Here is a 113,387-nt window from a genome sequence, read left to right on the forward strand (position 1 = left end):
GGCCTGCGGGCGCCGCACGGCGGGCCTGCGGGCACCGCACGGCGGGCCTGCGGGCGCGGCCCGGCGGGCGCTCACGAATAGCGCTTGACGACGCCGTCCGCGACGAGCTCGAGCGCCGCGCGCTGGTGCCCCGGGAGGTCCGCCGGCAGGGCGCCCTTCGCATCCGCGACGAGTGTCAGCGCCCGCTCACGGGCCGCCTCGAGCGCGCCCGTCGCGGCGATCGCGTCGCAGATCGCCCCGGCGCGCTCCGGCGTCTCGATCGCCCGGACGTCGACGGACGCGAGACTCGCATCGCGCTCGCGGGCGAGGATGAACGGGAGCGTCACCGTGCCGTCGAGGAGGTCCGTGCCGCGATGCTTGCCGGTGCGCTCCGCCGGGCCCGAGACGTCGAGGACGTCGTCGAGGATCTGGAAGGCGAGTCCGATGCGGCGACCGAACCCCTCGAGGACGTCACGCCGGGCGAGCTGCGCCCCGGGCGGCGCGGAGGCCAGCACGCCGAGCGCGCACGCCGCCTCGAAGAGGCGGGCCGTCTTCAGCTCGCAGCGGTGCAGGTAGCGATCGAGGGGGACGCCGGCGTTCCACGCGTCCTCCCGCTGCAGGAGCTCGCCCTGCGCGAGAGCGGAGCCGGCGCGCGACAGGACACGCACCTGCTCGGGATCGCCGCTCGCGACGAGCAGCGAGAACGCCCGCGCGAAGAGGAGGTCGCCGACGCTCGTCGCCATCGCGGCGCCGGCCGTCGCGACGACCGTCGGCCGGCCCCGGCGGAGGTCCGCCCCGTCGAGCACGTCGTCGTGGACGAGGGTGGCGCTGTGGACGAGCTCGACGGCCGCCGCGGCGCGCACCAGCGGCTGCGGGTCGGCGGGCTCGTCCCCCGCCGCGAGGAGGAGCAGCAGCGGTCGCAGCCGCTTGCCGCCCGCGGCGATCGTCTCCGCGGCGTGCCCGCTGAGGACGGGGCCGCCCGCTTCGGCGACCTCTCCGAGCAGCCGCTCCGCGCGGGCGAGGAGGCCCGGGACGTGGGGCCCCGCCGCCGCGACGATCGGGGCGACCTCAGGGCTGTGAGCCGCCCCGCCGCGACCCGGCCCGGCGGAGGCCGCCGGCGCGCTCATGCCGCCGCCGGCACCTCGCCGACGTGGAGGGCGATGATGCCGCCGGCCGTGAGGATGTACCGGACCCGCTCGAGGCCGACGCCCGCCATGCGCCCGGCGAGGGCGTGGGCGTCGGGGAAGCGCTTGACGCTGTTCGGGAGGTACGAGTAGGCGTCGGCGTCGCCCGCCAGGCGGCCGATGACCGGGACGACCCGGTCGAACCACAGCCCGAAGAACGTCGAGAGAGGCGGCTCGGCGGGGGTCGTGATCTCGAGGACGACGACCTTGCCCCCGGGCCGGACGACGCGCGCCATATCCGCGAGTCCGCGGTCGAGGTCCGAGAAGTTGCGGGCCCCGAACCCGACGGTGGCGGCGGCGAAGGAGTCCGTCTCGTACGGGAGCTCCATCGCGTTCGCCCACTCCCAGCGGATCGGCGCGCGATCCGGATGCGCCGCCTCCGCCGGGGCCTTGCGGCGGGCGATGGCGAGCATCTCCTCCGAGAAGTCGGACCCCACGACGGTGCCCCCGGCCCCGACGCGGCCGGCGAGCTCGATCGCGAGATCGCCCGTCCCGCTCGCGACGTCGAGGACGGCGTCCCCCGCGTGGACGGACGCGAGGTCCGCCGCGCGGGAGCGCCAGCGGTGGTGGAGCCCGGCCGTCATGACCGAGTTCATGCCGTCGTAGAACCGGGCGATGCGGTCGAACATCGCCCGGACCTGCGGCTCCTCGAGCCGCCCCGCCTGCGCTCCGACGGGGGCGGCGGTCGTGTCGTCGGTCATCGGCACGCGGCCAGACGCGGCGGAGCGGGGCGTTCCGGCCCTACTCCTCCTCTTCCTTGAGCTGGCCCAGGAACTCGACCATCGCGTTGAACTTCTCCGGCTCCTGCTCCTTGAGCGACTCGTAGGCCGGCATCGGAGCCGTCGGGTTCACGAGCGTCTGCGCGATCGCCTGCTTCGGCAGCCGCGCGCCGATCTCCGTGAGCTCCGGGCCCGGGCCGTCGTTGCCGTTCTCGCCGATCTTGTGGCACGCGAGGCAACCCGACTGCGCGACGACCTGCTTGCCCGCCTCGTACTGCTCGAGCATCTCCGGCCCCATCGCCGCGACCCGCGCCGGCGTCTCCTGCTCGATGATCGTCGGCGAGCCGGCCTCCGCACCGAGGTACGTGAGGTAGCCCATCGCCACGATCGTGAAGATGCCCGCCGTCGTCGCGATCGGACGCTTCTCCGGCCGCCGCTCGGGGTTGCGGTCGTAGAACGGCAGCAGGAAGAGCAGGATCATGCAGATCGTCGGCACGCCGATCGTCGCGAGCGGGACGAGCTCCGGCGGCTTGATGACCCTGAGCAGCTCGAAGAGGAAGAAGAAGTACCACTCCGGCCGGGGGGTGTAGGTCGTCGTCGTCGGGTCGGCCTTCGGGCCGAGCTCGGCGCCGAGGATGAGCGCCATGAGGATGATCGAGGCCATGACCACGACGGCCATGAGCCCGTCCTTCGCGACGGCGTAGGGCCAGAACGGCTTGCCCTGCGCCTTGAGGACCGAGTACTCGCGAAGGTACTTCTCCTTCTCCTGCTTGTTCACGCCTTCTCCTCGTCCTTCGCGGTGTAGTCATCGGCGCGGATCCAGGGCGGTGCGGTCGTCCCCAGCTTCGCGACGAGGTACAGGTGGGCGCCGATGAGGGCGGCCATCAGCCCTGGCACGAGCAGCATGTGGATCGAGTAGAACCGCGACAGCGTCGTCGCCCCGAACTCGGGGCCGCCTCTCAGGAAGTCCGACAGGTACGGACCGACGAGCGGGCCCGTCCCGTTGATGTTCACGCCGACGATCGTCGCCCAGTAGGAGCGCTGGTCGAACGGCAGCAGGTAGCCGGTGAACGACATCGTCATCGTGAGGATGAGGAGGACGACGCCGATGACCCAGTTCAGCTCGCGCGGGTACTTGTACGCGCCGAAGAAGAACGTCCTCGCCATGTGGAGGAAGATGAGGATCACCATCACCGACGAGCCCCACTTGTGCATGCCGTGCACGAACTCGCCGAGGAAGACCTCGTCGTTGATGTAGCGCATCGACTCGTACGCGCCAGAGGTCGCGTCAGGCCGGTAGTACATCGCGAGGAAGACGCCGGTCACCGCCTGGCTGAGGAAGGCGAACATCGTCGCCGAGCCGAGCGTGTAGAACCAGTTGGTCCCCTTCGGGACCTTGCGGAACATCATCCAGCGCGCGCCGCCGGAGAGGCTCGTGCGCTCGTCGACCCAGTCGACGGCGGAGATGCCCGCCTCCTTCGCCGTGTCGAGCGGGCCGGGGGCCGGCTGACCGGGCCGCTTGGGAAGCGGGACGTACTTCGGCGGGACGGGCGGGAGAGGGAGCTTCAGCTTGGGCATCGGTGCTTACTCCGAGAGCTTCCGGATCGAGGGGCGCGACGGGTAGAGGTACTGCCCGACGCCGTCGAGGGGCGCGCCCGGGTCGCGCGGCGAGAACCGCTCGAGCTCGTCGTTCACCGAGAAGCGCGGGCCGATCTCGACCCGGCCGTTGAGGACGCGCGTGTAGTAGCGGTCGAGAGGACGGACGGGCGGACCGCCGTCGACCCGGCCGACGAAGTCGTAGACGCCGCCGTGGCACGGGCAGATGAAGCGCTCGGCGGCCGAGACGAAGCGGACCGGGCAGCCGAGGTGCATGCAGCGGGTGGAGATCGCCACGACCTGGTTGTACTCGTCGGCCGGCTCGGTGTCGATCGCCTCGTTGCGGCGACGGAGGTAGATCGTCGACTTCCCGGCCTGGCCGATGTCGGAGACCAGCGTGTAGGTCTTCGGGATGTAGGTGTCGTCCGGGATCTCGTCGAGGCTCCCGACGTCCTGCCACGGCTGCTCGAACTCCTCGAAGATCGGGCCGACGGCGAAGCCGAGCGACGGGAGGAGGAACGCGGAGGCGGCGACCGCGCCGGCGACGTGGGCCGTGCCGGTCATCATGCGGCGGCGGGTGACCGTCTCTCCCTCGAAGGCGCCGGGGATCTCGCGGTCGATCGTGCTGTTGCTCTTGGCTTTCCTGCGGTCGGACACGTAGGCTCCTCGCGCCTGCGGCGCGTCAGGGGTCTCGGTGAGGCGGCCGAAACCTTATCGCGCGATCAACGATACGGGCCCGCTCGCGAGAGGGGCGCGGTCGTTCGCTTCAGCGCGCCACGTCCCCGGTGAGCTGGCGCGCGGCCGTGCGGAGGGCATCTGCAGCGGACGGAGCACTCGTTCGGGCCCGAGCCTTCGCGTCCGCGAGCGCCTCCGACGCGCCCCATCCGACGGCGGCGACGCCCGCGGCCCAGACCGCATCGGCGAGCTCCTCGGCGCCGTCGGCGTGCGCGGCGGCGCACAGCGCGATGACGTCGGCGAGCTCACCGACGGCCGCGAGATCGCCGAGCGCGGCGAGGCGCTCGAGCCCGAGCGCGTACATCCGGTCCCCGGCGAGGAGCGCCAGATCGCGGTCCTCCGTGCGGACGACGCGTGCCCGCGCCCGGTCGTAGTGGAGGAGGTAGCCCTCCCGGATCGCCTCGACGACGAAGGCGTAGGCCCCGGGGTCGGCGCCCGCCCGCGGCCCGCGCGCGACGAGCGCGCCGTGCGGCGCCTCGCCCGCCGCGAGCGCGGCGTCGTCGGGCACCGTCTCGGCGAGCAGACCGCCCTCCTCGCGGACCGCGTCGGCGACGACCCCGAGCGGGCTCGCGCTCACCCGAGCTCCGCGAAGGCGGCGGCCGCCGCGTCGATCGTGCGCTCCACGTGCTCGGAGGTGTGCGCGAGCGACGGGAACCACGCCTCGAACTGCGAGGGCGGCGGGTAGACGCCGCGCGCGAGGAGGCCCCGGCACCAGCGTGCGTACGCGTCGAGGTCGCACGCCTGCGCGCCCGCGTAGTCGGTGACGGGCTCGGCGGTGAAGAAGACCGTGAGCAGGCCGCAGGTCGAGCGCACCTGGACGGGACGGTCGCCCGCCGCCTCTCGCAGGCCGCTCGCGAGGGCCTCGGTCGTGCGCTCGAGCCGCCGGTAGGCGTCGTCGTCGAGCATCCGGAGCGTCTCCAGCCCGGCCGCGACCGCGAGCGGGTTGCCGCTGAGCGTGCCCGCCTGGTAGACGTCGCCGGCCGGAGCGATGCGCTCCATCAGGTCGCGCGAGCCGCCGTAGGCGGCCGCGGGGAGCCCGCCGCCGATGACCTTCCCCAGGACGGTGAGGTCGGGAAGGACGCCGGTCAGCTCCTGCGCGCCGCCCGCGGCGACGCGGAAGCCGCTGATGACCTCGTCGAACACGAGGAGCGCGCCGGTCTTCGTCGCGCGGTCGCGGAGCAGCTCGATGAAGCCCTCGACCGGCGGGACGAGTCCCATGTTCGCCGGGTAGGGCTCGCAGAGGATCGCGGCGAGCTCGTGCTCCTCGGTCGCCCTGACGACCGCCTCCCCGTCGTTCCAGGGGACGACGATCGTCGCCGCCGTCGCCTGGTCGGGCACCCCGGGGCTCGCAGGGATGCCCTGCGTGGCGAGGCCGCTGCCGGCCTCGGCGAGGAGCCCGTCGACGTGGCCGTGGTACGCGCCGGCGAACTTGAGGAGCTTCGTGCGGCCCGTCGCGGCGCGGGCGAGGCGGATCGCGCTCATCGCCGCCTCCGTGCCCGAGGACGTCATGCGGAGCATCCCCACCGACGGGACGCGCCGGGACACCTCGACCGCGAGGTCGACCTCGCCGACGGTCGGCGCCCCGAAGGTCGTCCCGCGCGAGGCCGCGTCCGTGATCGCCTCGAGGATCTGCGGGTGCGCGTGCCCGTGGATGAGCGGACCCCATGAGCACACGTAGTCGATGAAGCGGTTCCCGTCGACGTCGACGAGCTCGGCGCCCTCGGCCCGCTCGACGAAGAGCGGGTCGCGGCCGATCGAGCGCATCGCCCGGACAGGCGAGTTGACGCCACCGGGCAGGTACTTGAGCGCGCGCTCGTAGTGCTCGGCGCTGCGGGTGTCGCGAAGGGAGATCGTCATCGACGGGGCGGGCGGCGGCCGCCTAGCCGGCGTGCTCGCGTTCCCAGTTCTTGAAGTCGTCCGTGAAGTAGAGGAGACGGATCTTCTTGAACTCGGTCGAGGAGTAGAGCGTGGCCCGCTCCGTGATGCCGGTGTCCTGCGCGATGCGGTCGAGGACCGCGTCGCACTCCTCCTTCGAGCGGCCGTGGGCCATCGTGAAGACGGAGTACGGCCAGTCGGGGTAGGTCGGGCGCTGGTAGCAGTGCGAGATGCCGCGATAGGCGGCCATCTGCGGCCCGATCTCGAGGATCTTGTCGTCCGGGACCTTCCAGACGCCCATGCCGTTCGCGGAGAACCCGGCGCGGCGGTGGTAGAGGATCGCCGCGACGCGACGCAGGAGACCGCGCTCCTGCATGCCCGCCAGGTGGTCGAGGAGCTCGCGCTCGGTCATCCCGAGCTGCGCGGCGGCGGCCGCGTAGGGCTCGGACACGACCGGCAGGTCGCCCTGGGTGGCGCGGACGACGGCGACGTCGCGCTCGTCGTAGGGCTGCTTGTCGAGCTCGACGGGGTCCTCCGCGACGCCCTTGCTCGCGAGCGAGTCGGTGTCGCCCGACATCTCGAGGTCCATGCGGATCTTGAAGAGCTTGAGCGTCGGGAGCTGGCGGATCGACTCGGCCCCCGTGAGCTCCTGGAGGAGGTCGAGCGTCCCCTGGAGGCCGAGCGCCGAGTCCTCCTCGACCGCGAGCGTGAACCACATGTTGAACTCGTGGTTGCGGAGGTAGTTGTGGCTCACGCCGGGGTGCGAGTTGATGACCTTCGCCGCCCGCCACGGGTGCTCCGGGTCGACCTTCGCCGCGACGAGCATCGAGCCGTACCCGAAGGCGCGCGTGTCGAAGATCGGCGTCACCTGGCGGATGATGCGCTCCTTGAGGAGCCGCGTCACCGTGCCGAGGACCTCGTCCTCGGTCATCCCGGCCGCCTCCGCCACGCGCGCGTAGGGGCGCGGGTCGAGCGGGAAGCTGCCCTGCATGAGGTCGAGCAGCTTGCGGTCCTGGTCGCTGAGAGGGACCGCGGCGCCGTCCTTGCGGGAGCGGATCTTCGGCGTCGCGACGTCCTCCCGGATGCCGTCGTCGGTGTGGGTCACGTCAGCCATCTCGCTGCGTCCTTCGCGTGGTAGGTGATCACGATGTCGGCCCCCGCACGGCGGATCGAGGTGAGGCTCTCGAGGACGACCGCGCGCTCGTCGACGTGCCCCGCGGATGCCGCCGCCTTCACCATCGCATACTCCCCGCTGACGTTGTACGCGGCGACGGGGAGCCGCGACGCCTCCTTCACGCGCCACACGAGGTCGAGGTAGGGCAGCGCGGGCTTCACCATGAGGATGTCGGCGCCCTCGTCACGGTCCATGAGGGACTCGCGGACGCCCTCGTCCCCGTTCGCGGGGTCCATCTGGTAGCTGCGCCGGTCGCCGGTCCGGGGCGTCGAGTCGGCCGCCTCGCGGAACGGCCCGTAGAAGGCGCTCGCGAACTTCGTCGAGTAGGACATGATCGGCGTCCGCTCGTGCCCGTCGCCGTCGAGGCCCTCGCGGACCGCCCGGACCCGCCCGTCCATCATGTCGCTCGGCGCGACGACGTCGGCTCCCGCGCGCGCGTGTGAGACGGCGGTCCGCGCGAGGAGCTCGAGCGTCGGGTCGTTGTCGACCGTGACGCCGCCGTCGGGCGTGTCGCGGAGGAGGCCGCAGTGACCGTGGTCGGTGTACTCGCAGAGGCAGACGTCGGTCATGACGAGCAGCCGGGGCCTCGCCGACTTCATCGCGCGGACGGCGCGCTGGACGACGCCGTCGTCGGACCACGCGCCGCTGCCCTCGGGGTCCTTCGACGACGGGATGCCGAAGAGGAGCACGCCCCCGAGCCCCAGCTCCGCGGCCTCGGCCGCCTCGGCGACGGCGTCGTCGAGCGGCAGCCGGTCGACCCCGGGCATCGAGGCGATCGGCGTCCGCGTCTCCTCCTCGTGGACGAACATCGGGAGCACGAGGTCCCCGGCGTCGAGCGTCGTCTCGCGGACGAGCGCGCGCAGGCCGGGCGTGGCGCGGAGCCGACGCGGTCTCTCGGCAGGGAACGGCACTGCTCCCAGGGTATCGGCGCGCGGCGCTCGGACCCGCCGCCACCGGCTAGAGGCCGTGACGGCGCCGCAGGTCCGGCCACTCCTCCGCCGTGAGGGCGAAGATGTCGTGGTCCTCCCAGACCCCGTTGATCTGCAGGTAGCGGAGGGCGCGGCCCTCGAGTCGGAAGCCCGCCTTCGCGATGACCCGCAGCGAGCGGGCGTTGCGCGGCATGACCGCCGGCTGGACGCGGTGGAGACGCAGGTGGTCGAACGCGAAGAGGAGCGCGAGGAGCACCGACCGCGTCGCGTGCCCGCGGCCGCCGTCGGCCTCGGCGATCCAGTAGCCGAGCGTCGCGTTGCTCCACGATCCGCGGACGACGTTCGCGAGCGCGATGCGGCCGATGAGGCGGTCGCTGCCGCCGGCGAGGTCGAGGACGGCGAACCCGTATCCCGTTCCCGCCGACCACGCCTCGCGGTCGAAGCGCAGCTCGCGGCTCTGCCCGTCCGCGGTGTAGAAGCGCTCGTCGCGCGCCGCCTCGTAGGGCTCGAGGAACGCGCGGTTCACGCGGCGGAGCGCGAGGAGGTCGTCGAGGTCGCGCGCGGCGTACGGGCGGATCGCCGTCGTCTCGTGCTCGAGACGCACGCGCGGGCTCACGAGGCCGCTCATCCGGCGAACCTCCGCAGGCCGACGCGGGCGAGGACGCCGTAGGCGGCGACGAGCGCGGCGAGGTGCAGCATCGCGGTGCCCAGGCCGTCGGCGTCGTTCACCGCGGCGTCGATCGCGTCGAGCGACGCGCGGAAGGGGAAGATCGCGCTCACGACGCGGATGACGTCGTAGAGCCCGGCGCTCACGGCGCCGCTCGGGACGAGGGCGAGGAACGCGACCGGGAGGGCGAGGAGGAAGGCGAGGAGCGAGGCCGCGCGGACCTCGCGGGCGAGCGCGCCCAGCGCGACGCCCATCGCGCCGAACGCGAGCCCGCCGGCGAGGACGGCGAGGACCCAGAGGGGCGCACGGGTCTCGTCGAGCGCGACGAAGAGGGACAGTCCGACGAGCATGAGGAGCGCGACGGCGGACGCGCAGACGGCCGCGAGGACGATCTTCTCCGCCACGAGGGCCGTCCGCGAGACGAGCCCGCGCACGAGGCGGCCGAAGGCGTGCTCCTCGCGCTCGAGCGCGAGCATGCCGGCGGCGAGGAGGACGCAGACGAACATGAGCGACACGGTCACCGCGACGGCGATCGCGTAGCGGTCGAGCGGCGTCGCGGCCCCGTCGAGCGTCGTCTCCTGCAGGCGCAGCGGCTGGCCGATCGCCGCGAGGATCTCGTCGGAGAAGTCGAGGTTCTCGATCGCGAGCGTCGCGAAGTCGACGACCTGCCCGACCGCTCGTCGCTCGCGCGCGGCGTCGGCCGGCAGGTCGTCCTGCACCGCGCGCAGGATGTTCCGCGTCGCCGTGAGCCCGAGGACGTCGAAGCCCTGGCCGAGGATGCGGAAGCTCCCGCCCTCGAGGAGGATCTCGAGGTAGCTCGAGGCGACCCGGCTCAGCTCGCGCGACAGCTCCTGGTTCGCCTCGGCGAGGCGCGCCTCGATCGACGACTCGACGGCCTGGGCCTTGATCGGGTCCTCCTCGTTGTAGATCACCTCCAGCGTCGGCAGCTCGGGCGTCCCGGAGAAGCTCAGGGCCTGCCGGAGCTTCTCCGTGGCGTCCTCGGGGACGATGAGCGCGGCGAGGACCTCGCCGTCCTCGACGAGGTCGACGGCCTCCTCGCGTGTGTCGACCTGCACCGGGTCGATCGACTCGAAGAGCTGATCGGCGTAGTCGGTCGCGTCGACGGTCTCCCCGCCGAGGAAGAACGTCGAGTCGTCGCCGGCGACGAGGTTGACGAACGCGACCCGCGGCTTCTCCGGCGAGCGTGAGACCGCGAGGCCGATGAGCGTCGAGATGACGACGGGGTAGAGGACGAGGAGGACGAGGAGGAACGGTGAGCGCCGGAGGATCTGGAGGTCCTTCACGAGGAGGTGGCGCACTCAGTGCCCCCTCTCGCGCAGGAACGCCACGAACGCCGACTCGAAGTCGAGCGGGCCGCCGCCGACGATCTCGGCGAGCGACGAGGGCGAGCCGGTGAAGAGCAGATCCCCCTCGGCGAGGACGAGGACGGTGTCCGCGAACCGCTCCGCCTCGGCGACGTTGTGCGTCGAGAAGACGACGGTCGTCGGCCGCTCGGGGTCGCGGGCGAGGGCGGAGATGAAATCCCAGAGGCGCTCGCGCTGACGGGGGTCCAGCGACGAGGACGGCTCGTCGAGGAGGAGGACGCGCGGCTCGGCGAGCAGCCCGATCGCGATGTTGACGCGCTGCTGGTTGCCGCCGCTCAGACGGCCGAGCTCCTCGCCGGCGCGCTCGGCGAGACCGGTCTGGGCGAGCATGCGCTCGACGGTCGCCTCGGGATCGGCGCAGCGCTCGAGCCGGGCGAAGAGGCGGAGGTTCTCCGCGACCGAGAGCTTGCGGTAGACGGCCGGCTGCTGCGGGACCCAGCCGACGCCGGACGAACCGGTGTCCACCGTCCCGGCCGTCGGCTCGAGGAGCCCGCCGAGGATCGAGAGGAGCGTCGTCTTCCCGGCGCCGTTGGGTCCGATGACCGCGACGACCTCGCCCGGAGAGGCGGCGAACGTGACGCCGCGGAGCGCCGGCCGGTCGCCGAAGCGCTTCTCGACGTCCGTCGCGGCGATCGCGGACGGCGTCCCGTGGACGTCGGGCTGGACGGCGCTCACCGCCATCAGCGTAGAGGACCGCCCGCCCGCCGACCGCGCCCCGCCGACCGCGCCCCGCCCACCCGAGAGATCGGCGAGGATGCCGCCATGTCAGAGGCGCCCGTCACGATCCTCTTCGTCGGCGACGTCGTCGGGGGGCTGGGCCGACGCACCCTGCTCGGCCTCCTGCCCGCGCTCCGCGAGCGGTACTCGCCGACCTTCGTCGTCGTCAACGCGGAGAACATGGCGGGCGGGCTCGGCATCACCGCGAAGACCGCCGACCAGCTCCTCGGCGCGGGCGTCGACGTCATCACGCTCGGCAACCACACCTACCACCACCGCGACGTCTTCTCGTACCTCGACGCGAGCGACCGCGTCGTGCGCCCGGCGAACTTCCTCGACCGGCAGCCGGGCCACGGCTCGTGCGTCGTCGAGCGCGACGGCATCCGCCTCGGCGTCCTCAGCCTCCAGGGCAACGTCTTCCTCCAGACGCCGCGCCACCTCTTCACGCAGGCCGAGAACGACGTCGCCCGCCTCGAGCGGGACTGCGACCACGTGCTCGTCGACATCCACGCGGAGGCGACGAGCGAGAAGGTCGCGCTCGGCTGGTACCTCGACGGCCGCGTCACCGCCGTCGTCGGCACCCACACGCACGTGCCGACCGCCGACGCGCGCGTGCTGCCCGGTGGCACCGCCTACTGCACGGACGTCGGCATGACCGGCCCGCGCGGCGGCGTCATCGGCGTGAAGAAGGAGCAGGCGATCGAGTCGCTCGTGTCGCAGATGCGCGTGCGCTTCGAGACGAGCGAGGACGACCCGTGGCTCAACGGCGTCCTCGTCACGGCGTCGCAGCCGCGGCGCGCGGACGCGATCGAGCAGATCCTCCTCCCGTGGGATCCGCCGCCGGCGGCGTGAGGGCGAGCGCCCGCACCGCGAGCACGAGCGCGGCGACGAGGAGGGCGTTGCGCGCCGCGACGAGCGCGACGATCGTCGCGTCGCCGTCCACGAGATCGAAGTAGCGCCCGGGGAACCACGCGTGCGCGAGCGCGGCCGCCGCCGCGACGAGCGCGGCGACGGCGCGATCGCCGCGCACCCAGGCGAGGGCGGCGAGCGGCAGCAGCCAGATGAGGTACTGCGGTGAGAGGACCTTGCCGAGCGCGACGAACGCGAGGAGCGCGGCGAGGACGCCGCGGTCGAGGGCCGCCGGCGCGCCGCGAGCGCGGTGCACGAGCGCGGCGACGAGCGCGACCACGGCGAGGAGGGCCGCCGCGAAGAGCGCGCCGACGACGTCCGCCGGGCCGCCGTCGAGGCCGTTGCTCTTGAAGCGGTCGGGCCGCACGGGATGCCCGGTGACGAACGAGTCGTCGAGCGCCCACAGGACGGTCGCCGGCGTCGACTCGATCTGCACCGGGCGGTCGAGGTGGAAGCGGAACTGGTCGAGGAACCCGTCGCCCGCGAAGGGGAGGCAGACGACGGCGAGCACCGCCGCGAACGCCGCGGCGCCCCGCGCCGCCGCTCGGGGGCGCCCCGCGCCGGCGAGGTGGACGACGACGAGCGCCGCCGCGATCGCGGGGAAGAGCTTCGTCGCCGTCCCCACCGCCAGGACGGCCAGCCCGGCCGTCGACCGCCCGCGCGCGGCGAGCGCGAGGCCGGCGAGGAGGAGCGCGACCGGGACGAGGTCGAACCGCGTGCGCAGGAGCGCCCCAGCGAGCGGGAGGAGGAGCACGAGCGCCCATGCGGCCGCGCGGCCGCCGAGGGCGCGTGCCCCGGCCTGCACCGCGACCGCGGCGGCGAGCATGAGGACGCCGAAGGTGACGGCGTAGGTGTCGGTCGCGCCGAGCCCGAGCGGGATCCCGGCCCGGCCCGCGAGGATCGGGCCGAGCGCGAGCGGCGGGTACTCGAACCCGAGGTCTCCGTAGGGGGAGCGCCCGCCGTCGAGGACGCCCTCGGCGTAGGTCCGGTAGACGAAGAGATCGCTGATCGAGTCGTCGGAGAGCGGGCCGACCGTCGTCGTCACGCCGAGGACCGCGGCGAGCGCGACGAACGGCGCGATCTCACGGCTGCGGGACGGGCGGCCCATGCGCGGGAGGGACGACGACCGGCGCGTCGGCCGCGGCGCGAGGCGCGCGGGCGGCCTCGCCGAGCGCCTCGCGCCCGATCACCGCGAGGGCGACGAGCGGGAACGCCCACACGACGTAGAGGTAGAACCAGTGCGTGACGCCCATCTGCAGGGCGAGGAGGATCGCGCCGGCCGACGCCGCGAGGCCGACGAGGTCGCGGCGTCGCGGGACGACCGCGAGGGCGAGGGCGAGGGCGACCGCCAGGACCTGCCACGCGCGCTGCAGCCCCTCGATCTCCCAGAGGCCCCAGATCGAGAACGGCGAGCCGCGCTCGGACTGGTACACGAGCGTGCGGTCGACCATCGTCGAGACCGAGCTGCCCCCGCTGAGGAGGAGCAGCCCGGCGACCCCGACCCCGACGGCGGCGCCGACGGCGAAGCGGACGGGGCGCCGCCGCCCGTCGGGTCCGCGGTCGAGCGCCAGCAGCGGCACGAGGGCGAGCGACGCGAACTTCGTGAGCCCGCCGAGCGCGGCGAGGACGCCCCGGCGCGCGGGGGCGGTCGCGAGGATCGCGGCGAGCACGAACGCCGCGACGAGCGTGTCGTTCGTGTTCGTGTTCATCGCGTAGAGCGTGAACGGGAACGCGCACCAGGCGTAGGCGAGGACGACGCCGAGCCCCGGCCCGCGGACCCGACGGCCGAGGAGGAAGAGGAGGACGAGCGCCGCGAGGTCGAACGCGATCGCGGCCGCGTGGGCGGCCGGCAGCTCGTCCCAGCTCCCGCCCCACGGGAACGCGAGCTCGAACGGGACGTAGGCCGCGTAGGTGATCGGCCCGTAGGTGTCGCCGTGCTGGTTGTCCTCGGGGAACGCGCCGTAGATCTCCTCGCCGTCGACGAGCTTCTGCGCGCCGATGACGCCCGCGTAGCCGACGTCGATGACGTTCGAGCTCGTGACGTTGAGCCCGATGCGGAACCCGACGAGGAAGACCGCGGCGACCGCGAGCCACGTCACGGGGACGAGGAGCGGGAGGCCGCCGACCCGTCGCCGGCCGTCGGCGGGGGCGGTGCGGCTCGCGTCGTCGGCGGGCGCCGGCCGGCTGCGCAGGGCGACCCACAGGAGACGCGCGAGGAGGTAGGCGAGGAGCGGATAGGCGAGCGGCACGCTCACGTCGATCTGCGCGTCGTTGAAGTAGGCCACCGAGATCCCGAACGCGCAGAGGGCGACGAGATCGAGGTGGAGCATGCGCACCGGTCGCCGCAGGAACGGCAGGAGGAAGAGGCCGGTGAGCGGGATCCACACCCACGGCGAGTTCATCTTGCGCCCGAACGCGCCGGGGTACCCGCGTGCCATCGTCCACGCGACCTGGTGGCCGGTCCACGCCTCGGTGACGTTCCCCGAGCTGTCGTCGATCGTCACCTGCGCGATCTCCTCGGGCGGCGACCCGGGGAGGTAGTAGCCCACCTGCCACCGGGACGGGCCCTTCATGTAGACCCCGGGGTAGGCGTCGTCCTTCCCCGCGATCTCCTCGCGCACCTTCGGGACCGCCTTGGCGATCTCGATCGCCTCGTAGCCGTCGAGGCGGAAGCCCTCCGGCCGCTCGTCGAGGACGCCGGGCGGGACGAGCTCGTCGGGGTCCTGGGACGGCGTCGCGACGGTCGTCGCGATCGTCGTCGCCGCCTCGGGCGCCGTCGCCGCGGACGAGCCGGGGCCCGGGGCCGCGACGGCCGCCGCCGGGAGGAGCGCCGAGAGGAAGGCGAGGACGAGGGCCGCTCGTCCCGCCAGGCTCACCGGCGGAAGCTCCAGAGCTTGTTGCCGAGGAAGTTGAGCGGGGTCGCGGTGACGATCGCGATCGCCTGCGCGACGACCGCGGTGACGCCCGCGGAGACGACGAGGATCTCGAGCACCGCGAGGCTGAAGAGGAACGCGGCGACGCTCACCACGAGGAAGCGCGCGGCCTGGAAGCCCGCGTGACCGCCACGGGAGTCGCGGAACGTCCAGCGGCGGTTCCACAGGAAGTTGTTCGCGACCGCGACGAGGAACGCGGCGACCGCGGCGGCGCGGTGGTCGAGACCGGCGCCGTGCAGCGCGAGCGCGAAGACGGCGAGGTTGACGACGTAGCCGCTCGCCCCGACCGTGGCGAAGCGCACGAGCTGGAGCCAGTTCGCGGGATGGCGCAGTCCCGCCAGGACGCGCCCGGAGACGGGAGCCGATCGAGGCGGATCGGCGGCGACCGTGTCGGGTCCGGGCCCGGACATCGTCGTCCGAGGGTAGCGGGTCGGGGCGCTCGCCCCGCGCGCGGTGGAGGGCCGCCGGGCGCGTCCGTCAGGGATCGAGGCCGAAGTGCGCGAGCGCCATCGGCGTGACGTCGGCGATCGACCACCCCGACCAGCGCTCCTGCGCCGCCGGCCCGGCGGACGCCGGCGGGTGCCCCGGCGGCGGCGCCACGCCGCAGAAGACGAGCGCCCCGAGCGAGTCGTCGGCGTGCAGCGAGCCGTGGCTGCCCGCGTCCACGTGGTCCATGTCGCCCCAGTCGGGGAACTCCCGCCCCGCGCCCGCGGAGAGCAGCACGTCGCCGGATGTCGGGCAGGTGAGCGCGGCCCACACGCGGGCGAGCGCGTCGGGGTAGTCGTCGCTCGATACCCGCCCCTCGTCGAGGCGGAGACCGAGGACGTCGAGGTCGCCGCTCACCGTCCAGCCGGCGCCGCGCCGGTCCCGGACGTCGGTCCCCGGGGCGAAGCGGACCTCTCCGGCCGGCCCGTCGGCGGCGCCGCCGGCCCCGCGCGCGATGGCGGCCGTGCCGTCCGACGCGCGCCACATGACGAGATCGACCCCGTCCGCCGCGAGCGCGGCGTCGACGACCTCGCGCTGCAGCGTCGCGCGCGGCGCGTCGGCGTCGCCGTCCGCGTCGCCGTCCGCGTCGCGGAGCAGGTAGATCATCGCGCTGCGCTGCGCGGGGCAGATCGCGATGTCCGCGCGGTTCGGGCGCACGCTGCCGGGGAGGAGGACGACGTGGTCGGCGAACGCGCCGAGGAGGTCGACCCGCTCGCGCACGAGCGCGTGCGAGTGGTCGGCGACGACGATGACCGCGTGCTCCTCGAGGAACGCGTCGATGCCTCCGCCGGCGTGGACGATCCGCTCGAGCTGGCGGTCGGCCTCCGCGATCGAGACGACCTGGGCGTCGGGCCCGTGCTCGTGGGAGTGCGAGTCGTTGTCGGGCAGCGAGAAGAGGAGGAAGTCGAAGAGGTCGTGCTCGACGAGGTAGGCGCCGACGCAGCCGGTGTGCTGGTCGCGGAGGCCCGGCATCCCGAGGCGCGACCAGCAGCCGGTCTCGCGGCTCGCGAAGATGTCCGCGTAGAAGAGCTCGCGGGGGCCCATCACCGGGCGGCGGATCACCGTCGTGGCGATCCGCGACATCGGCGTGTGCCGCGACGGGTGGTGCTCGTGGCGGCCGCGGTAGAAGAGGTAGGTCGTCCCGGCCGTCCGCACCCCGGCGTCGTCGAGCCGCTCGAAGACCGTCGGCACCTCGGCCGGCAGGTGCTCGTGGTTCATGCGGTAGATGAGGTCCGCGAGCTGCTTCGTGATGCCGACGCGACGGGCGGCGCCGAAGCTCGACCCGTAGTCGATGTACCGGGCGTCGCCGCGGTGGTACCAGCTCATCGACGGGATCCGGTGGGCGTCCTGGCGCGCGCCGGTCGCGATCGTCGCGGCGCAGACGGGCGTGACCGACGGGAACGCCGCGCAGCAGTCGTCGACGTAGGTGCCGCGCTCCATGAGCGTCGCGAGCACCGGGGCCCGCCCGGTCGCGACCGCGCGCTCGAGCGCGGCGGGCTTGAGGCCGTCGATGACCGCGAGGACGAGCTTCGGCGGACGTCGATCCCGGCCCGGCGCGGTCACTTGAGGATGCGCAGGCCCGCGTACTTCTCGCCCTCGCGCCGCCGTCCCTGGGCGTAGAGGTAGGCGAGGAACATGAGTCCGATGATGCCGAGCGGCGGGAAGAGGATCGCGCCGCCGGCGAGGACGATCGCGGCGCCCTCGGCGTAGACGGGGAGGGCCCGGCGGGCGTCGGCGTCGAGCCGGCCGGCCGTGCGCCCGAGGATCTGGCGCGCCGCGGCGCCCGCGACGAGGGCGGCGAGGACGCCGCCGGCGATCCCGGGCCACCACGTGTCGAAGCGGTCGTCGAGCGAGCCGGCGAAGAGGAGGGCGCCGAGGCCGATCCCGATCCCCGCGAGGGCCGCCTGGGCGGCGTCGGTCGCGAGCGCGGCGCCCCGCCCGCTCACCTCGAGGGTGAGGGTGAGGAGGGAGAGCACCGCGAGGGCGATCAGCATCCCGGGCGCCTCGAGGAAGGCGAACTCGGTGCCGTCGAAGTCGAGGCCCGCGTCGGCGGAGGCGAGGATGCCGGCGAGAAGGGCGGGGAGGAACGGCCGGATGCCGGTGGCGCCCGCGAGGCCGGCGCCCTGGAAGGTGTCGAGGAGGGTGCGCACAGGGGGGTCCGCTACGGTGAGTGGCGGCATGACGATAGAGGAAGACGACCAGGGCGCTCCTCGCCGTCGGCGATCCTCGTCGTCGCGCGACCTCGAGCGCTACGCGGGCCTCTTCGCGCAGCGCACCAAGGTCATGACCTCCTCGGCGATGCGCGACCTCATGGCGATCACCGAGCGCCCGGAGGTCATCTCGCTCGCCGGCGGCCTGCCCGACACGTCGACGTTCCCGGTCGAGCGCTTCCGCGAGATCATGGAGGACATCGCGCAGGAGTCGCTCGCGCGGGCGCTGCAGTACGGGCCGACCGAGGGGCACGCCGCGGTCTACGAGTGCATCGCGACCGTCATGGCGCAGGAGGGGACGCGCGTCGACGCCGACGACCTCATCGTCACCACCGGCGGCCAGCAGGTCATCGACCTCGTCTGCAAGACGTTCATCGACCCAGGCGACGTCATCATCGCCGAGGCGCCGACCTACCCTGGCGCGATCTCGTCGTTCAACGCCTACCAGACCGACGTCGTGCAGATCGAGGTCGACGCCGACGGGATGCGCATCGACCTCTTCGAGGAGACGCTCGAGCGCCTGGACCGCGAGGGACGGCGGCCGAAGTTCGTCTACACGATCCCGACCTTCCAGAACCCGGCGGGCGTCACGATGTCGCTCCCGCGCCGCAAGCGCCTCGTCGAGGTCGCGCGCGAGCGCGAGCTCCTCCTCCTCGAGGACAACCCCTACGGCCTCCTGCGCTACGAGGGCGACCCGCTGCCGACGCTGCGCTCGCTCGAGGGCGGGGACTTCGTCATCTCGCTCGGCACGTTCTCGAAGATCCTCTCGCCCGGGATCCGGCTCGGGTGGGCCGCGGCGCCGCGCCCGGTGCTGCAGAAGCTCAACATGGGCAAGCAGGGCGCGGACCTCTGCTCCTCCTCGCTGTCGCAGGTGTTCGTCTCGGAGTACTTCCGCCGCGGATCGTGGACGGAGTACCTCGACGCGCTGAAGGACCTCTACCGCCGCCGGCGGGACACGATGCTCGACGCGCTCGCCGAGCACCTCCCGCCCGAGGCGAGCTGGACGCGCCCGGAGGGCGGGCTGTTCATCTGGGCGACGCTGCCGGAGGAGCTCGACACGACGGACCTCCTCGCCCGCGCCCTCTCGCACAACGTCGCCTTCGTGCCGGGCCGCGGCGCGTATCTCGACGGGCGCGGCGCGGCCTCGATGCGCCTCAACTTCTCCGGGTCCTCCGACGACGACATCCGCGAGGGCGTCCGCCGGATCGGGGAGGTCGTCCGCGAGCAGCTCGACCTCTACCGGACGCTCACCGGGCACCGCCCCGCCGGGAACCCCGCCGCGGAGCCCGCTCCGCCGGCCGAGGATCCGGACCTCGCCGACGTCCTGGAGCTGCCCCGCCGCGAGCGGCCCCCGCGACAGCGCGGGCAGGGATGAGCGAGCGACTGCGGGTCGCCGTCCTCAAGGGGGGACGCTCGCTCGAGCGGCAGGTGTCGCTCGCGTCCGGCGCGCGCGTCGAGGACGCGCTCGAGCGCCTCGGGCACGAGATCGTCGGCATCGACGTCGGGCACGACCTCGTCGACCGCCTCACGGCGGCGAAGCCCGACGTCGCGTTCGTCGCCCTCCACGGCCGCGACGGCGAGGACGGCACCGTCCAGGAGCTGCTCGAGGTCCTCGGCATCCCGTACACGGGCTCCGGCGTGAGCGCGTGCATCCGCTGCGCCGACAAGGTCCTCGCGAAGCACGCGATGCGCGACGACGGGATCGCGACGCCCGACTTCCTCTCGTTCAACGAGACGGCGTTCAAGGAGCTCGGCGCCGCCGACGCCCTCCCGGCCATCGAGGACCACCTCGGCTTCCCGCTCGTCGTGAAGCCCGCCGACCAGGGCTCCTCGCTCGGCATCAAGTTCGCCCCCGACGCCGCCGCGGTGCCGAGCGCTCTCGTCGCGGCGTTCTCGTACTCGTCGAAGGTGCTCCTCGAGCGCTACGTCGACGGCCGCGACCTCGCCGTCTCGATCCTCGGCGACGAGCCGCTCCCGGTCGTCGAGGCGGTCCTCCTCGACCGCGACGTCTACGACTTCGAGGCGCGCTACACGATCGGGCAGACCCGCTTCGAGTGCCCCGCGGACGTCTCCGAGGAGACGACGCGGACGGCGCAGGAGCTCGCGGTCGCCGTCCACCGCCTCCTCGGCTGCTCGGGCTTCTCGCGGGTCGACCTGCTCTGCGACCGCGCGACGGGCGAGCTCGTCGTCCTCGAGGCGAACGCGGTGCCGGGGCTCACCGAGACGAGCCTCCTTCCGCAGGCGGCCGACGCGGCGGGCATCGGCTTCGACGCGCTCGTCGAGCGCGTCGTGCGGCTCGCTCTCGAGTAGCACGCGGCCGTCGGGCTACTCGCCGCCGAGGAAGTCCTCGGGGCTGACCTCGTCGAGGAACTCCTTGAAGCGGTCGACGACCTCCTCGGTGTCCTCGACGTCGTGCTCGAACTCGATCGCCGACTCGAGGACGACCTCGTCGGCGGCGAAGATCGGCGCGCCCGAGCGGACGGCGAGGGCGAGCGCGTCGCTGGGACGCGAGTCGATGTCGATGTCCTTGTCCCCGACGGAGAGGGTGATCGTGGCGAAGAACGTGTTGTCCCGCAGCTCGGTCACCGCGACGCGCGTGCACTTCGCGTCGAGCTCGCCGAGGACGTCGACGAGGAGGTCATGGGTCATCGGCCGGGGCGTCGACGCGCCCTGGAGCTTCATGAGGATCGCGGCAGCTTCCGGGTGGCCGATCCAGATCGGCAGGAACTTGTTGCTGTCGACGGTCTTGAGCAGCACGATCGGCTGCTTGCCGACCATGTCGAAGCTCACGCCGTAGATGACCATTTCCTGCAAGACGTCTCCTGTCAGGTCCCTTCGGGTCGCCCCAGTATAGGCGCGCGTCCCGCGCGCCCCGGTCGCGGGTCCGCACGACGTTCTCTCGAGGTGCGACAGGGCCCGGGGGACCGCTTTCCGGGGAATGGCGATTGAGGCTTTCGGTCGTTCCTGCCGATGAAGCAGACGAGATGGTCGGTCGACTCACTGTCGTTCTCTGTGACGACGTCCCCGAGCTGAGGACGCTCATGCGCTTCGCCCTCGAAGAGGACGGGGACCTCGAGATCGTCGCGGAGGCCGGTGACGCCGAGACCGCCATCGAGCGGATCGAGGACCTGCTCCCCGACGCGGTCCTCCTCGACCTCTCGCTGCCGGGGATGGACGGTCTCGAGGCGATCCCGCAGGTGCGGGACCGCTCGCCGCACACGGCGATCGTCGTCTTCAGCGGGTTCGCCGCGGACCGGATGCGCCAGCCCGCGCTCGATCTCGGCGCCGACTCCTACATCGAGAAGGGCGCCGACTTCCACGTCGTGCGCGAGGCCGTGCGCGACGCGGTGCGGGCCCGGACCTGAGGTCCGGCGGCCGCGCTCGCCCGTCTACCGCACCGTGACGGCCGCGGGGGCGAACCCGTCGGCGCTCAGCTCGAGCGCGACGGTCCGCGTCCTGCCCGGCTCCAGCATCCGGAGCCCGCGCGCGGTCAGGGGGATCCGCGCGGTGCGATCGACGGTCCCCGTGCCGGCCGGGATCCGGACCCGCGCGGTGCCGAGCCAGCGCCGGTCGGCGTCGTCGGTGCGCAGGCGGACGAGCATCGTCGTCGTGCGCGAACGCCGTCGCAGGTCGTCGAAGCGCACGTGCACGACCCCGCCGCTGCGCCGGCGCAGGCGCGGGTCGAGGCGGCCGGCGGGCTCGGCGGCGGCCGCCGGCGTCGGGATGACGAGGCGCTCGCAGTCGCGACGCACCTCGTAGTCCGGGCGGCGGGGCGGGTCGGAGACGGGCTCGGGCTCGACGACGTCGCGGCCGCCACCGCAGTCGATGACGCCCGCGAACGCGCCGGCGGAGCCGACGACCCGGTCGGCGCCGTCGCCGCCGCTCACCCGGTCCTCGCCCTCGATCTGCAGGACGTCGTCACCGTCGCGGCCGTCGATGCGGTCGTCGCCGTCGCCCCCCTCGAGGGTCTCGTCGCCGTCGGCGCCGCGGATCTCGTCGTCGTGATCGGAGCCCCTCACGCCTTCGAACCCGGTCACCTCGTCGCGCTCGACCGGGCTCTCGGCGATGCCGTCCTCGAGGTCGACGTCGACGCCGCGTGGCGCGGAGTCGTAGAGGAGGACGTCCTCGCCGCCGCCGGGGCCGCCTTCGATGACGTCGTCGCCCCGCGCGACGCTGCCGCCGGCGTCCTCGAAGCCGTCGCCGCTGATCGTGTCGCTCCCGCGGCCGCCGTCGATGAGGTCGTCGCCCGCTCCGCCGTGGATCGCATCCGTGGACGCGCCCGTCGAGATGACGTCGTTCCCGGAGCCACCCCGGACGGACGTCCTGCGGCCGGCCGGGAGACGCATGTCGAGGACGTCGGCACCGTCGGAGAGGAACACCTCGAGGCCCGCCTCGCCGACGTCGTCGCGGCACGCGACGGTGAAGGGGTCGACGTTCGCGCACTCGGGCGAGCCGGCGACGACGGGGTTGCGCCCGTCGCGGAAGAGGATCGCGTCGCCGGCGTACGGGGCGATGGTGAGCGCGTTGACCTCGCCAGGGGCCGCGGAGAACGCGAGGGTGCTCTCGACCTCGCCGCCGGGGGCGCCCGGGTCCGGGCCGATGGGGACGACCCCGACGGTGGCGGCCGACGCGGAGGCCGGAAGCACGCAGGCCCCGAGCGCGACGGCGAGCACGGCGCTCCGAGGGCGGCGACCGGTGCGGAGGAGGGCGGCGAGGGCGCGTGCGGAAGTCGTCATGGACAGGGCGTACCCAGCCGCGCCCGCGACATGCGTCGCGGACGCGGCTGCGCCGTCGCTACCGCACGGTGACGATGACCGGAGCGAAGCCCTCCGAGCTCAGCTCGAGGACGACGTCGCGCGTGCGCCCGGGCTTCAGCAACCGCCGGCCGCGCGCGTTGAGCGACACCCTCGCGGTCCGCGAGACGGTGCCCGAGCCGCGCGGGATGCGGACGCGGGCGGTGCCGAGCGTGCGGCGGTCCGCGTCGTCGCTGCGGAGGCGGACGCGGATCGACCTCGCGTCGCGCTCGCGCTCGAGCCGGTGGAAGCGGACGAACACCCGCCCGCCGCCACGCCGCCTGAGGCGCGGATCGACGAGGCCGTCGGGATCGGTGCTCCCGAGCGGCCGGATCTCGATGCGCTCGCAGTCGCGGTCGACCTCGTACCGCGGCCGGGAGGGCTTCGGGACCGCGGGCGTCGGCGAGACGACGTCCCGACCCCCGCTGCCGCAGCGGAAGTCGCCCGCCGTGGGCTCACCGTCGTCCGCGCCGAGGATGACGTCTCCGCCGGCGCCGCCGCTCACAGTGTCGTCGCCCTCGACGATGACGGCGTCCTCACCCCGGCGGGCGACGACGCGGTCATCGCCCCGCCCGCCGCGGATCCGGTTGCCCCCGTCGTCCCCGCGGAGGTCGTCGTCGAAGTCCGACCCGTCGACGTTCTCGACGTCGGAGAGGACGTCGTCGCCGCCGCCGCCGCGCGCCCGGCCGTCGTCGAGGTCGACCCGGACCCGGCTCGGCGCCGACCGGTAGAGGACCGTGTCGTCGTCGGCCCCTCCGTCGATGGCGTCGTCGCCGACCGGAACGCTGCTCCCGTTCCCCGCCGGGTCGAAGCCGTCGCCGTTGATCGTGTCCTCGCCGAGCCCGGTCGAGATCCGGTCGCTCCCGGCGCCGCCGTCGACGACGTCGTCGGTCGCACCGGTCGTGACGAGGTCGGCCCCCGGCCCGCCGTCGACGAAGACGCTCGTCGGCCGGGGCGCGCTGACGACGGCCCCGTCGTCGCCGTCCCCGAGGATGACGCCGACGCCGCCCGCCGCGAGCGCCGTGTCGCAGACGACCGTGAGCGGGTCGACGTTGACGCAGCCCGGCGACGTCGCGGTCGTCACGTTGAGCGCGTCGCGGAAGACGAGCGATCCGCTCGCGGCGGGCACCACGGTGACGGAGTTCACCTCGAGCGGCGCGGCGGTGAAGCTGAGGATCCCCCCGTTGCCGACGACGCCGACGGTCCCGGCGTGCGCCGGCGCCGCGGCGAGCACGGCCGTCCCGGCGACCGCGGCCGTCGTGATGGCGACGCGACGTCGCCTCCCCCTGCATGTCATGCGGTCCTGCCTCCCCTTGGTCGGTGTGCGTGCGCCACCCGACCGGAGCGGCCACGCTATCGGAGAGGAGAGCGACGTCGCCCAGGACCGGCGCGCACGTCGCCTTCGAGCGAGTCTCTCCCGAGGCGGGCGGTTGCGGCCGCGTCTCCGGGTAGCGGCAGGCATGGTCCTCGCCGTCGCCGACACCCTCATCGTCATGCTCGTCGTCGCCGGGCTGCTCCTCGCGCTCGGCCTCATGCTCACGCGGCGCGGGAGCGGCATCTCCGCGCACCCCCATCCGGGCGGCCCCCAGAGTCCGGGTGCCGATGCACCCGACGATCCCGAGGGCGACCGCTCGCGACTCGGGGAGGTCATCGACGACCGCGGCGCGCGCTGAGCGCGGTCGGGCGCCGAGGGGCGCCGGCGACGCGCCGATAGCCTCAGGAGGATGACCCCGCGGGAGACCTTCCTCCTCGTCGACGGCGAGAACATCGACGCCACGCTCGGCGGCAGCCTGCTCGGCCGGCGGCCGGCGCCCGAGGAGCGCCCGCGCTGGGACCGCGTCCTCGACCACGCGCGTGACGCATGGGATCAGCCCGTCCGCGGGATCTTCTACCTCAACGGCACCGGGCAGGTCCCGATGCCCTTCGTGCAGGCGGTGACGACGATCGGCTACCGCCCGGTCCTCCTCTCCGGGCCGCCCGAGGTGAAGGTCGTCGACGTCGCGATCGAGCGGACGCTCGAGGCGCTCGCCGAGCGCGAGAGCGGCGACGTCGTCCTCGTGAGCCACGACGGCGACTTCGCCGAGGCGATGGCCGTCCTCGCGCGCGACGACACCCGTCGCGTCGCCGTCGCGGGCTTCCGCGAGCTCGTGAGCACCCAGCTGTCCGCCCTCACGACCCACGGGCTCGAGATCTTCGACCTCGAGGACGACATGCAGGCGTTCACCGTCGAGCTGCCGCGCGTGCGCGTCATCCCGATCGAGGCCTTCGACCCCTGGACCCTCCTCTCATGACCGTCTCCTCCGCCCCGCTCCCGCTCGCCGACAACACCTACGTCCGCGACCTCGAAGGTCTCTACGTCCCGTGGCAGGCCGACGCGCCTCCGGCGCCGGAGCTCCTCGTCCTCACCGAGGATCTCGCCCGCGAGCTCGGCTCGGACCCCGACGCGCTGAGGCGCCCGGAGGGCGTCGCCCTCCTCACGGGCACGTCGGTCCCCGAGGGCGTCCCGACCGTCGCGCAGGGCTACGCCGGCCACCAGTTCGGTGCGTACTCGCCGCGCCTCGGCGACGGGCGCGCGCTGCTCCTCGGCGAGGTCGTCGACGCGGAGGGACGCCGTCGCGACGTCCACCTCAAGGGCTCCGGCCGCACGCCGTTCGCCCGCGGCGGCGACGGGAAGGCCGCGGTCGGCCCGATGCTCCGCGAGCACGTCGTCGGCGAGGCGCTCCACGCGCTGGGCATCCCGACGACGCGCGCGCTCGCCGTCGTCGCGACCGGCGAGCAGGTGCGACGCGAGTCGTTCCTCCCCGGAGCCGTGCTCGTCCGCGTCGCTGCGAGCCACCTCCGCGTCGGGACGTTCCAGTTCGTCGCCGGGACCCTCGGGGACGGCGATCTCCTGCGGCGGCTCCTCGACCACGCGATCGCGCGCCACCACCCGTCCGCCGCCGAGGCCGACAACCCCGCTCTCGCCTTCTTCGACGCCGTGGTCGACGCCCAGGCGGCGCTCGTCGCGCGGTGGATGGCGGTCGGGTTCATCCACGGCGTGATGAACACCGACAACATGACGATCTCGGGCGAGTCGATCGACTACGGCCCGTGCGCGTTCATGGACGCCTACGACCCCGGGACGGTCTTCAGCTCGATCGACCACGGCGGCCGCTACGCCTACGGCCAGCAGCCGCACGTCGCCCAGTGGAACCTCGCGCGTCTCGCCGAGTCGCTCCTGCCGCTCATCGACGACGACACGAAGGCGGCCGCGAACGCCGCGACCGAGGTCCTCGCGACCTACCCGGAGCGCTTCACGCGGCGCTGGTCGAAGGCACTGCACGAGAAGCTCGGCCTGCCCGACGGCGTCGCCCACGACGAGGGGCTCGTCGACGACCTCCTCCGCCTCCTCCACGACCACGAGGTCGACTGGACGTCGTTCTTCCGCGCGCTCGCGCGCGCGGGCCGCGGTGACGAGGCCGCGCTCGGCTCCGTCGTCGGCGCGCCCGCCGCCTTCGACGCCTGGGTCGCCCGCTGGCGCGACCTCGGCCCCGACCCCGACCTCATGGACCGCGTCAACCCGGTCTACATCCCCCGCAACCACGTCGTCGAGGACGCGCTCACCCAGGCGACCGTCGGCGACATGGAGCCCTACCGTCGCCTCGTCGAGGTCGTCCGGCGCCCGTTCGAAGAGCGCGAGGGGCGCGAGGAGTACGCGCGGCCGGCCCCGCCCGATGCGGGCGAGCACGTGACGTACTGCGGGACGTGAGGGGGCGGGGCCGCGCGGAGCGTCCGTCGCCGCCCCCCCGCGGCGCTCGGCGCCGCGCGCCGAGCCGGCCGATCGCGTTCGGCAACACGGCCGCCCCGGGGCTCGTGCGGCTCAGCCGGCCTCGAGGCACAGGACGAACGCGAACACCGAGCGGGTGGTCGTCCCGTTGTTCTCTCCGGTGACGGCCCAGCCGGTCGAGTCGTTGGCGGGCGTGGGGAACGAGTCCTTCAGCGCCAGCTGCTGCGCAGTCGGCGAGTTGATGCTCCAGTTGCCGCCGCCCGAGAGGGCGATCTCGCCCGGCAGGCAGGAGACGGACGCGAAGCCGGAGTCGCCCGGGAGGATCGGCGTCCCCGCTCCCAAGCGCCTCGTCGTCCGGCCCAGCGCGGAGGAGCGCACCGCGTCGTCGGCGATGTGCGCCGTCGTGACGGCGTCGTCGGCGATGGCCGCGCTGTCCACCGCATCGTCGGCGATCGTCGGGTTCGGGTACGTGCCCGTGAGGTCACCGCCCGCAGGGCCGCTGGGCGGCCGCGGCCCTGCGGTGGCGGCGATCGCCGCTTCGATGTCGCTCAGCTGCGCGCCGTCGAGCCGGTCGGCGTTGAGGTTCGCGACGAGGCCCGTGCCGTTGGTGGCGAACGGCGCGTCGGCGGCGGAGGCGACCTCGAACAGGCCCGCGGCCCCCGACTTGGAGGCGAACTCGAACGCGAACCCGTTGGCGAGGTTGCTCGCGCGCAGGCACGGCGCCGACCCGGCCGCGGTGCCGCCCGCCGCGCCACGACACCCGTAGATCGCGCCACCTCCGGCCCGCGCCCCGGTCTGCGTGTTGGACTGGCGCGTCACGTAGCCGCCCTTCGCACCGCTCGTCGCGTTGAACCGGCCGATGATCTCCGTCTCGCTGCTCGTCGTGCCGTTGCGGACGCCCTCACGCAGCAGGTCGCCCGTGGCGGCGATGCCGAACGGCGCGACCAGCAGCCCGAGGATCACGCTGGCGAGGACCACCATGCGGGTCTGCCCGACAGGCCGCCACCGCCTGCGGCGGCGCCCATCGCCGCCGGCCCGTCGCATCGCCTCGAGTTCGGCCTCCGCCGCCTCGAGCCGGCGCCGCAGATCGTCGAGCTCATCGCCCATCGCCATCGCCTCCGTCGCCTCGCTGCGCAGGACCGTCGGCACGACACTCCCACAGGGCCGGCGGCAAGTCCAGGCGCCGTCCCGGACTCGGCGCGCGCCGTGCGTCGCTCCACCGACGCTCCGCGTCGCCGGATCTCCACACGTCGCCTCCCGCGGGCACCCGCCGCCCGGGCCGGGCTCAGGCCCTGCGCGTCAGCTCGATGAGCCGGTAGACCGCCTCGGCGCGGTTGGACGCGCCGACCTTGCGCAGCACGTTGGCGACGTGGGTCTTCACCGTCTCGGGAGAGAGGTACAGCTCGTCGGCGATCTGGCGGTTGGAGCGGCCGCGGGCGAGGAGGACGGCGACGCGCGTCTCGGCGGCGGTGAGGAGCTCGGCGAGCGTGTCGGCGGGCAGGGTGGCGGGCGCGTCGAACTGGAGGAACGGAGAGCCGGTCGAGACGCTCGGAAGCGCGGCCGAGCCGTCGAGCATCTCGCGGGCGAGCGCCTGCGAGGCGGCCTGGTGCTGGCGCAGCTCCTCGGCGAGGTCGGCCGCGCGGACGCGCTGCACGATCCGCTCGAGCTCCATCCCGAGCGCCATCGCGAACACGGCGGCGAGGGCTGCGTCGTCGTCGCCGACCGCGGGACCCACGCGGTCGAGGACGAGGAGCGCGACGACCCAGGCGTCGGGGGCGACGCCGACGACGATGTGCTCGCGCAGCGCGAGGCGGGAGGCGAGCGGGCCGGCGTCGGCGCCGCTGCCGCACAGCGGCCCGTCGCCGCGTGCGACCGCCGACTCGGGCGAGCCGGGCGCGATCGGCACGGGCTCGGCGAGCACGGTGCGGCGCATGAGGTCGCTCCCGCGGTCGGCGAGGACGCCGCTGTCCTCCGCGGTGAGACGGCCGTCGGCGACGCCCAGCACGACGGCGCGGTCGAAGCCGCAGACCTCGGTGGCGAGCGCGGAGCCGCGGGCGAGCAGCTCGGGCACGTCGGCGCAGCGCCGCAGCTGCCCGTGGACCTGCGCGAGCCGGGTGAGCCGCTCCCGGCGCGACACCTCGGTGAGAGGGTCACCCTCGCGCAAGGACGGTCACCTCCCCGCGGTCGGCGTCGACGCGGATGCGGTCGCCGGTGCGCAGCAGCGACGAGCCGTCGCGCGTCCCGATGACGCAGGGGATGCCGAGCTCCCGGGCGACGATCGCGCCGTGGCTGATCGCGCCGCCGATGTCGATGACGAGCGCGGAGGCGACCATCATGAGCGACGCCCAGCTCGGGTCGGTCGTGCGGCAGACGAGGATCTCGCCGTCCTCGAGCTCGTCGTCGCCCTCCGGGTCGACGATGACCTTCGCCACGCCCTCGACGACGCCCGGGCTCACCGGCGCGCCGGTGACGACGATCGACGCGATGTCCGCGTCCGCCTCGGCGGGGGTCGCGACCGGCCGCACCTCGGGCATGCCCTCCCACACGTCGGGCAGCTCGATCGTCCGGTACTCGGCGTGGATCGCGCGGCGGCCGGCGGCGGCGCCGGCGAGCCCGGCGGGCGGCTGCGCCGCGAGCAGCTCGTCCTTCGTGAGCATGACGACGTCGGCCGGCGTCTCGAGGAGGCCCTGCTCGGCGAGGTGCTCGCCGTAGGTCGTCGCCGCCGCGCGCATGACGTCGTTGCACTGCAGGAACGACGCCTTGCCGAGGCCGCGCAGCGGGATGAGGCGGGCGGCGACGGCGAGGAGAGCCCGGGTCGGCCCGCGCAGCGCGCGGGGCGTCGCGGCGAGCAGCTCGGCCTCGGCCGCGCGGCGCGCATCGCCCCGGGCCGCCTCGACGCGACGGGGATCGCGCTCGTCGCTCATCGAGCGGTAGCTGCGCACGAGCCGCTCGAGCGGCGCGCGGTCCAGCCGCCAGACCCGCGCCGCGATCTCCCCCTCGTTCGGCCCGTGGAAGCCGTGCCGGCGGACGAACTCGTCGAGGTCGAGCTCGTCGCGGGACACGGCCCAGAGATCGCTCACGACCGCGGTCTCCGCCATGTCGCCGTAGCCGGTGACGAGGCTCGTCTCGAGCCCGTCGCGGCCGGCGCGCTCCGCGGCCGCGCGGATCTGCTCGAAGAGCGCCTGGCAGAGCATCGCCGCGAGGGTGTGCGGGCGCATCACCTGCTCGAAGCGCGCGTAGGCCTCGGCGAAGCGCCGCTGCGCGGCGTCGGGGGTCTCGGCGGGGGATGCGACCGAGCTCTGCCACCAGGGATGCGTGTCGGCGGTCGCCGCCCGCAGCCGGGGTCCGACGCGCATCGCGGCGACCGGCATCTTCAGGGCGATGACCGGATAGCGGCCGCGGGACGGCCGGTCGACCTTCCCGGGTCGCACCGAGCCGAAGATCTGCTCCTCGACGGCGTTGCCGCCGGAGCCGGGCGTGCGATCGCCGAGCATTCGGAAGGTCTCGAGGTTGCCGGCGGCGCGGCCGTAGAAGAGGGCCCAGAGGCGCTCCTCGACCCGCTCGGGGATCTCGTTGTCCGGGAGCACCCCGAGGTCGACGAACGCGCCGCGCATCGTACCCTCGACCCCGTCGCCGAAGACGCTCCAGGTGAGCGGCGTCACGACGCCCGGGATCGCCTCGCCGGCGTTGATCGTCGACCACCCGATGCCGGGTGCGCAGGACCCCGAGTGGATCGGGTTGCGCGCCCGGGCGGCGTCGCCGAGGAGCGATGCGTCGGTCGGCGTCGGAGCGCTCATTGATCCATCCCGAGCGGTCCCTCGGCCTCCCCGGCGAGGAACTGCTGGACGAAGGGGGTCTCGGACGCGAAGACGTCCTCGGCGAGGCCGCTCTCGAGCACGCGCCCGCGCCAGAGGATCGAGACGTGATCGGCGACGCGCCGGGCGAGCATGACGTTGTGCGTGACGACGACCATCGCCCCGCCGAAGCGGGCGTGCTGCTCGACGAGGAGATCGGCGAGCAGCGCCGTGCGGACCGGGTCGAGCCCCGAATCGGGCTCGTCGCAGAGCATGATGGTCGGGTTGAGGACGAGGGCGCGGGCGAGTCCCGCGCGCTTGCGCATGCCGCCCGAGAGCTGGTTCGGCATGCGGCCCGCCGCGTCGGCGAGCCCGACGCTCGCGAGATGCCCCTCGACGACCTCGCGGACCTGCGCGTCGGTGAGGCTCGTGTGCTGGCGCAGCGGGAAGGCGACGTTGTCGAAGACGCTCATCGTGCTGAACAGCGCGCCGTCCTGGAACATGACACCGATGCGGCGGCGCAGGGCGAGCACCTCGCGCCGCGCCATCGTCGCCAGCGTCCGCCCGCGGATGAGGACGTCCCCCGCGTCGGGCTGCACGAGCCCGATGATGTGCTGGAGGAGGACGCTCTTGCCGGTGCCCGACGGGCCGAGGACGACCGAGATCGCGCCTTCGGGGATCCCCAGGTCGAGCCCTTGGAGCACGCGATGCGAGCCGAAGGCCTTGTGCAGTCCGCGCGTCTCGATCGCGAGCAGCTCGGGGTCGATCGTCGCCGCCTCGCCCCGGGGGGCGAGCGACTCGGCCGCTGCGGTGTCCGTGCCCGCGAGATCGGCGAGCGCACCCCGCAGGACGGGCTCGACGAGGAGGAAGCGGCGGACCGGGCCGCGGTAGGTCACCTCGCCGGAGGCGATCGCGCTCGGGAGAGGAAGCGCGCCGGTCGCGAAGCGCCCGGCCTGTGCCGAATCGAGCACGATCTCGATCTCGGCCGGCTCCGGACCGACGACCTCGCAGGGGCGGCGGTCGAGGAGGAGCGTCAGCGAGTCCTCGGGGCGGTCCGTGACCCTGAACGTCACGCTCGTCTCGGCGCGGAAGAGCCGCTCGACCGCGCCGCCGACGGCGAGCGCGTCCTCGAGGGCTCCTCGCAGGGTCGGCGGGGCCATGGTGGTCACTCGGGCATCAAGGTCGTGCACGTCTCTCCCTCCCGAACCGGCGGTCGGGACCTCCTCCCGGGTCGATCGTACACGACATTCGGACATGATGTCCACAGTTCGAACACCATGTCTGGACGAACGTCATCCGGCCGCGGCCGACGGCGAGCCCTGGGCGCGCGCCGTGAGGAGGTCGGGAAGCGGGACGTCGTCGCCGGCGTCGGCCTCCTCGCGCGCCCACTCGGCGAGGCGGGCGAGCGCGGGGTCCTCGGTCTCCGAGGCGGCGACGGTCCCGAGCTCGCCGCGGTAGACGAGGCCGTCGGTCGCGACGACGGTGACGGTCCGGCCGTCCATCGTCGTCACGGTCTCCTTGCCGGCGCCGACGACGCAGGGGACGCCGAGCTCGCGGCTCACGACCGCGGCGTGCGAGGTCGCGCCCCCGAGCTCGGTGACGATCGCGTCGACGACCGACATCGCCCGCAGGTCGTTCGGCGTCGTCACCGGGCGGGCGAGGACGACGCTCTCGCCGTCGGCGGCGCGCTCCTCGGCCTCGTCGACGTCGACGACGACGACGCCGCGCGCGAAGCCCGGGCAGGCCGGCCGCCCGGACGCGACGACCTCTGCGCTCGCGCGCGCCGCCGGGTCGACGTGCTCCTTCATCATCGCCTCGACCGTCTCGGGGTTCACGCGGTCCAGCGCCTCACCGGTGCTGATGAGCCCCTCCTCCGCGAGCGCCACCGCGAGCCGGACCGCGGCGTCGGGCGAGCGCTTCCCCGCGCGGGCCTGCAGCAGCCACAGCCTCCCCGCCTCCACGGTGAACTCGATGTCCTGCATGTCGCGGTGCTCGCGCTCGAGCGTCCGCGCGTGCGCGAGGAGGTCGTCATGGACGCCGGGCATCGTCGCGTCGAGGTCCGCGAGATGGAGCGGGTCGTGGCTGCCGGAGACGACGTCCTCGCCCTGGGCCTCGGGGAGCCACTCGCCGAACGGCTCGGGCGCGCCGCTGAGCGGGTCGCGCGTGAAGAGCACGCCGGTGCCCGAGCGGGCGTCGAGGTTGCCGAACACCATCGCCTGGACGGTCACCGCCGTCCCGAGGTCGTGGTCGATTCCGCGGTTCTCCCGGTAGTGCACCGCGCGGTCGGACCGCCACGAGTCGAAGACGGCCCTGATCGCGCCGAGCAGCTGCTCCTGGGGATCGGCCGGCGGGACGGCGCCGATCACCTCGGTGTACTGGGCGACGAACCGCTCGCGGGTGTTCGCCGCGAACGCCGCGTCGCCGGTGAGCCGCGCGAGGCCGTCCTGCACCGCGTCGTCCATGCCGAGGTTGAGGACCGTGTCCATCATCCCGGGCATCGAGATCGCCGCGCCCGAGCGGACCGAGACGAGGAGGGGCCGCTCCGCGTCGCCGAAGCGCCGGCCCGTCGCCTCCTCGAGCGTCCGCATCGCCGCCGGGAGCGCGTCGCGGATCTCCGCGCGCACCTCGCCGGCCCGCGCGCACTCGGCGCACTCGTCGGTCGTGATGCAGAACGCCGGCGGGACGGGGATGCCCAGCCGGAGCATCTCGACGATGCCCCAGGCCTTCCCGCCGAGAGCGTCGCGGCCGAGGTCGAGGCCGGCCGTGAGCGGCACGACGGCCATCTCAGGCGCCCCGCCCGGCGGCGGCCTCGTCGGCGCGGTTGCGCCCGGTCACCTGGATGAGCTCCTCGTGCAGCTCGAACCACACCGTGTGGTAGCTGTCGCGCAGCGGATGCAGGAACCACTGGTGGTCGCCCGCCTCGATCCCCTCCATCGCGCAGCGGAACCGCCCCGCGTACGAGGCCGAGCGCGGCATCACCTCCGCGAGCTCGACGAGGAGCGGCTGCAGGCGCGCATCGACGTCGTCGAGCCGCGCGAGCACGGCGGCGTCGTAGGCGGCGTCCTCGTGGTCGTTGGGCTCACCGTCCTTCTGCTGCCAGTCGCTCGCGATCTGCTTGAAGTCCGCGTTGACGGCGACGAACCGCTCGTGGATCGACTCGAGCCGCTCGGCGTCGAGCCGCTCGCGCTCCTGCGCGACGAGCCCGGCGACGTGCTCCTTGCCCCCCGGCGTGAGGCGGACGCGGTCTCCCTTCTCGACGGCGTGACCCGCCTCGACGAGCGAGGCCACGAGACCGCCGACCGTCTCCGCGTCCAGACCGGTCGCCGCCGCGACCTCCTCGAGCGTCGGCCGTCCCTTCAGGCGGATCGCCTGCCCGACCGCGAGCTCCTGACTCATCCCGTCCTCCTTCGTGTTCCGATTGCGCTGGGCCGGAGGATCTGCTCGAACCACCCGTCCCCTGTCTCGCCGTCCCAGGTGACGCGCGCGGGCCGCTCGAGGACGACCGGGTCGTCGTCGCCGCGCCGGACGCCTGCGGTGAGGCCGGCCGGCTCGTCGAGCGTCCACCACGTCCCGGGCACCGCCTCGACCTCCAAGCTCACCTCGTCCTGCGGGGTGCGGAGGACGACGCTCGCCTCGCGCGACTCGCCCGACAGGTCGGCGAGCGCCGGCGAGGAGACCTCGTGCGCCGTGACGAGCGTCTCGCCGTCCCAGACGTAGCCGAGACCCACCGGGGGACGATCGCCGCGCTGCCACACCTCGAGCGCCATGACGGCGCGCCCGTCGGGGAACGCCGCCCAGCACACCGAGTCGCCGAGGAGCGTCGAGTAGTCGCGTGGCCCGTAGGAGTGGTCGCGGAAACCCGGAGCGTCGACCGTCACCTCGCCCTCCGGCGTCACGACGCGCCCGGTCACGTGGTTCGCGTCCTGCAGGTGGGCCTGGGCCCAGCTCTGCTCCGCCATGCCGGCGTGGGCGTCCCAGGCGGGCATGACCGGGGTGAAGCGCAGCTCGACCGACAGCGGGACGTGCGGCCCATCGCGCAGCGGGCCCTCGCGGAGCGACGCCTCGTCGGTCGGGCGGGCCATGCCGTCGAAGCTCAGACTCCAGTGGTCGTGGGGCGCCGGGCACCCGAACGCGAGCGGGCCGCTGCACGCGACGTCGGGGTCGGGCGAGGGCGCGAAGGTGCGCGACACGAGGAGACGCCCGCCGGGGAGGCGCACGGCGAGCGCCCCCTCCCACACATGGGGTGCGGCGGGCATGCGCCCCCAGTGCGCCCAGACGAACGCGTCGGCCGCGCGGTCCCAGGCGAAGGCGACCGAGTTCTCGCTCCAGCCCTGCACGTCGGGAACCGGCTGGATGCGGTCGCGCGGGCCGATCTCGATGCCGCGTGCGGTCGTCATGCGTCCGCCTGCGCTCGTTCGAGGAGGGTCACCGTGCCCGCCTGGCCGTCGACGCGGACCACGTCCCCGGTCCGCAGGCGGCGCGTCCCGTCGCCGGTCCCCATGACGCACGGGATGCCGAGCTCGCGGGCGACGACGGCGGCGTGCGAGAGCTGGCCGCCGAGGTCGACGACGAGAGCCTCGGCCGTGAAGAGGACGGACGCCCAGCTCGGGTCGGTCGTCGGGGCGACGAGGACCTCCCCGGGCTCGACGTCGACGAAGCTCGGGTCGAGGACGACGTGGACGCGGCCCTCCACGACGCCGGGGCTCGCGCCGACCCCCGTGAGGGCGACGTCGCCGGACTCCTCGTCCTCCTCGGCGGCCACCGGCTCGGGTCGGCCCCGCCACTGGCTGGGCAGGGTGACCGCGAGGTGGCGGTCGCGCTCGGCGCGACGGGCGCAGACGAGCTCTCGGAGATCGGCCCCCCCGGGCGCGGCCCCGAGCAGCTCGCCGGGGAGCAGGAAGAAGACGTCGTCCACCTCGTCGAGGGCGCCGGCGGCGGCGAGGTGCTCCCCGATCCGCCGGCTCGCCGCCCGTGCGACGTCGAGCGTCTGCAGGAAGGACACCTTGCCGACGCCGCGGAGGGGCAGGTAGCGGTCGGCGAGCGCGAGGACGACGCGGGCCCGCAGCCGCTGAGGGGCCGGCAGCCGCCCGAGGAGCGCCCGCCGGGCGTCGTCACGCGCTCGCGCGTTGCGCTCCGCGACCGCCGCGGGGCTCGCGTCGTCGGGCGACGCGCGGTAGCGCTCCGCCGTCGCGAGGACCGGCGCCGGGTCCTCGCGCCAGACGCGGCTGGCGATCTCGCCCTCGAGGGGGCCGTGATAGCCGTGGCGCGCGAGGAACAGGCCGAGCGTCATCCGCTCCCGCGACAGCTCCCAGAGGTCCTCGACGAGCGCGAGCTCGGCGTGCGAGCCCTGCCCCGTCGTCACGCGGCTCGCGAGCTCCTCGTCGCCGGCGGCGCGAGCGAGCGCGAGGACCTGGTCGAAGGCCGGCTGCACGCCCGCGAAGAGGCAGGCGACGTGCAGCGCCATGACGTCCTCGAACCGCGCGGATGCGCGGCGCCACAGGGCGCGAGCCTCCTCGATGTCCATGTGGGCGCTGCGCGCCACCTCCGTCTCCCACCAGCGCGTCGTCTCCTCGTGCTGCGCCGCGAGACGGCGCGGGAGGGAGACGACGAGCGGCGGCAGCCGCCGCGCGACCGCGGGCCAGTGACGCACGGTCGACCGGGACCGGAAGTCCGCGGGCAGCTCCCCGAGGATCTGCTCGGCGACCGCGGTGCCCGACGTCCCGGGGAGCCGGTCCCCGAGCGCCCCGAGGAAGTCGACCTTCGCGGCGAAGCGGCCGTGGAAGATGCCGAACGCCCGCCGGCGCGGATCGTCGGGGACGACCGCCTCGGCCTCGGTCATGCCGCCGATCATCGCGAAGGCGCGACGGGCGGCCCGCTCGCCGGGCTCCCCCCAGAAGCCCCAGTTGAGCGGGGTGAGGACGCCGGGGATCGCCTCGCCGAAGTTCGTCGTCGACCACCAGGCGCCGGGATCCCAGTCGCCGTCGAGGACGTCAGCGTTCTTGGGGGCGGACACGTCGGTCACCGCGCCCTCCGCGCCGTCATCGCCCGCTGGAAGTCCGCGTACCAGACCTCCTGGTAGGTGCAGTGGGTCTCGCGGCCGGCGTCGTCGGTCCACCGGTAGACGCTGTCGTGGAAGACGATGTTCGGCCACGCGTGGACCGGGCAGATCGCGATCGCCTCGCCGGTGAAGCGGCGGCGCTCGCCCGCCTCGTCGGTCACCTCGAGCTCCTGCCGCGTCGACATGTGCGTGCGCGGGTGGCGCTCGAGCACGTTGCGTCGCACCTCGGTGAGGCGCCGCACGTCGCCGCCCGTGACGATCCAGCTCTCGTGGTGGATGCGGTCACCGGGCGCGACGTCGTAGACGCCTGCCCACGTGGGGTCGAGATCGGGGTGCTCGACGCTCGTCGCGTTGAGGAGGAGGTCGTCGCCGAACGCCATCGGCGTCCAGCCGAGCGGCGGGTGCGGGCGCACGCCGCCGGGGTCCTCCCCCCGCACCTGGCACCACGAGCGGTCCCGGACCGCGTGACAGTCGATCGCGTGCCGCTCTCCGCGGAGGTCGAGCTCGCCGGTGACGTGCATGAACTGCTCGATGCCGCCGGGCGAGAGGTCGCCGTCGCGGTCGTGGCGCTCCTCCTCGCCGGGCATGATGAACCCGCGGGCGAGGAGCGGCATGACCGCGCGCTGCTCGACCTCGAAGGCGACCGCGCCGTCGGGGCTGCGGTAGCTCACGCCGAGGGCCTGGCCGGGCTCGCGTGACTCGATCCGCAGGCCGTTGGGCAGGGTGATCGCGCGCGCCGCGACCTCCGGCCACGGCATCGTCGTGCGGTAGTCGTGGAACTCGGCGTCGAGGACGCTCGCGTTCTCGGTCCCGCGGAAGATGACCGGGCCGCCCTGCGAGAGCCCGAACGCGGGGTGGTAGCGCGCGTAGAGGAACGCCCCGATCCCCGCCTCCGGGATCGAGAACCCGAAGTAGTGCGTGTGGAGGAGGTAGGGGTCGAGCTCGTCCCCGACCTCGCCGAGCGGGATGTGGAGGTCGGTGGATCCGGGCTGGGTCGCGATCGTCATGGGCGCTTTCGATCAGATTGTGTGGACAGGGCGTCCGGTAGTTTCGTACACTGTACGGACAACGATGGCGACTTCGCAACCCCACCCCGTTCCGCTCAGCGCCGAGGCGATCGTCGAGGCGGCGCTCGACCTCGCCGAGCGCGACGGCCTCTCCTCCCTCTCGATGCGCAAGCTCGCCGTCGCGCTCGGCAGCGCGCCGATGTCGCTGTACGGCCACGTCGCGAGCAAGGACGACCTCCTCGCGCTCATGGCCGACCACGCACTCGCCGACCTGCCGGACCCGCGACCTGACGGCGCCCCGTCCGAGGAGGCCGTGGCCTTCTTCACCGCGTTCTACGACCTCCTCGCGGCACGCCCCGTCGTCGCGCAGGTGCTGATCGAGCGCCCGGTCACCTCGCCGCATCTCACCTCCCGGGCCGAGCGGCTGCTCGCGTGCCTCACGGCGTCGGGCGTCTCCGACCGGGACGCCGTCGACGCGCTCCTCACGCTCACGTGGTTCACGATCGGCGCCGCGCAGTACGCGAGCGCCCGCAGCGCGACGAGGGGCACCGAGCGCTTCTCCGTGCTCGAGGAGAGCGACTACCCGACGATCCGCCGTCTCGCTCCCCACTTCGAACCGGCCTCGCGCCGTGACCAGTTCCTCACCGGCCTCGACCACCTCGTCCGCGGATACGCATCTCGATGACCTCACCTCACGTCCTCCACGAGCTCGGCGGCCCGGACGTCGCCTGGACCCGCGGGAACACCGCCGAGGCGCTGCCCGGGATCTCGACGGCGTTGAGCTGGTCGTTCTTCGGCGCCGCCTGCGAGCGGGGGATGCGCCGGGGGTTCGTCAACCTCGGCGCGATGCGCCGCGACGAGGAGCCGGTGCCCGACGACGTCGGCGAGCGGTTCAACGCCGTCGTCTTCGGCCGCTACGCCGGCAACATCGACCTCATCGCCCGGATGGCGGAGCGCCTGCCCGGCGTCGGCCCCGAGAAGGTCGAGCAGCAGCTCTTCGGCGAGATCCGCGACGTCGAGCGCCACCCGACGCGGCGGCGCTACCCCGTCGTCGCGGTGCGCATGCCCGTCGAGGTCGCGACGGCGCCCGCGCGCCTGCGGCGGGTGCGGGCGAGGACGTTCGCGTGGTGGTCCGAGACGGTCCCGCGCCACGTCGAGGGCGGCCCGGCGACCCCCGCCGAGGCGCGCGAGGCGATCGCCGTCGCAGCGGACCTCTTCGCACGCAACATGGCGCTCCACACGACGGTGAGCATGATCGGCTCGGGCATCTTCGAGCAGCTCGAGGCGCTCGTCGCGTCCGCTCCCGGCGACCACAGCGCGAGCGCCCTGGTCACGGGCTACGGGTCGGTCGAGGAGACCGAGATCGCCCGCGACCTCTGGCGCGTGTCGCGGGATGCGATCCCCCTCGACGCGTTCCTGCGCCACCACGGCTGGCAGGGCCCCGACGCGGGCCAGATCCACCGGAAGGTGTGGCGCGAGAACCTGGCGGCGGTCGAGCGGCTCGTCGCGACCTACCGCGGGATGCCGGAGTCGCGGTCCCCCGAGAGCCTCGCCGAGCGCCAGCGCGCCGCGCGCGAGGCGGCCGAGGAGGCGCTCCTCTCGGCGCTGCCGCGCGGCGGGCGTCTCCGCGCTCGCGCCCTCCTCGCCCTCGCGAGCCGCTGGATCGGCGCGCGCGAGATCGGCAAGGCCGGCTACCTCATCGCCGTCGACGGCGCCCGCGCCGCGGCTGGTGCGCTCGCACGCGACCTCGTCGCCGCCGGCCGGCTCTCCGACCCGGAGTACGCCGTCCACCTCACCGTCGATGAGCTCTGCGACCCGCCCCGCGACGCCGATCTCGACGCGCTCGTCGCGCGACGCCGCGCGGAGCGCGAGCAGCTCGTCGGCCTCGAGATCCCCGAGGCCTGGGTCGGCGCTCCCGAGCCCGTCGCCGCGGCGGACGACGCGGCCGGCCCCGAGGCGTTCACGACGCTCGAGGGGATCGGGGTCAACCCGGGCATCGTCGAGGGCGTCGCGCGCGTCGTCCTCGACCCCGACGAGGCCGACCTCGAGGACGGCGAGATCCTCGTCTGCGCGACGACCGACCCGAGCTGGGTGTCGCTGTTCCTCCCCGCCGCGGCGGCCGTCATCGACATCGGCGGGCACATGAGCCACGGCGCGATCGTCGCGCGCGAGATGGGGCTTCCGTGCGTCATCAACACGCGGACCGGGACCCGCGTCATCAGGACCGGCGACCGCCTGCGCGTCGACGGCGCGGCGGGCGTCGTGTCGCTCCTCGGCGACCCGGTCGCGGCCGCCTGAGCGCCGAACACGTCGTTCGGGCGTCGGACATTCCTTCGCCGTCTGTACGATGGCGCCATGCCGCCCCGGACGACGAAGCCCCTCCAGCCGCCGCGCGAGGAGAGGCGCTCCCTCCTCGCCCGCTACTTCGTCGAGGCGGTCGAGCCGCTCCTCGAAGGCGGCGAGTCGTACTCCGACATCAGCGTCGAGCGTCTCATCAAGGCCGTCGACATCTCGCGCTCGACCTTCTACGTCTACTTCGACGACAAGGGCGACCTGCTGCGCGCGATGGCCGAGGACGTCACCCGCGACCTCGCCGAGGCGGGCGCGTCGTGGTTCGAGCTCTCGCCCGAGGCCTCGCGGGACGACCTGCGCGGTGCGCTCAAGCCGCTCTTCGACACCTACCGCCGCCACCAGACGCTGCTCGGCGCGATCACCGAGACCGCGGCCTACGACCCGCAGATCCGTGAGCAGCACCTCACGCTCGTCGAGACCGCGGTCGGCGGGCTCGCCGGCCACATCCGCGAGCAGCAGAAGGCCGGGGCCGCGGCGCCCGAGCTCGATCCCGAGCGCACCGCGCGGTGGCTCACCTGGATGCTCGAGCGCGGTCTCTACCAGCTCGTCGCGCCGGCCTCGAAGGCCGAGAGCAAGCGCCTCCTCGACACGATGACCGACATCGCCTGGCGCACGCTCTACGAGGGCCACCACAGCTGACGCGGTCCCGGAACGCACGACGCCGGCGGGCTCAGACCCACCGGCGTCGGGACGTCCTGGATGGACCGGTGCGCTACACGAGCGCGGGCTCGCGCTGAGCGGGCGCCGGCGAGGCCGGCTGGTCCTGGGTGGCGTAGGGCGGCGGGGCCAGCTCGCCGACCGGGATCGGCTCGGTGAGCGGGACGCCTCCCTCGCGGCACATCTTCGCGAACAGCTCGTTGCGCTTGCGCTCGGGCAGCACGACGAACTGGAACATGCGCGGGAGCGTCCAGTTCGGCGCGGGAGCGTCGCCCTTCACGCCGACGAACGAGTGGTAGATCTTCATCGCGAAGACCATCTCCGCCATCATCACCGTCGCGGCGACCCAGCGGATCCACTCGGCGAGCTCGGCGTTGTGGGCGAGGATGTGGATCGAGCCGAAGACGAAGTAGTTGATCATCATCCCCGCCGGAGCGACGAAGATGAGCAGCACCTTCTGCGGACCCTGCACCCGCGGGACAGCGTAGGCGAGGATCGTGCCCACGGCGACGAACGACGCGCCGTTGATGAAGCCCCACCAGTACGGGAAGCCGAACAGCTCGTAGGGCTGGACGCCGTAGTACTCGTAGACGTTGAGGTTGATCCCGATCGTCTCCATGACGGCGTCGAGGATGAGCCCCATCGCGAGCAGCATCATGAAGTGCCGCACCTTCGCCCCGTTGCGGATGACGAAGTAGCAGAAGTACGACATCAGCCCGAGGAAGGCGACGTAACACAACGGGATGAGGGCGGGCACCGGGACGGCGAAGTTCGTGAACGCCGTCTCGAGGTCGTTGGCCCAGTGCAGGTGGCCGAGGATGTCGAGCATCGGCTCCTCGAGGGAGCAGATGAGCCCGCTGATCATGACGATGATCGGGATCGGGTTGCGGTTCATCGCGGCCCGGATGGCCCAGGGCAGCGCGAGGATGACCACCGCCGCGCCGGCGATGAAGAAGAACGCCCATTCCGCGCCGGCTCCGGCGCTGAAGTCGGACGGGTGCGGCTCGATGTTGGGCGGATAGCCCGCGACGGCCGCGAGGGGTGCTGCGAAGTCGAGCATCTCGTGGGTCTCCTCCTGTTCGGCCCGGCGCACGTCGTCACCGGACAGCCTGTCGGACGATCGTACATGATGTTCGATCGTCACGGCAAGCCCGTCGCGGCCCGCCGTCTTCAGTGCTGCAGCCGGGGCAGCCGGCGGTCGAGCCACGCCGGCAGCCACCAGTTCCACCGCGCGGCGACGACCATGAACGCCGGGACGAGCATCGCGCGCACGATCGTCGCGTCGAGCAGCACCGCGACCGCGAGGCCGAACCCCATCTGCTTCACCTCGGGGATGCTCGTGAGGCAGAAGGAGCCGAAGATCGCGACCATGATCCCGGCCGCCGCCGTGACGACGCTGCCCGTGCGCGCGAGGCCGACGGCGATCGCGCTGACGGCGTCCCCCGTCCGGTCGTACTCCTCGCGGATGCGCGTGACCATGAAGACCTCGTAGTCCATGGACAGCCCGAAGAGGAGCATGAAGAGGAGCAGCGGCATCCAGGCCTGCACGAACCCGAGCGACGTGAAGTCGAGCACCTCCTCGCCGAGCCCCTCCTGGAAGACGAGGACGGTGAGGCCGAAGGCCGCGCCGATGCTCAGCAGGTTGAAGAGGATCGCCTTCACGGCGAGCAGGACGCTGCGGAACACCCAGACGAGGAGGAGCCCGGACAGCCCGAGCGTGAACGCGACGACGAACGGCGTCCACGCGTTCGTCTCGTCGGCGTAGTCGACCAGCTCGGCCGTCACGCCCGTGACGAGCACGTCGGCGTCGGTCGGCGTCGCGTCGCGCAGCTCCGCTCGCAGATCCCGGACGAGGGCATCGGCCTCGAGCGTGTCCGCGGGGACCGTGGGCGTCGCGAGGAGGAGCGCGGCGTCACTGCCGAGCGGCGCGGCGTCGACGGCGCCGAGCCGGTCCGCTCCCTCCATGACGGCGCGGGCATCGCGCACCGCCGCGGCGAGGACGTCGCCCTCGCCGCGCACGACGACCTCGACGGGGGCGAGTGACGCGTCGGGGAAGGCGCGCTCGAGCGCCGCGAGCCCGTCGGCGGACGGCTCGCCGGCCATCGCACGGGCGTTGAGATCGGTTCCGGTCTGCACCCCGAGCGCAGGGACCGCGGCGGCGACGAGGAGCCCGACGCCCACGACGAGCACCGGGACCGGTCGACGCATGACCCCGTGCGCCCACCGCTCCCACCGGGTGACGGACCGCGACTCGCGCCGGCGGCGCTCCGGGAGGCGGAGCAGGTCGAGGCGGGGACCGAGGCGCACGAGCAGCGCCGGCAGGAAGGTGAGCGCGCCCACGACCATGAGCGCGACGACGAGGATGACCGCGACCGCCGACTCCGCGAAGAAGGGCAGCCCGGTGACGGCCATCCCGAGCATGGCCGCGACGACGATCGCGCCCGAGAACGTCACCGTGCGACCGGCGGTCTGGAGCGTCCGCACGAGCGCGTCGGGCGGCTCGGCGCCCGACGCGAGCTCCTCCCGATAGCGGCGGACGACGAGAAGCGAGTAGTCGATGCCGATGGCGAGGCCGAGCATCGACGCGAGCGTCTCGACGAAGAGGTTCCAGTCGGCGACCAGCACGGTCGCGCCGAGGAGGCCCAGGCCCAGGCCGAGGCCGGAGATCGCGAGGACGAGCGGGAGCAGCGCAGCCACGAGGGAGCGCAGCGCGAGGAGCAGGATCGCGAAGGCGATCGGCAGGCCGACGAGCTCCGCCTTCAGCAGGTCGCGCTCCTCGACGTGGATGAGGTCGGCGAGCAGCGGCGAGTTGCCCGTCACCGCGACGCGGACGCCGTCGGGCGCGACGGCCGGCAGCAGCGCATTGAGCTCGTCAGACAGGTCCTGGCGCTCCGCGGTGTCGCCCTCCAGGAGGACCGTCGCCGTCGCCGTCCGCCCGTCGCCGGCGACCGCTCCGCCGCCTCGCGCGGCCGGCGGCAGCACCGCGACGACGCCGTCGGCCCGCCTCACCCGCTCGACGGCGGCGTCGAGTGCGCGCCCCACTGCGACGCGGTCCGCGGACCCGTCCTCGGCCCACACGACGAGCGCGACGCGCTCGGCGATGCCCGTGCGCTCCTCGATGAGCTGCGTCGCCTCGTCGGACTCCGTGCCGGGGGTCTGGTAGCCGAGGCCGAGGAGGTTCGCGCGGAAGACGGGGGCGAGCGCGAAGCCGGCGAGGACGAGGACGATCGACACCCACATGACGCGGCGGCTGTGCGCCGCGACGTAGCGACCCCAGCGCGCGTCGGTCATGCCGCGAGGAAGAGCGTCGCGAGCGCGAGCGGCACGACGATGACGTAGGCGTCGAAGGCCCCGCGCAGGACCGGCGGCGCATGACGCAGCTCCATGAAGTGCCGCCCGACGAGCCAGACCTTCGTGAACGCGAGGCCGATGAGCGCGAGGACGGCGAGATCGCCTGTCCCCTCCCCGAGCTGCCACGAGGCGACGGTCGCGAGAGCGAGGCCCGCCCAGACCGCGACGAGGAGCTTCGACGCATCGACCATCACGCCGTCCCGAAGAGGTAGAGGAGCGCGAAGAGGACGATCCACAGCAGGTCGACCATGTGCCAGTAGCTCGCCCCGCTCTCGACGAACGACGTCCCGCGCGCGTCGAGCGGCGCCGTCGCACGGCGCACCGCGCGGGTGACGAAGACGAGGACCGCGAGGCCGATCGCGACGTGGAGGAGATGGAGCCCGGTGAACGTGAAGTAGTAGAGGAAGAAGTCGCTCTCGCGCGCCGACACGTCGGCGCCGCCGAGGTCCGCGTACTCGACGGCCTTGAGCGTCGCGAACGCGACGGCGCACCCGATCGCGCCGGCGAAGAAGCGGGCCGCCTCGGCCGGCCGCGGACCGCGCGCAGCCCGGACGCCGAGCGCGACCGCGAGCGAGCTGGTGAGGAGGACGAGCGTGTTGACGACCCCGATCGCGAGCGTGAGCTCGCTCTGCGACGCCTCGTAGAGCGCGGGGTCCTCGCCCTGGACGTGGATGAGCACGCCGAACATGAGCGCGAAGGCGCACATGTCGGCGAGGATGAAGAGCCAGACGCCGGCCTCTCCGGGGATGCGGCGCGCGCTCACGCGACCACGGCTCCGCGGAGGATCGCGCGACGGAGGTGGTGGAAGACGACGAGGAACCACGCGCCGAAGATCGAGGCGACGAGCCAGAACGCCAGGAGGCCGTCCCACGCCCATGCACCGGTCTTGAAGAAGAGGAGGAACGCGCCGGGGATGAAGAGGAACGCCGTCCAGATGCTGTACCAGCCGACCCACGTCGGCACGGGCGGGGCATCGCCCTTCGCGGAGAGGATCCCGAGGCCGAGCGCGACGAACTGGATGAGCGCCGGCGGGTAGTTGATGATGAACGGGATCACCGCGAGATCCATGAGGGCGTGGGTGATCTCGGGCGGGCGTGACTCGGGCCGGAACGCCGGGCCCATGAAGAGCATCGTCGGCAGCAGGATCGCGACGACGCCGAGCGCCCCGCCCATGAGCGCGAGGTAGGTGAGGGGCGAGAACGCGCCCTCGCTCCGCTTGACGACCATCGCGACCGCGACGCTGAACGGGGCGCTGAGGCCCGCGCCGATCATCATGAGGATCAGGCCGGCGCGCTTGACGTCGGTGTCGGTCTGCCAGAACGCCGCGATCTCCTCGGCGCTGTCGGTCGGGTCCGGGGGTGGGATGAGCCCGGCCATGATCGCCCCGACGAAGAAGACGGTGACGAAGGCCGGGCCGCACCAGGCGAGCCCGAGCAGGACCCGCGCCGGGGTCACGAGCCGAGGGTCTTGATGATCGTCTTGGCGGCGTTCATGCCGGGCATGCCGTTGATGCCGGCGATCGGGTGGGTGCCCGAGCCGGAGAGGAAGAGCCCCGGGACGGGGGTGACGTAGCCGGCGAGCCCGGCCGCGGGGCGCAGCGGCCCGAAGCGGGTGATGATCGGATCGACGTGGTAGACGTTGCCGTCCGGGGCGCGGAAGCGCTCCTCGAGGCCCTTCGGCGTGAGGGTGCGCCGCGCGATCTCGAGGCTGTCGAGGCCGTCGTAGTACTGGGCGCAGTCGGCGAGGATCCGCTCCTCGGCCTTCGCCTTCACGGCGTCCCAGTCCTCGACGGGCTTCGAGGGCACGAGCCCGGACCAGAACCACCACGTGTCGTGGCCCTCCGGCGCCATCGCCGGGTCGAAAGCGGTCGTCACCTGCGAGAGGCCCGGGATCATCTGCGGCACCTCTCCGCGCACGCACGCCTCCCCGGCGTCGAGCGACTGCTGATGCGTCGACCAGGTGACGCACGGCAGCCGCAGGTCGACCGGGTCGCCGGGGAGGTTCTCCCTGCGCCACTGCTGGTGGCGGGTGAGCTCGACGCGGCCCTTCAGCGCGACGTTCACCTTGATGTTGCCGTAGCCGGTCGAGCGGGTCGGGATGTGCTCGACCTTGCGGGTGAGCCGCTCGTCGAGGACGCCGTCCGGGAGCAGCTCGCCGAGCGCGATCGTCGGCCCGCACGCGGTGACGACGCCCTGGCGCGCCGTGATCTCCTCGCCGTCCTCCAGCACGACGCCGCTCACCCGGCCGCCGCGCATGAGCATCTGCGCGACCGGCGCCGAGCAGCGCACCCGGCCGCCGTGGTCCTCCAGGCAGCGGATGAGCGCGGCCGGGAACGCTCCCGTCCCGCCCTCGAACATCGCGACGCCCCACTTCTGGTAGACGCCGAGGTAGATGAGCGCCCAGCCCGACGCATCGGCATCGAAGGCCATGAACGGCAGGTTCACCGTGAGCGGGCCGCGCACCATGTCGTGCTCGAAGTACTCCTCGATCGCCTCCTTCTGCGAGATCGACGCCCAGTGGAGGATCTTCTTCAGCTGCTTGCGGCCCTTCGCGACCGCCTTCAGCGCCTCGAGCACCCGCTTGCCCTCCGGCTTCACCGGGTTGGTCTGCATCATCGGCAGTCCCATCGCGGTCGCCGCCGAGATGATCTCCGACAGCTCGCGCCACTGCTCGGCGTCCTTGCGCGAGAAGCGCCTCATCTCCTCGATCGTGCGCTCCGCCTCACGCCACATCGCGATCGACTCGCCCTCCGGCCCGAGATGCACGTGGGCCGGGTTGATGAGCCGCTGACGCAGCCCGTACCTCTTCGACAGCTCCAGCTCGCTGTCGATGTTCGTCGTGCGGAACAGCGACGCGTGGATCGACGCCTCGTTGATGAGATGCTCCGGCGCCTCCGGAGCCATCGGGTTCGTCGACGTCATCCCGCCCGGCGTCGCCGCCGCCTCGACGACGAGGACGTCGAGACCGGCCTTCGCGAGATAGCAGGCGGCGACGAGGCCGTTGTGACCCGCGCCGACGACGACGATGTCGGCCTGCTCACCCTTCGAACCGGACATGGAGAACTCCCCTCGGACAGCGTGATCGAACAACCTGTACGGTCATCGTACTGGATGTTCGGTGCTCGCGCAGCGGACCGCGTTCTTCGAGCAGCTCCGCGCCGCTGATGGCCGCCCGTCGCTTGCCCGCGACACCGCCTTCGCCGTTTGCGACAACTCGTCTCTCCGCGCGTTGACCGATCCCGCGACGCGGTGTTCGCTGGTCGCCATGATTCCCGAGACACGGGTTCGGCGCCCCTATCGAATCGCGATCTGGGGGCTCGGGAGCATCGGGTCCGCCGTCGTGCGGGAGGCGATGAGCCTCCCCGAGCTGGAGGTGGTGGGCGCCCTCGTGTACGCCGAGGCCAAGGACGGCCAGGACATCGGCGCCCTCGCCGGCCTCGAGCCGTTGGGCCTCTCGGCCACGCGCGACGTCGACGATCTCCTCGCGATCGAGTGCGACGCGGTGCTGCACACGTCGCTGGACATGCCGGGCGCGGACCCACGCGACGACTACGTGCGACTGCTGCAAGCCGGCCGCAACGTCATCACCTCCCACCCCTACACGAATCTCGACGCTCGCGATCCGGAGCTCGCCGACGCCATCGAGGCGGCCGCGCAGCGCGGCGGCGCGACGTTCCACGCCGCGGGGTCGAATCCGAACTTCATGTGCCCGCGACTGGTGCTCGCCCTCGCCGGCGGCTCGAACGACATCAGGTCGATCACCGTCGAGGAGTACTTCGACTGCGTCCACCAGAAGGATCCGGGCGTCCTCGAGGTGCTCGGCCTCGGCGGCGATCTCGGAGAGGTCAGCAGCACGGACGGTCACGCCGTCTGGTACCAGCGGCAGTACTGGTACCAGGCCATCGAGCTCATGGCCGACCGCATGGGCGTCGAGCTCAGCCGGATCGAGACGACGTCCGACTGCGCGGTCGCGCCGCAGGATCTCGTCAGCCCGGTGATGACGGTCCGCCGCGGGCGCGTCGGGCGGGTGGCGTACGACACCGTCGCCTATGCCGGAGCAGAGCCGTTCATCACCATGCGCGTCGGCTGGTACCTCACGCCGCTCATGAAGCCGGATGTCGTGACGTCGTCGACGGCGGAGTGGATCGTCACGATCGACGGTCGGCCGGCTACTCGTACCGTCGTCCAGCGCACGACCGCAGACCGCGGCACGGGGGTCGTGCTGACGCAGGCGATCCCGGTGGTCGTCGATGCCGAGCCCGGCGTGCTGCCCACGTCGCTCCCCGCGGTGCATTGGAAGCGGGACCTGCGCCACGGCGCGTCGCGCTGAGCGCTCAGACCGTCGGCCGCGCTCTCCTCTCGAGCACGCAGACGGCGCCCGTGCGACCGTCGACGCTCACGGTGGCGCCGTCCGGGATGTCGTTCGTCCCGGTCCCGGTGCCGATGACGCATGTGACGCCGAGCTCGCGAGCGACGATCGCGCCGTGGCTCATGACTCCGCCCGTGTCGATCACGAGCGCCTCGGCCAGCAGGAACAGCGGCGTCCAGCTCGGATCGGTCGTCCTGCAGACGAGCACGTCCCCCGGCTCGAGATCGGCATCGTCCGGGTCGAGGACGACGCGCGCCCGGCCGATCACCGCCTCGCCCGTGACGCCGACACCGCTGACCTCGCGCGCTTCCCGACGCACCGCGACGTCGTGCCTGGTGGATGGCGTCGCCTCCGGATCCCCCGTCCACGCGGTCGGAAGGTCGAGCGCCTCGAAATCCGCGTGCTGGGAGCGGCGCTGGGCGACGAGGTCCTGCACCGGCCTGTCGATGCCGCTCACGAGCTCGTCGTAGGTGAGGAAGAACACGTCCTCGGGATCATCGAGGTGGCCCCGGGCGACGAGCTCGGCTCCGATGGCCCGGGCGGCGCAGCGCGCCCCGTCGATGGCGAGGAGGTACGCGGCCTTGCCCACCTCCCGCTTGGGGACGACTCGCCGGGCGAGGGGGAGCACAGCTCGCGCCCGCGCGCGACCCGCGGGACCGAGCCCGGCGGCCAGGCGCCGTTCCGCCTCGAGCCGTCGCGTGGCCTGGACCGCCTCGCGCTCGGTCGGATGCGAGACGTCCGCGTCCCGGTAGCGATCGACGAGTCTCCGCGCCGGCCCGGGGTCCTCGCGCCACACACGGCTGTCGAGCGCACCCTCGTTCGGCCCGTGGTACCCGTGACGGGCGAGCAGCTCGTCGAGCGACAGATCCCCGGCTGCGGCCGACCAGAGGTCGGCCATCATGAGCGCCTCCTCCATGCCGCCGACACCGGTCGTCAGGTCCGCCGACCCCTCGCACGTGCCCCAGGCCGAGCGCGCCAGCGCCTCGACCTGGTCGACCAGCGCCTGCCCGAGGAACGAGACGACCACGTGGACGGTTCCGGCGTGGGCGAACCGGTCGCCGGCGTCGCGCAGGAGGGCTGTCGCCTGGTCGAGGCTCGCCGGCGGCTGCTCGATCACCGACGACCGCCACCAGCGACGGTACTCGTCGCGCATCGGGACGACCATGCGCTCGAATCGAATCGCCGCCGGCGCGAACTTCGCGGCCGTCGTCACGTAGCGTCGGACGCGGCCGTCAGCCGAGAGACGCGAAGCTGGGCGGAGACCGTCGTGCTCGGCGAAGATCTGGGCGATCAGCGCGTCGCCGGACGTCCCGGGCATGAGCTCGCCGATCCGGTGGAACACGCTGACGTTCGCGGCCGGCCGCCCGAAGAAGCATGCCGAGAACACGTCGCCGTCGATCGTCGCGGCGCCGGGGGCGGGACTCGAGAGCTCGGTGCGGGGCAGCACGCCGATGGCGACGAAGGCCTGCCTCGGCGCCTGATTGAAGATGTTCTGCCACAGCGTCCAGCCCAGCGGCGTCTGGACACCCTGGATGGCCTCGGCGTAGTTGACGCGCGACCAGCGGGTCTCCGGTGCCGAGGCCGCGTGGACCGGACTGACCTCAGGCATCGCGGGGCGCCGCGAGTCCGTCGCTGCGCATGCGGTCGGTGAAGGTCTCCAGCCAGGTGAAGCCGCTCCTGACCGGCCGGGTCTCACCGACGCGCTGCGTGTGGCCGGCCTGGGCGCGGTACTCACCCCAGCGCGCAGCGCTGAAATCGAGCATCTTGCCGCTCGCCTCAGCGGCGAACTCCCATTCGATGCCGCAAGCGCGATGGGTGGCAGTGGCGACGTACCCCTCGTCGTCGACCGTGAAGGTGCTGTCGACCTCACCGGTGGCGGCGACCGTCTCGTCGTCGGAAGCGACCATCGCCGCCGCCACGCCGGGAGTCGCGCGCATGATCTGTCCCCACTCCTGGCTCCCGTCCTCGAACTGCGTCCAGAACACGTGCCAGCAGATCTGGCGCTCGCCGTAGAACTTCTCCTCCTTCCACTCCCGCCGGGGCCTCCAGTAGCCGTGGTCCAGGAAGGTCACACCCTCGACGGGTTCGCCGCGGATCGTCCCGGTCGTATGCAGCGCTCGGCCGATGTAGGACATCGGCCAGTCCCGTTCGAGGACGAACATCGACAGCCCCGGGCCGATGCCCGTGCCCTGAAGATCGACGAGCGACCCCTCCTGCCACACCATCCCGTCGTCGGTGAGCTCCATCACGAGCGGGATCTCGTCCGCGGGCGCGTGACGACCGAGCTTCGCCAGGAGGTGATCGCGGTACACGCGCCGCTCGGAGCCCATCTCCCGGCGGAGCTCGCCACGGGCGGTGCGCATGGTCTCCGGACAGAGCTCGAGCGCACCGGCGTCGTTCGACATCATCCACAGACCGCCGGTCATCTGGTGGACGTACTTGCGCTCGAGCACGTAGAGCTTGTCGGCCGCGGTGCGATAGCCGCCGTACGCCCACACGCCGCGTTGCCCGAGCCCGTAGATCGGATCGTTCTCGTCGAGGTCGGCGAGACGGAAGTCGAAGCTCTGCACCGCGCAGCCGGGCCCGAGGTCGCCTACCCGCCGCCCTGTCGTCGTGGCCGGCCGTGCGGCCGCGTGCGTGCTCATCGAAGCTCCTCCGGGTCGGTGGTCGCAGCGCCGACGACCCTCTCAGGCCTGGTGCGCACTGCAACCGGCGCCGAAGCCGGTGTCGCGAAATGCCTGCCGAATGTCAGCACGTGCACCGGCGCGAGCCGCTTGGCTCCGGGTTAGATTGACTCGTCCATGCCGCTCGAGGCTCACGCCGACCCTGGTCCTGAAGCCGCCATCGACGCGGCGTGCGACGGGACGGGGATGCGCCACCCTGCGGCGTTGCGTGTCCTGCTCGAGGTCGCCACGTCGGTGGGCATGCCTCCCGCCGCGTGCTTGGACGGCACCGGGCTCGAGCCGGCCGACCTCCTGGTGCGGGAGCCCGTGGTCCTCGCGGAGCAGGAGCTCGTCGCGATCGCCAACCTCGTCAGGTGGACCGGCGATCCTCCCGGGCTGGGAACGCGCGCAGGGAACACGGTTCAGCTCGGCACCCTGGGCGTGTACGGCCTGGCGATGATGTCGAGCCAGACCATCCGCGATCTCGTCGCAGTCGCACTGCGCCAAGGGCTCCGAAAGTTCTCCTGGGGGATGTGCGACGTTCAGATCTCGGAGCGAGACGGACAGCTGGACGCGATCTTCTCCGAGGCGGAGATCCCGGAGCCGCTGCGCAACTTCGTCATCGAACGCGACCTCGCGTTCTCCTTGGCCGTCCTGCGACTCCTCGTCGGTGAACGTCCGGGGGTGACCGTGTCCACCACCTTGCCACCCGAGCGCGTCGGCGCGCTCCGCGATGCGGCCGGACCTCGCCGGTTCATCCCGGGAGCCGCGCGCAACGTCATCAGCTTCGCGCCGCGCCTCCTCGATGAGGAGCTGCCCGACGGGGATCCTTTCGCGGCAGCGATGTGTGAGCGGCAATGCGAGCAGCTCCTCGAGCGCGCCGTCCTCGCCGCCCCGGACGGCAGCGCCCGGGCGAAGGTCGAGCAGGCGATGCAGCGGCTGCCGCCCGAGGCGTGGACCTTGCAGAACGTCGCTGCCGAGCGCTACGTCCACCCTCGGACGCTCAACCGGCTGCTCGCGGCCGAGGGCACGTCGTTTCGCGCGATCGCCGACGCCGCGCGCGAGCGATCGGCGACCGTGCTGCTGCTCGAGACGGACGAGCCGATCGCTCGTGTCGCGCTGCGCGTCGGATACACCGACGTGCGCGCCTTCGCACGTGCCTATACGCGCTGGACGGGTCGGACGCCGGCAGCTGCCCGACGCGAAGCCCGCGACCGCTGAGCCGCACGCTCAGGCTGACCCGGCGGCGGCGAGCTCGCGGCCGGCCCCCGTCGCGTCCGGGGAGCTCGTGCCATCGCCCGCCCCGCGCCGCTCGCTCCCCTCGCGCTCCGCGAACCCAGAGACGAGCCACAGCTCCAGCACGCAGAGCGCGATCGTGATGAGCGCCAGGAAGGACAGCGCCAGCGAGGAGAAGCCCGCGTGGATGCCGGCCCAGGTGGGCCACGAGACGGCGAAGTCCACCCCGAACGAGAGCGGGGGCACGATGGCGAGGAACGCCAGCGCCGCGCCACGCAGGTGCGGTCGGAGCCGGAACACGACGTACCCGGCCGTGACAGCGGTGCACGTGTTGACGATGCCCCAGTAGAGCGGGAAGCCGAAGACCTCCATCGGCTGCGGCCCGTAGTACTCGTAGATGTCGAAGCTCATCCAGAACATCTCGAAGGCGCTCTCCACGACGAAGAACCCGGCGGCGACGGCGACGAGCTGCTGGCGCGTCGCCCCGTCGCGGATCACCCGGTAGACCGTGTACGCGCCCCCGCCGATGAGGAGCGTGTAGCCGAGCGGGACGAACACCGGGATCGGGACGCCGAAGTACTCGTAGGCGCGGACGAGATCCTCGGCCCACCAGATGCGCGACAGCACGTCGAGCTGCGCCTCGACGAGGCTGGCCGTCCCTGCCCCGAAGAGCAGCGCAGGCAGCATCCACTCCCGACGGACCACCGCCCACACCACGAGCAGCAGGATCAGGACCGACATGCCGCCGAGCGCGATCGCCTCCGCGGTCGCGTCGGACTGGAGGGTGATGGGGGGTGTGACGTCCTGGGTGGGCATCGGCGCCTCTCTTTCGCGGGATCAGTCCATGGTGAGCGGGCCGACGGGGTCGCCGCTCAGGAACTGCCGGGTGAACGCGTCATCGGAGTCGAACGTGTCGGCGGCAGGCCCCTGTGCGACGACCTGCCCCTGCCACAGCAGCGCGACGTGATCGGCGAGCAGGCGCGCGAGCGCGATGTTGTGCGTGACGACGATCATCGTGTTGCCGAGATCCTCCCTGCGCGTCGCGAGCAGCTCGCCGAGCAGCGCCGTGCGCACCGGGTCGAGACCGGAGTCGGGCTCGTCGCAGAGCAGGATGTCCGGACGCAGCGACAGTGCGCGGGCCAAGCCCGCGCGCTTCTTCATGCCGCCCGACAGCTGATTCGGCATCCGGCCGGCCGCGGCGGACAGTCCGACGGCGCGGAGCTCCGCCTTCACGATGCGGCGAACCTCGCGCTCGGGCATGTCGGTGTGCTGGCGCAGCGGGAAGGCGACGTTGTCGAACACGTTCATCGAGCTGAAGAGCGCACCGTCCTGGAACATGACGCCGACGTGCCGCCGGACCTCGTCGATGTCCCTGGGCTTCATGGAGCTCAAGGATGCGCCATGCACGAAGACATCGCCGCGGTCGGGCGCCTGAAGGCCGAGGATGAGGCTCAGGAGCACGCTCTTGCCGGTGCCGGAAGGGCCGAGCACGACGGTGGTCGCGCCGCTCGGGATCTCGAGATCGACACCGCGCAGCACATCGTGCGAGCCGAAGCTCTTCGCGAGGTCTCTCGTCTCGACGGCCAGCGGAGCCGCGCCCGCGGAGTGGTCGACGCGGCCTGCGGTGAGGCTCATCAGCAGTCCGCCTTGATGCGCGGGTACGTCCAGCCGCTGCGCTTCGCGAAGTCGTCGGGACCCTTGTACCGGGGGGAGCCCGAGGCACCGGATCGCCCGATCTGCCCCGGCCGGGGATAGGGGTTCCAGTTCAGGGAGGTGCTCTTGCTGAACACGCCCTCGTGCACGAGCTTCAGGGAGAAGTCGCTGAGCTCGTCGGGAAGGCCGGCGAGCGAGTTCTCGCCGAGCACCGGTTGGAGCTTCACGAGATGGCCGATCGCGTCGTAGGCGTTGACGGCGGAGCCGAACGCGCCGACGAACGACGTGACGTCGTGGCGGTACGGCTCGAGATAGCGCAGGAGCGGCGTCGTCTCGCACGTGACGCCGCGCAGCGCGGTCACGGCGTCGGCGGCAGGTCGAGAGGCCTCCGTGACGGCCTCGAGAAGACCCTCGAGCACCGGCGCTGCGCCGTCGAGCTCACGGGCGGCCTCACGCCCGGCTTGGGCGGCCGGTCGCAGGTCGGTGATCAGCGGGCGCGCCGCGGCCACTGCGGCCGCGACGTCACCGACGACCGGCGTGCCGGCGCGGCTCACCGAGGACAGCAGCTCGCTTGTGCTCCGCACCTGACGCACCGTGGGCGGGAGCGCATCGATGAGCCCGCGCAGCTGTCGGTCGTGGCGGGCCGTCGTGTCGAACGTGCGTACGGAGTCGCGGGCGAGCACGCGGATGGCCTCGCCCCGCGAGCCGGCCGCGGCGGCAACCTCACCGAGCTGACGGGCGAGACGAGCGACGCGCTTCCGGTCCGCGGCGAGGGTCTGCATCGTCTTGGCGAGAGGGATGAGCGTTCCGGTGGTCCCCGCGACGGTGCGGCTGAGGTCGTCCCCGCGCTCGCGCAGACCACCCCCGAGCCCACGCACGAGGTCACGCGCTCGTTGCCGCGTCCCGTCCTGGAGCACCGAGAGGATCTCGTCCGGTTCCACGTACGACCCTGCCGTCGCGGCCGCGACCGTTCCGCCATGGGCGATGGTCGCGCGCGACGTCCCGGGCCGCACCTCGACGTAGTTCTCGCCGACCGCCGTCACGGCGCGGACACGGGCGGTGGAGTCCGCGGGGAGCGGATGGACCCGGTCGTCCATGAGCGCCAGCTCGATCTCGGCGCCGCTGCCCTTGCGCTCGACCGAAGCCACCTTGCCCACCGATGCGCCGGACATCGTGACCCGCGCACCTTTGGCGAGGGTGGCAGCGTGCGGCACGACGACGCGCACCTCGTAGTCACTGCTGACACGGAGGTTGCCGGGCAGCACGATCAGCCAGATGCTCGCTGCCACCGCCACGCCGATGGCGAGGACGGTGGTGACGACGTGAGAGGTCTTGCGTTCGTTGCGCGCCATCGCGGATCAGTGCATGTCCTCTGGCGTCGGGACCCGGCCGCCGATCGCCCGCCCGGGGGCACACGACTCGGGGATGAACTGGAACGGATTGGCCAGCAGACCGCCTGCCTGGGCGCCCGCGGCGAGGTTGCCGCGCGGCGAGTGGCCACGCATGTCGCCGTATTTCGGGAACGACGGATTCCACTGGAAGAACCCCTGGACGCCCGTCTTGCAGCCCGCGAGCGTCCGGGCCGCGCGGTTGAGCGTGGACGCGTGCGGCACGAGGTCGGCGACGGCGCCTCCGAGGTCGTGCGACAGCGGCGGCAACGTGCGCGCCAGCGGCTGCAGCCGCCTCACGGGAGCCTGCAGCGCAGTGACCGCGGGAGCCGCCGCCCGGGTCAGGCGGCGCACGTCGTGCAGGGCCTCGGGCAGCTCGGAGGCGACGGGCGCGAGCGTGCGCACCGCCCCGTCGACGTCGCTCAGCACCGTGGAGACCGACGCGAAGCTCGACCGCATGGACGACAGCGTCGGTGCGAGGTCGCGCAACACGGCGTCCAGATCTCGACGGTGCGCCGCGATGGTGGTCATCGCCACGCTGCCGCCGTCCACCAGGTCGCGCAGCATGGCGTCACGACGCCCGAGCTCGCCGAAGAGGCGCGACGCGTTGTGCACGAGGCGCTTCGTCCGCCGCTTGCGGACCGCCACCTGCTCGGCGACGCGATGGGCCGACGTCAGCAGCGGGGCGACCTGGACGAACGCCTCGTGGAGAGCGGCGCCCCGGTCGTGCAGGCCGTTGCCGAGGCTGTCCAGCAGCACGCGCAGGCGCTCGCGCTCGTCGGCTCGGAAGACGTCGAGGACGTCGTTGACGTTCACCGAGGTCTGCGTCTGGCTCGCAGGAAGAGGTCGTGATGCCTCGGCCCGACCGGCGGCGGGCGTCCCGGGATCCACCACGTCGACGTACATGTCCTGAAGTGGCGTGTTGGGACGCACGACCACCTGAGCGTCGCGGTAGATCGTCCCGTGCCGGGTGTCGAAGCTGCCCCTCACCACGGGCTTGCCGTCCTGGAACTCGACCGCGGTCACGCGCCCCGCCGGGACGCCCAGGAAGCGCACCTCGTCGTAGGAGGCCACGATCGCCGTCGCGTCGTCGACCACGAAGGCGACTTCCTGCTTGGAGGAGCCCCCGCCGGTGTTGCGGTCGATGAACTGCGCGATCAGCGCGGCCAGCGCCGCACCCAGGACGATCCAGATCGCCGGGCGCATCGCCCGGCTGAGCTCGAGCCGCAGGCGCGTGCGCGTGAAGCCGTGCGCTCGGTGCTCGCGGGGGTCCCAGAGGTCCTCATGGTCATCGTGCCGCGACATCAACCGCCCTCGCTCGTCGTTCCAGGAGCCGAGCCGTCGGTTCCGGGCGCCTCGCCGTCTGTGGGCCACGAGAAGATGTGCTCGAACGTCTTCGACAGCGCCTGGCACTGCACGATCGCGTCCTTGTCCGGGTTGTGCAGGTAGGTCTGACAGGGGGTGTAGAGGGGCGAGCTGCCCGCGGTCGCCGGGAAGCGGACGAAGTGCCCGTTCTGGTCCTCCTGCCCCGACATGCCCGGCCCCAGCGCCGCGAGCGTCGGCCCGATCATCTGCGCCGTCGTCCGGCCCGTGACGCCGTCCTTCTCGTTGAGGTACGGCAGGACGGCGCCGTCCAGGTCGTCCAGGCCGGGACGCAGGTCGACCAGCAGGCCGCGCGCCAGGTCCGACGTCCGGCCGAGGGTCCGGACCGCGGGACGCAGGTCGTCCAGGAGCGGCTCCGCGCGGCGCAGCAGTCGATCGGCGCCTTCGAGCACGGGGCGCAGCTCCGAGAGCGTGGGCGCCACCTCGGGGGCGGCCTCGTCGAGGTCGCGTACGAGGGGGTCGAGGAGGTCGAGCGTCGCGTCCAGGCGCGGGAGCGTCCGCCTGGCCTGGGCGAGGGCGCCCGGGGCCACGCCGAGCGCGTGCCGGATGTCCGCGGTCCTCCGACCCGTGGTCCGCAACGTGACCGCCGCCCCCTGCACGAGCTTGCGGGCTCCGCCGGTCGGCGTGTCGAGCTGACGGAGAGTCGCCGCGGTCTGCTCGAGCAGCGCCTCGAGGTCGCCGTCGCGCCGGCCGCGCAGCGCCTCGAGGCCATCCGCGAGGTCCGGTGCGACGTCGTCGACCCGGTCCAGCGCGCGTGGAAGGGCCTCCCCGTCGCGCACCGCATCCGCCAGCGCCCGCGGCAGGCGGTTCAAGCCTCGACGTGCCGCACCGCGATCGAAGGACAGCAGCTCGTCGAGCTCGACCTGCGTCTCGGTCCGGCCGGCCGGGATCGCACCCGCGAGCGGGCCGGCCGACGGACGACCGCGATCGAGCGCGACGTAGAACGCCCCGCCGAGCACCGTCTTCCACTGCAGCGAGGCGCGCGCGTCGGCGTACAGCGGTCCCGCCTCGCGGTCCACCTCCATGGTGACGTCCGCGACTCTGCTTCCCGCCGGCAGCGAGACCTGCGTGATCTTCCCGGCCCGGAGGCCGTCGACGCGGACGGCGATGCCGGTTCGCAGCGCGCCGGCTGCAGCGAATCGCGCCTTGATCTCTCGTGTGTCGGCGGTCGACAGCGAGTGGAATCCGAGCTTGCCCGTGAAGACGAGCAGGGAGACACCCGCCAGCGCCGTGAGGACGACCGCGCCCAGCGCCCGATTCGACCAGGTGCGCGGCGTCATCGCTCACCGCCGATCACCGGGTAGGGCTTCGAGAGGTACATGCACGGGGCGGGATAGCCGTCTCGCACGACCAGCCCGGTCGTATCGCCGACCCCGAGGGTCTCCGTCGGGGCGGAGGGAGTCGGGATGAGGCGGAACGCCATCGCCGGCCCCGCCGGGCCTTCGCCCGTGCCGCCGAGCCCCGTCATGCTGCGGAGGTTGACGGCGAAGTTCGTGATGTCGCAGCCGTGCAACCCGACCTCGTCGAGCGTCGGGATCGCGTGGCGCAGGGTGCCGTCCAGCGGTTCGAGCAGCGGACGGAGGCGGCGGGTGATCCGCAGCGTGGCGGGAACGGCGGGCCGCGCCGACCGCAGGAGCGCGTCGGTCCGCCGCAGCGGCCGAGGCAGCTCGTCCAGGAGCGCGTTCGTGGCGCGGAGCGCGCGCGGTGCGCCTGGCAGAGCGCTTCGGACCGCCACGGCCAGTCGCCGTGTCTCTGCGAGCAGCGCTGTCCCTGCGGACAGGCCGCGGCCGGCACTCGAGAGGGCGGGCGGCGTGTCGCGGAGCGTGTCACCGAGCGCGCCGTCCGAACCCTGGATCGCGTCGATCGTCGTCGCCGCGGGCGCAAGCGCGGCGGCGGAGTCGGCACGCGCGCGGTCCAGCGGCGTAGAGAGGGATTCCAGTGCGGGCAGGAGCCGGCGCGGCGCCCCGTTCGCCCGGATCTCGTCGAAGAGCTCCTGCGCCGGCCTGATGGCGTCGGCATCCACCGCGAGCATCTCGTTCAGCGCGCTGCCCTGGCCGTGGAGCCCCTCGCCGAGCCCCCGCAGCATGTCGCCGAGCGCGCCCCGTGTCTCGAGATCGAACGTGTCGAGGGTCTCCGGCAGCCCGAAGGTGAGCGTGTCGGCGCCGCCGTGGATCGTCCCGCCCGGGTCGTGCGGAGTCTCCGACCGGCCAGGGACGAGCTCGACGTAGCGGGCACCGAGCAGGCCGTTGGCGCGGATGCGCACACGGGAGTCGGTCGGGATCTCGACCCCGCCCTGGAGCTGGAGCTCGACGCGCGCGTCGCCGCGCGGGGTCACGGACGTGGCGACGACCTGGCCCACGCGGTTGCCGCCGATGCGGACGGGATCGTGCTTGATGAGGTTGCCGGTGTTCGGCACCTCCACGTACAGCGTGGCGTAGCTCTCCCACGGCTTGCCGTTGTAGACGGAGGCCGCAAGCCAGAGGAAGCCGCCGATGACCGCGACGACGAGCCCGAACCGCACGGCGACAGCAGCAGCGGAGGGCGTCTCACGCCGAGGGCCCCGGTGCAGACGGGAGCGTGCCGAGCGTGGTGTCGACATCACGGGCGCAAGAGGTAGTCGAGGAGTCCGTTCCCGGGAGCTGCGTCGCCCTGGGAGCGCCCGCCCAATCCATCGATCGCCTTGCCGAGCCCGTCGCCGAGCTCCTCACCGAGCTGGCCGTCGAGCGCCTTGGGCAGGCGGTCGAGCAACCCGTCGATCGCCGGCACGCCCGTCTTCGGCGCCGGCGGAGGAGCCGGCTCGCTCGTCGGCTTCTCGGGAGGCGACGCGACAGGCGCTGGTGCAGCGGGACGCTCGGCGCCGCGTGGGCGTCGCTGCTCGCGGGCTGGTGGCTTCCCCGCGTCGAGGCGGTTGAGGATGCTCTCGACGACATCGGGGGTGAACGACGCCTCCCCGCGGAACACATGGGACAGCCCGTCGCGGAACTGGATCGCCCGGGCCCAGTTCTCCATCGTGCCGACGAGATTGTCGACGCTGCCGTCGGCGGCCCTCAGGACGGGTGCGGCACTCTTCGTGACGGCGCCCAGCCGGTCAGCGACCGGAACGGCGTCTCGGAGCACCGGGGTCGCCTCGACCCCGAGCCGGGAGAGAGCCGGGGCGACCTCGACGGCGGTGCGCAAGGCGGGCTCTGCGGTGCGACGGACCGGTTCGAGCTCGTCGAGTGTGCGCTGCAGCTCCGGCGCCGTGTCGCTGAGCTCCCGCGCCGCGGGCCCGAGAGGCGCCGCGGTCGCCTCGAGCTCAGCGAAGAACCGCCGCGCCTGCGCGAGCGTCGCCGGCGCTCGATCGAGGGTCTGCGCGAGCTCGGCGCGCCGCTCCGCCATCACATCGGTCGTCTGCGCGGCCTCGCGCACCAGGCGGGACAGCGACCGGCGCTCCCGGGCCATCGACGTCACGAACCGGTCGCTCGTGGTGATCAGGCGGCCGAGCGCCACGTTGTCGGCCGTGAGGTCGTTGAGCAGCCCCCTCGTCTTCGCCATCACCGGAGCCAGCTCCTCGACCAGCACGCGCACGTCCATCCGGCGCCCGTACAGCGCCAGACCGGCCTGGTTGATGAGCACGCCGAGCCGCGCCTGCGTGGGCCCGTCGAGGACACTGACGATCTGGTCGAGGTCGGTGGTGACGCTCACGCGCGATGCGGGGACGATGAAGCCGGACGGCGCCGGATCGCTCGGGTCCCCCTTGTCGAGGTTGACGCGCTTCTGCCCGAGGAGATTCAGCGCAGTGATCTGGACGTCGACGTCTCTGCCGACCGGCCCCTTGTCCGGCTCGATCTCGAGGTCGGCCACGACCTTGCGGCCGACGACGTCCAGGGAGACCTTCCCGGCGTCGACCCCCGCGACCGCCACGGGCGACCCGTCGCGCAGCCCGCTGGCGTTGGGCAGCTCCAGGCGCAGGCGGTAGGGCTCCTCGCCGCCGGACGCGAGGAGCGCGAGCGCGGCGATGAGCGCGCATGCGACGGCCACCGGGGCGAGCAGGCCTCTCATGGCTTCCGCTCCGGATCGAGCTTGAACAGCTGCTGCGCGGTCGGCGGACGATTCTCCGGGTCCTGATCGGGATCCAGCGCCTCGGGGCCGACGCCGCACTCCGGGATCAGCCAGGGCTGACCGCCCGCGTAGCCCGGCGGCATGGGGAAGGCGTACCGCAGCGACGGGTTCTTCTTCGCGAGGGACGCGGAGTTCTCGTTCACCGCGTTGTGTGGGGCGGGAAGGAAGTTCTGCACCTGCGCGCGGAAGTACTTGTCCTTGCCGTCGTGTGCCGAGATGAAATCCCCCCAGGTGCTCACGAAGGCCGCGATGTCCGGTGCGTACGGACGCACGCAGTGCAGTGCCACCCGCGACTGGTCGGCGACCAACGTGATCGTCGGGATGATCGGGGTGACCGTGCGCAGCGCGCCGGAGATGAGGGGCCCCCGGTCGCGAGCCGTCGCCAGCGTGGCGGCGGCGCCGGGCGCCACGGCGCGCAGACGGGCCACCACCGAGCGCAGGGGGGCGATCGTGGCTCGCAGCTCCTGCGCCCCCGGCGCGACGCGGACAGCGAGGCGCTCGACCGCACGCAGCGTGGGGTCGGCGTTCGCGAGCGTCCGGCGGATCTGCTCGGTGGTCGGGCCGGCGTCCTCGAGCACCGATGACAGCGCACCGGCCTCCGCCGCAGTCGCCGCCAGCGTCCGCTGGGCGCCGTCGATGAGCTCGGCGATCCCGGGATCGGCGGCGTGCACGGCCTCGACGACGCGGTCGCCGGTGCGGACCACCGTCGCGAGCGCTGCGTCGCCGTCGGCGAGCTGCCGAGCCACGGCTCGAGACTGCTCCAGAGCCGAAGGGGCCGCCCGCAACGCGCGGCGCAGTTCGGGCCGGGCGGCCAGGAGCGTGTCACCGCCCTCGTCCAGGAGCTCCTTCAGGTCAGCTCGCAGCGTCGGCCCGAAGTCCGACAGCAGGTCGTCGAGCTCGGGGGGCGTCACCAGCGCCGACGGAGGGAGATCGGCGCCCTCACGCAACGGCGGCGCGCCCGCGCGGCCGCGGCGCAGCTCGAGGTGGCGCTTGTTGTAGGAGATCGTTCCGCCCCACCGCAGGGCGAACGTCGTTCCCTGTGGCAGCGGCCAGTGCTCGTCGTCGATCTCGAGCCGCACGCGAACGGCGCGGCCGCCGTCCACCGGATCCATGTCGCCGATCCGACCGACGTCCTGTCCCACCACCCGGATCGGCTGGCCGGCGATGACATTGGCTGCCTGCGAGGTGGTCACGTAGAGGTCGTGCCTCTCTCCTCCCTCGCCGACGGCGATGACAGCGCCGACGCCGGCGACCAGCACGGCGGTCACGGCGAGCAGTCGGGCTGCGGGCGTCCCCCGCATCAGCCGCCGCCGATCGGGAGCCGGATGTCGTTGCCGTAATAGGCCACGACGAAGATGGACGCGATGACGTGCTGCATCACGAGGTTGACGGCCAGAGACCGCGAGACGGCGAGACCGACGGCGTCCGGGCCGCCGCGGGCCTTCAACCCGTAGTAGCAGGCGGTCAGCATCGAGGTGACGCCGATCGCGAGGATGGAGACGAACGCGAAGAGCTGGTCGGAGACGGACTGGACGCTCCAGTGGACGGTCGTCAGCGAAGCGCCCGAGAGGCCTTGCAGCAGCACGACGCTCTCGGCGTAGGACCCGGCGAGGCCGCCGACGAGGCAGACCGCGGTGGCGATCGGCGCGAAGATGAGAGTGGCCAGCAGGCGCGGGGCGACGACGTACTGCATCGTGCGCACGCCGTTGGATTCGAGCGCGTCGATCTCCTGGTTGATCCGCATCGCGCCGATCGTGGCCGCGGCCCCGCAGCACACCTTCGCCGCGAAGACGTACCCGAACATCCCGGCCGTCACCTGCCGTGGCACGACGTAGCCGCTGATGACCCCGAGGTAGTCCCCCGCACCGAGTGCTCGCAGGAGGAAGTACGTGGCGTTCGCGATGCTCGCCCCGATGAACATCATCATCACGAAGAGCAGGAGGCTGGTCCCCGTGATCATGAGCCCGGCGTGGCGGAGCGTCTCCGAGAAGAACCGGGCGGATCCCGGCACGTCCTTGACCGCGCGGGCGCTGAAGGCCGCGAGCTCCCCTGCTTCGTCGAGCGTGCGGCCGATCGGGCCGTCCGCCTTCTTGCGCCTGACGGAGATCGCCATGCGCTACCCCCGGAAGACCGACGCGTCGGGGAACATGCTCAGGTACGCGAGGTTGAACGCGCTGTTCCACAGCCAGATGCCGAAGAACGTGATGACGACGGCCTGGTTGACCGCGCGGCCCACGCCCTCGCTGCCGAGCCTGCACGTGAGGCCCTTGTAGCAGGACACCACGCCGACGAAGAACCCGATGATCGCGTTCTTGAACAAGAGCGTGACCAGCGTGTCGAGCGAGTACATGGTGCGCGCGATGTCGTCCATCGCGACCGCGATCGTGAAGTCGTGCTTCAGCGGGGCGAAGGCGACGACGACGGCGAAGCACGTCAGCGTGCCGATCAGGGCGAGCACCGGCATGAGCACCGTCGCGGCGACGACGCGCGGCACGACCAGCGCGGGGAGCCGATCGACGCCGAGCACGTCGAGCGCGTCCAGCTCCTCGCGGACACGCCGCGCACCCAGATCCGCGGTCATGGCGCTGCCGACGATGCCGGCGAAGATCATCCCGACGATCCACGTCGCCGGCTCGCGGACCTGGATGAGCATCATCCCGCCGGTGATGCGCTCCGCGGCGCCGATGCTCGCCAGGACGCTGCCCAGCGTGATCACGCCGAAGCCGAGCATGTACACCGCAGTCGCGATCACCACGGCCAGCACGCTGCGGCGAAAGCCCTTGGAGAACTCGATCGTCGCGTCGGCCACCCAGCCCGTGCTGCGCAGCGCCGCACGCGGGCTCGTGAGCGCGAGGTGGCCCATGCCGGCTGCGGCTCGGACGGCCTCCTTGCCGCGGTCGACCGCCTGAACGGCGATCGCGGGCGGCGTCGCGACGGGTCGGGTGCTCATGGTCCGGGGGATCGGTGCCGGCGACCTAGAAGGTCAGCAGCCTCGTGCGGTCCATGAACCGGCGGTAGACGTTGAACATCATCCACTCCTGGATCTCGCCCGCGACTGCCTCGTGCCCGTCGAAGGACCACTCGGCCTGACAGACGAAGGACATGAAGTCGCCATAGAGGCCGGGCCACCGCAGCGTGCTGAGCATCGAGCCCTCGGCGACGAGCGTGCGGCCGAGGGAGTCCTCCGCCTCGATGAGCTCGCGGAGCGGACGTCCGTCGTTCCCGGCGCGCTCCAGACAGCGACGAGTCCCCGAGACGATGTCGCCGAGGAGCCCGTCCTTGACGTAGTAGCCGCCCACGACGAGGTCCTCGACGCCCTCGACGTCGTCCTCGTCAGCCGGCTTCGCGTTCACGCCGTAGAGGTGGAAGGCGTGGTCGGGGGACACCATGGCCGACGCGTAGGCCACCCGCCGACGCTCCATCTGGCTGAGGACGACCCGCGGCCCCCATGAGCGATCGAGGATCACCACCGAGTCGACGATGTCGATCTTCTCGCCATCGACCTCGACGGTGCCGTTGGCGTAGCCGTATTGCTCGTAGTGACCCGTCGTCAGATGACCCGGGACCGGCTTGACGAAGTCGCTGAAGCCGGGCTGCAGCTCCCCGCCCCGGTGCTTGGCGTAGTACGGCTCGCGTGCGGCCGTGTAGACCACGTCGATGTCGCAGCCGCGGCCCTGGTACCGGTAGCGGACGATCCTCTGCGGCTCGATCGTCTCGAGGGAGTACCCGTTGGGGAGCGCGCAGTCGAAGAGCTCGGCTCCCTCGGGGATCGGCATGTGCCAATCCCAGCCGTAGTGCAGGACCGTGGCCATGTCGACGCCGCTGTCGTCCCACACCATGGTGCCGCCCACGGCCGTGTTCTGGTTCGGGCGGAAGTAGTGGTAGAGCATCACCATCAGGTTGCGGCCGGGGACGCGAAAGGACATGAAGCTGCTCTCGTTCCACCATGCGTCGCCGTTGGTCTCGTGCAGGTAGTGATCGGCGGGATCGACGGCCTCGGCCCAGGGCATCTGCTGCTCCTCTTCTCGCTCGTGCTGCGGCTCGACCGACCCTCGTCCATGCCGGACCGGCGCCGCAACGCGCGACGCCGCCCTTGTCCCGAACGGGCAACGGAATGGCCGGTATTGCCCGCACGACCTCCGTCCCGGGAGGGGCGCTCAGGACGCTCGCCGCCGGCCGGCCTCGCGCTTGACGGCCCCCGGGGTGCTCCCCGTCCACCGGCGATAGGCCCGCACGAAGCTGGGTGTCTCGGCGTAACCGACGCGGCGGGCGATCTCGTTCATCGTGAGATCGCTCTCGATGAGCATCGCCGTGGCGAGAGCCTCACGGGTCCCATCCAGGATCGCGCGGAACGACGTCCCCTCCGCGGCAAGCAGCCGGTTGAGCGTGCGCGGATGCACGTAGCGTGCCGCCGCGACGTTCTCCAGCGTCCAAGACGAGGGAGGAAGGCGCATCAGGACCGCCTCCACCCGGGCGCGCGCGCTGTCCGGAGGCGCCTGCCACTGCTTGCGCTCCAAGAGCTCCTCGCACTGGCGCTCGCACATCGCGGCGGCATAGGGATCTCCGTTGGGCAGGGCGACGTCGAGGTCAGCGCCGGAGAACCAGAGCGCGTTCCGCCGCGCGCCCACGCGCAGCACCCGCGGGCCGAGCACCTCCTGCAGGCGCCGGACCCGGTCCGGGCCGAGCGTCGTCTCGACCACGACGGGCACACGCCTGCCGTTGAGCTTGTCCAGCGCCGTGACGGTGAACGCGAGGTCGCGCTCGATGAGGAACTGACGGACATCCGCGGGCGCGACGCGCTCATCGAACACCGCCCGGAGCGCTGGGCCGTCGGGCACGAGGGACGCGGCGAGCATCCCCCACGAGAACTTGTGATGACCCTGGCGCAGGGCCACGGCCAGCAGCTCGCGCATCGTGCGACTCGACATCATCGCGAGGCCCCAGACGCCGAGCGTGCCGAGCTGGAATCGCGTCGCGGCAGCGGTGCCGAGCCCGGGCTCGTCCTGGGCGTAGACGACGAGGTTTCGAATCGCGGCGAGCTCGTGGCTGGCGAGCACGGTCACCCCGGGCGATGCGACATCGGCGACGTCCAGGCCCGTTCCCGCCAGACAGCCCGTTCGCGACAGGCCGCGTTCCTCGGCGACCTCGAGCAGCGCGAGCAGCGCGGCTGCAGCGCGAGGCCCCTCCCACTGGCCCGCGCCGGCGGCATCGCGAAGGTCATGCGGCCGTGCTTCACGCACAGGGTCGCCGGTCATCGGCCGGGGGGAACGACAGGCGTCACCCGTGGCCGGAGCGAGTACAGCACCTCTCATGCGCAGACACGACCAGAGCGACGAGGACGGGCGCAACGCTTCGTCACGAGCGTGTCTCGAACGGCCACCCGAATGTCCCCTCGGGCCACTCTTCGCACCCGGGTGGCCCTTTGTGGACCTCGGCGTCAGCCAGGGCGCGTCATGCGGCCGGTGCGGTTGGTTCGCTCGACCCAGCCGACGCCGTGCTCCCCGTTCCACTGGACCCTCGTCGGGCCCTCGACATCGACGAGGATGGACGGATCGCGCCAGTCGACGCCCAACGGCATCGCCAACGGCGCGCGCATCGTGAACGGCATCGCGTGCAGCATCTGCGCCTGCACGCTCATCGGACCGAGGTCGCTGTCGAGCTCGATGGCGAAGTCACGGGGCGCGCCCTCGCAGTCCTCCAGACCGGGCAGCGACACCGGAGTGGCGCGGTGCAGCTTGCCGTCGTCCACGACGAAGCCGAACACCTGCCGGGCCTCCCCAGGGTCGTGGAACGCCTCCAGCACGAGGAAGACGCGGCCCGACGGGAAGAACCCGTACGTCCAGCAATGCCGAGACAGGCCCGTGTAGTTCCGCCGGCCCCGCGTGTGATCGCGAAACGCCATGCAGTCGATCTGCCGTCGCGCTCCGTCGATCTCGATCGCGCCCGTGAGGCGGCCACCCTGCTCGAGGTGGGAGTCGCCCCAGTCCTGGTCCTCCATCGCCGCACCGGCGCTCCATGTCGGGAACACGCCGTCGAACGTGAGATCCACTGCCAGCGCCGCGTCCTCCGACGGCGACAGGACCCGCGACGCGGCCTCACGCGTCGTCGACCGCAGAGCCCGGCCGTCGAAGCGCGCCCGCCAGCGCTGCAGCGGCTCGACCACCTCGAACGAGCACGCGCCCGTGTCGGCCCGGTCCTCCGACCCTTCCCGCCCGTAGGACTGATGCAGCAGCACCTCGCCGCCTGGCGCGTACACGCAGAAGATGCCCTCCCACAGATCGGCATCGCCGTGCATCCGCGAGAAGTGCACCCAGATGCCCAGATCCGCCGCGGCGTCGTACGCCATCAGGATGAGGTTCTCCGAGTACTCCGGCGGCGGTGGGAACGGCGCATGAAGCCGGTCCTGCTCGGGGTTCGTCTCGACAAGCGTGCTGACAGCGTCGACGGACATGGGATGAGGTCGCTTTCGTCGGGGTACTGGACGGTCAGGAGAGCCCGGCCCCGAGGACCGGGGGCATCGGGGTCGCGGCCGGTCCGACGCGGCCTGCCAGGCGGTCGGCGAGCTCGCGGGCGGCGCGCTCACCCGCGACGGTGGCGGTGTTCACGTTGCTCGAGCTGTTGTAGGAACCGGCGAGATGGATGCGGCTGTCCAGGGGCCGGGTCGCATGGAACCGCCCGAGCTTTCGGTACAGGCCCGGATGGCTGTAGACGAGCACCGGGTACCACCGGTTGACCAGCGCGAACTCGATGTCGTCGCAGACGCCGGGGACGAGCTTCTCCGCGTCGGCCATCGCGTCGTCGACGATCTCCTCGTCGGAGCGGTGGATGTTCTCCACCGACCAGCCGTTCATCCCGTAGAACGACACGAGGCCCTTGCCCTCCGGCGCCCGGCCCGGCGCCTTGTTGTGCTCGACGATGGCCGCGAACACCTTCTCGGAGACCGGCCGCGGCGCCACCACGAACGCCGCCTTCTCGGTCGGCGGGCGAGACAAGGCGAGGTTGAAGGTGATGCAGCTGGTGTAGGTGAGCTCGCGCAGGAACTCCGCGCGCTCGGGTGCCAGCTGCGGGACCATGTCCGGGACGAGGTTGCCCATCGAGCTGACCACCACCCCGGCAGCCGTCTCCGTGTGCTCGCCGGCCGCGTCCTCGTAGACGACCTGCGCCTCCTGATCGGTCTCGAGGATCTCCTTGACGGTGGCGCCCAGTCGCACCTCGAAGCCCTCGGCCATCCGTCGCGCCCACGACGAGTAGCCGCGCCGGAACGCGTACAGCTCGGTGCCGAGCACCTTCTGCGCGAGGAAGAAGAACTCGACGACCGAGATCACGTCGGCCGGCACCCCGGCGCCCGCCCGCACGATCGGCTCGATGAGGTAGTCGTAGAGCTCGCCGTCCAGCCCGCGTCGGACCGCGTAGGCCTCGGGCGTCTCGGAGTCGAACGCGCCGCCCTTCGACAGATCCTCGTAGGACAGGGTGTTGCGCACCCGCGCCATGTCGATCGCGAGCTTCGCGACGTTGAGCTTCGCCCGCGGCGACAGCAGCTTCGAGCGCACCGCGTCGAGCGCGAGATGGTCGGCGCGGAGGTGATGGACGCGCCCGTCGCGCACGAACCCCATGAGCGACGACGCCGGGATCAGCTCCGACGCCATCCCGGCCTCGGCCACCAGGCCGGCGATCGACTCGTACGCCGCGGGGAGGATCGTCGTCGCCGCTTCGATGAGGAAGCCGTCCCGCTCGATCGTGCACAGCTGCCCTCCGACCCGGTCGCGCGAGTCCAGCAGGACCACCTCGTGCCCCGCCTCGCGCAACCGCCACGCCGCCGCCAGTCCCGAAGGCCCTGCGCCGACGACCATGACCTTCTCGCCGTGAGCGGACATCAGACCGCCCACTCGCGAGAGGTCGTCTGCGGGTGGGTCGGTGAAGGCCTGGACACCATGGCGCCCACGCTGCCTCCGCAACCGGGCGAGGTCAACGGCGGCGTGGTCCCCCTGTCGTCAACGGGCAACCCGCTGTCAGGTTCCGCGCCGCAGCTCGCGGCGAACGGCCGCGGGCGTCCGCCCGGTCCACCGCTTGAAGGCCTTCGTGAAGCTCGCCGGATCGGTGTAGCCGACCCGCGCGGCGATCTGCCCCACCGCGAGATCGGTGTCGCGCAGCAGGGCCATCGCGAGCCGCTCGCGGTGCGCATCCAGAACGCCGCGGAACGACGATCCCTCGGCGGCGAGCATGCGCTTGAGGGTGCGGGGATGGACGTGTCGCTCTCGGGCCACGTCCTCGAGATGCCAGCGCTCCGGTGAGAGCCGCAGGAGGACCGCCTGCACCGAGGCCACGGCGCCGGCGGGGCGGGTCTCGGCCGCCAGCCGCTCCTCGAGCAGCTCGCACTGCCGAGCGCAGACCTCGACAGCCATCGCGTTGCCCCCGGCGATCGGGATGTCCAGCGTCTCCCGCGTCCAGCTGATCCGGGTGCCTGGCCTGCCGGCCAGGAGCGGCCTCGGGCCGAGGAGCGCGCGAAGGGCGGTCGTCCGCCCGGGCGGCAGCGAGGTCTCGACGGCCAGGGGACAGCGGGTCCCGACCGTCTTGTCGAAGACCGACACGGCGAACGCGATGTCCCGCTCGACGGCGAACGCGCGCACGTCCACCGGGATGGCCGCTTCGTCGAGAACGGCAGTGACGACCCCGGACGTCTCCACCATGCGCCGCGGCACCATGCCCCACGTGAGCCCCGAGAAGCGCTGAGCGGTCTCGAGCAGCTCGCGCACGCTCCGACTGGACAGCATGATGAGGCCGAAGACGCCGAGCGTCCCGGGCTTGAATCGCACGCCGGCGTGCGTGCCGAGCCCCGGCTCATCGCCGACGATGGTGAGCAGATTGCGTATGGCCGCGAGCTCGTCGGCGGCGCTGACGGTGGCCGACGGAGCATCGAGGGTGGCGGGGTCGATGCCCGTCCCCGCCAGGCACGCCGCCGCCGACACGCCACGCTCGCGGGCCAGCTCGACGACCACTCGCACGGCCGACGGGTTGCGGGGCAGCTCCCAGCGGTCCTCCCCGATCGGTCCCATCGCGTCGCTCATGTCTGGTACGGCGGCCGCCGAGGCATCCGAGGCGAGCTCCGTCCGCGCAGCGAGTGTGACGGACGCCGGCCCATCGCGGTGCCGATTGGACCGATGGGTCGTCGAGAGCCGGCGCCGCGTGACCGGTCACCCGCGATCGTCAGCGATTTCCGACGAAATCGGAGGTCTGTCCGGTCGACCGGGACTGGCCGGTGAGCTCGGCGAGGATCTGAGCCGGCGGGTTGTTGTGCGGCATCGGATCGTCCGCGGGGAGGGCTCCGGCGGCGATGAGCAGCTGGCCCATGCGCATCGCGGAGATCGCGCCACGCAGCGCCGCGAAGGCCTCGTAGAACTCCATGTCCGCCGGCTCGTGGCCGGTCAGCTCGCGGTAGCACGCGATGATCTCGTCACGTCCCTGCATTCCCTCCGGCCGTGGTGCGCCGACGCCTGCCGTGCTGTAGCGGACCATGAACACGAACCAACCGAGGTCGAGCTCTCGCGGACCGAGCGTCGCCAGCTCCCAGTCGAGCACGGCGCGCACCGACTGGTCGGCCTCGTCGTAGAGGACGTTGCCGATCCGGGCGTCGCCCCAGCTGAGCACGACCTCTCCCTGCTCGGGGAGATGGTCGGCGATCCAGTCGAAGGCTCCGTCGATCACCGGGCTCGGTCGGCCGTCGTGCGCCCAGGCGTAGGCGTCGCGCCAGTGGTTGATCTGCTGCTCCATGCCCAGCGCACCGCACTCCGGCCAGGCGAGCGACTCCAAGCCCGCCGCTCGCCAGTCGACGGCGTGGATCTTGGCCAGCTCGCGCAGCGCATTGGGGATCAGCCGCCCGCGCTGCGCGGGCGCGAGCTCGAGCACCCACCCGTCGACGCTGTAGGGAGGGTCGTCGGCCGGCACCTCGCCGGGGCATCTCTCCATCACGAGGAACGGCGAGCCGAGGACGGACGGGTCCTCCTCCAGCCACAGCACGGACGGCACGCGCACGTCGGAGCCCGCGGCCAGTGCGCCCATGACGTGGAACTCGCGGGCCAGGTCGGTGGTCTTGAAGACGCCGGGGCCCTGCGGGGCGACGCGGGCGACGAGGTCCACCTTCCGGCGCCCCTCGTCCTCGCGCCACTCCGCAGCGAAGAGCACCGTCGTCATGGACATCCCGGCCCCCTGCGGGATCGCGACATCACGGACCTCCACACCTGCGGCGTGGGTCAGCTTCTTCCGCAGCCAGACGCGCAGCGCGTCACGGGTCGTGTCGGGGTCCAGGGTGTTCAGCAGGGCCATTCGCCCACCCTCCACACGCCCGCCTCCGGGAGCAAACGTTCCCGGACGCGCTGTCCACAACAGCCAACTGGATGTCGGATTCGGCACCTCTCCCAGAAGAGGACAACGACTTGACCGTTGTCGACAGCGCGCCGAGCGGCGATTGACCGCCGTCGGAGAGGTCTGGGACGTTCGCCGTGACGTCCCAGACCTGACAGAAGGAGCATGGTGTGACCACGGAAGCGACCGACGGAGCGATCGACGAGCCGGCCGCGGGAAACGCGTGCCCGTTCGGCTTCGACCCCACCACCCCGGACCACGTCGTGTCCCCCTGGCCGGTGCTTCAGCGCCTCCGCGAGGAGCACCCCGTGTTCTTCATGCCGCATCTCGGCATGTGGTGCGTCACCCGTCACGAGGACGTCCTGGAGATCCTGCGTGATTCGGCCACGTTCGCGATGCGCGGCGGCTACATGGTGCTCTACCCGCTCCCCGATGACATCGAGAACGTGCCGGGATACCTCTTTCCCGAGTACGACGGCCTCATGCAAGCCGATCCGCCGCACCACACCCGGCTCCGCAAGCTGCTGCAGCCGGCGTTCCGCCCCACGCGCGTCAAGCAGTGGGAGGAGGACGTGCGAGCGGTGGCCGACGAGCTCATCGACGGGTTCATCGCCGACGGCCAGGTCGACCTGGTGGCCCGGTTCGGCACACCGCTCCCCACCCTCGTGATGGCCCGCCTGCTCGGTTTCAGCGCCGAGGACGCGACGAGCTTCAGGCGCTGGACCGACAGCTACCTCGGTCTCGTCGGCATCCCCGGCCTCCCGCCGGAGCAGGTTCGGCAGATGTGGGGTGACGTCCTCGAGTGCGACGCGGCGATCCGCACCCTCGTGCACGCCCGGCGCGAGAATCCCCTCGAGGACATCATCTCCGACCTGGTGACCTCGGTCGCCGATGACGGGTCGGCATCGCTCACCGACGACGAGATCGTCCACAACGTCTTGCAGTTCATCGTCGGCGGCACGGACACCACCTCGATCGTGGTGCCCACGGCGGTCCGGATGCTGCTGGAGGAGCGCGAGCGCTGGGAGGAGGTCCGGGCGGACCCGGCACTCGTCCCCTCGGTCGTCGAGGAGACCATCCGCTTCCGCGGCGTCGTGCGCGGCGTCAAGCGCGTGACCACTCGCGACTGTCAGGTGGGCGGCGTGGACATCCCCCAGGGCTCCGCTCTCTACGTGATGTATGCGTCAGCCAACCACGACGAGGCGTTCTTCGACCACCCGCAGACCTTCGATCTGCATCGCGAGATGAGCTACCACCTCGGTTTCGGACGCGGCACCCACTTCTGCATCGGCGCCCCGCTCGGGCGCCTCGAGTCGCGGGTCGCGCTGGAGCAGCTGCTCACGCGCATCCCGAGCCTGCGGCTCCCACCTCAGGACATCGAGTACAGCCAGCACCTGATCACCCCCATGCCGATGTCCCTGCAGCTGGAGTGGGACGCGTGAGGAGAGCAGGTCGCACCCCTTGGCGGCCTGCGAGATCACCTGCGGAGCTCAGGGACGTCGTGAGCCCTCACCGGCATCCGCCCACGGGCAGCGCCCGCGGGCTCTGGCGCGACGCGGCGCGCTTCACGGAGGGTGACCCACCGGAGCTCGTCCTCGCGTCGATGGCCTGCCCGACGTGCCTGCGCACACCGCCGGCGGCATGGCTGGAGCAGGCGCGGGACGCGGGCGTCGCGACGTGCCTCTGCGCTCTCTGCGACGACGGGTGGGAGATCGTGCTCGACGGGAACCAGGCCCTCATGCTCCGGTCGCTCTCGCCGCAGTTCCTGGTCGTGACCGGGCCGAGCTGACGCGGACGCCGGCTCAGCAGTCGGGCATGACGCGCGGGTACACGTACCCGGACTCGCGCAGCTCCTCGGGACCCGAGATCGTCTTGCCGGGCGCGGCCTGGTCCTTGCCGATCATGCCCGCCTCGGGGTACGGATTCCAGGTGAGCGGCGTCGCCTTCGCGAAGAGCCCGGAGCGCAGGAGCTTCTGCTGGGCGAGGGTGACCTCCTTCGGGAGGCCGGCGGCGCTGTTCTCGCCGATGATCGGCGTGAGCCGGATGAGGTGGCCGATCGCGTCGTAGCTGTTCGACGCCGACCCGAGGCCGACGACGGACATGACGACGTCGTCCATGTAGGGCTTGAGATAGCGGACGACGGGGTTGACCTCGCACAGCGCCTGGTTGAGCTCCGGCAGCGCCTTCACGAGCTTCGGCGAGAGCGCGCGGGCCTCGCCGAGCGTCCCCTCGAGCGCCGGCGCTGCGACGTCGAGCTCGCGGACGGCCTCGCGGCCGATCTGCGCGGCGGGCCGCAGCGACGCGACGGCCGGGCGGATCTCGCTGAGGCCCTTCGCGAGGTCGGCGAGGACCGGCGTCGCCGTCTCGGTGACCGAGGCGAGCTTGCCGCTCGACCCGCGCACCTGGCGCAGCGTCGACGGGAGCTGGGCGAGCGTCTCGCGGACGGCGGCGTCGCGGGACTCGAGCGCGCGCATCGTCGTCAGGCCCTCGTTCGCCAGGGTCTCGATCGTCGCGCCGCGCTCGCCGATCGCCGCCGAGACGCGGCCGAGGCGGTCGACGAGGCGCGCGACGGCGTCGCGGTCGCCGCTGAGGAGCTTGAAGACGCGGCCGCCCTTCTCCAGCGTCTTCGCGCCGCCGCCGACGAGCGCGTTGAGCTGCTCGCCTCGATCGTCGAGTGCCGACCCGGCGCCCTGGATGAGCTCGCGCGCCCGCTGCCGCGTGTCACCCTGGAGGACGGAGAGGATCTCGTCGACGTCCACGTACTCCTGCGCCTGGTCGACGGGGAAGACGCCGTCCTCGGGAAGCGTCCGCTCGGACGTCCCGGGGTCGATCTCGATGTAGCTCTCGCCGACGGGCGTCCGCTGGCGGATCGCGACGGCGGAGTCGGCGGGGACGGGCCAGACGCCGTCGTCCTCGATCCGCATCTCGACGACGGTCGTGTACCCCTGGCGCTCGACCTCGGTGACCTCGCCGACCTCGACGCCGGACATCGTCACGCGCGAGCTCGGCGTGAGCTGGGCGGACGTCGGGACGACGGCGCGGACGGTCCTCGCGTCGCTCACGTAGAACCCGCCGCCGACGATCGTGAAGCCGATGAACGTCGCCGCGGCGACGAGGATCGCCGCGAAGGCGACGATGGTGTGGCCCGTGCGGCCTGCCTTCGGGCCCCTCATCAGCGGTAGTCCTTCTCGGTCGGGACGCGGCCGCCGACGACCTCGCCGGGGACGCAGGCCTGGGGCGCGTACTCGTTCGGGTCGCCCAAGACGCCGCTCGACTGCGCGCCCATGGTGACGTTGCCGCGCGGGATCGGCCCGCGGGCGTCGCCGAACTTCGACATGGAGGCGTTCCACTGGAAGAAGCCCTGGATGCCCTTCTTGCAGCCGGCGACGCCGTCGGTGACGTCGTTCACCGTGTCGACCTGCGGCAGGAGCGTCGTCACGGCGACGTCGAGCTGCTCGGAGAGCGGGACGAGCGACCGCGCGAGCGGGACGAGCTCGCCGACGGGCCGCTGCAGGGCCCGGACGGCCGGCGTCGCGTCGTCGGCGACGGCCTCGAGGGTGCGCAGCGACGCCGGCAGGCGGTCGGCGACCGGGTTCAGCGAGGCGACCGCGGTGTCGACCTCGTCGAGGACCGAGCGCACGGCGGTGAGGCTCGTGTCGATCCGGGTGAAGGTCGGCGGGATCTCGGCGAGCATCGCGTCGAGGTCGCCGGAGGACGCCTGCAGCGTGCCGAGCGTGCCGGCGCCCTCGCGGACGAGCCGTCGCAGCTCCTTCTCGCGGGCGCCGAGCTCGCCGGTGAGGAGCGCGGCGTTGCGGACGAGGCGCTCGACCTTCGGGCGGCGGTCGGCGAGCTGCTCGGCGATGTCGCCGGCGAGCTGGATGAAGGGGACGGCCTCGACGAAGATCGTCCGCAGCGAGGCGCCGCGGTCGTCCATGCCTCGGCCGAAGTCGTCGAGCATGGTCCGCAGGCTCGCCCGCTCGGTCGGCTCGAAGACGCCCAAGACCTCGGAGATCTTCACCGGCGTCTCGGTCTGGCTCGACGGGACGGGCGTCGTCTCGTCGAGGACGCCGGCGGCGGGCGTCCCGCGATCGACGATGTCGAGGAACATGTCCTGCAGCGCCGTCGTCGGCCGCAGCTGCGCGCGGACGTCGCGGTAGAGCTCGCCGTACTCCTCGCGGATCGAGACGGTCGCGACGGCGCGATCGCTCTCGATCTCGAGGTCCGTGATCTCGCCGACCGGGATGCCCTTGAGCCGGACCTCGTGGATGCCGGGCTCGACGCCCGTCGCGTCGGCGAGCTCGAACTTCGCGGAGTACGTGCCGTCGAGCAGGTTCGGCGCGATCTTCGACAGGACGTAGAGGAACATCGCGAGAGCGACCGCGCAGCAGCCGAGGATGACGAGCGCCGGCTTGACCGCGCGCGAGACCTCGAGCTTGATCCGCTCGCGGTTGACGTGCTCGGTGACGTGGTCGTCGACGTCGATCACTCGCCGTCACCTCCCGCGGCGTCGGCCGTGCCCGGCGTCGGGGCGAGCGGCTGGTAGTCGAGATAGGTCTGCAGCGCCTCCTCGAGCGACTGGCACGCGAGCAGCTCGGCCTTGTCGGGGTTCGTGAGGTAGCTCTGGCAGGGCAGCGAGTAGACGGAGCTGTTGCCCGCCGTCGCCGGGAAGCGGATGAAGTGCCCGTTCGCGTCCATCTGGCCGCCGGCGCCGGAGGCGAGGCCCGCGAACGTGCCGCCGATCATCACGGCGGTCGACTTCGTCGTGTCGGGGTCGACCTCGGAGAGCATCGGGAGGATCGCCTTCTCGAGGCGATCGATGCTCGGCTGCAGCTGCTGGACGAGGGGCAGGCCGTTCTTCGCCGCCGTGCGCAGCGAGGCGGCGGCCGGTCGCAGCGCCCCGAGCAGCGGGTCGGCGCGGCGGACGAGGCGGGCGCCTTCGACGGCGGTCGGACGGAGCGCCCGCAGCGTCGGTGCGACGTCGTCGGCCGGGTCGCGCAGCTTCGCGAGGAGCACGTCGGCGCCGTCGAGCGTCGTCTCGAGGCGGGTGAGCGTCGACTCGGTGCGCGTGAAGGTGCCGGGGGCCTGGCGGAGCGTGCGCTGGATGTCGCCGCCGCGGGCCGAGGTCGTCGACAGCGTCGCGGCGGCGCCGGAGATGACTCTCCGGAGGTCCTCGCGGGGGGCGTCGAGTGCGCCGACGGTGTCGGCGGTGTTCGCGATGAGAGCACGCAGGTCGCGGCCCTTCGCGATGCCGCGCAGCGCGGAGAGGCCCTGCTCGGCGTCGGGGCTGATGGCCGCGGTCTCGTCGAGGAGGCGCGCGGCCGCATCCGGATCCTCGAAGGCGTCGCTGAACTCCCCCGGGAGCGTCTGGAGACCCTTGCGGGCGTCGCCGTCGACGACGGAGGCGACGTCGTCGAGCTCGACCTGGTGCGAGGTGCTCGCGAGCGAGATCGGCTGGGAGCCGAGCTCCCCGGCCGACGCCGTCCCGCGCTCGAGGTCGACGTAGAAGGAGCCGCCGAGGACCGTGCGCCAGCGCACGACCGCGGAGGCGTCCCGGTACAGGACGCCGGCGTCGTCCTCGACGTCCATCGTCACGGCGGTCCGGCGCGCCTCGGGGTTCTCCTCGATGTCGGCGACCGTGCCGACGACGACGCCGTCGATCCGGACCTCGCTCCCCTCGCGGAGCTGCTGGGTCGTCTCGAAGACCGCGACGACCTCGCGCGTGTCCGGACCGCCGCCGAGCTTGTTGAGGATCCCCGCGAAGCCGAGGACGAGCACGATCGTCGAGACGACGAGGGTCACGAGGCCGAGGAGCGCCCGGCGGTCGAGCTGGCGGGCGCCGGTCATGGAGCACCGCCCCCGGTCGTGCGCTGCCCGATGATCGGGTACGGCTTCGCGAGGTACGTGCACGGCTCGACGTAGCCCTCGCGCTCGACGAGCCCGGAGGAGTCGTCGGCGACCGAGAGCAGCTCGGTCGGGATCGGCGTCGCGACCTGGAGGCGGAAGCCCATCGCCGGGCCGTTCGGGCCCTCACCGAAGCCGCCGAAGCCGGTCATGCTGCGGAAGACGGCGCCGAAGTTCTTGATGTCGCACTCGTACTCGGTGATCGTGCGGGAGATCGGGACGAGGTCGCTGAAGAGCTCGCGCGCGGGCTGCAGGAGCGGGTCGGCGGCCTTCGTCACCGCGGTGAGCGCGGGGACGGCCGGCTCGGCCTCGTCGAGGAGGGTCGTCGTGCGGCGCAGCGGTCGCGGGCTCTCGCGCAGGAGGGCCGCCGCGGCCCGCAGACCGCCGGGGGCCTGCGGCAGCGTGCGCGACGCCTCGACGGCGACGGCGCGGGCCTGCGTGAGGAGGGCGCGGCTGCGCGCGAGGCCGGAGGTGGCGGCCGACAGGGCCGGCGGCGCCTCCGAGAGGGTCGCGGCGAGGGACTCGCGTTCCTCCGCGAACGGGGCGAGCGCGTCGGCCGACGCGCCGACGAGGTCGCCGAGCGCCCGCCGGTTCGCGTCCAGCGGCGTCACGGCGGACTCGAGCGACGGGAGCAGGCGGCCGAGCGCGCCGTCCTGCGCGGACAGTCTCTTCATGAGCCGCTGGAACGGGACGATCGCGTCGCCCCCGACGCGAAGGGCGTCGTTGAGCTCGGCGCCGTGGCCGAGGACCCCGGTGCCGAGCTCGCCGACGAGCGACCGGAGGTCCCCGCGCGTCTCCTCGTCGAACGTGTCGAGCGCCTCGGTGACCCCGAACGTCACGGTGTTCTCGTCGCCCTCGATGCGGGCGTCGCCGAGCGGCTCCTCGCTGTCGCCGGGCAGCAGCTCGACGTAGCGTGCGCCGAGCAGGCCGTTCGCGCGCAGGAGGATCCCGGTGTCGGCGGGGAGGTCGGTGCCGTCGTCGAGCTGGAGGCGGACGACGGCGCGGCCGTCCTCGCCGGTCTCGATCGAGGCGACCTGCCCGACGCGCGTGCCGGCGATCCGCACGGGGTCGTTGGCGATGAGGTTGCCGACCTCGGGGACGACGGCCTCCGCGTAGTCGTAGCTCTTGCCGGGGACGCCGTCGTAGGCGCTGATCGCGACGTAGAGGAGGGCGCCGAGGAAGGCGAGACCGAGGAACCCGCGGCCGAGGGCGACCGAGATCGGATCCTGGTCGTAGCGGCGGGTGCGGCGCGTGAATCGCGAGGGACGAGCCATCAGGTCACCCGCCCAGCAGGTAGTCGAGGAGCGCGCCGGTGCGGTCGGCGCCGCCGCGGCGCTGCGGCGGCGCCGCCTTGTCGAGGAGGCCGGTGACCGACTTCGGGAGATCGGCCTTCGGGAGCTTCTCCAGCTCGTCGAGCAGGGGCAGCTCGTCGACGAGCTCCTGCACGGCCGGCGGGAGGGCCGGGATCACCGGCTTCTTCGCCGGCGCCTCCTTCTCGGGCGCCGGTGCCGGTGCCGGCGCGGCGCTCTCCTTCTCCTTCTTCGGCGCGCGCTTCTTCGCGGGCTCGTCGGGCAGGAGCCGGGAGATCCCGGAGGTGAGGGCCTCGGGGGTGATCGACGCCTCGCCGCGGAAGACGTGGCCGAGGCCGTCGCGGAACTGGATCGCGCGCGACCAGTTCTCGAGGATCGCGAGGATGTTGTGCGCGCTGCCGTCGAGGGTGCGGCTCGTGCCGACGAGCTCCTTCGAGAGGGTCGCGAGCCCCGCGACCGTCGGCTCCGCGCGCCGCAGGACCGGGGTCGCGTCCGCCGCGAGGCGGGTGAGCGCGGGGGCGATGTCGGTCGCCTTGCGGAGCGCGGGGATCGCGGCCTTCCCGAACGGCTCCACCTCGTCGAGCGTCGCGGTGAGCGGCCGGGCGGACGCGGTGATCGCCTGGGCGGCGGGGCGCAGCGGGCCCGCCGTCGCCTCGAGGTCGCCGAGGAAGCCCTGGAGGGTGCGCAGGGTCCCGGGCGCGCGATCGAGCGTCTGCGCGAGCTCCGTGCGACGCGTGTTCACGTTCTCGGCCGTGTCGCCGACGGTGTCGACGAGCCGCGTGAGCTCGCCGCGCTCCTGCGCGAACTCCGCGACGAGGCGATCGGTCTTCTCGACGAGGCGACCGAGCTTGCGGTCGTCGGCGTCGAGCTGCCGCAGGACGCGCGTGCCGTCGCGGAAGCCGACCGGGAACTCGCCGATGAGGGTGCGGATGTCGACGCGGCGACCGAGGACGGCGGCGCCCGCCTCGTTGAGGAGCACCATCGCGCGGGTGCGCGTGTCCGCGTCGAGGACGTTCAGCACCTGGTCGAGATCGGTGGGCGTCGTGACGTTCTCGGCCGGCACCTCGTACCCCGACGGCGCGGGACGCGAGGCGTCACCCGTGTCGAGCTGGACGCGCTTCTGGCCGAGGAAGTTCTGCGCCGCGACGGACACGGTCGCGTCCTCGCCGACCGGCGTGATGTCGTCGTCGAGGGTGAGCTCGGCGACGACCTCGTCGCCGTCCTCGAGCTCGAGGTCGACCTCGCCCTGCGTGACGCCGCCGACGACGACGGGGGAGCCGTCCTTGAGGCCGGCGGCGTTCTCGAGCGGGACGCGCAGCGTGTAGTCGCCGCCGCCGCTGTTGGCGACGATGATCGCGACGAGCGCGGCGAGGCCGAGGAGGACCGTGGAGATCGCGCGCGTCATCAGGGCGCCTCCCCCGGCGTCGGGATCTTCATGACGTCGGCGAACGGGCGGGCCTCGGGGTCCTTGTCGGGATCGAGAGCGTCGGGGCCGGCGCCGCACTCGGGAAGGAACCACGGCTGACCGGCGCTCGTGCCCGGCGGCCGCGGGAAGCCGTACTCGATCGTCGGGAAGAGGTCGGCGAGCTGCCCGGCGGTCAGCGGCATCGTGTTCCCCGGCGCCGGGAGGTAGTTCTGCACCTGCGCGCGGATGAGCTTGTCGCGGCCGTCGGGGACCGAGAAGAAATCGCCCCAGTTCGAGAAGAACGACATGACGTCCGGCGTGTAGGGCCGGATGCACCGCATGTTCTCGACCGTCTGGCGGCCGATGCTCTCGAGCTGCGGGCTCTGCCGGGTCACGCGCTGCAGGAGCGGGTCGAGATCCGGGGTGGCGCGGCGCAGGTCGGCGAGCGTGTCGCGCGCATCGGGACCGACGTCGACGACGCCGTCGAGCAGGGCGTCGAGCGGCCTCGCGATGCGGCGGACCTCCGTCACGCCGGGCTCGATCTTCTCGACGACGTCCTGCGCCTCGTCGAGCGTGCTGTCCGCTCGGGCGAGTGTCGTGCGGGTGCGGGCGAGCATCCGCGGCGTCCGGGCGAGCGTCTCCTTCAGCGCCTCGGCCTCGGCGCCGATCGCGGCGAACGTCCCGCTCGCGCCGCTGAGCAGCTCGCGCATGCCCGGCTGGGCGCGGTCGACGGCACCGAGCACGCGATCGCCGGCGGTGACGAGCTCGCGCACCGCCCGCTGGTCGGCGTCGATGTCCTCGAGGAGGAGCGCCGCCTCGCGGATGGCGCCCGGGCTCTCGTCCACGACGTCGCGCAGCGGGGCGGACGCCTTGTCGAGCGCGAGGCCGGAGGTCGAGATGGACGCCCGCAGGTCGGCGCGGACGTCCTCGTCGAAGGTCCGCAGGAGGCTGTCGAACTCGACGGGGACCTGGAAGCTCTCGCTCGGCAGCTCCCCGCCCTCGGGAAGGGGCTCGCCGGCCGAGGGGCGCAGCTCGAGGGCGACGTAGCGGTTGGAGAAGTTCGCCGTCCCGGCCCACCGCAGGAGGAACGTGCTCTTCGTCGTGACGGGCCACGCGTCGTCCTCGAGGCCGAGCTCGACGCGGGCGCGGCGGCCGCCGTCGACCGTCTCGATGCTCTCGACCTGGCCCACGCGGACGCCGCCGGCGCGGATGTCCTGGCCCGGCACCATGTTCGCGATCTCGTCGACCTCGACGAACACGCTGCGGCGGTCGCTGCCCGTGAAGGCGAGCGTCGCGAGGAGCGTGAGGAGGCCGACGGCGAGCGCGGCCGCGATCACCCGGCCGACGACGACGGTGGACGAGGCGCCGCGCACCGCTCAGCCGCCGATCGGGAGCCGGAGGTCGGTGCCGTAGACGATCACCGCGAGGAACGCCGCGATGATGTGCAGCAGCACGATGTTGACGAGCATCGAGCGGGCGACCGAGCTGCCGACCGCGTCGGGTCCGCCCCGCGTCCGCAGCCCGTAGAAGCAGGCGATGATCGCGCACGGGATCGCCATCGCCGTGATCGTCATGAGGGCGAACCCGTAGTCGAAGAGCGTCTGCACGCTCCAGTGGACGTCGAGCAGGACGTTGCCGGGGATGCCGCCGAGCAGGATGACCGCGAGGAAGTAGGTCCCCGCGAGGTTGCCGAGGATCGCGACGATCGTCGCGGCCGGCAGGAAGATGAGGACGCCGAGCAGCCGCGTCCCGACGAGGTAGCGCTGCGGGTCGACGCCCGTCGACTCGTAGGCGTCGACCTCCTGCTGGATCTTCATGGCGCCGAGCTCGGCGGCCATGCCGCAGCAGATCTTCGCCGCGAAGACGTATCCGAACATCGCGGTCGCGAGCTGGCGGGGACCGACGTAGCCGCTGAGGAGGCCGAGGAAGTCGGAGGCCCCGATCGAGCGCAGGAGGAAGTAGCCCGCGTTCGCGACGCTCATCCCCTGGAAGACGTTCATGACGAAGAGGAGGACGAGCGTCCCGCTCAGCATCATGCTCGCCTGCCGCAGCGCCTCGGATGCGAAGCGGAAGGTGCCGGGGATCGCTCGCAGCGACTGCCCCGCGAAGACCATGAGGTCGCCGACCTCGCCGAGGACGCCGTTCGCGCGCGCCGGCGGGGCCGGGGGCGCCTCGGCCCCGGGGGTCGCGCCCGGCGTGATCGTCGTCGCCACCGGTCAGCCCCTCGGGATCGCGACGTCGGGGATGAGCGAGAAGTAGGCGAGGTTGAAGAAGCTGTTGAACAGCCAGATGCCGAAGAAGGTGATGATGACCGTCTGGTTGACGGCCCGCCCGACGCCCTCGGCGCCGCCCGGCGCGGTGAGCCCCTTGTAACACGCGACGACCCCGACGAAGAAGCCGAGGACGATGCTCTTCAGGGTGAGCGTGAAGAAGATGTCCGTCGGATAGACGCCGGCGGCGAAGTTGTCGCGGAAGACGCCGTGCGAGTACCCGATCATCGCCGGCGAGAGCGCGTAGTTGACGGCCTGGACGATGAGCAGGCTGATGAGCGCGAGGACGGGCATCGCGACCGTCGTCGCGACGACGCGGGGCACGACGAGCGCGCGGATCCTCTCGACGCCGAGGACGGACAGCGCGTCGAGCTCCTCCCTCACCTTCCGGGCTCCGAGGTCCGCGGTGATGGCGGCGCCGACGACGCCGGCGAAGACCATCCCCGTGATCCAGATCGCGATCTCCCGGGCCCAGATGAGCCAGATGCCGCCCGGGAGGCGGTCCGGCGCGCCGAGCGTGAGGAGGATCGAGCCGAAGAGGATGATCCCGAAGCCGATGAGGTAGACGACGTGCGAGATCGCGAGGGGGACGAGGCAGCGGCGCGCGGCGATCGAGATCTGCTCGATCGCGTCGCCGGTCCAGGTGAAGGGACGGGTCACCGCGCCGCGGACGACCTGGAGGGCGAGACGGCTCATCTCGCCCACGGCGTTGACACGCTCGTACGGGGCGGTGCCCCGGAGCATGTCGCTGAACTTCATCCCGTATGGATTGACGGACTGACGTCCGTGCGGAGGCTTCACTCCCCATCTCCCCTGCCGAGTGGCAGCGACCATCCTGAGGACCCGGCTGCGCGCGGGCCAGGCTCGATCGGGGGAGCGGTCGCGCTGATCGGGGGAACGTGTCGCGAGCCCGCTGCGCGAGCCGACGCGCGGTCTAGCCCCCGTCGGGGAACAAGGCGTGCCAGACGATGGTCGCGAGCGTCTCGACCGCGTCCTGAGCGTCGGGCTCGTCGGCGGCGAGGAGGCCGAGGCCGCGCTCGGCCATGAACGTCAGCCAGGACGCGGCGCTCTCGGGCTGGAGGTCGGCCCGGACGAACCCCGCCCCCTGGCCTGCGCGGATGTAGTCGGCGAGGTGCGCCTGCGCCTCGCCCCATCCCCGGCGGAACTGCTCACGGACGACCGGGTCGTACGCGGCGACCTCGGAGAGCGCGTTCATGAGCGGGACGTGCGTGAGCCACGTGCGCGCCGTGTCGGCGACGACGGCCGCGAAGTCGTCGCGCGATTCCCACCGTCCGGCGTAGAGCCGCTTGGACGCCTCGACGATCTCCGTCATCGCGTCCGCGCTCACGGCGACGAGCAGATCGCCCTTGTCCTTGAAGTGGTAGTAGAACGTCGAGCGCGGGACGCCCGCACGCTCGAGGATGTCGTCGAGGTTGAGGTCCGTGTAGGTCCCGCCTCCGCGCAGCAGGTCCTCCACCGCGCCCATCAGCTTCCGCTCGAGGTTCCCGCGGCTGCGGGCGCGCCGGTCGACCGCCTTGCGGGCCCCGGACCTCACGGCGACTCCCTCGCCGCGGGCGCGAAGGCGACCGGCATCGCGACCATCCAGTGGAAGCTGCTGTTCGGCTTCTTCACGACCTCTCCCGCGACCTCGAGTCCGGGCAGGCGGCGGAGCGCCTCCTCGAAGGCGACGCGAAGCTCGAGCCGCGCGAGCTGGTTGCCGAGGCAGAAGTGGCGACCGGCGCCGAAGGACATGTGCTTGACCCGCGGACGGGTGACGTCGAACCGATCGGGATCGGGATTCTGCGCGGGGTCACGATTCGCGGAGGGGTACCAGACCACGACCTTGTCGTTCTCGGCGATGCTCACGCCGCGGATCTCGAGGTCACGTGTCGCGGTCCTCGCCTGGTGCAGGATCGGCGAGTGCCAGCGCAGGATCTCCTCGACGGCGCCGGGGACGAGGCCCGGGTCGGCGAGCAGCGCCGCGCGCTGGTCGGGGTGCTCGACGAGGGCGAGCATGCCGCCGGCGAAGGCGTTGCGCGTCGTCTCGTTGCCGCCGTTCATCAGCTGGATGAAGTGGGCCATGATCTCGGCGTCGTTCAGGCGCTCACCGTCGACCTCGGCGGCGACGAGCTGGGAGAGCAGCCCGTCGTCGGGTGTCCTGCGGGCGGCCTCGACGAGTCCCGCGACGTACTGGCCCGCCTCGGCGATCGTCTGCAGCTTCTCCTCCTGAGGGACGCTGGTGTCGGCGAGCCGGTTGGTCCAGTCGAAGAGCTTCGCGCGGTCCTCGTGCGGGACTCCGAGCATGTTCGCCGTGACGGTGAGGGGGAGCTCGACGGCGATGTCGCGCACGAAGTCGCACTCGCCGTTCTCGATGACGTCGTCGATGAGCCGGTTGACGACCGCGCGCACGTCCGTCTCCCGCTCGGCGACGGCGCGCGCGGTGAAGACCTTCTGGAGGATCTTCCGGTGCCGGTCGTGCTCCGGCGGGTCCATCATGTTGAAGAAGAGGCCTTCGAATTCCTTGGGGATGATGCCGCCTTCCACGAGGAAGCTCCCGCGCCGGGCCGACGAGAAGCTCTCCCAGTCCTTGTTGACGCGGACGATGTCCTCGAACAGCGTGAGCGACCAGAAGGCGTCTTGATCGCCGTTGGCGGGGTTGCGGTGGACGGGCGCCGACTCGCGCATCCGCGCGAAGAGCGCGTGCGGCGGCCCGTCGGAGAAGTGACGGCTCTCGTGGAGGTCGACGCTCTCCAGGTCGATCGTCGTCGGCGTCGGCATGCGGCTCTCTTTCGCGGTCGGGACGTTGAACACGGTAGTTGGACGTGGCGTCCAAGGTCAAGCGCACCGTACCAGGGTGGCGGACGTAGCGTGCGGACAGAGCGTCCGATCTCGCGTACCATCCCCTCATGAGCACACCTGAGGTCACGTCCAAGGTCGTCGCGATCACCGGCGCCGGGCGCGGGATCGGCGCCGCGACCGCCGCCGCGCTGCACGCCGAGGGACACCGCGTCGCCCTCGGGGACATCGACGCCGCGGCGGCGGAGGCCGTTGCGGACGACCTCGGAGCCGGCGCCTGGGCCGGCCGCGTCGACGTCGCCGACAGCGCGTCCTTCGCCGCGTTCCTCGACGGCGCACGTGAGGCTCTCGGCGCCGTCGAGGTCCTCGTCAACAACGCGGGGATCATGCCGATCGGCCCGTTCCTCGACGAGTCGCCCGCGACCGCCGAGAGGGCGCTCGGCGTCAACGTGCTCGGCGTGCTCAACGGGATGAAGGCCGGGCTTCCGGCCATGGTCGCCCGCCGCCGCGGGCACGTCATCAACGTCGCCTCGGTCGCCGGGAAGTCACCGGTGCCGGGCGGCCTCACCTACGCCGCGACGAAGGCGGCCGTCGTCTCGGCGACCGAGACGGCCCGCGTCGAGTTCCGCGACAGCGGCATCGACTTCACCTGCGTCATGCCGTCCTTCACGAACACCGAGCTCATCGCCGGCACGAAGGGGACGCGCTTCGTGAAGAACGTCGAGCCGGAGGACGTCGCCCGGGCGATCGTCGCGGCGGTGCGCCGGCCCCAGCCCGACGTGTTCGTCCCGAAGGTCCTCGGCGGCGTCGTCACGACCCAGCCGCTCCTCGGCCGCCGGCTGCGTGACGCGATCAACCGCGGCCTCGGCGCCGACAGGACGTTCCTCGAGATCGACGAGTCGGCACGCTCGGGCTACGACAAGCGGATCGCCGCGCAGGTGCCCAAGGAGCTCGAGCGCGGCGAGTAGAGGCGACGACCCGGTCGTCTCGAGCGCCGCCTTCAGCTTCTCCAGCACCGGCGGCACCGGTCCCCGGATCGTCGGCGCGTGATCGTACGATTTGTCCGGGCGAGTTGTCCACACTGTTGGTCTGGCCACAGGGTCCAGAGCGTCCGCCCTCGCCGTACACTTTGTCCGGCCATGCCCCCGACGACCCGTACGCGCGCGCAGCGTGCCGCCCGTCGCGACGAGATCCGGCGCGGTCTGCTCGCGGCCACCGAGCGCCTCACCGCCCGGACCGGGGAGTCCTTCACCGAGCTGAGCGTCGACCGCCTCGTGAAGGAGGCGGACATCTCGCGCTCGACGTTCTACGTGTACTTCGAGGACAAGGCGAGCCTCCTCGGCGCGCTGGCCGACGAGGTCATCAGCGAGATCATCGCTGCAGCGCAGACGTGGTGGCACCTCCCGGACACCGCGGCGCCGCAGGAGCTCCGCGACGCCATGCAGGTGATCGTCGACACCTACCTGCGACACAGGGTCGTCATGGAGGCCGTCGCCGAGGTCGCCGGCTACGACCCGCGTGTCCGCGACCGCTACTCGGCGCTCGTCGATCGCGCGCGCAGCGAGGTGCGGGCGCACATCGAAGCCGGACAGGCCGCCGGCTCCGTCGCGCCCGCCCTCGATCCCGAGTGGACGGCCGCCTGGCTCACCCTCATGACCGAGCGCGGCCTCAGCCGCGCGGTCGCGCCGGCCGACGACGCGCGACGCGACCGGCTCGTGACCGCGCTCAGCGAGATCGTCTGGAACACCCTCTACGCGGGGACGCGCTGACGTGCCCTTGGTGACCCGCCGGTCCACGAGCCGCCGCACCCGCCGCCGTGAGGAGCTGCGCGCGCAGCTCATGACGGTGGTCGAGCGGCTCCTCGACGAGGGCGTCGAGTACGCGGAGATCAGCGTCGACCGCCTCGTCGAGGAGGCCGGCGTCTCCCGCTCGACGTTCTACATCTACTTCGAGGACAAGTCCGACCTCCTCCACGCATCGTTCCTCGCCGCGATCGAAGAGCTCGACGAGCCCGCCCTCGCCTGGTGGCGCCTGGACGCCTCCGCGCTCACGCGGAACCGGCTGCGCGACGCGCTCGCCGACGTCCTGGGCATCTACCACCCGCATGCCCGGGTGATGGCGACGGTGTTCGACGCTGCTGCCTACGACCCCACGCTCCGCGAGGAGGTCGATGCGTTCATGGCCCGCGGGATCGGCGGACTGCGGCGCCACATCGAGGCGCTCCAAGCCGAGGGATGGGCGGATCCCACGCTGCCCCCGGACGAGACGGCCGCGTGGCTGTTCTGGATGGCCGAGCGCGGACAGCACCGGCTGACACGCATGCTCGACGGCGAGGAGTGGGACGCCGCCGTCGACGCCTACGCGGACATCGTGTGGCGCACCCTGTACGAGTTCGCGCCCCGGCGCCTCGGCTAGCCGCGCCGACACGGGACGAAGAAAAAGGAAATCGAACACCTTGTTCGGACAGCTGGTACGATCGTGCTGTCCGATCGATGGACCCCGGGTGCTCTCTCTCCCTCCCCGGGGCCGGACGTCACCGCGCAGGGCCGGGGCACGACTCCCTGACACGCCCCGGCCCGCGCGCGGCGGACGATCCGGACGCGGTCAGCCCGCGGCGCCGACGGCGCCGAAGCTGTCGAGGTCGGCGACCGCCTGCGCGGTGCGACCGACGATGAGCCGGCAGTGCTCCTCCGGCTGCAGCTCGGAGACCTTCACGAAGGCGAGCGTGTAGAGCCAGAAGATGAGTCCGTGGAACATCTGCTGGCGGTAGTGGAGGAAGGCCTCGTCGATCGAGAGGGACGGACCCCCGGCGCGGACGAGCTCCTCGACGTAGAGGGCGATGAGGTCCCTCTCCCAGTTCCGGCGGTCCTCCACCTCGAGCGCCGCCGAGATCGCGTAGCTGACGTCGACGCCCCACCCGCCGCGGGCGATGCCCTGCCAGTCGTAGAGGCGCAGCGTGCCGTCGGGCGTCCGGAACCAGTTCGCGGGGTGGGTGTCCTGATGGAGCAGCGTCTGCGGTCCCGCGACCGCGAGCTCGAGCGAGCGCATCGCCGTCGGCCACAGCTCGCCGCGGCGCGGCTGGAGCTCCCTCGGGATGAGGTCGCCGGCCTGCCGCCACCCGAGCTTCGCGCCGAGGTCGAACCGCGCCTTCGCGTTGAACTCCTTCTGGAACTCGAGTGCGTCGCGCAGCACGGCCCACTCGCCGCGCAGGCGCGGGTCCTCCCACATCGCCCCGTGGTAGCTCGCCATCTCGCGCACCATCGACTCGGCCCCCGGCCGATCGACGTGGATCGCGGCGTTGCCGAAGGTCGCGCCGCGCGTGGTCGCGATGTCCTCCATGAGGATGAGCGAGCGCGAGCTGCGCGGGTCGAACGCGCCGTAGTACCCCTGCGGCGCGCCGACGTCGAGCTCCTTGCGGATCGACGTGTAGAAGAGCGCCTCGCCGGCGGCGGCGCCGGTGATCCCGACCAGCAGGCGGGTGACGAACGACGGCGTCGACTTCGTGTAGACGTGCTCCGGGAGACCTGCGGCCCGCCCGGCCTCGTCGTACTCGACCCGCAGCGCTCGCCGGGCGCTCGTGCCGACATGCCCGCCTCCGAGCTCGAAGCCGACGACGCGAGCGCCCGGCGTCTCGCGGCACAACGCGGCGGTGAGCCACTCCTTCGTGAGGCGGTCCGCCGACGCCGGGACCTCGCCGAGCGTCGTCGGCGGAGGGCTCGGGCGGACGCGCTCCTCCGCGACGCTCGCCGCGATGCGGGCGACGTCGCGCCCCGTCCGCAGGTGGTCGGCGATCGCCATCAGTCGCCGGGGAGCATGTAGGACGGCAGGTCGGCCACGGAGTCGCCGTTGAGGCCGAAGAACTGGAAGGGCAGGTGGTAGATGAAGAGGAGGCAGAGGATCGCGAAGCCGATGACCGCGAACCAGCGCGCCGGCTCGCGCAGCCGCCGCGGGAGGCGGTGCGATCCGCGCTCGACGAACGAGAGGCCATCGGGCGAGTCGAGCGCGCTGAGGCGCAGCGCGGTGAAGAACACGCCGAGCATCGCGACGAGGAACGACTCGTAGAGGGGGAACTGGTACTGCGACCCGTCCCACAGCGTGAGCTCGGACGGCGTCTTCGCGAAGGCGTAGGCGTGCGACGTCCGGATGAAGATGTTCTCGACGACGAAGTCGAAGACGAACGCCAGCCCGAAGATCGTCGCGAGCGCGCGGGCGTTCGAGAGCGCCGGGTTGCGCCGGCGCCAGCGCGTGATGAACGCGCAGCCGGCGATCGCGACGCCGATGCAGAAGTACGTGTACATCGGGATGCCCCAGAGGAGCGCCTCGGCGTAGCGGGACTGGTGGTCGGGCGAGTTCGTCGGCATGAACGCCGCCCACGAGCCCATGTTCACCGAGTGCGCGTTCCACGCGAAGAGGTACTGGTGCATGTTGAGCACCCCGTCGGTGATGCTGCCGATGAGGCAGCCGACCGCGATCTTCGCATCGAGCCCGAGGCGGCCGTAGCGGCGCAGCGGGATGATCGCCACGAAGGTGACGAGGAGCATCATCTCGCCGACGCTCAGCGCCTCCTCGATGCGCAGGAGGACCTCACGCCACGTGGGGAGCTCGTCGGGCGGGAAGATCGGCGCGGGCGAGAACTCGGTGCCCGAGAAGATCCACTGGGCCCAGACCGAGAACGCGATCGTCGCGAGGACGACGCCCGCGACCGCGAACCATCCGACCATGCCGCGTCGCTCGACGCCGTTCGCATCGCGGGTGAGCTCGGGCATCTCGACGGCGCCGACGCCGAGGACCGACACCTTCGCGTCGAGCGCGCCTCCGGGCGGGCTCGTGGTCGTCGTCGGAGTGTCCGTGCGTTCGTGGATGGCCATGGGTCAGCAGTCCGCCTTGATCCTGGGGTACACGTCGCCCGACTCGGGGACCTTCTCGGGGCCGAGCGGCACGTTCGACGTCGCTCCGGTGTTCCCGAGGGATCCCGGCTTCGGGTAGGGGTCGTAGTTCACGGCGGTCTGCGGGGTCGTGTAGAGCGTCTTCGTGATCGCCTCCGACATGTCCGCGGGCAGGCCGCTCACCGAGTTCTCGCTGAAGATGGGCGCGAGGCGGATGAGGTTGCCGGTCGCGTCGTAGCTGTTCGACGCCGACCCGAGGCCCATGAGGATGTGGAGGCCCTCCGGCATGTACGGCCCCAGGTGACGGGCGATCGGCGTGATCTCGCAGACGGCTTTGCGCAGCTTCGGCAGCGCCGCGGAGAGCGGCGGCGAGAGCGCGGTGACCCCGTCGAGGGTCGCCTCGAGGACCGGGGCCGCCCCCGACAGCTCGCGCACGACGCCGCGGCCGGCCGTCGTCGCCGACGGCAGCCGGTCGACCGCGGGTCGCAGCCTCGCGAGCGCCGCCGACGCCTCGTCGACGACCGCCGTCGTCACGGGCGAGACGCGGCCGACCGTCGCGCTCGTGCGCTGCACGGACCGCAGCGTCGAGGGCAGCTCGCGCACCGTCTGAGCGAGCGCCGCATCCTGGCGCCCGACGGCGCCGAGCGCGACGCGTCCCCGCCGAGCCAGCGTCTGGATGGCCGTGTCGCGCTGCCCGATCGCCGCGGTGACGTCGCCGAGCTGCTGGACGAGACGCGACGCCTGCCGCCGCTCCCGGTGGAGGACGTCGACGAGCCGCTCCGAGCTGGTGAGGAACTCGGCGCCGTCGCCGACCACCTCGTTGAGCTGTCCGCCGCGACCGTCGAGCGCGCCGCCGAGGCTCCGGATCGTCTTGCGTGCGCGGTCGCGCGTCTCGCCCTGGAGGAAGCTGAGGAGCTGATCGACGTCGACGAACTCGTCGCCCTGCTCGACGGGCAGCGTGCCGCCGTCGGCGAGCGTCTCACGCGCGTCGCCGACGGTGACGGCGATGTAGTTCTCGCCGACGGGCGTGTGCTGGCGGATCTGGACGCGCGAGTCGGCGGGCAGCGGCGTCACGCGGTCGTCGTCGATCTCGAGCTTGATCCGCGCGCCCGTGCCGAGGCGCTTCACCTCGGCGACGCTGCCGACGTGAGCCCCGGCGACGGTGACGCGCGAGCCTTCGGCGAGCGCCGCCCCGCTCGGGATGAAGGCGGAGAGCTCGTACTTCTCGCCGACGTCGAGCGCCCCTCCGCGCTCGAAGACGAAGAGGGCGAAGGCGACCGCGACCCCGGTGAAGAGGAGGAGGCTGAGGAGGTGGGACTTGAACCTGCCGCGCTCGGCCATCAGCCCTCGTCCTTTGCGGTCGGCACCCGGCCGTCGAGCGTCGTCCCGCCGGCGCAGTTCTTCTTCGGCTCGCGCTTCGGGACGTTCGCCAGCCCGAGGTCGGGGTAGTTGACCGCGAGGTTGCCGCGCGGGATCGGGCCGCGGACGTCACCGAACTTCGTGAGCGACGTGTTCCACTGGAAGAACCCCTTGATGCCCGCCTCGCAGACGACGAGCCCGCGTGAGAGCTTGTCGAACGAGTCCGCCTGGGGCCGGAGCGCGCCGATCGTGTCGGCGAGGTCGCCGGCGACCGGGCGCAGCGCGCGGGCGAGCGGCACGAGGCGATCGACCGGGGTGCCGAGACGACGGACCGCGGGCCCGAGCGTCGTCTCGAGTCGGCGGACGGTCTCGAGGTTCTCGGGCAGGCCCGCCGCGATCGGACGCAGATCGCCCACCGCGCGATCGAGATCGTCGACGACGGTGCGGACGGCGGCGAAGCTCGAGCGCACCGAGCGCGTCGTCTGCGGCAACTCGCCGATGGTCGCGTCGAGGTCGCGTGAGCCCTCCTGGAGCGTGCCGAGCGACGCGCTGCCTTCCCGGACGAGTCGGCGCAGCGATTCCTCACGCTCGCCGAGCGCCTCGGTGAGGACGCCGGCGTTGCGGACGAGGCGCTTCGTGATCCGGCGACGCGCCGCGAGCTCGTCGGTGATGCGCTCGGCGTTGGCGACGAAGGGCGTGAACTCGGCGACGGCTGCGCGCAGCGCGTGGCCGCGATCGTCGAGCCCGTTGCCGAGGTTGTCGAGGAGCTGGCCGAGGCGGGTGCGCTCGCTCGCCTCGAGCGTGTTGAGGACATCGTTGATCTTGACGTTCGTCGCCGTCCGGTTCGCCGGGACGACGTCGCCTTCGTCGAGCTCGCCGGCGCCCGGCGTCCCCGGGTCGACGATGTCGAGGAACTGATCGTTGAGAGGGGTCTGCGGGCGCAGCTCGGCGCGGACGTCCTCGTAGACCGGGAAGTCGTCGCGGAGCTTCACGCGGAGCACCGGCTGCGCGTCTGCTCCGCGTTCGATCTCCATGATCGTGCCGGCCGGGACGCCGCGGTAGCGGACGTCGTCGACGCCCGGTAGGACGCCGTACGCGTCGTCGATCGCGAAGCGCAGCTCCTTCGTGCTCTTGAAGAGCGTGTTGCTCAGCTCGCTGAAGATGAGCGCGCCGCCGACGACGGTGACGATCGCGGCGAGGACGTAGGTCGGCAGATGGGTGACCGACCGGCGGAGCTCGAGCCGGACGCGCGCGGCGGTGAGCCCCCAGGTCATGCGGTCGCGGGGATCCTTCACGGCGCGCCTCCCTTCTTCGCCATCGGCTGCTGCGACAGCGCGGGGACGTACTCCAGGTACGTCTTGAGCGCCTCGTCGAGCTCGTCGCAGACGAGGAGCTGGGCCTTCGTCGGGTCGAAGACCTGCGACTTGCAGGGCAGGTACACGGACTCGGTGCCCGCGGACGCCGGGAAGCGGATGAAGTGGCCGTTGGCGTCCTGCTGGCCGGCGGACCCGCCGAAGCCCGCGGCGGTGCCGCCGATCATCACGCTCGTCGGCTTGCCCGTCTCGGGATCGGGCTCGGCGAGGTAGGGGAAGATCGTCTCGTCGAAGCGGTCGATGCCGGGCTGCAGCTCGTCGAGCAGCGGCACGCCCGCGACGCCGGTCGACGCGAGCGACTCGACCGCGGGGCGCAGGGACCGGACGAGCGGCCGCGTGCGGTCGAGGAGGCGCGAGGTCGTGCGGAGCGTCGGCCGCAGGTCGGAGAGCGTCGGCGCGACGTCCTTCGCCGAGCGTCGCAGCTCGGCGACGAGGCCGTCCGCGCCCTCGAGCGTCGTGTCGAGGCGCGCGAGGGTGCTCTGCACGTCGCGGGTGACGACTGGGCCGTCGGCGAGCGTCGCGCGGATGGCCTGCGCTCGTCCGGCCGTCGTGCGCAGGGTCGCCCCGGCCCCGGCGACGAGCGCGCGCAGCTCGTCGCGCGGCGCGTCGAGCGCCGTCATCGCCGCCGCGGTGCCGGTGAGGACGCGGCGGAGATCGCGGTCCTCGTCGAGGCCCCGGGCGGCGTTCGCGCCGGCCGCGAGGCTCGGCGAGGCGCCGCCGACCGTCTCGAGGAGGTCCGCCGGCACGTCGGGATCGCGGAGGCCCCGGCTGAGCTCGCCGGGCATGGTGAGAAGGCCGCGCCGGGCGTCGTCGCGCAGGACGCTCGTGATGTCGTCGAGCTCGACCTGCGAGACGGTCTGGTCACGCGGGATGATCCGCGACCCGAGGTCGCCGGCCCCGGGCGTGCCGCGGTCGAGCTCGATGTAGAAGGCGCCGCCGAGGAGGTTCTTCCACCGCAGCTCCGCCTCGACGTCGGCGTAGAGGGGGCCGGCGTCCTCGGACACGTCCATCGTCACGAGCGCCCCGCGGCCCTCGCCCGTGTCCTCGATGCCCGTGACGATGCCCTCCTCGCGGCCGTCGACGCGGACGAGGTCCCCCTCGCGCAGCTGCTGGGCGTGGGGGAACACGGCCTTGATCTCGCGGCCCTTGTCGCGGAAGAGCTCCTGCGCGGCGCCGAAGTACCACGCCCACGTGACGAAGAGGAAGAGGCCGAAGGCGATGGCGCCCAGCCACCCGAGCCCGCGCCGCGCGGTGAGGTCCTTGAAGAACGCGGTCACCGTCCGCCTCCCGGGAGGAGCTGTGGGTAGGGCTTCGCGAGGTAGGTGCAGGGGGCGACGACCTGCTCGCGCTTGTTGAAGCCGGAGTCGTCGCGGACCCCGACGACGTCGCCCGACAGCGGGAGCACCATCTGGAGGCGGAAGGCCTGCGTCGGCCCGAGCGGACCCTCGCCGGGCTGCTTGTACCCGGTCATGCTCCGCATCGTGAGGCCGAAGTTGACGATGTCGCACTCGTAGCGGTCGACCTCGCGCAGCGTCGGCGAGAGCTCCTCGAGCATCTCGCGGGCGGGCGCGAGCACCGGTCGCAGGGCATCGGTGATGCGCAGAGCGCCGGGGATGGCCGGCCCGGCCGCCTCGAGGAGCGACGTCGCACGACGGAGCGGCTCGTCGCTCTCGCGGAGCAGGGCGGTGAGACCGCGGAGGCCGCGCGGCGCGGAGGCGAGGGTGCGCGACGCCTGGTCGGAGGCGGTCCGAACGCGCGAGACGAGGCGCGTGCCGCTCGCGAGGCCGGCGCGCATCGTGCGCAGGGACGGCGTCGCGGCGTCGAGCGTCTCGCGGAGCTCCTCACGCGTCTCGACGAACGGCTGGAGCGCGGCGACGGTGCCGGGCGACAGGTCGGTGAGCGCCTCGCGATCGCGATCGAGGGGAGCGGTCGCGGCCGCGAGCGACGGCACGAGGCGACCGGCGGCGCCCTCGCGCTCGAGCACCTCGGCCGCGAACTCGCCGAACGGCTTCGACCGCGTCCCCGCCGCGTGGATGCCGTCGTTGAGCGCCTCGCCGTGCCCGAAGAGGCCCTCGCCGAGACCGCGGATCGTCGCGCCGAGACCGCCCCGCGTCTCCTCGTCGAAGGTGTCGAGCGCCTCGGTGAGGCCGAAGGTGTAGCTGTCGGACTCGCCCTCGATCGTCGCCCCCTCGGCGAGGGTCTCGGGGCTGCGGCCGGGCACGAGCTCGATGTAGCGCGCACCGAGCAGACCCGCCCCGCGGACGGCGACGGTCGTGTCCGCGGGGATCTCGACGCCCGGCTCGACCTGGAGCTCGATGCGGGGGTCGCCGTCCGGGCCGACGTCGCGGTCGAGGACCTGGCCGATCCGCGCGCCGGCGATGCGGACGGGATCGTGGCTGAGGAGGTTGCCGACCTGCGGCGTCGAGACGTAGAAGGTCGAGTAGTCCCTGCCGGGGACGCCGCTGTAGATGCTGAGCGCCTGCCACGCGATGACCGCGAGGGCGACGCACACGACGAGACCGCCGAACGCGGTCCGGCCGACGGGCGGGGTGTCGCGGCGGCGCGTGCGCCTCTGTGGACGGAGCCGTGCCATCAGCCGCCGAGGAGGTAGTCGAGGAGTGGCTGCCGGTCGCCGGCGGACGGCGCCGGGGTGCGCTTGCCGCCGTCGCCGTCGAGGACGCCGCTCACGCCGTCGACGGTGCCCTTCACCGTCTCCTCGAGGTCGGGCACCTCGATCGGCGGGAGGCCGGGGAGCCGGACGGCGGGCTTCTCCTTCTGCGGCGAGGGTGCGGGCTTCGGACCCGGCGGAGCCGGGGCGGCCGCCTCGGGGGCCTTCTTCGTGGCGCCGCGCCCCTGCGACGCGGCCCGCTCCAGCAGGCTGTTGATCGCGTCCGGGGCGAAGGACGCCTCGCCGCGGAAGATGTGCGAGAGCTGGTCGCGCAGCTGGATGGCTCCCGCCCAGTTCTCGATGACCGCGAGGGTGTTGTTGAGACCGCGGTCGATGACGCGGCTCGCCGCGGGCAGCTCGTCGGCGCTCGTCGTGGCGAGCCGCCGCAGAGTCGGGCGGGCCTCCTGCAGGACGGGCGTCGCGCGGTCCCCGAGGCGGACGAGGTCCGGGGCGACGGCGACGGCCTCGCGGAGCGCCGGGTCGGCGGCGCGGCGGAAGGGCTCGAGCTGAGCGAGCGTCGCCTCGAGCGGCTCCGCGGTCGCCGAGACGCGCCGGGCGGCGGCCCCGAGCGGTCCGGTCGCGGCCTCGAGCTCGCCGAGGAAGCGCTGGAGGGTGTCGAGCGCCCCTGGCGCCGACGCCAGGGTGGTGCGGAGCTCGCCGCGCTTCGTCGCGACGGTCTCGGAGACGTGGCCCATCGAGTCGATGGCCGCGACGACGTCCTCCTTGCGGTCGGTGACCTCCGCGACGAAGCGGTCCGTCGTCTCGAGGAGCCGGCCGAGGCTGCGGTTGTCGGCCGCGAGCTGCTCGACGACCTCGGTCGCGTCCCCGATCGCGGGGCCGATGTCCTTCAGGAAGCGGTTGAAGTCCGCCTCGCGGCCGGTGAACGCCGCGCCGGCCTCATTGATGAAGACGGCGAGCCGCGTGCGCGTGTCGGCGTCGAGGACGCTGATGACGCGGTCGAGGTCCGTCGACTCGGTGACGCGATCGTCGCCGATCGCGGTCCCCGACGGCGCGGGGTCGGCGAGGTCGCCGGGCCGGAGCTGCACGGACTTCTGGCCGAGGATGTTCTGGGCCGAGATGACCGCGGTCGCGTCCATGCCGACGGGGGCGTGCTCCTCGTCGATCTCGAGCCTCGCGACGGCCTCGTCGGCCTCCGTGTCGACGCCCATCTTCACCTTGCCGATCTGGACGCCGCCGATCGTGACGGGCGAGCCGTCCTTCAGGCCGCCGGCGTTCGCCATGCGCAGCTCGACGACGTACTTGTCGTCCCCGCCGCCGAGGACGACGGCCGCGGCGACGGCGACGGCCGCGAGCGCGAGGAGGCGGACGGCGATCCGGGGCGCGCTCACTTCGACCCCTCCGTGCGCGCGGAGGGGACGAGGGTGCCCTTCCCGACCTTCGCCTCCTGGTCCTTCGACGGGTCGATCGCGTCGCGGCCTGCGCCGCACTCGGGGAGGAACCACGGCTGGCCGGCGTTGTAGCCGGGCGGGCGCGGGAACCCGTAGCGCAGACCGGGGTACCGCTCGGCGGCCTGCTCGGGGCTGAACGGGATGTCGTTGTGCTGGGCGGGGAGGAAGTTCTGGACCTGCGCCCGGAGGATCTTGTCCTTGCCGTCGCTCCAGGAGAGGAAGTCGGCCCACGTCATCATGAGCGCCGCGAGCTCGGGCGCGTAGGGCCGGATGCACTTCAGGTTCTCGTTCGCGCCGTCGGCGAGGCTCGAGAGCTGCGGGGCGAGGGTCGTGAGGCGCCCGACGAAGGCGTTGATGCCGTCGCCGTCCTCGCGAACCGTCCGCAGCGCCGCCCGGGCGTCGGGCGCGACCTCGTCGAGCGAGGCGAGGACGGCGTCGACGGGGCTCGCGACGGCACGCAGCTCACGGACGCCCGGCCGGATCTCGGCCGCGAGCTCGCCGACCTCGGCGAGCGTCCCGTCGGCGCGATCGAGCGTCGTGCGGACCTGCCGCAGGGTCGCGGGCATCTGCGAGGCCGTGCGCTCGAGCTCGGCGCTGCGGTCCGCGATCGCGTCGAACGTGCCGGCCGCGCCCTCGAGGAGCGTCGAGATCCCGGGGTCCGCGCGCCGGATGGAGTCGACGACCGCGTCGGTCCGGCGCAGGGTCGTTCCGAGCGCACCGCGATCGGCGGTGAGGTCGCCGATGAGGTGCTTGGCCTCCTCGAGCGCTGCCGGCGCCTCCTCCAGCGTCTCGGTGAGCCCGTCCTCGGCACGCTCGAGCGCGATCCCCGACCGGTTGACGAACGACTTGAGGTCGGTGCGCACGCCGTCGTCGAAGCTCGTGAGGATCTGGTCGACCTCGACCGGGGTGCGGAAGTCCTCCGCGGCGATCTCGTCACCGTCGGAGTACCCCGGCGCGTCCTCGGGCCCGAGCTCGACGACGACGTAGCGGTTCGTGAACGCTGCCGTCCCGCCCCAGCGAACCGTGAAGCGCGAGCCCCGGGGGATCGGCCAGACGTCGTCGTCGCGGATGTCGAGCGTGATCCGCGCACGCCGCCCGCCGTCGACGGGGTCGATGCCGCCGATCGCGCCGACGACCTTGCCGCCGGCCTCGACCTCCAGCCCCTCGATGAGGTTCGTCGCCTCGTCGACGGTCGCGGTGAGCTCATGGGCGCCGCCGGCGTCGCGGCTGCCGACGACGAACGCGGCGATCGCCACGACGACGACGAGGAGGCCGACGCCCACCGCCCGTGATGTCGTCTGCGCCGCCATCACACGATCGGGAGGTTGAGGTTGTTCGGCCCGTAGAAGAAGACCCCCGAGAACGCCGTGATGACGTGGACGAGGATGAGGTTGATCATCAGCGCCTTCGCGACCGCGGCTCCGACGCCGACCGACCCTCCGCTCGCCCGCATCCCGTAGAAGGTCGCGACGACGAGACAGGGGACGGTCACCCAGACGAACGTGATGAAGGTGTAGAGGTGGCCGGTCACGCTCTGCACGCTGAACGTGACGTCGAGGAACTGGCGCGCGCCGTTGCCCTGGAGGACGACGACGACCTCGAGGAAGTTGCCGAGGTTCTGCCCGAGAAGGCTGATGATCGCGGCGGCCGGGACGAAGAGGAGCCCCGCGAGGATGCGCGGCCCGACGATGTACTGCATGGGGTCCACGCCGGTGGACTCGTACGCGTCGATCTCCTGCTGGATGCGGGCGGCGCCGATCTCGGCGGTGATCGCGCAGCAGATGCTCGCGGCGAGGACGTAGCCGTACATCGTCATCGACGTCTGGCGCTGCGTGAGGAGGCCTGTGAAGACGCCGACGAAGTCGCCCGCGCCGATCGTCCGCAGGAAGAAGAAGCCGAACGACGCGACGCTGAACCCGAGGAAGACGTTCATCGCGAGCAGCAGGAAGCTCGTGCGGCGGATCATCCCCGCCCCGAGCCGGACGGCCTCGGAGAAGTAGCGGGGCGTCCCTGCGAGCGCGACGATCGCACGCCCGGAGAAGACGACGAGCTCGCCGATCTCGTTGAAGAAGCCGCGGCGCGGCTCCTTCGCCTTGGGGATCGCGATGGGCTTCGGGATGGAGCTCTCGGTCGTCGCCATCGTCAGCCCTTGAGCACCAGCAGGTCCGGGAAGAGCGTGAGGAGACCCACGTTCCAGAGGCTGTTCGTCACCCAGATCCCGAAGAACGACACGATGACCGTCTGGGTGACGGTGATGCCGACGCCCTCTGCGCCGCCGCGGGTGGAGAGGCCGCGCTGACAGGCGACGAGCGCGATGAAGAACCCCATCAGCGCGTGCTTGACGAACGACGAGATGAGGTCGAGCGGCTGGATGTTGAGGTAGATGCTCTCCAGCGCGGCCGCGTGCGTGTATCCGAGGGCCGGCGTCGCGATGACGTAGAAGGCGAGGATCGAGACGAACAGGCCGAGGAGGCCGAGGACGAGCGCGCTGAAGACCATCGCGACGACGCGCGGCAGGATGAGCGTGCGCAGCATGTCGACGCCGAGGACCGAGAGGGCGTCGAGCTCCTCCCGGACCTTGCGCGCACCGAGGTCGGCCGCGAGGGCGCTCCCCGCGACTCCGGCGAGGATCATCATCGTGATCCAGGTCGCGACCTCGCGGACGTAGCCGACGAAGACCCCGCCGGGAGCGCGGTCGGCGACGCCCAGCGCGTAGGCCACCTCGCCGAAGTTGAGGATGCCGAAGCCCCAGAGCCAGATGACCTGGGAGATGGCGAGCGGGACGATGCAGCGCCGGATGTTGAGGTTCGCCTCGACGATCGCGTCGGGCATCCACCTGAACGGCGGCGTCACCATGAGGCGCAGGGTCTTCGGCGCGAGGAGGAACGTCTCCCACACGCTGCGCAGCGCCCCGTAGACGAGCGATCGCGCGAAGGCGTCCTCCACGGCGGTCTCTCGCGGCGCGGCCAATGCACGCGGCTTCTCGACGACCCCTCCCATACCGCTGGTCATCTTGACTAGACGCACTGTCCGAGCCTATGGCGCATGTGGGGGAACCGCCTCCCCCGAACAGGGGTCTTTGGGCGGTTCGGGCCGCTCAGGCGTCCATGCCCAGCGGGCCCTGCGCCTCGCCGGCGAGGAACTGCTGGACGAACTCCGTCTCCGACTCGAGCACGTCGGCGGCGAACCCGGACTCGAGGACCTCGCCGCGCCAGACGATCGTCATGTGGTCGGCGAGGTGCTTGGCGAGCATGACGTTGTGGGTGACGACGACCATCGTCCCGCCGTGGAGCTCGTGCTGCTCGGCGAGGAGATCGCCCAGGAGCGCGGTCCGGACCGGATCGAGGCCCGAGTCCGGCTCGTCGCACAGGACGATGCCGGCGTTGAGGACGAGGGCGCGCGCGAGGCCGGCGCGCTTGCGCATGCCACCCGACAGCTCGCTCGGCATCCGGTCGACCGCGTCCGCGAGCCCGACGCTCGCGAGGTGGTGCATGACGACCTCGCGGACCTCGGACTCGTCGAAGTCCGTGTGCTGACGGAGCGGGAACGCGACGTTGTCGTAGACGTTCATCGCGCTGAAGAGCGCACCGTCCTGGAACATCACGCCGATCTCGCGGCGGAGGGCGAGCACCTCGGAGCGACTCATCGCGGCGAGGGAGCGTCCGCGGATGAGGACGTCGCCGGCGTCCGGCTCCATGATGCCGATGATGTGCTGCAGGAGGACGCTCTTGCCGGTGCCGGAGGGCCCGAGCACGACGGAGACGACCCCCTCGGGGATCTGCACGTCGAGGCCCTGCAGGACGGCCGACGAGCCGAAGCTCTTGTGGAGGCCGCGCGTCTCGATCGCGAGCAGGTCGGGGTCCAGACGCCCGAGGGCCGGCCGCCGCACCGGCTCGAGGGGCTCGCGATCATCCATCACGGACAAGGCGTGCCGGATGATCGGGTCGATCTCCATGTAGCGGCGCACGGGGCCCTGGTGGCGCACGTCGCCGGCGACGACGGCCGACGGCATCGAGAGCGCGCCGCGGACGAAGAGCTCGGCGGCCTCGGGGCCGAGCTCGAGGACGACCTCCGCGTCGCTGCCGTCGACGACCTCGAAGGGCGTGCGGTCCAGGAGCAGGGTCGTGCTCTCGGCCGCGCCGGTGACGCGGAAGGCGACGGTGAGTCGCGCGTGGCGGAGCCGCTCGAGCGCCGAGTCCTCGGCGCCGACGGCGCGCACGAGCGCGTCACGGAGATCGCGCGAGAGCCCCTCGGCACGGCCGCTCGTCATCCCGTCTCCTCGCATGAGTCGTGACACCGTCGCTTTCTCCCGTCCCTCGCTCTCCGCCGGGGCTCGACCATAATCGATCCTCGGACATGTCGTCCAGACACGACGACTATCGCACGGACGCCTGCCTCCGCTGCGTGGCAGCATGGCGCCATGGACGGCGCTCCCCGTGACCCCGCGATCGAGGCGGCAGCCTTCTACCGTCGGCTGCGCGGCGCGGACGGCCCGGCCGAGCTGTTCGCCCTCGCCGCGCGCGAGGTGCGCGAGCTGGGCGGGTACGACCGCTGCGTCGTCCTCACCGTCACGCACGACGAGCTCACGACGCGCGGCTCCGTCCCGATCGCGCACGCCGAGAGCGAGGCGCTGCGACGCACGCTCCTCGCCTCACCCGTCCCCCTCGTGCCCGGGAGCCTCGAGAGCGAGCTCGTCCGGCGACCGGGGAGCGCGGCGCCGATGGCTGCGGACCGACAGAGCGCCGTCGCGGCGCACCTCGGGCTGGCGCACATCGCGGTGGCGGCCGTGACGCCGGAGGCCCGCGCGGTGGCGCTCGTCCTCGCGGAGCGCGCCGACCCCCCGGTGTCCGCGCAGGACGAGCTGCGACTCACGGCGCTCGGGCACGGCGTCGCCGCGGCCCTCGAGATCGTCGTCCTCAGGGTGCGGGCGACCGAGCTGCACGACGAGGTTCGCCAGGCGTCCCTCTCGATGCAAGCGCTGGCGCGTGAGGTGACGCACGGGCCGATCACGGTTCCGACGGAGTCGGGGCACGGTCCGAGCTTCCCGCGCGCCGTCTCCGCTCCAGGCATCGACGACGCCGTCACGTCGGGGCGCCTCACGGCCCGCGAGGCGAGCATCGCCGCGCTCATCGCGGAGGGTCGCTCCAACCGCGACATCGCGGCGGCCCTCGTCCTCTCCCCCGAGACCGTGAAGAGCCACGTCTCGAGCATCCTCCGGAAGCTCGGCGCGGCGAACCGCGCAGAGGCGGTCGCCCGGCTCGCATCGGCGCGGTCCGGCCGGTCGTGAGGCTCGCGGAGCGGACGGGGGCGCCCGTACACTTCGTCCGTCCATGGCGTCATCGCCGCCCACCCGCACCCGCCACGACGACCGCCGGCAGGAGATCGAGCGCGACCTCCTCGGCGCCGTCCAGCGTCTCGCCGCGCAGGGCGCCCCGTTCGGCTCGATCAGCGTCGAGCGCCTCGCCGGGGAGGCCGGGATCTCGCGCTCGACGTTCTACGCGTACTTCGACGACAAGACCGACGTCCTCACCGCGCTCGCGGGCGACGTCATGTCGGACCTGCTGCAGGCGGCGAACGCGTGGTGGGACCTCTCCCCGACCGTCACGCGGGTCGAGCTGGAGGAGACGCTGCGCAAGATCGTCGAGGCCTTCGTCCCCCACCAGGCGCTCATGCAGGCCGTCGTCGAGACCGCGACGAGCGACCCGCGCGTCCGTGCGCAGTACACCGCGCTCATCGACGGCGCGCGGGTGCGCTACGCCGACCACATCCGCGCCTGCCAGGCGAACGGGACGATGGACGGCGATCTCGATGCGTGGTCGATGTCCGGCTGGGTGTGCTGGATGACCGAGCGCGCGCTCGGGCGGCTCTTCGCCCCGGCGGGACCCCAGGAGCGCGAGCGTCTGCTCCGCGGCCTGACGGACATCCTCTGGAGCACGCTCTACCGGCCGGGCGGCGCTCGGCGATGACGGTGTCCGACGGCAGCCGCGCACCGAGCAAGCGCGCCCGGCGTCGCGAGGAGATCCGCGCCGAGCTCATGGAGATCGTCGAGCAGCTGCTCGAGGAGGGCGTCGAGTACGGCGACATCACGGTCGACACGCTCACCGCCGACGCATCGATCTCGCGCGCGAGCTTCTACGTCTACTTCGAGGACCGCAACGACCTCGTGCACGCCTCGTTCCTGCAGGTCGTCGACGCGCTGGGGGATGCCGCGCTGCGGTGGTGGGCGGACGACGACGTGGCCGTCACGCGCGAAGCCCTCGACGCGTCCCTCCTGGAGATCCTCCACGCGTACCGTCGGCACGCCCGCGTCATGGCGGTCGTGTTCGACGTCGCGGAGCACGACGCGTGGATCCGCTCGGAGGTCGACCGGTTCGTCGAGCGCGGGGTCCGCGCCCTGAGCGACCACATCCGCCGACAGCAGGAGCGGGGCTTCGCCGACCCGGACCTCCTGCCCGACGAGACCGCGCGCCTCCTGTTCGCGATGGGCGAGCGCGGGCAGCACCGCATGGCGCGCATCGCGGACGACGCGGAGGCCGACCGGCTCTACGCCGCCTACGCGACGTTCGTCTGGCGGACGCTCTACGCGTTCGCGCCGGCCCGCGCGTAGTCGTCACACCCCGGCGGGCACCCGGTCGTCGGGCGCCGTGGCGCGGAGTCCCGCCGGCGCAGACTCCACCGAGTCGGGAACGAGAGCCGACTCCCGCGGCGGCTGACCGGCGACGAGGACCCGGCCCAGCAGGGCGACGGTCGCCGTGATCCCGCCGGCGGCCGTGATCGCCCCGAGGTGGACGAGCGCCATGTTCGGGTCCTCGAACCCGTGGCGGATCGACAGGTAGACGATCCCCGATCCGAAGAGGTCGGCGGCGAACGTCATCGGGATGACCGCGACGAGCGCCAGGCGCTGAGCGCCCCGCAGCAGCGGGACGAGGCGGTAGATGACGATGCCGCCGACGACGGCGGACATCGCGTTCGTGAAGGCGAGGAAGACGGGGTATCCGGCGACGACGAAGGGCTGGCTGTCCTGGTACTCGTAGACGCCCAGGATCGAGACGTAGGTCATCTCGGCGGCGAGCGCCATCCCCACGATGGCTGCCCACATCGTCCACACGGTCCGCATCGACGGGCGCCGCGCGAGGATGCGGACGACGAGGATCGTCGCCCCGCCGTAGAAGGCCGCGTAGGCGGGCGGGACCCAGATCGGCTGGTTGCTGCCGAAAGTGGTGTAGAGGTGCCACTGCCCCTCCTCGAGGAACCACAGTCCGTAGAGGTGGTCGAAGAGCGGCTCCATGAGGCACGTGAGGGTGCCGCCGACGATGAGGACGGCCGGCCACCAGATCCGCTCGCGGCGCCAGAGGAGGGTCGCGTAGGCGACCGCCGCCGCCGCGAGCGCGAAGCTGAGGATCGTCGCGATGAGCTGACCGGTCTCGTCAACCGGGGAGTCGATGCCGAAGGTGTCGAGGGGAGCCACGGTTCTCCGTCGTCGGTGGACAGCGTGCCTAGACTAGATGTCCGGCGCCACCTTAGCCGTGCCGGCGCACGACGACAACCCAGGCTCACGCGGCAGCGGTCACCTGCCCGCGGTGGCGCGGGCACGCTCAGCCGACCACGCCTCCGCGACCCCCGCGTTCTGCCCGGGCGTCGAGCCGTACGTGGTCACCTCGTCCGCTCCCGCGTGGAGGAAGGCGCGCAGCTTCCGTGCGACGTCGGTCGCGGAGCCGAAGGCGCAGCTCGCCTCCATCCACTCGTCGGGCACGAGCCTCGCCGGCTCCATGAGCTCGACGCGGTGGAAGGCGAGGTCCGCCATCTCGGCCCGCCGGGCGAGGAGGGCGTGCTCGCGGATGCGCTCGGCCGTCGCCTGGTCCCAGCCGTTGGCCTTCACGAGCGAGTTGCCGTACTCGGGCGCCTGGAGGTAGGTGACCGCGCGCGCGTGCGCGAGCGCGCGCGTCTCGTCGTCGTCGAGGTCCGGGGCGGTGACGACGCACTGGCAGATGCGCAGGGAGGCCGGGTCGCGGTCGATGCGCTCGCAGGCCTCGCGCAGACGCCCGACCGCGGCGGCGGTCGCCTGCGGCGTGTACATCGGCGGGAGGAGGACGCCGTCGAAGCCCTTCGCGACGGCGGCCGCCGCCTTCGGGAGGGCGAAGGTGCCGTACCAGACGTCGGGCGCGGGACCCTCGTAGGTGTCGCCGAGCTTGATGGCGTCGTAGGTGCCGGCGGGCCCGTCGTAGGTGACCGACTCACCGCGCCAGAGCCGGCGGAGGATGTCGACGTAGTCGCAGAGGCCGTCGAACCCCGCGGTCTGCAGTCCCTCGTGACGGAGGTAGCTGTGGTCGCCGCGGCCGAGGGCGAGGGTGAAGCGCGGGCCGAACGCGCCGTGCATCGTCGCGCCGAACGCCGCCATGTGGAGCACGTGCCTGCGTGCGGGCGAGACCAGCCCCGTCGCGAGGCCGACCCGCTCGGTCCGGGCACCGACGCCGCCGAGGAGGACGGCGGCCTCCTTGAGGTTCCAGCGCTCGGAGAGGAACACGCGACGGAAGCCGAGGCGCTCCGCGTCGACGCCGTCCTCGATCCCCTGCGCCGGGGTGCGGACGGCGGTGTCGTTCGGCAGATCGTCGGGCAGGTGGGACCGGACGCGGCCGGCGATGAGGAAGGCGCTGAGGTCGTCGTGCATCGGCGGTCTCTCCTCGGTCAGGCGTCGAGCGTCGCGCGGACGAAGTCGGTCCACATCGCGCACTGCGAGTCGCCGTGGCCGATGCGGCCCTCGCACGCCCACCGTGCGAGCCCGATGCTCATGTGGACGTTCGACCACGTGTTCCACGGGCAGCGCGCGAGCAGCTCGCCCTCGACGTGGTACTCGCGCCCGTCGCTGTCGGTGATGTCGAGGACGTGGCCGCGCTGGCCGCCGCCGTCGTCCCAGGTCGTCGCGATGCGCGCGGAGGCGAGCGTCGTCAACTCGCCGTCCGCCCATACCCAGCCGCGGTTCATCGCGCCGGGCAGCGACTCGTCGGCGGCGAAGCGATCCGCCCACGGAGCCGTACGCGGATCCTCGACACCCGTCACGTGGATCGCGAAGTCGTCGCCGAACGTCACCGCGAGCCAGTGGATCGGCGGGAGCGCCACCGGGTCCTCGGTGCGCGCCTCGGCCCACGACCGGTCGCGCACCGTGTACCCGTCGACCGTATGAGTCCTCCCCGCGAGGGTCACCGTGCCGCTCGTGCGCATCGCCTGGTCGAAGTGCTTGCCCGACGGCAGCATCGCCGGCGGCATGATCGCGTCCAGCGTGACGTCGAACGCGTTGCCGCGACCGGGGTCCTCGTAGGTGAGCCGGACCTTCTCCAGCGGCTCGATCACCTCGTAGCGGTACCCGTTCGGCAGCGTGAGCGCATCGATGTCGCCGCCGTCCTCGGTGATCGGCGTGTCGGGAAGGAAGTCCCTCATGTCGAAGAGCTCCGCCTCGAGCTGCCGGGACTTGAACCCCTGCCAGCACCACGCCCCGCCGCTCATGAGGCCGAGGTTCGGATGGAGCCAGAGGTAGTCGAGGCAGTGGATGCCCGCCTCGGGGACGTTGAAGCCGATGAAGCACGTCTCCACGAGCGCCGGGCTCTCGACCTCGGCGTTCATCTCCCGATGGACCTTCTCGTCGGCCGGCACGGTCGTTCCGAACCCGTCGGAGACCTGCGCGTTCATGAAGTACGACGTGTTCTCCTCCACGGATCCGACGATACACACTCGTCGTACATCCCGTTCGTGTATCGAACACGACGTACGACGGCGCATCCGCGGGGACGCGGCGCGCGGCCTCCGCTCAGCTCCCGACGCCGTGATCGGCGAGCGCGTGCGAGGTCCGCTCGAGCACCTGCTCGCAGACGTCCTCGTCATGGGTCTTCGGCTGGATGGCGTTGCGCCCGTACACCGTCGCCCACGCGTGGAACGGATAGGTGAGGCCGGCGACGTAGAGGCGCTTCGCCTCCTCCAGCTCCGGGGGCTCTCCACCGGCCGCGGCCAGCCGCTCGAGGTAGTGCGCGAGGAGGTCGTCCTCCCAGGCGCGGCGGTCCTCCACGGTGAGGGCGGTCGACAGCAGATACCCGAGGTCGAACGCCCAGCAGCCCCGCATGACGACCTGCCAGTCGGTGAGTCCCATCCGTCCCGGGCCCCGTCGATAGGTCTGGCCGACGTGGCTGTCGCCGTGGAGCAGGGTGCGCGGCCCGGTGCCGAGCTCTCGCATCGCCCGTACGAACGGGTTCCACAGCCGGCCGGCGTCGTCGCGCACCGGAGCGGCGACGCGATCGACCGCGCGCGCGACGCCGACGAGCACCCGCTTGCGCATGTCGAGGAACGCCGAGACGTTGTGGAAGTGGTCGAGCGGCGACTTCAGCCAGCCGGTTCCGTCGCCGACGACGGCGGGGTGCTCCCACAGAGCTCCGTGATAGCTCGCCATCTCGTCGAGGAGGGACTCGGCGTCGCCACGCGTGATCGTGCTGTTCGCGTCCAGGAACGTGGCGCCGCGCGTCCTGGCGATGTCCTCGATGACGACGACGGACCGCCACGAGCGCGTGTCGACGGCTCCGTGGTAGCCGAGCGGCGTCTCGAGGTCGACGAGCGGCCGGAGCCGCGCGTAGAAGTTCGGCTCGCCCTCGATCACGCGGATGAGGCCGAGCATGATCCGCTGGCGGGCCCTCGTCGTGAGCTTCACGAAGAGATGCTCGGGGAGCTGTGCCGCGCGTCCGGCCTCGTCGTAGGTGATGGTGAGCGCCGCCCGTGACGTGGTCTGCGCGCGCGCGACCGTGGTGCCGACGTGCTCGACCCGCGCGCCGTCGGCGCAGAGCACGGCGGTCAGCCACTCGGGTGTGATGTCGCCGACAGCCGCCGGTACGTCCGTGGCCGCGCGGGCCGGGGAGGGCCGAGCGAGCTCCGCGGCGCGGCTGGCGGCCGTCAGGGCGATGCGTCCGGCCATCCGGCCGACGACGGCGCACCGCGCGGGCGGGCCCGACGAGGTCGACGTGTGCATCGCGCCACCCTATGCGAACGGACGTCGGATCTGGACGATGTGTCCAGGATCCTGACGATTTGGCTTCGCCCGGCCGAGAACGAGGAAGACCCCGCGTCGCGGGGCCTCGAGATGGGCGATGGTGGACTCGAACCACCGACCTCTTCCTTATCAGAGAAGCGCTCTAACCGACTGAGCTAATCGCCCTTCGACCGGGCAGTGTAGCGCCCGGCGGGAGGAGACCGCGCGGCGGGATCAGGCGCCGGAGCGGAGCCGCGTCGCGAGGGCGATCGCCTCGTCGAACGACCCGAACGTCAGTTCGATCTTGTAGCCGGTGCCGCGGGGCTTCACCGCGACGTCGCGGCCCAGGAGCGGGCCGAGCGCCTCCGCGATCTCGTCGGCGGCCGCGGCCTGGTCGGGGTGCAGGGCGGCGCGGCCCTTCGTCGCCTTGCGCTCCTTCGCGTTGGACTTGCGGCCCTGCTCCTCGGTGACGCGGACGGACCAGCCGCCCTCGGCGGCGGCGCGGGCGAGCCGGCGACGGTCCGCGTGGTCGTCGGCGAGGAGAAGGGCGCGGCCGTGGCCCTCGGAGAGCGCCCCGGACTCGAGGAGGTCGAGCGCCTCGTCGGGGAGGTCGAGGATGCGGAGCAGGTTCGAGACGGCGACGCGGCTGCGGCCGATGCGCTTCGCCACCGCCTCGCGGGTGAGCCCGAGCTCCTCGACGAGGCCGGCGACGGCTCGCGCCTCCTCGACGGGGTTGAGGTTCTCGCGGGCGACGTTCTCGATGAGAGCGTCCTCGAGCGTCGTCGCGTCGTCGCGGTCGCGGACGATCGCCGGCAGCGTCTCGAGGCCCGCGAGCTGCGCCGCGCGCCAGCGGCGCTCGCCGGCGACGAGCTCGTACCCGGGGCCATCGGGGGCCGGCCGGACGAGGACGGGCTGCAGGACGCCGCGCTCGCCGAGCGAGTCGGCGAGCGCCTGGAGCGCCGCCTCGTCGAAGCGCTTGCGGGGCTGCTTCGGGTTCGGGCGGACATCGGCGACCTTCAGCTCGCGCAGCTCGTCCTCGGTGGCGTCGCCCGCCTGCTCCTGGCCGGCGACGTCGTCCGCGGTCACCGAGAGGATCGCCGAGAGGCCCCGGCCCATCCCGCGTCGCTCAGCCACGGGCCGCGACCTCCTTCGCGAGCTCGAAGTACGCGTCGGCGCCGACGCAATGGGGGTCGTAGTGGGTGACGGGCACGCCGTAGCTCGGCGATTCGCTGATGCGGACGTTGCGCGGGATGACCGTGTCGAAGACGAGCGACGGGAAGTGCTCGCGGACCTCGCGCTCGACGTCGCGCGCGAGGCGCGTGCGGCCGTCGTGCATCGTGAGGATCATCCCCGCGATCGTGAGCTTGGGGTTGAGCTGCTGCTGGACGAGGGCGAGCGTCTCGAGGAGGCCGGCGAGGCCCTCGAGGGCGTAGTACTCGGTCTGGACGGGGACGATGACCCGGTCCGCGGCGACGAGGGCGTTCACCGTCAGGGGCCCGAGCGACGGAGGGCAGTCGAGGATCGTGTACGCGTACCGGTCGCGGACCGGGGCGAGAGCATCGCGGAGCGTGCGCTCCGAGCCCGCCTTGCGCGGCAGCTCGACGCCCGCCCCGGCGAGGTCCGGGCTCGCGGGAAGGACGTGGAGACGCTCGATCGAGGTGCCGACGATCGCCTGCTCCGCCGTCGCGTCGCCGGCGAGGACGTCGTAGACGTTCGGCTCGAGGTCCTTCGCGAGGCCGAGGCCGACCGTCGCGTTCGCCTGCGGGTCGATGTCGACGAGGAGGGTGTCGTACCCGGCCTCGGCGATGCAGGCGGAGACGTTGACCGCGGTCGTCGTCTTGCCGACGCCGCCCTTCTGGTTCGCGATCGCGTAGACGGTTCCCATCCGGCGACGGAGGGTAGAGCGACGGGCGGCGAGGCGGTCGCGCCGTTGCAGTCCTTTGTCCGCTCCGAGCGGAAATCTCCGCGAGGCTCGGGTCAGCGAGCGGCGGTGATCGGCCGCTTCCGCGCCATGCCCGGCCGGCGCGGGAAGCGCTCCGGGGTGGGGGACGTCTTCGCGTAGAGGTGGAGGTGCCGGGCCTCCGCCCCCGGCCACGGAGCGACGTGGACGACCCCGTGGGGAGTCATCCCCGTCGCCTCGGCCGACGCCGCGCCGTCGGCCTCCTCGCCCTCGTCGCGCCGGCCCTTCCAGGCGCAGAGGACGCCGCCCTCGTCGAGGAGAGGCGCCGCGTACTCGACGAGCGCGGTGAGCGGGGCCAGGGCCCGCGCGGTGACGAGGTCGTGTCGGCCGAGACCTTCCGGCCACTCCTCGGCTCGCGCATGGACAGCCCGGACGTTCGCGAGCCCCATCTCGGCCGCCACCCGATCGATGAACGAGCACTTCTTGCCCACGCTCTCGACGAGGGCGACCTCGGTCTCGGGAAGCGCGGCCGCGAGGACGAGCCCGGGGATCCCCGCGCCGGCGCCGAGGTCCGCGATCACCTGCGCGCGCCGCACCTCGCCCAGGTCGAGCGCGACGAGGCTGTCCGCGATGTGGCGATCGATCGCCTCATCCGGGTCGCGAACGGTCGTCGGCGCGGCCGGATCGCTCGCCAGCGCACCGAGCAGCCGGCGCAGCGCGTCGGCGGCGCCGTCGGGCAGCCCGTGCCGCTCGCAGAGGGCCTCGAGCCGGTCGGTCGTTCCACGTGAAACGTCCGCCCGAGGTTCCACGTGAAACGCTAGGAGTCGCGGAGGGGGGAGACGACGAGGTGCCGCTCGGGCTCCTGGCCCTCGCTGTGCGTCTCGACGTCCCCGCGCTCGGCCAGATGCCTGTGCACGAGCTTGCGCTCGCTCGCGGTCATCGCGTCGAGAGCGACGTCCCGATCGTTGCGCAGCGCCTCGTCAGCAGCCTCGTCGGCCTGACGCTCGAGCGCCTCTTGGCGCCGAGCGCGGTACCCGGCGGCGTCGATGACGACCTGTCGGGGCGCATCCTCGATGGCCGCGATCACCCGGTGCGCGAGGTGCTGCACCGCGTCGATGGTCTGGCCGTGGCGCCCGATGAAGAGCCCGAGCTCCTCGCCGTCCAGGACGCCGAGAACGGTCTCGCCGTCGTCGTCCACCGAGACCGTCACCTCGGCGTCGAGCCCGAGGGCCTCGACGAGCTCGGCGAGCAGCTCCTCGACCGCGGTCAGCGACCGCTCGTCCGGGGCGCTCATCGGCGCCTCCCCGAGCGCTTCTTCTTCTTGCGCGGCGGTGGTGGCGGCGCGGTCGTGCCGCCGCCGGCCCCGGCCACCGCCGCCTTGGCGGGCTTGCCCACCTTGCCGGAGGCGATCTCCGCCTTCACCTTGTCCATCTCCTCCTTCATGTTCGGAGGAGGACCGAGCGTCTTCCGCACGACGAACTGCTGGCCGATCGTCCACACGTTCGTCGTGATCCAGTAGACGATGAGGCCGGCGGGGAAGTTGATGATGAAGATGACGAAGACGAACGGCAGCGCCAGGAGGATGAGGCGCTGGTTGCGGTCCGCCGACACCGACATGAGGAGGCTCGAGGCGAGCTGCGAGCCGATGTACATGACGATGAGCGCGACCAGCGTCCCGCCCGTCGCCGTGTCCGTGATGTCGCTGATGAAGAGGAACTCCGACGCGGGGCTCGCGCCGCAGGGCTCCTCCGACTGGCCGCAGATCTCGAACCGCAGGTCGTCCTGCAGCATGTAGAAGAGCGCGAGGAAGACCGGCAGCTGGAGGATGATCGGAAGACACGAGGCGAACGGATTCACCTTGTTCTCCGAGTAGAACTTCATCATCTCCTGGTTGAGGCGCTGCTTGTCGTCCTTGTAGCGCTCCTGGAGACGCTTGATCTCCGGGGCGAGCACCTGGAGAGCCCGCATCGACTTGAACTGCTTGATCGTCAGCGGGAGCATCAGCGCCCGGACGACGATCGTCAGCGCGACGATCGCCATGCCCCAGCCCAGCCCCACGGTGTCGTGGAAGAAGACGAGCACCGCCTCGAAGACGTCGATGAGCGGCTGGAAGATGTTCGCCAAGGGAAGGGGCATCAGGACTCAGCTCGGGGTCTCGGGCGGGCTCGCCTCACGCGACCGGAACACCCTCTGCGCCGAGACGGGGTCGTATCCGCCGTGGCTCCAGGGGTTGCAGCGCAGCACTCGCCAGCCCGCGAGGACGAGGCCCCGCAGTATGCCGTACCGCTGGATCGCCTGCGCGGCGTAGGCCGAGCACGTCGGCTCGTACTTGCACCGCCGTGGGAGGGCCGGCGAGATGAACCGCTGGTACGCCGTGATCGGCGCGACCGCGATGCGGCGCAGCAGCGACGATCTGCTCGCCGGCTGCGTCATCTCCGGGCGGGGGGAGCCGCCGCCTTGTCGATGAGCTCGCCGAGCTCCCGACGCACGCCCTCGAGCCCCTCGCGCTCCGCGAGCTCCTTCGCCTCGGGACGCGCGACGACGACGACGTCCTGCCCTGCGGGGAGGCGCGTCGACTCGGTTGCGAACGCCTCGCGCACGAGCCGCTTCACGAGGTTGCGGTCGACGGCGCCGCCGACCTTCCGCGACACCGAGAGGCCCAGGCGCGGCCCCTCCTCGAGCGTCGCCTGCGGATCTCCCGCGCTCGAGGCCGCTGCCTCACGCGGGAACGTGTAGAGCACGAGGAAGCGGCCGCCGTGTGAGCGGCCGCTCCGGAAGACACGGTCGAACTCGGCCGACCTGGACAGCCGGCCCTTCTTCGGGCGACGACCGGGTCGGCGCGGGTCCGTCACCGTCAGACGGTGAGGCGCTTGCGGCCCTTCGCGCGGCGACGCTTCAGCGTCAGCCGGCCGGCGCGGGTGCTCATCCGCTCCCGAAAGCCGTGGGTCCGTGCGCGCTTGCGCTTCTTGGGCTGGTAAGTCCGCTTCATGGCTCGTCCCGAAGGTCGACGACGGGCTCGGCATGGTAGCGCGCGGCGCGTTCCGCAGCGCTCTGCACAGGGCCGTGCACACTTCGATCACAGGCTGTTCACGGATTTCGCCGCGTTTTGCGGGGTCCCTCCAAGACCGCCCCTCGCAGCCCCGGATCGGGCCGGATGGCCTCTGGTAAGGTCGCCACCTCGCCGGGACGGAGACCCCACTGCGGACGGTCCGGCGCCTCCTCTCCACACTGTGTCGCGCCCGTTCCAGGACGGTCGCTCGCCCCTGCCTTGTCGCACGATCTCGACGCCATCTGGAACCGCCTCCGCCACGAGCTCCGGCTCGCGGTTCCCGAGAGCACGTTCGAGATCTGGCTCGCCCCGCTCGAGCCCGTGAGCTTCGACGGCCGGGAGCTCGTCCTCGCCGTCCCCGCGGCCCTGCGGTCGATCGTCATGCAGCGCTTCGGCCGAGTGCTCGACGCGACCGTCGCCGCCGTCCTCGATCCGTCCGTCACCCTCTCCGTCGTCACCGCCGACAACGCCGCCGACGGCGCCCGGCGTCGCACGCTGGCCCGCGACCGCGCGGCGGTCACCGCGACGCGGACCGGACCCTCCGCCTTCCCCGCCCACCCTCGCCGGCCCACCGAGGACGAGGGGCCCACCCTCAACCCCAAGCTCTGCTTCGAGCAGTTCGTCATCGGCGACGCGAACCGGCTCGCGCACGCAGCCGCGCTCGCCGTCGCCGAGAATCCGGGACAGGCCTACAACCCGCTCTTCATCTACGGCCCTCCGGGTGTGGGGAAGTCGCATCTCCTCCACGCGATCGGCAACTACGTCTCGCGCTACGGCGCCGGCCTCACGGTCCGCTGCACGACGGCCGAGCGCTTCACGAACGCCTTCCTCGCCGCGCTCCACGGCGGGGACATCGAGCGCTTCAAGAGCGCGCATCGCGATGCCGACGTCCTCCTCATCGACGACGTCCAGTTCCTCGAGTCCAAGGCGAAGACCGAGGAGGAGTTCTTCCACACCTTCAACGCGCTCTACGACACCGGCAGCCAGCTCGTCCTCACGAGCGACCGGACCCCCCGCGACCTCGACGCGCTCCACGACCGCCTCCGCGAGCGGTTCGAGTCCGGCCTCGTCACCGACGTGCAGAGCCCGGATCGCGCCACCCGGATCGCCGTCCTGCGCAAGCGGGTCCACCACGACGGCGTCGAGCTCGGCGAGCCCGAAGCGCTGGACGCGATCGCCGACCGCGTCACCACGAACGTCCGCGCCCTCGAAGGCGCCCTCATCCGCGTCGTCGCCTTCGCGTCGCTGCAGACCCTCCCGATCACCGCCGACCTCGCGGAGACGGTCCTCGACACCCTCTACCCGCGCGAGCGCCGCGCGAAGGTCCCCGATGTCGCTCGCGTCCAGGATCTCGTCTGCGAGGCCTTCGGCCTCTCCCGGGAGGAGCTGCTCGGCGACGGTCGCTCGGCCCGCGTCTCCTGGCCCCGCCAGCTCGCCATGTACCTCGCGCGCGAGCACACGGGGGAGACCCTTCCCGCGATCGGCCGCGCGTTCGGGGGCAAGAACCACACGACCGTCCTCTACGCCGTGCGGCGCACCGGCGAGCGCATGAAGGACGATCCCGAGGCCCACGACACCGTCGCCGACCTCACCCGCCGCCTCACGTGCGGTGATGACGACCGGGACGAC

The 113,387-nt window shown here is 72.6% G+C and carries 107 protein-coding genes and 1 tRNA gene (1 of these 108 running past the window's edge); 21 read left to right on the plus strand and 87 right to left on the minus strand.

The genetic code is table 11. From position 1 onward, the window contains the following. Window positions 1–71: 71 nt before the first annotated feature. From ACME2J_RS02170 to ACME2J_RS02225, 12 genes are all read right to left on the minus strand, one after another. Window positions 72–1,106, minus strand: coding sequence for a polyprenyl synthetase family protein (locus ACME2J_RS02170; protein WP_495543223.1), 1,035 nt, complete (start codon window positions 1,104–1,106; stop codon window positions 72–74). Next, window positions 1,103–1,864: a bifunctional demethylmenaquinone methyltransferase/2-methoxy-6-polyprenyl-1,4-benzoquinol methylase UbiE gene (ubiE, locus tag ACME2J_RS02175; RefSeq protein WP_495543224.1), complete on the minus strand. Its 762-nt coding sequence runs from the start codon at window positions 1,862–1,864 to the stop codon at window positions 1,103–1,105. Before ubiE ends, ACME2J_RS02170 begins: the two co-directional genes overlap by 4 nt. Window positions 1,865–1,904: 40 nt before the next feature. Continuing rightward, complete coding sequence (locus ACME2J_RS02180; RefSeq protein ID WP_495543225.1) at window positions 1,905–2,660, minus strand: c-type cytochrome; 756 nt, start codon at window positions 2,658–2,660, stop codon at window positions 1,905–1,907. Beyond that, a complete protein-coding gene (locus ACME2J_RS02185; RefSeq protein WP_495543226.1) occupies window positions 2,657–3,460 on the minus strand; it encodes a cytochrome b in 804 nt (267 codons plus the stop codon). Before ACME2J_RS02185 ends, ACME2J_RS02180 begins: the two co-directional genes overlap by 4 nt. A gap of 6 nt (window positions 3,461–3,466) precedes the next feature. Next, window positions 3,467–4,135, minus strand: a complete 669-nt coding sequence (locus tag ACME2J_RS02190; RefSeq protein ID WP_495543227.1) for a QcrA and Rieske domain-containing protein — start codon at window positions 4,133–4,135, stop codon at window positions 3,467–3,469. Window positions 4,136–4,244: 109 nt separating this feature from the next. Next, complete coding sequence (locus ACME2J_RS02195) at window positions 4,245–4,790, minus strand: hypothetical protein (RefSeq protein ID WP_495543228.1); 546 nt, start codon at window positions 4,788–4,790, stop codon at window positions 4,245–4,247. After that, entirely contained in the window at window positions 4,787–6,070 is a 1,284-nt protein-coding gene (gene hemL, locus ACME2J_RS02200) for a glutamate-1-semialdehyde 2,1-aminomutase (protein ID WP_495543229.1), read from the minus strand. Before hemL ends, ACME2J_RS02195 begins: the two co-directional genes overlap by 4 nt. 22 nt (window positions 6,071–6,092) lie before the next feature. After that, window positions 6,093–7,202 carry a siroheme decarboxylase subunit alpha gene (gene ahbA, locus ACME2J_RS02205; RefSeq protein WP_495543230.1) on the minus strand — a complete coding sequence of 370 codons (1,110 nt, stop codon included), beginning with the start codon at window positions 7,200–7,202 and terminating at the stop codon, window positions 6,093–6,095. Then, window positions 7,190–8,173, minus strand: coding sequence for a porphobilinogen synthase (gene hemB, locus ACME2J_RS02210; protein WP_495543231.1), 984 nt, complete (start codon window positions 8,171–8,173; stop codon window positions 7,190–7,192). Before hemB ends, ahbA begins: the two co-directional genes overlap by 13 nt. Before the next feature lie 46 nt (window positions 8,174–8,219). After that, window positions 8,220–8,819, minus strand: coding sequence for a GNAT family N-acetyltransferase (locus tag ACME2J_RS02215; RefSeq protein WP_495543232.1), 600 nt, complete (start codon window positions 8,817–8,819; stop codon window positions 8,220–8,222). Next, window positions 8,816–10,177 carry an ABC transporter permease gene (locus tag ACME2J_RS02220; RefSeq protein ID WP_495543233.1) on the minus strand — a complete coding sequence of 454 codons (1,362 nt, stop codon included), beginning with the start codon at window positions 10,175–10,177 and terminating at the stop codon, window positions 8,816–8,818. The genes ACME2J_RS02215 and ACME2J_RS02220 overlap by 4 nt, the downstream gene beginning before the upstream one ends. After that, window positions 10,178–10,918, minus strand: a complete 741-nt coding sequence (locus ACME2J_RS02225; RefSeq protein ID WP_495543234.1) for an ABC transporter ATP-binding protein — start codon at window positions 10,916–10,918, stop codon at window positions 10,178–10,180. Window positions 10,919–11,005: 87 nt separating this feature from the next. On the opposite strand from ACME2J_RS02225, the gene ACME2J_RS02230 reads away from it, so the two are divergent. After that, entirely contained in the window at window positions 11,006–11,812 is an 807-nt protein-coding gene (locus ACME2J_RS02230) for a TIGR00282 family metallophosphoesterase (RefSeq protein ID WP_495543235.1), read from the plus strand. Here ACME2J_RS02230 and ACME2J_RS02235 read toward each other — a convergent pair. The 5 genes from ACME2J_RS02235 to ACME2J_RS02255 all read right to left on the minus strand — a co-directional run bounded on the left by ACME2J_RS02235 (window position 11,736) and on the right by ACME2J_RS02255 (window position 17,438). Beyond that, the gene (locus ACME2J_RS02235) at window positions 11,736–12,977 is read right to left on the minus strand and encodes a glycosyltransferase 87 family protein (RefSeq protein WP_495543236.1); all 1,242 of its coding nucleotides are present in this window, start codon (window positions 12,975–12,977) and stop codon (window positions 11,736–11,738) included. The two genes, ACME2J_RS02230 and ACME2J_RS02235, sit on opposite strands and share 77 nt — an antisense overlap. Continuing rightward, entirely contained in the window at window positions 12,952–14,745 is a 1,794-nt protein-coding gene (locus ACME2J_RS02240; protein WP_495543237.1) for a glycosyltransferase 87 family protein, read from the minus strand. The genes ACME2J_RS02235 and ACME2J_RS02240 overlap by 26 nt, the downstream gene beginning before the upstream one ends. Next, a complete protein-coding gene (locus ACME2J_RS02245) occupies window positions 14,742–15,212 on the minus strand; it encodes a GtrA family protein (protein WP_495543238.1) in 471 nt (156 codons plus the stop codon). Before ACME2J_RS02245 ends, ACME2J_RS02240 begins: the two co-directional genes overlap by 4 nt. Window positions 15,213–15,279: 67 nt before the next feature. Next, window positions 15,280–16,851: an alkaline phosphatase family protein gene (locus ACME2J_RS02250; protein ID WP_495543239.1), complete on the minus strand. Its 1,572-nt coding sequence runs from the start codon at window positions 16,849–16,851 to the stop codon at window positions 15,280–15,282. Further along, complete coding sequence (locus ACME2J_RS02255) at window positions 16,848–17,438, minus strand: DUF4126 family protein (RefSeq protein WP_495543240.1); 591 nt, start codon at window positions 17,436–17,438, stop codon at window positions 16,848–16,850. The genes ACME2J_RS02250 and ACME2J_RS02255 overlap by 4 nt, the downstream gene beginning before the upstream one ends. Before the next feature lie 28 nt (window positions 17,439–17,466). On the opposite strand from ACME2J_RS02255, the gene ACME2J_RS02260 reads away from it, so the two are divergent. Next, on the plus strand, window positions 17,467–18,873 hold the full coding sequence (locus ACME2J_RS02260) for an aminotransferase-like domain-containing protein (RefSeq protein ID WP_495543241.1): 1,407 nt from the start codon (window positions 17,467–17,469) through the stop codon (window positions 18,871–18,873). Further along, complete coding sequence (locus ACME2J_RS02265) at window positions 18,870–19,808, plus strand: D-alanine--D-alanine ligase family protein (protein ID WP_495543242.1); 939 nt, start codon at window positions 18,870–18,872, stop codon at window positions 19,806–19,808. The genes ACME2J_RS02260 and ACME2J_RS02265 overlap by 4 nt, the downstream gene beginning before the upstream one ends. Window positions 19,809–19,823: 15 nt before the next feature. On the opposite strand, the gene ACME2J_RS02270 is transcribed toward ACME2J_RS02265, so the two are convergent. Then, a complete protein-coding gene (locus tag ACME2J_RS02270) occupies window positions 19,824–20,312 on the minus strand; it encodes a bifunctional nuclease family protein (RefSeq protein ID WP_495543243.1) in 489 nt (162 codons plus the stop codon). 170 nt (window positions 20,313–20,482) lie between these two features. Here ACME2J_RS02270 and ACME2J_RS02275 point away from each other — a divergent pair, with 170 nt between their 5' ends. Continuing rightward, window positions 20,483–20,863 (plus strand): response regulator, encoded by a 381-nt coding sequence (locus ACME2J_RS02275; RefSeq protein ID WP_495543244.1) that lies wholly within the window; start codon window positions 20,483–20,485, stop codon window positions 20,861–20,863. A 24-nt stretch (window positions 20,864–20,887) separates the two neighbouring features. Here the strand turns inward: ACME2J_RS02275 and ACME2J_RS02280 are convergent, their stop codons facing one another. Continuing rightward, window positions 20,888–22,234, minus strand: coding sequence for a hypothetical protein (locus ACME2J_RS02280; protein ID WP_495543245.1), 1,347 nt, complete (start codon window positions 22,232–22,234; stop codon window positions 20,888–20,890). Window positions 22,235–22,292: 58 nt separating this feature from the next. After that, entirely contained in the window at window positions 22,293–23,588 is a 1,296-nt protein-coding gene (locus ACME2J_RS02285; protein ID WP_495543246.1) for a hypothetical protein, read from the minus strand. Window positions 23,589–23,751: 163 nt separating this feature from the next. On the opposite strand from ACME2J_RS02285, the gene ACME2J_RS02290 reads away from it, so the two are divergent. From ACME2J_RS02290 to ACME2J_RS02300, 3 genes are read left to right on the plus strand one after another with little or no spacing between them, the layout of a single operon-like run. Further along, on the plus strand, window positions 23,752–23,964 hold the full coding sequence (locus ACME2J_RS02290) for a hypothetical protein (protein ID WP_495543247.1): 213 nt from the start codon (window positions 23,752–23,754) through the stop codon (window positions 23,962–23,964). Between the two features lie 51 nt (window positions 23,965–24,015). Continuing rightward, entirely contained in the window at window positions 24,016–24,582 is a 567-nt protein-coding gene (locus tag ACME2J_RS02295; RefSeq protein ID WP_495543248.1) for an NYN domain-containing protein, read from the plus strand. After that, complete coding sequence (locus ACME2J_RS02300; protein WP_495543249.1) at window positions 24,579–26,039, plus strand: protein adenylyltransferase SelO; 1,461 nt, start codon at window positions 24,579–24,581, stop codon at window positions 26,037–26,039. Before ACME2J_RS02295 ends, ACME2J_RS02300 begins: the two co-directional genes overlap by 4 nt. A gap of 111 nt (window positions 26,040–26,150) precedes the next feature. Here ACME2J_RS02300 and ACME2J_RS02305 read toward each other — a convergent pair whose 3' ends face one another. The 9 genes from ACME2J_RS02305 to ACME2J_RS02345 form a co-directional block, all read right to left on the minus strand. Continuing rightward, complete coding sequence (locus ACME2J_RS02305; RefSeq protein WP_495543250.1) at window positions 26,151–27,206, minus strand: hypothetical protein; 1,056 nt, start codon at window positions 27,204–27,206, stop codon at window positions 26,151–26,153. A gap of 136 nt (window positions 27,207–27,342) precedes the next feature. Next, on the minus strand, window positions 27,343–28,194 hold the full coding sequence (locus ACME2J_RS02310) for a helix-turn-helix transcriptional regulator (RefSeq protein ID WP_495543251.1): 852 nt from the start codon (window positions 28,192–28,194) through the stop codon (window positions 27,343–27,345). 13 nt (window positions 28,195–28,207) lie between these two features. Then, a complete protein-coding gene (locus ACME2J_RS02315; protein ID WP_495543252.1) occupies window positions 28,208–29,854 on the minus strand; it encodes a PEP-utilizing enzyme in 1,647 nt (548 codons plus the stop codon). Next, entirely contained in the window at window positions 29,851–31,011 is a 1,161-nt protein-coding gene (locus ACME2J_RS02320) for an ABC transporter ATP-binding protein (protein ID WP_495543341.1), read from the minus strand. Before ACME2J_RS02320 ends, ACME2J_RS02315 begins: the two co-directional genes overlap by 4 nt. A 132-nt stretch (window positions 31,012–31,143) precedes the next feature. Beyond that, window positions 31,144–32,634, minus strand: coding sequence for a pyruvate, phosphate dikinase (locus ACME2J_RS02325; RefSeq protein WP_495543253.1), 1,491 nt, complete (start codon window positions 32,632–32,634; stop codon window positions 31,144–31,146). Window position 32,635: 1 nt separating this feature from the next. Then, entirely contained in the window at window positions 32,636–33,247 is a 612-nt protein-coding gene (locus ACME2J_RS02330; RefSeq protein WP_495543254.1) for a MarR family transcriptional regulator, read from the minus strand. Next, window positions 33,244–34,248, minus strand: a complete 1,005-nt coding sequence (locus tag ACME2J_RS02335; RefSeq protein ID WP_495543255.1) for a DUF7064 domain-containing protein — start codon at window positions 34,246–34,248, stop codon at window positions 33,244–33,246. The genes ACME2J_RS02330 and ACME2J_RS02335 overlap by 4 nt, the downstream gene beginning before the upstream one ends. Continuing rightward, window positions 34,245–35,873, minus strand: a complete 1,629-nt coding sequence (locus tag ACME2J_RS02340) for a PEP-utilizing enzyme (protein WP_495543256.1) — start codon at window positions 35,871–35,873, stop codon at window positions 34,245–34,247. Before ACME2J_RS02340 ends, ACME2J_RS02335 begins: the two co-directional genes overlap by 4 nt. Further along, entirely contained in the window at window positions 35,870–36,916 is a 1,047-nt protein-coding gene (locus ACME2J_RS02345) for a DUF7064 domain-containing protein (protein WP_495543257.1), read from the minus strand. The genes ACME2J_RS02340 and ACME2J_RS02345 overlap by 4 nt, the downstream gene beginning before the upstream one ends. 64 nt (window positions 36,917–36,980) lie before the next feature. On the opposite strand from ACME2J_RS02345, the gene ACME2J_RS02350 reads away from it, so the two are divergent. The 3 genes from ACME2J_RS02350 to ACME2J_RS02360 are packed head-to-tail and all read left to right on the plus strand — an operon-like array spanning window position 36,981 to window position 39,907. Then, a complete protein-coding gene (locus ACME2J_RS02350) occupies window positions 36,981–37,601 on the plus strand; it encodes a TetR/AcrR family transcriptional regulator (protein ID WP_495543258.1) in 621 nt (206 codons plus the stop codon). Beyond that, on the plus strand, window positions 37,598–39,214 hold the full coding sequence (locus ACME2J_RS02355; RefSeq protein WP_495543259.1) for a PEP-utilizing enzyme: 1,617 nt from the start codon (window positions 37,598–37,600) through the stop codon (window positions 39,212–39,214). The genes ACME2J_RS02350 and ACME2J_RS02355 overlap by 4 nt, the downstream gene beginning before the upstream one ends. Before the next feature lie 57 nt (window positions 39,215–39,271). Then, window positions 39,272–39,907, plus strand: a complete 636-nt coding sequence (locus ACME2J_RS02360; RefSeq protein ID WP_495543260.1) for a TetR/AcrR family transcriptional regulator — start codon at window positions 39,272–39,274, stop codon at window positions 39,905–39,907. Between the two features lie 73 nt (window positions 39,908–39,980). On the opposite strand, the gene ACME2J_RS02365 is transcribed toward ACME2J_RS02360, so the two are convergent. From ACME2J_RS02365 to ACME2J_RS02390, 6 genes are all read right to left on the minus strand, one after another. Then, window positions 39,981–40,985: a hypothetical protein gene (locus ACME2J_RS02365; RefSeq protein ID WP_495543342.1), complete on the minus strand. Its 1,005-nt coding sequence runs from the start codon at window positions 40,983–40,985 to the stop codon at window positions 39,981–39,983. A gap of 110 nt (window positions 40,986–41,095) precedes the next feature. After that, complete coding sequence (locus tag ACME2J_RS02370; RefSeq protein WP_495543261.1) at window positions 41,096–43,216, minus strand: MMPL family transporter; 2,121 nt, start codon at window positions 43,214–43,216, stop codon at window positions 41,096–41,098. Further along, window positions 43,213–43,467, minus strand: a complete 255-nt coding sequence (locus ACME2J_RS02375; RefSeq protein ID WP_495543262.1) for a cytochrome C oxidase subunit IV family protein — start codon at window positions 43,465–43,467, stop codon at window positions 43,213–43,215. The genes ACME2J_RS02370 and ACME2J_RS02375 overlap by 4 nt, the downstream gene beginning before the upstream one ends. Then, window positions 43,467–44,039: a cytochrome c oxidase subunit 3 gene (locus ACME2J_RS02380; protein ID WP_495543263.1), complete on the minus strand. Its 573-nt coding sequence runs from the start codon at window positions 44,037–44,039 to the stop codon at window positions 43,467–43,469. The genes ACME2J_RS02375 and ACME2J_RS02380 overlap by 1 nt, the downstream gene beginning before the upstream one ends. Further along, window positions 44,036–44,731 carry a hypothetical protein gene (locus ACME2J_RS02385; protein WP_495543264.1) on the minus strand — a complete coding sequence of 232 codons (696 nt, stop codon included), beginning with the start codon at window positions 44,729–44,731 and terminating at the stop codon, window positions 44,036–44,038. Before ACME2J_RS02385 ends, ACME2J_RS02380 begins: the two co-directional genes overlap by 4 nt. Beyond that, entirely contained in the window at window positions 44,728–46,332 is a 1,605-nt protein-coding gene (locus ACME2J_RS02390) for a phytoene desaturase family protein (RefSeq protein ID WP_495543265.1), read from the minus strand. Before ACME2J_RS02390 ends, ACME2J_RS02385 begins: the two co-directional genes overlap by 4 nt. A gap of 208 nt (window positions 46,333–46,540) precedes the next feature. On the opposite strand from ACME2J_RS02390, the gene ACME2J_RS02395 reads away from it, so the two are divergent. After that, window positions 46,541–47,605: a hypothetical protein gene (locus ACME2J_RS02395; protein ID WP_495543266.1), complete on the plus strand. Its 1,065-nt coding sequence runs from the start codon at window positions 46,541–46,543 to the stop codon at window positions 47,603–47,605. A gap of 4 nt (window positions 47,606–47,609) precedes the next feature. Here the strand turns inward: ACME2J_RS02395 and ACME2J_RS02400 are convergent, their stop codons facing one another. Together ACME2J_RS02400 and ACME2J_RS02405 are read right to left on the minus strand one after the other, a co-directional pair. Further along, window positions 47,610–49,253: a PEP-utilizing enzyme gene (locus ACME2J_RS02400; protein WP_495543267.1), complete on the minus strand. Its 1,644-nt coding sequence runs from the start codon at window positions 49,251–49,253 to the stop codon at window positions 47,610–47,612. Further along, on the minus strand, window positions 49,246–50,289 hold the full coding sequence (locus ACME2J_RS02405) for a hypothetical protein (protein ID WP_495543268.1): 1,044 nt from the start codon (window positions 50,287–50,289) through the stop codon (window positions 49,246–49,248). The genes ACME2J_RS02400 and ACME2J_RS02405 overlap by 8 nt, the downstream gene beginning before the upstream one ends. A gap of 225 nt (window positions 50,290–50,514) precedes the next feature. On the opposite strand from ACME2J_RS02405, the gene ACME2J_RS02410 reads away from it, so the two are divergent. Then, window positions 50,515–51,528: an AraC family transcriptional regulator gene (locus tag ACME2J_RS02410; RefSeq protein ID WP_495543269.1), complete on the plus strand. Its 1,014-nt coding sequence runs from the start codon at window positions 50,515–50,517 to the stop codon at window positions 51,526–51,528. Window positions 51,529–51,537: 9 nt separating this feature from the next. Here ACME2J_RS02410 and ACME2J_RS02415 read toward each other — a convergent pair whose 3' ends face one another. From ACME2J_RS02415 to ACME2J_RS02490, 16 genes are all read right to left on the minus strand, one after another. Continuing rightward, window positions 51,538–52,359, minus strand: coding sequence for a hypothetical protein (locus ACME2J_RS02415; protein ID WP_495543270.1), 822 nt, complete (start codon window positions 52,357–52,359; stop codon window positions 51,538–51,540). 21 nt (window positions 52,360–52,380) lie between these two features. Next, window positions 52,381–53,178: an ABC transporter ATP-binding protein gene (locus ACME2J_RS02420; RefSeq protein WP_495543271.1), complete on the minus strand. Its 798-nt coding sequence runs from the start codon at window positions 53,176–53,178 to the stop codon at window positions 52,381–52,383. Beyond that, window positions 53,178–54,548, minus strand: a complete 1,371-nt coding sequence (locus tag ACME2J_RS02425) for an MlaD family protein (protein ID WP_495543272.1) — start codon at window positions 54,546–54,548, stop codon at window positions 53,178–53,180. The genes ACME2J_RS02420 and ACME2J_RS02425 overlap by 1 nt, the downstream gene beginning before the upstream one ends. 6 nt (window positions 54,549–54,554) lie before the next feature. Continuing rightward, window positions 54,555–55,790 carry an MlaD family protein gene (locus ACME2J_RS02430; protein WP_495543273.1) on the minus strand — a complete coding sequence of 412 codons (1,236 nt, stop codon included), beginning with the start codon at window positions 55,788–55,790 and terminating at the stop codon, window positions 54,555–54,557. Between the two features lie 98 nt (window positions 55,791–55,888). Then, a complete protein-coding gene (locus ACME2J_RS02435; protein ID WP_495543274.1) occupies window positions 55,889–57,247 on the minus strand; it encodes an MlaD family protein in 1,359 nt (452 codons plus the stop codon). After that, entirely contained in the window at window positions 57,244–58,488 is a 1,245-nt protein-coding gene (locus tag ACME2J_RS02440; protein ID WP_495543275.1) for an MlaD family protein, read from the minus strand. Before ACME2J_RS02440 ends, ACME2J_RS02435 begins: the two co-directional genes overlap by 4 nt. A gap of 77 nt (window positions 58,489–58,565) precedes the next feature. Then, on the minus strand, window positions 58,566–60,008 hold the full coding sequence (locus ACME2J_RS02445; protein WP_495543276.1) for an MlaD family protein: 1,443 nt from the start codon (window positions 60,006–60,008) through the stop codon (window positions 58,566–58,568). After that, window positions 60,005–61,336 carry an MlaD family protein gene (locus tag ACME2J_RS02450; RefSeq protein ID WP_495543277.1) on the minus strand — a complete coding sequence of 444 codons (1,332 nt, stop codon included), beginning with the start codon at window positions 61,334–61,336 and terminating at the stop codon, window positions 60,005–60,007. Before ACME2J_RS02450 ends, ACME2J_RS02445 begins: the two co-directional genes overlap by 4 nt. Before the next feature lie 32 nt (window positions 61,337–61,368). Beyond that, a complete protein-coding gene (locus ACME2J_RS02455) occupies window positions 61,369–62,181 on the minus strand; it encodes an MlaE family ABC transporter permease (RefSeq protein WP_495543278.1) in 813 nt (270 codons plus the stop codon). Window positions 62,182–62,184: 3 nt separating this feature from the next. Then, on the minus strand, window positions 62,185–62,877 hold the full coding sequence (locus tag ACME2J_RS02460) for an ABC transporter permease (protein WP_495543279.1): 693 nt from the start codon (window positions 62,875–62,877) through the stop codon (window positions 62,185–62,187). 166 nt (window positions 62,878–63,043) lie between these two features. Beyond that, window positions 63,044–64,078 (minus strand): DUF7064 domain-containing protein, encoded by a 1,035-nt coding sequence (locus tag ACME2J_RS02465; RefSeq protein WP_495543280.1) that lies wholly within the window; start codon window positions 64,076–64,078, stop codon window positions 63,044–63,046. Between the two features lie 147 nt (window positions 64,079–64,225). After that, a complete protein-coding gene (locus tag ACME2J_RS02470) occupies window positions 64,226–65,323 on the minus strand; it encodes an AraC family transcriptional regulator (protein WP_495543281.1) in 1,098 nt (365 codons plus the stop codon). Window positions 65,324–65,505: 182 nt separating this feature from the next. Then, window positions 65,506–66,519, minus strand: a complete 1,014-nt coding sequence (locus ACME2J_RS02475) for a DUF7064 domain-containing protein (protein ID WP_495543282.1) — start codon at window positions 66,517–66,519, stop codon at window positions 65,506–65,508. 34 nt (window positions 66,520–66,553) lie between these two features. Beyond that, complete coding sequence (locus ACME2J_RS02480; protein ID WP_495543283.1) at window positions 66,554–67,942, minus strand: protoporphyrinogen/coproporphyrinogen oxidase; 1,389 nt, start codon at window positions 67,940–67,942, stop codon at window positions 66,554–66,556. A 135-nt stretch (window positions 67,943–68,077) separates the two neighbouring features. After that, window positions 68,078–69,133, minus strand: coding sequence for a helix-turn-helix transcriptional regulator (locus ACME2J_RS02485; RefSeq protein ID WP_495543284.1), 1,056 nt, complete (start codon window positions 69,131–69,133; stop codon window positions 68,078–68,080). Between the two features lie 139 nt (window positions 69,134–69,272). Then, window positions 69,273–70,388, minus strand: a complete 1,116-nt coding sequence (locus ACME2J_RS02490) for a phosphotransferase family protein (RefSeq protein ID WP_495543285.1) — start codon at window positions 70,386–70,388, stop codon at window positions 69,273–69,275. A 209-nt stretch (window positions 70,389–70,597) separates the two neighbouring features. On the opposite strand from ACME2J_RS02490, the gene ACME2J_RS02495 reads away from it, so the two are divergent. Together ACME2J_RS02495 and ACME2J_RS02500 are read left to right on the plus strand one after the other, a co-directional pair. Then, complete coding sequence (locus ACME2J_RS02495) at window positions 70,598–71,869, plus strand: cytochrome P450 (RefSeq protein ID WP_495543286.1); 1,272 nt, start codon at window positions 70,598–70,600, stop codon at window positions 71,867–71,869. 59 nt (window positions 71,870–71,928) lie between these two features. Continuing rightward, window positions 71,929–72,216 carry a hypothetical protein gene (locus tag ACME2J_RS02500; RefSeq protein ID WP_495543287.1) on the plus strand — a complete coding sequence of 96 codons (288 nt, stop codon included), beginning with the start codon at window positions 71,929–71,931 and terminating at the stop codon, window positions 72,214–72,216. A 13-nt stretch (window positions 72,217–72,229) separates the two neighbouring features. Here the strand turns inward: ACME2J_RS02500 and ACME2J_RS02505 are convergent, their stop codons facing one another. The 10 genes from ACME2J_RS02505 to ACME2J_RS02550 form a co-directional block, all read right to left on the minus strand. Then, entirely contained in the window at window positions 72,230–73,600 is a 1,371-nt protein-coding gene (locus ACME2J_RS02505) for an MlaD family protein (protein WP_495543288.1), read from the minus strand. Further along, on the minus strand, window positions 73,600–74,913 hold the full coding sequence (locus tag ACME2J_RS02510; RefSeq protein WP_495543289.1) for an MlaD family protein: 1,314 nt from the start codon (window positions 74,911–74,913) through the stop codon (window positions 73,600–73,602). The genes ACME2J_RS02505 and ACME2J_RS02510 overlap by 1 nt, the downstream gene beginning before the upstream one ends. Then, window positions 74,910–76,271, minus strand: coding sequence for an MlaD family protein (locus tag ACME2J_RS02515; protein WP_495543290.1), 1,362 nt, complete (start codon window positions 76,269–76,271; stop codon window positions 74,910–74,912). Before ACME2J_RS02515 ends, ACME2J_RS02510 begins: the two co-directional genes overlap by 4 nt. Then, entirely contained in the window at window positions 76,268–77,602 is a 1,335-nt protein-coding gene (locus ACME2J_RS02520; RefSeq protein ID WP_495543291.1) for an MlaD family protein, read from the minus strand. The genes ACME2J_RS02515 and ACME2J_RS02520 overlap by 4 nt, the downstream gene beginning before the upstream one ends. A 4-nt stretch (window positions 77,603–77,606) precedes the next feature. Beyond that, window positions 77,607–79,043: an MlaD family protein gene (locus tag ACME2J_RS02525; RefSeq protein WP_495543292.1), complete on the minus strand. Its 1,437-nt coding sequence runs from the start codon at window positions 79,041–79,043 to the stop codon at window positions 77,607–77,609. Then, window positions 79,043–80,416, minus strand: coding sequence for an MlaD family protein (locus ACME2J_RS02530; RefSeq protein WP_495543293.1), 1,374 nt, complete (start codon window positions 80,414–80,416; stop codon window positions 79,043–79,045). Before ACME2J_RS02530 ends, ACME2J_RS02525 begins: the two co-directional genes overlap by 1 nt. 3 nt (window positions 80,417–80,419) lie before the next feature. Then, window positions 80,420–81,256 (minus strand): MlaE family ABC transporter permease, encoded by an 837-nt coding sequence (locus ACME2J_RS02535; protein ID WP_495543294.1) that lies wholly within the window; start codon window positions 81,254–81,256, stop codon window positions 80,420–80,422. Between the two features lie 3 nt (window positions 81,257–81,259). Continuing rightward, window positions 81,260–82,072 (minus strand): MlaE family ABC transporter permease, encoded by an 813-nt coding sequence (locus tag ACME2J_RS02540; RefSeq protein WP_495543295.1) that lies wholly within the window; start codon window positions 82,070–82,072, stop codon window positions 81,260–81,262. Window positions 82,073–82,247: 175 nt separating this feature from the next. Continuing rightward, complete coding sequence (locus tag ACME2J_RS02545; protein ID WP_495543296.1) at window positions 82,248–82,868, minus strand: TetR/AcrR family transcriptional regulator; 621 nt, start codon at window positions 82,866–82,868, stop codon at window positions 82,248–82,250. Continuing rightward, entirely contained in the window at window positions 82,865–84,091 is a 1,227-nt protein-coding gene (locus ACME2J_RS02550) for a cytochrome P450 (protein WP_495543297.1), read from the minus strand. Before ACME2J_RS02550 ends, ACME2J_RS02545 begins: the two co-directional genes overlap by 4 nt. 128 nt (window positions 84,092–84,219) lie before the next feature. On the opposite strand from ACME2J_RS02550, the gene ACME2J_RS02555 reads away from it, so the two are divergent. From ACME2J_RS02555 to ACME2J_RS02565, 3 genes are all read left to right on the plus strand, one after another. Further along, complete coding sequence (locus tag ACME2J_RS02555; protein ID WP_495543298.1) at window positions 84,220–85,077, plus strand: SDR family oxidoreductase; 858 nt, start codon at window positions 84,220–84,222, stop codon at window positions 85,075–85,077. Between the two features lie 171 nt (window positions 85,078–85,248). Next, window positions 85,249–85,878, plus strand: a complete 630-nt coding sequence (locus tag ACME2J_RS02560; protein ID WP_495543299.1) for a TetR/AcrR family transcriptional regulator — start codon at window positions 85,249–85,251, stop codon at window positions 85,876–85,878. A gap of 10 nt (window positions 85,879–85,888) precedes the next feature. Then, window positions 85,889–86,524 (plus strand): TetR/AcrR family transcriptional regulator, encoded by a 636-nt coding sequence (locus ACME2J_RS02565; protein ID WP_495543300.1) that lies wholly within the window; start codon window positions 85,889–85,891, stop codon window positions 86,522–86,524. Between the two features lie 189 nt (window positions 86,525–86,713). On the opposite strand, the gene ACME2J_RS02570 is transcribed toward ACME2J_RS02565, so the two are convergent. The 11 genes from ACME2J_RS02570 to ACME2J_RS02620 form a co-directional block, all read right to left on the minus strand. Then, the gene (locus ACME2J_RS02570; RefSeq protein ID WP_495543301.1) at window positions 86,714–87,907 is read right to left on the minus strand and encodes a phosphotransferase; all 1,194 of its coding nucleotides are present in this window, start codon (window positions 87,905–87,907) and stop codon (window positions 86,714–86,716) included. Then, window positions 87,907–88,977: a spirocyclase AveC family protein gene (locus tag ACME2J_RS02575; protein WP_495543302.1), complete on the minus strand. Its 1,071-nt coding sequence runs from the start codon at window positions 88,975–88,977 to the stop codon at window positions 87,907–87,909. Before ACME2J_RS02575 ends, ACME2J_RS02570 begins: the two co-directional genes overlap by 1 nt. A gap of 3 nt (window positions 88,978–88,980) precedes the next feature. Beyond that, window positions 88,981–90,336 (minus strand): MlaD family protein, encoded by a 1,356-nt coding sequence (locus ACME2J_RS02580; protein WP_495543303.1) that lies wholly within the window; start codon window positions 90,334–90,336, stop codon window positions 88,981–88,983. Further along, window positions 90,336–91,649: an MlaD family protein gene (locus tag ACME2J_RS02585; protein WP_495543304.1), complete on the minus strand. Its 1,314-nt coding sequence runs from the start codon at window positions 91,647–91,649 to the stop codon at window positions 90,336–90,338. Before ACME2J_RS02585 ends, ACME2J_RS02580 begins: the two co-directional genes overlap by 1 nt. Beyond that, complete coding sequence (locus tag ACME2J_RS02590) at window positions 91,646–93,004, minus strand: MlaD family protein (RefSeq protein ID WP_495543305.1); 1,359 nt, start codon at window positions 93,002–93,004, stop codon at window positions 91,646–91,648. Before ACME2J_RS02590 ends, ACME2J_RS02585 begins: the two co-directional genes overlap by 4 nt. Further along, the gene (locus ACME2J_RS02595) at window positions 93,001–94,320 is read right to left on the minus strand and encodes an MlaD family protein (RefSeq protein WP_495543306.1); all 1,320 of its coding nucleotides are present in this window, start codon (window positions 94,318–94,320) and stop codon (window positions 93,001–93,003) included. Before ACME2J_RS02595 ends, ACME2J_RS02590 begins: the two co-directional genes overlap by 4 nt. After that, window positions 94,320–95,744 carry an MlaD family protein gene (locus tag ACME2J_RS02600; protein WP_495543307.1) on the minus strand — a complete coding sequence of 475 codons (1,425 nt, stop codon included), beginning with the start codon at window positions 95,742–95,744 and terminating at the stop codon, window positions 94,320–94,322. Before ACME2J_RS02600 ends, ACME2J_RS02595 begins: the two co-directional genes overlap by 1 nt. After that, on the minus strand, window positions 95,741–97,114 hold the full coding sequence (locus tag ACME2J_RS02605) for an MlaD family protein (protein ID WP_495543308.1): 1,374 nt from the start codon (window positions 97,112–97,114) through the stop codon (window positions 95,741–95,743). The genes ACME2J_RS02600 and ACME2J_RS02605 overlap by 4 nt, the downstream gene beginning before the upstream one ends. After that, window positions 97,114–97,944: an MlaE family ABC transporter permease gene (locus tag ACME2J_RS02610; RefSeq protein WP_495543309.1), complete on the minus strand. Its 831-nt coding sequence runs from the start codon at window positions 97,942–97,944 to the stop codon at window positions 97,114–97,116. The genes ACME2J_RS02605 and ACME2J_RS02610 overlap by 1 nt, the downstream gene beginning before the upstream one ends. Window positions 97,945–97,946: 2 nt before the next feature. Continuing rightward, on the minus strand, window positions 97,947–98,804 hold the full coding sequence (locus ACME2J_RS02615; protein ID WP_495543310.1) for an ABC transporter permease: 858 nt from the start codon (window positions 98,802–98,804) through the stop codon (window positions 97,947–97,949). Between the two features lie 97 nt (window positions 98,805–98,901). Then, on the minus strand, window positions 98,902–100,074 hold the full coding sequence (locus ACME2J_RS02620) for an ABC transporter ATP-binding protein (protein ID WP_495543311.1): 1,173 nt from the start codon (window positions 100,072–100,074) through the stop codon (window positions 98,902–98,904). 150 nt (window positions 100,075–100,224) lie between these two features. On the opposite strand from ACME2J_RS02620, the gene ACME2J_RS02625 reads away from it, so the two are divergent. Genes ACME2J_RS02625 through ACME2J_RS02635 form a run of 3 tightly spaced genes read left to right on the plus strand, consistent with a single transcriptional unit; the run spans window position 100,225 to window position 102,411 of the window. Then, the gene (locus ACME2J_RS02625; RefSeq protein WP_495543312.1) at window positions 100,225–101,091 is read left to right on the plus strand and encodes a helix-turn-helix transcriptional regulator; all 867 of its coding nucleotides are present in this window, start codon (window positions 100,225–100,227) and stop codon (window positions 101,089–101,091) included. A gap of 43 nt (window positions 101,092–101,134) precedes the next feature. Continuing rightward, window positions 101,135–101,770: a TetR/AcrR family transcriptional regulator gene (locus ACME2J_RS02630; RefSeq protein WP_495543313.1), complete on the plus strand. Its 636-nt coding sequence runs from the start codon at window positions 101,135–101,137 to the stop codon at window positions 101,768–101,770. Between the two features lie 2 nt (window positions 101,771–101,772). Beyond that, window positions 101,773–102,411: a TetR/AcrR family transcriptional regulator gene (locus tag ACME2J_RS02635; protein ID WP_495543314.1), complete on the plus strand. Its 639-nt coding sequence runs from the start codon at window positions 101,773–101,775 to the stop codon at window positions 102,409–102,411. Between the two features lie 3 nt (window positions 102,412–102,414). Here the strand turns inward: ACME2J_RS02635 and ACME2J_RS02640 are convergent, their stop codons facing one another. The 13 genes from ACME2J_RS02640 to rpmH form a co-directional block, all read right to left on the minus strand. Then, the gene (locus ACME2J_RS02640; RefSeq protein WP_495543315.1) at window positions 102,415–103,272 is read right to left on the minus strand and encodes a hypothetical protein; all 858 of its coding nucleotides are present in this window, start codon (window positions 103,270–103,272) and stop codon (window positions 102,415–102,417) included. 99 nt (window positions 103,273–103,371) lie between these two features. Next, complete coding sequence (locus ACME2J_RS02645) at window positions 103,372–104,472, minus strand: TIGR03857 family LLM class F420-dependent oxidoreductase (protein WP_495543316.1); 1,101 nt, start codon at window positions 104,470–104,472, stop codon at window positions 103,372–103,374. A gap of 17 nt (window positions 104,473–104,489) precedes the next feature. Next, complete coding sequence (locus ACME2J_RS02650; protein WP_495543317.1) at window positions 104,490–105,512, minus strand: DUF7064 domain-containing protein; 1,023 nt, start codon at window positions 105,510–105,512, stop codon at window positions 104,490–104,492. Window positions 105,513–105,606: 94 nt separating this feature from the next. Continuing rightward, on the minus strand, window positions 105,607–106,809 hold the full coding sequence (locus ACME2J_RS02655; RefSeq protein WP_495543318.1) for an oxidoreductase family protein: 1,203 nt from the start codon (window positions 106,807–106,809) through the stop codon (window positions 105,607–105,609). Window positions 106,810–106,921: 112 nt separating this feature from the next. Continuing rightward, window positions 106,922–106,995: transfer RNA gene (locus tag ACME2J_RS02660), tRNA-Ile, on the minus strand. A gap of 48 nt (window positions 106,996–107,043) precedes the next feature. Continuing rightward, window positions 107,044–107,943 (minus strand): ParB/RepB/Spo0J family partition protein, encoded by a 900-nt coding sequence (locus tag ACME2J_RS02665; protein ID WP_495543319.1) that lies wholly within the window; start codon window positions 107,941–107,943, stop codon window positions 107,044–107,046. Continuing rightward, complete coding sequence (locus ACME2J_RS02670) at window positions 107,936–108,694, minus strand: ParA family protein (RefSeq protein ID WP_495543320.1); 759 nt, start codon at window positions 108,692–108,694, stop codon at window positions 107,936–107,938. The genes ACME2J_RS02665 and ACME2J_RS02670 overlap by 8 nt, the downstream gene beginning before the upstream one ends. Before the next feature lie 92 nt (window positions 108,695–108,786). Further along, a complete protein-coding gene (gene rsmG / locus ACME2J_RS02675) occupies window positions 108,787–109,518 on the minus strand; it encodes a 16S rRNA (guanine(527)-N(7))-methyltransferase RsmG (protein ID WP_495543321.1) in 732 nt (243 codons plus the stop codon). 8 nt (window positions 109,519–109,526) lie between these two features. After that, a complete protein-coding gene (locus ACME2J_RS02680) occupies window positions 109,527–110,003 on the minus strand; it encodes a Jag family protein (protein ID WP_495543322.1) in 477 nt (158 codons plus the stop codon). After that, window positions 110,000–110,845, minus strand: a complete 846-nt coding sequence (locus ACME2J_RS02685; protein WP_495543323.1) for a YidC/Oxa1 family membrane protein insertase — start codon at window positions 110,843–110,845, stop codon at window positions 110,000–110,002. The genes ACME2J_RS02680 and ACME2J_RS02685 overlap by 4 nt, the downstream gene beginning before the upstream one ends. 6 nt (window positions 110,846–110,851) lie before the next feature. Continuing rightward, window positions 110,852–111,142 (minus strand): membrane protein insertion efficiency factor YidD, encoded by a 291-nt coding sequence (gene yidD / locus ACME2J_RS02690; RefSeq protein ID WP_495543324.1) that lies wholly within the window; start codon window positions 111,140–111,142, stop codon window positions 110,852–110,854. After that, window positions 111,139–111,561: a ribonuclease P protein component gene (gene rnpA, locus ACME2J_RS02695; RefSeq protein WP_495543325.1), complete on the minus strand. Its 423-nt coding sequence runs from the start codon at window positions 111,559–111,561 to the stop codon at window positions 111,139–111,141. Before rnpA ends, yidD begins: the two co-directional genes overlap by 4 nt. A gap of 2 nt (window positions 111,562–111,563) precedes the next feature. Next, window positions 111,564–111,698 carry a 50S ribosomal protein L34 gene (rpmH, locus tag ACME2J_RS02700; RefSeq protein WP_495543326.1) on the minus strand — a complete coding sequence of 45 codons (135 nt, stop codon included), beginning with the start codon at window positions 111,696–111,698 and terminating at the stop codon, window positions 111,564–111,566. 279 nt (window positions 111,699–111,977) lie between these two features. On the opposite strand from rpmH, the gene dnaA reads away from it, so the two are divergent. Continuing rightward, window positions 111,978–113,387 carry the 5' portion of a chromosomal replication initiator protein DnaA gene (gene dnaA, locus ACME2J_RS02705; protein WP_495543327.1) on the plus strand. 3 nt of this gene lie beyond the right edge of the window, so 1,410 of the gene's 1,413 nt are visible here — the first part of the coding sequence; it begins with the start codon at window positions 111,978–111,980; the stop codon falls past the right edge of the window.

The organism is Paraconexibacter sp. (assembly GCF_059438195.1).

Bases quoted from the DNA above. Each gene is read 5' to 3' on its own strand.
- ACME2J_RS02170 (WP_495543223.1), bottom strand. From the start codon at position 1,106: ATGAGCGCGCCGGCGGCCTCCGCCGGGCCGGGTCGCGGCGGGGCGGCT.
- ubiE (WP_495543224.1), bottom strand. From the start codon at position 1,864: ATGACCGACGACACGACCGCCGCCCCCGTCGGAGCGCAGGCGGGGCGG.
- ACME2J_RS02185 (WP_495543226.1), bottom strand. From the start codon at position 3,460: ATGCCCAAGCTGAAGCTCCCTCTCCCGCCCGTCCCGCCGAAGTACGTC.
- hemL (WP_495543229.1), bottom strand. From the start codon at position 6,070: ATGACGATCTCCCTTCGCGACACCCGCAGCGCCGAGCACTACGAGCGC.
- ahbA (WP_495543230.1), bottom strand. From the start codon at position 7,202: ATGGCTGACGTGACCCACACCGACGACGGCATCCGGGAGGACGTCGCG.
- ACME2J_RS02215 (WP_495543232.1), bottom strand. From the start codon at position 8,819: ATGAGCGGCCTCGTGAGCCCGCGCGTGCGTCTCGAGCACGAGACGACG.
- ACME2J_RS02230 (WP_495543235.1), top strand. From the start codon at position 11,006: ATGTCAGAGGCGCCCGTCACGATCCTCTTCGTCGGCGACGTCGTCGGG.
- ACME2J_RS02235 (WP_495543236.1), bottom strand. From the start codon at position 12,977: ATGGGCCGCCCGTCCCGCAGCCGTGAGATCGCGCCGTTCGTCGCGCTC.
- ACME2J_RS02245 (WP_495543238.1), bottom strand. From the start codon at position 15,212: ATGTCCGGGCCCGGACCCGACACGGTCGCCGCCGATCCGCCTCGATCG.
- ACME2J_RS02260 (WP_495543241.1), top strand. From the start codon at position 17,467: ATGACGATAGAGGAAGACGACCAGGGCGCTCCTCGCCGTCGGCGATCC.
- ACME2J_RS02265 (WP_495543242.1), top strand. From the start codon at position 18,870: ATGAGCGAGCGACTGCGGGTCGCCGTCCTCAAGGGGGGACGCTCGCTC.
- ACME2J_RS02275 (WP_495543244.1), top strand. From the start codon at position 20,483: ATGGTCGGTCGACTCACTGTCGTTCTCTGTGACGACGTCCCCGAGCTG.
- ACME2J_RS02280 (WP_495543245.1), bottom strand. From the start codon at position 22,234: ATGACGACTTCCGCACGCGCCCTCGCCGCCCTCCTCCGCACCGGTCGC.
- ACME2J_RS02285 (WP_495543246.1), bottom strand. From the start codon at position 23,588: ATGACATGCAGGGGGAGGCGACGTCGCGTCGCCATCACGACGGCCGCG.
- ACME2J_RS02290 (WP_495543247.1), top strand. From the start codon at position 23,752: ATGGTCCTCGCCGTCGCCGACACCCTCATCGTCATGCTCGTCGTCGCC.
- ACME2J_RS02295 (WP_495543248.1), top strand. From the start codon at position 24,016: ATGACCCCGCGGGAGACCTTCCTCCTCGTCGACGGCGAGAACATCGAC.
- ACME2J_RS02300 (WP_495543249.1), top strand. From the start codon at position 24,579: ATGACCGTCTCCTCCGCCCCGCTCCCGCTCGCCGACAACACCTACGTC.
- ACME2J_RS02315 (WP_495543252.1), bottom strand. From the start codon at position 29,854: ATGAGCGCTCCGACGCCGACCGACGCATCGCTCCTCGGCGACGCCGCC.
- ACME2J_RS02320 (WP_495543341.1), bottom strand. From the start codon at position 31,011: ATGGCCCCGCCGACCCTGCGAGGAGCCCTCGAGGACGCGCTCGCCGTC.
- ACME2J_RS02325 (WP_495543253.1), bottom strand. From the start codon at position 32,634: ATGGCCGTCGTGCCGCTCACGGCCGGCCTCGACCTCGGCCGCGACGCT.
- ACME2J_RS02330 (WP_495543254.1), bottom strand. From the start codon at position 33,247: ATGAGTCAGGAGCTCGCGGTCGGGCAGGCGATCCGCCTGAAGGGACGG.
- ACME2J_RS02335 (WP_495543255.1), bottom strand. From the start codon at position 34,248: ATGACGACCGCACGCGGCATCGAGATCGGCCCGCGCGACCGCATCCAG.
- ACME2J_RS02345 (WP_495543257.1), bottom strand. From the start codon at position 36,916: ATGACGATCGCGACCCAGCCCGGATCCACCGACCTCCACATCCCGCTC.
- ACME2J_RS02350 (WP_495543258.1), top strand. From the start codon at position 36,981: ATGGCGACTTCGCAACCCCACCCCGTTCCGCTCAGCGCCGAGGCGATC.
- ACME2J_RS02355 (WP_495543259.1), top strand. From the start codon at position 37,598: ATGACCTCACCTCACGTCCTCCACGAGCTCGGCGGCCCGGACGTCGCC.
- ACME2J_RS02360 (WP_495543260.1), top strand. From the start codon at position 39,272: ATGCCGCCCCGGACGACGAAGCCCCTCCAGCCGCCGCGCGAGGAGAGG.
- ACME2J_RS02365 (WP_495543342.1), bottom strand. From the start codon at position 40,985: ATGCTCGACTTCGCAGCACCCCTCGCGGCCGTCGCGGGCTATCCGCCC.
- ACME2J_RS02370 (WP_495543261.1), bottom strand. From the start codon at position 43,216: ATGACCGACGCGCGCTGGGGTCGCTACGTCGCGGCGCACAGCCGCCGC.
- ACME2J_RS02375 (WP_495543262.1), bottom strand. From the start codon at position 43,467: ATGGTCGATGCGTCGAAGCTCCTCGTCGCGGTCTGGGCGGGCCTCGCT.
- ACME2J_RS02390 (WP_495543265.1), bottom strand. From the start codon at position 46,332: ATGTCCGGTTCGAAGGGTGAGCAGGCCGACATCGTCGTCGTCGGCGCG.
- ACME2J_RS02395 (WP_495543266.1), top strand. From the start codon at position 46,541: ATGATTCCCGAGACACGGGTTCGGCGCCCCTATCGAATCGCGATCTGG.
- ACME2J_RS02400 (WP_495543267.1), bottom strand. From the start codon at position 49,253: ATGCCTGAGGTCAGTCCGGTCCACGCGGCCTCGGCACCGGAGACCCGC.
- ACME2J_RS02405 (WP_495543268.1), bottom strand. From the start codon at position 50,289: ATGAGCACGCACGCGGCCGCACGGCCGGCCACGACGACAGGGCGGCGG.
- ACME2J_RS02410 (WP_495543269.1), top strand. From the start codon at position 50,515: ATGCGCCACCCTGCGGCGTTGCGTGTCCTGCTCGAGGTCGCCACGTCG.
- ACME2J_RS02415 (WP_495543270.1), bottom strand. From the start codon at position 52,359: ATGCCCACCCAGGACGTCACACCCCCCATCACCCTCCAGTCCGACGCG.
- ACME2J_RS02420 (WP_495543271.1), bottom strand. From the start codon at position 53,178: ATGAGCCTCACCGCAGGCCGCGTCGACCACTCCGCGGGCGCGGCTCCG.
- ACME2J_RS02425 (WP_495543272.1), bottom strand. From the start codon at position 54,548: ATGGCGCGCAACGAACGCAAGACCTCTCACGTCGTCACCACCGTCCTC.
- ACME2J_RS02430 (WP_495543273.1), bottom strand. From the start codon at position 55,790: ATGCGCCCGGCGATCTGGATCGTCCTGGGTGCGGCGCTGGCCGCGCTG.
- ACME2J_RS02435 (WP_495543274.1), bottom strand. From the start codon at position 57,247: ATGACGCCGCGCACCTGGTCGAATCGGGCGCTGGGCGCGGTCGTCCTC.
- ACME2J_RS02445 (WP_495543276.1), bottom strand. From the start codon at position 60,008: ATGAGAGGCCTGCTCGCCCCGGTGGCCGTCGCATGCGCGCTCATCGCC.
- ACME2J_RS02455 (WP_495543278.1), bottom strand. From the start codon at position 62,181: ATGGCGATCTCCGTCAGGCGCAAGAAGGCGGACGGCCCGATCGGCCGC.
- ACME2J_RS02465 (WP_495543280.1), bottom strand. From the start codon at position 64,078: ATGCCCTGGGCCGAGGCCGTCGATCCCGCCGATCACTACCTGCACGAG.
- ACME2J_RS02470 (WP_495543281.1), bottom strand. From the start codon at position 65,323: ATGACCGGCGACCCTGTGCGTGAAGCACGGCCGCATGACCTTCGCGAT.
- ACME2J_RS02475 (WP_495543282.1), bottom strand. From the start codon at position 66,519: ATGTCCGTCGACGCTGTCAGCACGCTTGTCGAGACGAACCCCGAGCAG.
- ACME2J_RS02480 (WP_495543283.1), bottom strand. From the start codon at position 67,942: ATGTCCGCTCACGGCGAGAAGGTCATGGTCGTCGGCGCAGGGCCTTCG.
- ACME2J_RS02485 (WP_495543284.1), bottom strand. From the start codon at position 69,133: ATGAGCGACGCGATGGGACCGATCGGGGAGGACCGCTGGGAGCTGCCC.
- ACME2J_RS02490 (WP_495543285.1), bottom strand. From the start codon at position 70,388: ATGGCCCTGCTGAACACCCTGGACCCCGACACGACCCGTGACGCGCTG.
- ACME2J_RS02505 (WP_495543288.1), bottom strand. From the start codon at position 73,600: ATGAGGGGCCCGAAGGCAGGCCGCACGGGCCACACCATCGTCGCCTTC.
- ACME2J_RS02515 (WP_495543290.1), bottom strand. From the start codon at position 76,271: ATGACCGGCGCCCGCCAGCTCGACCGCCGGGCGCTCCTCGGCCTCGTG.
- ACME2J_RS02520 (WP_495543291.1), bottom strand. From the start codon at position 77,602: ATGGCTCGTCCCTCGCGATTCACGCGCCGCACCCGCCGCTACGACCAG.
- ACME2J_RS02525 (WP_495543292.1), bottom strand. From the start codon at position 79,043: ATGACGCGCGCGATCTCCACGGTCCTCCTCGGCCTCGCCGCGCTCGTC.
- ACME2J_RS02540 (WP_495543295.1), bottom strand. From the start codon at position 82,072: ATGAAGTTCAGCGACATGCTCCGGGGCACCGCCCCGTACGAGCGTGTC.
- ACME2J_RS02550 (WP_495543297.1), bottom strand. From the start codon at position 84,091: ATGCCGACGCCGACGACGATCGACCTGGAGAGCGTCGACCTCCACGAG.
- ACME2J_RS02555 (WP_495543298.1), top strand. From the start codon at position 84,220: ATGAGCACACCTGAGGTCACGTCCAAGGTCGTCGCGATCACCGGCGCC.
- ACME2J_RS02560 (WP_495543299.1), top strand. From the start codon at position 85,249: ATGCCCCCGACGACCCGTACGCGCGCGCAGCGTGCCGCCCGTCGCGAC.
- ACME2J_RS02570 (WP_495543301.1), bottom strand. From the start codon at position 87,907: ATGGCGATCGCCGACCACCTGCGGACGGGGCGCGACGTCGCCCGCATC.
- ACME2J_RS02575 (WP_495543302.1), bottom strand. From the start codon at position 88,977: ATGGCCATCCACGAACGCACGGACACTCCGACGACGACCACGAGCCCG.
- ACME2J_RS02580 (WP_495543303.1), bottom strand. From the start codon at position 90,336: ATGGCCGAGCGCGGCAGGTTCAAGTCCCACCTCCTCAGCCTCCTCCTC.
- ACME2J_RS02595 (WP_495543306.1), bottom strand. From the start codon at position 94,320: ATGGCACGGCTCCGTCCACAGAGGCGCACGCGCCGCCGCGACACCCCG.
- ACME2J_RS02605 (WP_495543308.1), bottom strand. From the start codon at position 97,114: ATGGCGGCGCAGACGACATCACGGGCGGTGGGCGTCGGCCTCCTCGTC.
- ACME2J_RS02610 (WP_495543309.1), bottom strand. From the start codon at position 97,944: ATGGCGACGACCGAGAGCTCCATCCCGAAGCCCATCGCGATCCCCAAG.
- ACME2J_RS02615 (WP_495543310.1), bottom strand. From the start codon at position 98,804: ATGGGAGGGGTCGTCGAGAAGCCGCGTGCATTGGCCGCGCCGCGAGAG.
- ACME2J_RS02620 (WP_495543311.1), bottom strand. From the start codon at position 100,074: ATGACGAGCGGCCGTGCCGAGGGGCTCTCGCGCGATCTCCGTGACGCG.
- ACME2J_RS02625 (WP_495543312.1), top strand. From the start codon at position 100,225: ATGGACGGCGCTCCCCGTGACCCCGCGATCGAGGCGGCAGCCTTCTAC.
- ACME2J_RS02630 (WP_495543313.1), top strand. From the start codon at position 101,135: ATGGCGTCATCGCCGCCCACCCGCACCCGCCACGACGACCGCCGGCAG.
- ACME2J_RS02645 (WP_495543316.1), bottom strand. From the start codon at position 104,472: ATGCACGACGACCTCAGCGCCTTCCTCATCGCCGGCCGCGTCCGGTCC.
- ACME2J_RS02655 (WP_495543318.1), bottom strand. From the start codon at position 106,809: ATGCACACGTCGACCTCGTCGGGCCCGCCCGCGCGGTGCGCCGTCGTC.
- ACME2J_RS02670 (WP_495543320.1), bottom strand. From the start codon at position 108,694: ATGGGAACCGTCTACGCGATCGCGAACCAGAAGGGCGGCGTCGGCAAG.
- ACME2J_RS02680 (WP_495543322.1), bottom strand. From the start codon at position 110,003: ATGAGCGCCCCGGACGAGCGGTCGCTGACCGCGGTCGAGGAGCTGCTC.
- ACME2J_RS02685 (WP_495543323.1), bottom strand. From the start codon at position 110,845: ATGCCCCTTCCCTTGGCGAACATCTTCCAGCCGCTCATCGACGTCTTC.
- yidD (WP_495543324.1), bottom strand. From the start codon at position 111,142: ATGACGCAGCCGGCGAGCAGATCGTCGCTGCTGCGCCGCATCGCGGTC.
- rpmH (WP_495543326.1), bottom strand. From the start codon at position 111,698: ATGAAGCGGACTTACCAGCCCAAGAAGCGCAAGCGCGCACGGACCCAC.